This is a genomic window from Kribbella sp. NPDC050124 (assembly GCF_044460355.1).
GTDB lineage: Bacteria > Actinomycetota > Actinomycetes > Propionibacteriales > Kribbellaceae > Kribbella.
In genome coordinates, this window is sequence record NZ_JBITJU010000003.1 from 57,672 (window position 1) to 173,014 (window position 115,343).

Consider the following 115,343-nt stretch of genomic DNA (forward strand, 5'->3'; position numbering starts at 1 on the left):
CCCGCGTCTAGGCTCGACGGCAACGGCGACGTCCGAAGGAGACAATCCGAGGTGAGCGCGCATCCAGTGCCCGGATGGCTGCGTTCGATGCGACCGGCGCGCCGTGACCTGCGCGCCGACGTGGTCGCCGGTCTGCCGGGCGCGATCAGCGGTGTGCCGGACGGGATGGCCGCCGCCGTACTCGTCGGCGTGAACCCGATCCACGGCCTGTACGCGAGTTTCGCCGGTCCGATCGGCGGCGGGCTGACGTCGAGCACCCGGCTGATGGTGATCACCGCGACCACGGCGGCTGCCCTGGCAGCCGGGTCGGCGCTGGAAGACGTGGATCCGGCGGACAAGCCGGACGCCCTGTTCCTGCTGACGATCCTGACCGGTGTGGTGATGATCCTGGCGGGAATCGCCAAGCTGGGGCGGTACACGCGGTTCGTCTCGCACTCGGTCATGATCGGCTTCCTCACCGGGATCTCGGTCAACATCTTCTGCGGCCAGATCCCGGACCTCACCGGCGCGGAGGCCACCGGCGACTTCGCGCTGGCGAAGGCGGCGGACGTCGTGTTCCATCCGTCCCGGATCGACCTTGCCTCGCTGCTGGCCGGTCTCGCGGCGCTCGGCATCCTCGTCGGCCTGTCCCGGACCCGGCTGGCCGCGGTGGGCGCCCTGATCGCACTCGTGGTCCCGACCGCGGTGGTGATCCTCGCCGGCGCCGACTCGGTGGCGCAGGTCGACGACCTCGGGGCGATTCCGAGCGGGATCCCGGCGCCGCAACTGCCGGACCTCGGCATGCTGTCGTTGCCGCTGGTGACCGGGGCGCTGTCCGTCGCGGCCATCGTCCTGGTGCAGGGCAGTGGCGTCGCCGAGGCCACACCCAACCGCGACGGAACCGTCTCGAACCCCGACCGGGACTTCATCGCCCAAGGGATCGGCAACCTCGCGGCCGGCTTCTTCCGCGGCCAGCCGGTGGGCGGTTCGGTCGGCCGGACGGCTCTGAACCAGGCAGTCGGCGCCCGCAGCCGGTGGGCGGCAATCTGTGCGGGACTGTGGATGCTGGTGATCCTGGCGGCGTTCTCCGACGTGATCGGAGCCGTCGCCATGCCGACTCTGGCGGCCGTCCTCATCTTCGCGGCCGCCGGTTCGCTGCGGCCGGCCGAGCTGAGGACGATCCTGCGCACCGGACCGACGTCGCAGATCGCGATCGTCTCGACCTTCCTCGCGACCCTGTTCCTTCCGGTCTCCGCGGCCGTCGGGCTGGGCGTGACGCTGTCGCTGTTGCTGCAACTCAATCAGGGCGCGATGGACCTCAAGGTCGTCGAACTCAAGCCCGCCGAGGGCGGCCGGTGGACCGAGCACCCCGCCCCGGAGCGACTGCCGAGCCATCAGACGACGGTGCTCGACGTGTACGGCAGCCTGCTCTACGCGGGCTCGCGGACCTTGGCCACCCGATTGCCCGATCCGGCCGGCGCGGAGGCGCCCGCCGTCGTCCTCCGGCTGCGCGGCCGGACCTCAGTCGGCGCGACATTCGTCAAGGTCGTGGCCGACTACGCCGGCGCCTTGCAATCGGTGGGCGGCCGGCTGTACCTGAGCGGCGTGGACCACGCCCTGTCCGAGCTCCTACGCCGTACCCACCGAGTGGACAAGTCCGGACCGGTCAGCGTCTTCGAGGCCACCGAACTGGTCGGGGAATCGACCGGGCGGGCGCTGCACGAAGCGAGGACCTGGGTGGTCAGGCATCGCGGCGACGTCGCGGACGGCGGACAGCGTCAGGAACCGGCCGACCCGGAGGCCTGAGCCCGACTCATCTGTTCAGCAGCCCGAGTGCACGAGCCCGGTGCACGGCGTCCCGCCGGCTGGTCACGCCCAGCTTCTGGAAGATCCGCTTGAGGTGCACCTTCACGGTGTTCACCGACACGAAGAGCTCCGCCGCGATCTCCGCGTTGGTCATCATCGTCGGCAGGTACCGCAGGACGGTCAGCTCCCGATCCGTCAGCGGTTCGGCCGGCGCGTCGGCCAGTGCGCTGTTCGACCTGACCATGCCAAGGTCCGCGAGCAGTTCGTCCACGAAGCCGGAGGTATCGGGGTCCAGCTGCTCGACCTGAGTCAGCAGGCGCGGCATCCGCTCGGGGTCCATGACGAGGAACGGCCGTCGGACGCCCTCCCGCCGGGCGATCTCCACCGCGCGCCCGAGCGCTTCGACGGCGCGGTTGTTCGCGCGCAGGCTGTCGGCCGCCAGCGTCGTCAGCAGCCAGATCTCCACCGCGGCGGTGCGGTCGGTCGTCCGGTCACGTAGCGGGGCGAGGATCTCCTCGGCCCGTTGTGGTTCACCGCAGGCGAGGAACGCCTCGGCCAGGCAGGCCTGCTCTCGGGCGAAGGGCGGCTGCCGGTCTGCCGGCGTACCGAACTTGGCGATCGCCGCATCCGGCTCGTCGGCGGCGAGCGCGATCTCCGCCTCGGTGATCGTCTGCCACCGTTCGAGGAAGGTCGGGGGCTGCCAGGGCCCGATTTCGTTGCGGACCCGAGCCAGCTGCTCACGCGCAGCTTCCACCCGGCCGAGCGACGCGTGCAGGCGCGCCTGGGTCAGGCCGACCGCGTACCCGGCCGCGAGGTCGAGACTCGCAGCCTCCTTGGCCCGGAAGAGCTGGCTCTGGGCCTCGTCGACGTTGTTCCACTGCAGGTGGATCATCGACAGCGCCAGGTATCCGGTGGCCGCCTGTGCAAGCGGTTCCCAGCCCCGGGCATCGACGAGCTCGACCGCCTTGGCGGCGTACCCGAAGCCCTGCCGAAGCCGGCCCGAGACCGCGGCGGCGAATCCCAGATGCGCCAGGATGTTGATGCGGGACGCTTCCAGCCTGGTCGCCGTCGCGAGCTCGAGTCCCTCTCGCAGCCGCGCCTCGGCCCCGTCGAAGTTGCCCGACCACAACAGGCCGGTCCCCAGGTTGCTCAGGGCGACGGCGCGGTACTGGTCGGCCGCCGGCAGTGAGGCACCCGGCCCGGACGCCTCGTCGAGCGCCGCCGCCGAGGCCGCCAGCAGGGCGTCGATGTCTCCGCGGGAGCGCGTGACCGCCGCCGAGAACAGGCGGATCGCGATGGAGGTGCCGACCCTGGACTCCGGGCTCGTCCGGTCCAGCTGCGCCTGCGCCCGGTCGAGATGCGGTTGCATGTCCTGGAAACGGCCGGCGTGCATCCGCAGCGCCGCGGCGCACACGGCCAGCTCCGGTCCTTCCGCCAGCCGGCCGACCGGGATGCGAGCCAGTTGGGCGGCGACCACCGAGCGTTCGGCCGACACCATCAGCGGTGCGGCCTGCGTGACGAACAGCCGGCCGAGCAACGACCAGTCGGCCGCATCCGCAGTGTGCCGCAAGGCCTCGATCGGCTGGTTGTTCGTCGCGAACCAGAGCGCGGCCCGCCGCTGCAGGTCGGGCAGGATCTCCGGCTCGTCGATCGTCAACTGGTGCCGCAGCATCTCCCGGAGCAGCGGGTGGTACCGGTACCACTGCCGGTCCGAGCCGAGACCGACCACGAACGCGTTCGACCTCTCGAGCGTCTCCAGGAAGCGCTGGCCGCGGGGATCGTCGGTCAGCACCTGGGCGAGTCCGCCGCTCAGCCGGTCGGCGACCGAGGTCCGGAGCAGGAACCGCCGGAGCTCGGGCGGCTGGCTCGCGAACACCTCCTCGAGGAGGTAGTCGGTCACCGCCTGGTCGTCGCCGGCGAAGTCCGCCGGCGTCCGGCCCGGCTCTCCACCCTGCAGGAAGTAGGCGGCCAGCCGCAGCCCGACCGGCCATCCCTCGGTGCGATCCACGAGCAGCCGTGCCCCGTGCTGATCGACCACGACACCAGCCGCTTCGAGCAGTTCCAGCGCCTCCGGCACGTCGAAAGCGAGGTCGGTGGACCGGATCTCGGCCAGCTCGTCCTTGAGCTCGAGGCGGCGCAGCGGAAGCGCGGGATCCGCCCTGGTCAGCAGCACCAGCCCCAACTGCGCGGGCGGATGCCGCAGCAACTCGGCGACGGCGCCGAGCACCGCCGGCTCGTGCACGAGCTGGAAATCGTCGAGTACGACGACGACCCGCTCCGGCAACTGCGTCAACCCGGCGACCAGCCGGCGGAGATTCTCGTCCCCGCCGCCGAGTCCCGGGGCGAGACCGGCCAGCGGGTTGCCGCGCGGGATCTCGGCGGCGCTGCGGATCGCGGCCACGAAGTAGGACCAGAACGAGCGCGGATTGTTGTCGCTCTCGTCAAGGGACAGCCAGGCCACCGGCCCGGCAGCAGCCGCGGACGCCGCCCAGGAAGCCGTCGCCAGGGTCTTGCCCCAGCCGGCGCCGGCGCTCACCACCGTCAACGGGCGCCGCGTACCCTCGTCCAGCATCGCGACGATCCGCGGGCGCTCGACGTACGTCGACGGGACGCGTGGCCGCGCCAGCTTCGTGATCAGCAGATGGACGTCCGATGCCTCCTCCGAGGCACCGAAACGCGACGGCTCAGATTCAGCAGGTGACATCTCCCCGACCCTGTCGACCGCCCGCTCCCCGGGTGCCGAAAGTCCCCAGCCCCTGTGCACGCCGGATGGCGGATGCTGCCGATCGCCGGTCCTGAGTCCCCGGATTACACCGCCCCCGCGACGAGGTACTCAGCCTGTGTCGTTGCCCCCACGACCAGCCTCTCCAGGCTTCATGATACGCGAATTCGCACCGCTATCACCCACTTCGGGTGATGCCATAGGCCCCCGGCCGGGTCACGGTATGGCTCATGGGGGGCATGAACGCAACGGAGCAGTCCGCGGCGACCTACAGTGACGGGTCGATCGACCCCATCCTTGCGGTCAGGTTCGCGATCCCGAGGCCTCCGCGGCGGTACGTCGAGCGCCCCCGCCTCAGCAAACGTTTGGACCAGGGCGCCGAGCTGCCGTTGACCCTGGTCAGCGCTCCGGCGGGCAGCGGGAAGACCGCGCTGGTCGCCGCCTGGGCGGCGCAGCGCGCAGTGGCCGGGCACAGCACGGCCTGGCTGACGTTCGAGGAACAGGACGTCCCGGCCGCGAGGTTCTGGCCGCAGGTCCTCGAGATCCTCCGCCGACAGGGCGTGGTGCTGCCGGGAACGCGGGACGACACCGCCGGCGCGCACGCCCAGATGCTCACCGAACTGGCCACCGCGCTGTCCCGACGGACGCATCCGGTGACCCTCGTCCTGGACGGCTACGAGATCGCCACCGCCGCGGATTCGAGCGACCTCGACTTCCTGTTGCGGCACAGCGACCAGCGCCTGCACGTCGTGATCCTGACCCGGGTCGATCCCGTGCTGCCGCTGCACCGCTACCGCCTGAACGGGACCATCACCGAGGTGCGGATGGCGGATCTCGCCTTCACCGAGGACGAGACGGCACGGCTGGTGCAGCTGTCGGGCATCAGCATGAGCAGCGACTCGATCGCCGCGCTGACCCGCCGTACCAGGGGTTGGGTGGTCGGCCTGCGCTTCGCGGGGATGTGCCTGGAAGGCAGCGACGATCCGGATGCGGCCGTGGCCGAGCTTGCCGGGGACAACGGCAACATCGCCGAGTACCTGACGGCCGAGGTGCTCCGGACGCAGTCCCCCGAGGTGCGGTCGCTGCTGCTGCACACCAGTGTCGTGGACGTGCTCCAGCCCGGACTGATCGAGGAGCTCGGCGGCCCTACGGCGGGGCGCACTCTCGCGTCGCTCGCGGCCGGCAACGTGCTCGTCGAACCGCTGCCCGATCTTCCCGGCTGGTATCGCTATCACCCGTTCCTGCGTGACCTGCTGCGCGCCGAGCTCGCGCATGAGTCACCGCGGCTCCGGCGGCAGCTGCACAAGAAGGCGGCCGACTGGTTCGCGCGGCAGGGATTCCTCGAGTCCGCCGTCGGCGTCGCCTCCGAGGCGGAGGCGTGGCGCGATGCCTCGGCGTACGTCGTCAACGGTCTGGCGATCGGCGAGATCCTGCTGGGCAAGGACAGCGGCGGACTCGACCGTGACCTCAGGAAGATGCCGCCCGACCTCGAGGATCCGGCCGCGGGCGTGGTCCGGGCCGCGCTGGCGCTGGCCGACCACGACACGGCCCGCTGCGCCAACGAGCTGGAGCGCGTCGGTGCGTCGCTGATCCCGGAGTCGGACCGCGACCACACGGTCGAACTGGCGGCCGGCATCGTCCAGACCGTGGCCTCGTGCCTGGTCGACGATCCGCGGACCGGGATGCTCGCCGACCGGGCCGAGCAGGAGCTGGTCCGGCAGGACCGGGAGAAGGTCGCGGCCCACCCCGAGCTCACCTTGCTGGTCCAGGCCATCAAGACCAGATGCCTCTTGTACGACGGTGAGATCGCCCAAGCACGCGCCGCCCTGATGACGGCCGTGCGCGCGGAAGTGCCGGGCTACGAGAGCCTGACCGCTACGTGCCTCGGCTACCTCGCCCTCATCGACGCCTGCCAGGGCGCTCTTCGCGACGCTGACGAATGGGCCGTACGGTCGCTGGCCCTCGCGGAAAGGGCACGCCTGCCGGCCGACGGTCCCCCACCGGCGGCCGAGATCGCCCTAGCCAGGGTGAGTATCGAACGCGACGACCTGCGGGCCGGCCAGGAGCACGTCAGAGTGGCGATGCGTTCGTACGACGCGTGCGACGAGCCTGTGCTGCAGGCACAGACCGCCATCGTGCAGGCTCGCCTCCTGCAAGCCCGCGGTGGAGTCGACGAGGCGACCGCCGTCGTCGCGGCAGCTGCTGACCAACCGGGCGCCGGCGCCGGCTGGCCCGCGCGCCCACTGCAGACCGAAGCGGCGATGCTGAAGATCGTCCAGGGTGAACCCGACGAGGCGCGGCGGTTGATCGAGCAGCTCGTCGGCTCGGACGACCCCGTCGGCGCACTCGTGCTCGGTCACGCGCATCTGCAGCGGCGGAACTGGGCCGGCGTCGCGGCGTCGGTGTCGACAATTCTTGCTCAAGGCAACGCAGCGCCGTTGCAGGCCACGGTGGGCGCTCGACTGCTGGAGGCCGCGCACGAGTTGCACCGCGGCCAGCCTGGACGGGCGAGGACCGCGCTCACCCATGCGCTCCGCCTGGCCGAGCCGGAGGAACTGCGCCGGCCGTTCCTCGATGCGCCTGCCTCCGTGCGGCAACTGCTGGCAACCGGCACCGAACTGGGAGACCAGAACGCCTGGCTCGGGTCAGTCATCGAGGACCGGCACCGGGCGACCGCCGTACGGAACAGTCCGGCGCTCGACCTGCCGCACCTGGAGCCGTACATCGAACCGCTCACGGCGAAGGAGACCGAGGTGCTCGGTCACCTGTCCGAACTGCTGACCACCGAGGAGATCGCGCTGGAGATGTTCGTGTCGGTCAACACCGTCCGGACGCACATCCGCAACATCCTGCGCAAACTCGCGGTGTCGCGGCGCAACGAAGCGGTACGACGGGCCCGTGCGCTGAGCCTGATCCCGGCCTGATCCCACCCTGATCCCGGCAGATCGTCCGGAGGGGGTGATGCCTGCCGATCCGGCACGGCGCATCGTCCGAGTATCGAACCTGCAGCTTGAACACGACACCAGGGAGTGAACGACAGTGACCCAAGGCGCAGCAGCATCGCACTACGAAGCCGCCGGCGAGGAACACGAGGCCAGCGGCTGGGCGATCGGGTTCATCCTGTTCGCCGGCGTCATGATGATCATGTCCGGGGGCTTCCAGCTCTTCTCCGGTCTGGTGGCGCTCTTCGAGGACGAGTTCTACGTCTCCACCCGCAACTACCTGTTCCAGTTCGACGCGACCACGTGGGGCTGGATCCACCTGATCGGCGGTCTGCTGGTGATGATCGCCGGCTTCGCGGTGATGGCCGGGCAGACCTGGGCCCGGGTGGTCGGCATCATCTTGGCGGTACTGAGCGCGCTGGCCAACTTCACCTTCATCCCGTACTACCCGTTCTGGGCGCTGATCATCATCGCCGTCGACGTCTTCGTGATCTGGGCGCTGGCCGTGCACGGTCGCGACGTCAAGGCGATGTGACCGGCGGCGCCTGCGTGACAGCGGGTACGACGTTGCCCCGGGCAACGTGACCATGGTCGGGAGAACCGCTTCCGGGTGGCTGACGATCGCACTGATCGCAGCCACCCTCGCCTGCGGCTGCGACACGTCCGGCGACTCGGCGACCACGACCTCCCCGGGTGCGCAGCCGACGCCGGGCAGCGGCACCGTCGAGGCGGTGGATCGCGAGACGATGAAGGTCGACGAGGAGCGGGCAGTCCGAGCTGTCGACACGTATTGGCGCCGCCAGTTCACCGAGCGGTTCGGCCAGCCGTACCAGAGTCCCCGGGTCGTCGGCTCGTACGTCGGCAACAACGGACCACCCTGCGGTGGCGAGCCGGCGGTGCCGTTCAACGCCGTCTACTGCCACCCCGGCGACTACGTGGCCTGGGACGACGAGTTGATGAACGCCGGCTACAGCCAGATCGGGGATGCGTGGATCTATCTGATCATCGCGCACGAGTGGGGCCATGCGATCCAGGCACGACTGGGCAGCGACCAGGTTGCGGTCGACGCCGAGCTCCAGGCGGACTGCCTGGCCGGCGCCGCGCTGCAAGGGGCGGCTGAGGACGGCCTGATCGGGATCGAGCCCGGCGACACCGAGGAGATCGCCAGGACGCTGGCCGCGGTCGCGGACGACTATCCCTGGACCGACGTGGGCGACCACGGCAACGCCGAGCAGCGGACCGAAGCGTTCAACACCGGCGTCTCGGGAGGCGTCGACGCCTGCATCAGCTGAGTTCGGTCTGCTCAGTCGATCCGGCGCCGGTCCTCGTCGACGTACGGGAGTGGGTTGCCGGACGCGCGCGCACCCGAGGCGAACCAGGCCGCGAGTCCGCCAGGCGATCGCCGGTGCAACTCGTCGAGGTACTGCTGCCGCTGTTCGACGACAGCCAGACGTTCGGTTGCCGTCCGGGCCGACTGGAGCCGGACGAAGCTCCGCCGCCAGGCCAGGCAGAGGGCCGCGTCGTCCATGACAGCGAGCGGCGGCGGCTCGACCGTGGGCTCGTGCGTGGCGGGCCGGGACGGAGGTGCAGGGACCGGCTGGTCCTGCTGTGCTGGACGATCCTTCGCCGGGAACCATCGTTCCCGTACCAGCGAGACGACGCCCGGCGCGGTGCAGACCAGGAACAGCACGATCAAGACGCCGGCGAACCCGAAGGCCGCCATCAGGCCGATCGCTCCCGGCACGAGCATCCCGGCCGCGAGCCCGCAGCGACCGATCCCCCGCACCGCGTGCCACCCTTCGTCTTCCTCCGGCCAGACTGCCGAGGCGACCGCGGCCCCCGTCACCGCGCCGAGAAGCGCGCAGACGATCGTGCCCGGCACGCCCCACTGGTAGATCAGGCAGAGGATCCCGGTCACGGTGGCCAGCCAGACACAGCCCGACCGGGCCGCCCGGGCGTTGCCCCGGGGGCCACTGGAGTTCGGCCGCAGTATCTCGCTCACGTCCAGGAACCTGTCAGCTCTCGTCGTCCATCAGGCACCTCTCCCGTAGGCGGCAGCGGGACACTCGCGCTGCACTCCAGATGGTCGTCCCGTCAGCAGGCCTGCTGCCTCATCCTCTCCGGATGAGGCAGCCAGGTGGCCGTCAGGCGGACGTGGCCAGCGCGGCGGGCAGTTGGCGACGCGAGCTGATGTCGAGCTTGCTGTAGACCTTGCGCAGGTGCCATTCGACGGTGTGGGGGCTGAGGAACAGCTCGGCGCCGATCTTCGGGTTGGTCATGCCGCTGGCGGCAAGGGCAGCGATCTGGGCCTCTTGCGGGGTGAGGCTGCCGGCCGGCTCGGTCGTCCGGGTGCGGACGTGGACTCCGGCGGCCAGGAGCTCGCGGCGGGCCCGTTCGGCGAAGGCGGTGGCTCGCATGCCGTCGAACATCTCGTGGGCGATCCGGAGCTGGTCGCGGGCTTCGGTACGGCGGCGGGTCCGGCGAAGCCATTCGCCGTACAGCAGATGCGTACGCGCGACCTCGACGATCACGCGATCGCGGCCCAGCTCCTGCACGGCGGTCTGGTAGAGGCGGTCGGCCTCCTTGCCGTCGGTCAGGAGCGCCTGGCTGCGGGCACTGATGCCACGGGCCCAGCCGCTGTCCGCAGATCGGGTGAGCTCGACCAAACGGGCGAGGGACTCCGCAGCCTGGGTGGGCTCGTCGCACTGGACGGCGGCCTCGATGTGCTCCACCAACGAGAGGCCGGTGAAGTTGAAGCCGTCGTGGTCGATCCCCGCCCGGGCCGCGACGAGGGCCTGGTCGTAGCGGGTCAGGCCGTTGTTGATGACGCCCTGGACGTAGCCGGTGACCCCGAGCAGGGAGACCTCGCCATGCTGCGTCGCGGCAACCCGGGCCTGCTCGATGATGCCGGCGGCAGCGTCCTCCTCACCACGCCACGCGGCCAGTACGAGCGCCGCGTACGTGTGCGGGGCCTGACCGGTCGCGGCGGCGATTGTGTCGGCTTCCTCGATCATCCTGGTGGCGGCCGCGAAGTCGCCGTGGTGGATGTGGACGCCGCCCGCGTAGATGAGCGCCGGTGGCAACACCCCGAGTGCGCCGATGTCGCGAGCCAGCCGCACCGCTCGAGTGGCCAGCGTGTTCCACGCCGGCAGGTCCCAGCCGTAGTGGATGAAGGACTCGAGGGCGACCGGGACCAGGAGGAGCCAGCGCATCGTCGCCTCCCGGCCGGAGAGCTCCTCGTGCGCGAACGGCTCGAAGGCTCTGCGCAGCGCCGGGACGCCGCGCTCCAGGTCGTCCGCGAGCAGCGATGCGACCCCGTCCAGCAGCAGATCGGACGGCTCCGAGCTCGACGCCGGTCCGGATGCGCGGGCGGCGATTGCGGCGGCGCGGGCGCCCGCCGGCCCGTGGACGCGCCCCGCGAAGACCGTGGCGCTGATCGCCTCGAGGTACGTCTCCCGCTCCAGCGGCGAGCCCTCCGCAGCGAACCGCGCAGCGGCATCCAGCAGCAACGGCGCTGCCTCGTCGCTCCGGCTGCGGGCGAACAGCATGCGGGCCCGCAAGCGAATCAGGCGGGCTCGGTCCAGCGGACTGAGCGGACAAGAGTCGGCAAGGAAGGCCAGCTCGGTGGCGCGGTCCGGTGCGGCCGCCGAGAAGTGCGCCTCGGCCGCCGCCAACGCCCGGCGTCCGCGCTGCCACGGGTCCGGCGTTAGCGCGGCAGACCGCTCCAGCAGGACGGACTCAGCGGCCACTCCGCCGCGCTGGCGCGCCCGGTCGGCAGCCTGCTCCAGCAAGCCGGCCACCTCTTCGTCAGGCCCGTCGGACGCCTGCGCGGAGTGCCAGGCCCGGCGGTCCGGCTCCAGCACCGGGTCCGTGGCCGCCGCCAGCGCCCGGTGGACCGTACGGCGTTCCTCGGGGTCTGCCCCGTGATACACCGCAGAACGCGCCAGCGGGTGCCGAAATCGCACGGACTCGCCGAACTCGATCAGGCCGGCCTCTTTGGCCGGTGTGACATCGGCCGAGATGCCCAGCAGGTCGGCCGCCCGGAGAAGCAGCCGAGCATCGCCCACCGGCTCCGCGGCGGCGATCAGCAGCAGCCTCCGGGTCTGGTCAGGAAGCGAGGTCAGGCGGCGGGCGAAGTCCTGCTCGACCCGGCTCGACACCGACACCGGGTCGACCGACTCCAAGCCGTACGCCAGCTGAGCCGCCGTACGACCCCGAGAGAGCTCCAGCAAAGCCAGCGGGTTACCGCGCGTCTCGGCTACCACCCGATCCCGGAGCCTCCCCTCCAGACGGCCGCCGACTGCCGACTCCAGCAGCTCACCGGCTGCGACCCTGTCCAGACCGCCGACCACCATCTCCGGAAGCCCGAGCAGCGCGGACTCTCCCTCGGGGTCGCGTACGGCGAACACCATGGCGACTGCCTCGGCCAGCAGCCGCCGAGCCACGAACTCGAGGGTCTGGAGCGAGACCTGGTCCAGCCACTGGGCGTCGTCGACGACGACCAGCACCGGTCCGGACTCGGAGACGCGGGTGAGCAGGGTCAGCACGGCCAGCCCGACCATGAAGCGGTCCGGCGGATCGCCCGCGGCCTCCCCGAAGGCGACCTTCAGCGCGTCACGCTGCGGGCCCGGCAGCCCGTCGACCACGGCGAGGAACGGCGCGCACAGCTGGTGCAGGCTCGCGTACGCCAGCTCCATGTCGGCCTCGATGCCCTGCGACCGCGTCACCGTGATGCCCGAGGCCTTCGCGGCGACGTAGTCCAGCAGCACCGACTTGCCGATCCCGGCGTCGCCCCGGATCGCACAGACAGCGGATTCGCCGGCGCGCAGACCCGCCACCAGGTCGTCCAGCACCGCACACTCGCGGCGCCGTCCGACCAGGTTCGCGGATGCGCTCATCGGACTCCTCGTGCGGCTCAGCAGCAGGCATGCCTGACAGAACGGTATGCGCTCTGCTCAGAGATGGCGACGTACGTCTCACGCGGCACGGAGCAGGAAGTTCGTGGTGCTGTGGGTGGCCAGCCCGCCGAGCGCCGACAACGCCCGGCAGGTCAGGGTCACGTCGACCACGCTGGGTGTGTCGACACGGACTCGCAGCGATGCGTCCTGGCGGCGTTCCCCGGTCAGTTCGTGGACGAGCAGGTCCCAGACGACGCCGTCCACCGGTTCGGGTTCGATGCTCAGCGGACCGGTCACGAACCCCTCGTTGACGACGGCAACGGGAATCGTGTGCCACTCGCCGGGCGTCGGCTCCCCCAGCGGTACGCCGGTCCGCGCGACGGTCACCCGGGCCTCGGGATTGATGGTGATCGCGAGCGGCGCGTCGGTCTCGACCGGCCCGCAGCAACCGACGTGAATCATCAGTCGACCTCGCATTCGTCGCGCCGGACCCGGTAGATCTCCTGGGCGGCGTCGTACGCCTCCCGCGCCGCTCCCCGTTCGCTGTCCCGGATGAACCCCGCCTTCGCCTTCCACAGCGCGTCGACGGAGTCGTGCAGCCATTGCGCGCTCCGCCGTGAGGCGCGGATCGGCCGGCCGGCGATCTCGACGAACACCGGCTGGGTGTGCACGCTGCGCAGGATCCGCATCGCCACCCAGGACGAACGCTCCAGCGGTACGTCGAACGACACCGCCTGCTCGCTGCCGTCCGCAACCACCTCCTGCGTCGCCACCGGCACACCGTTCACGAGCACCTCGACGAGCACGTTGCGGGACGAGCCGATCCGCGCCCGCTCCAGGTGCCAGCCCACCGGCGCGCTGTAGACCAGATGCCCGGGCGCCGGCGGAGGCGGCTGCTCAGGCAGCCACGCGGCGACCGTCGCGCTCACCTGCACCGGTCCCGGCGCAGCCACACTGTGCTCCCGCGTCACGTGACCGTCGACAGCCAGGTCGAAGAGGTGACTCCTGCCGTCACCGAAGTACGACGTACCTTCCTGCAGACCCTGGATCCAGGACTCCAGCGCCTGTGGCCCCTGCGGCGGCTCGTCCAGCCGCACGTACGTACGCCCGACTCCCGGACCGTCGTCGTAGATGCACGGGTAGTCGGTCTCGCCCAGCATCAGCGTGCGGTAGCCGGTGTTGAGCAGGTGGTACCAGATGTTCAACTCGACCACCGGACTGAACTGCGCACCGCACTGGAAGTCCGCGGCCCCCAGCGGTACGTCGACCACGATCTCGTTGGACCCGATGCCGTGGAAGCCGGGGACGATGTAGTTCGGCAGCTCGTCCGTGCCGACCGCCAGCCCGACACCGCAGTGTGCGTACCCGGTCAGCGCGTTCTGGGCGTGTCCCCACTGCAGCACCGGCAGGTTCCACGACGGCCAGTCCTCGATCACCTTGGTCCCGGGATAGTCCTGGTCGGTGAGCCCGAGCAGGATCACGTGACCGGAGTGGCTGGACGGGAAGCCGGACACCTCGACGTCGTACCGCAGGATGCTCTCGGCGTCCCGGTCGGTCGGCCGCGGGCTCCAGGTCATGCCCTGCGCCTCTTGCATCGCCGGGTCCTCCAGCTCCGCCGGCGGGCTGATCGACTCACCGCTGAAGAACTGCTTCTGGTGGTAGTAGCAGGGCGCCCACGTGAGCACGCTGCCGAGCCACAGCCCCTCGCCACGGACGTGCCTGATCATCGTCTCCGGCGTCACACCCTCACTCGGCACGTTGTAGTGCGAGCACCCGCCGGCATGGATGTGCGGGTCACCCGAGTAGTAGCCACGCGCCGCCGGGTCGACCCAGCGGTCCAGTGGAACAGCCAGTACGTCGGTCGTCGCATCGACGTCGGCCTCGATCCGCACCGGGCGGTACTCCGGACCGCGCAGCGCAGTGATCTCGTACCGCCCCTCCGGCAGCCGGATCACCTCGCCGGTCGCCCGGTACACGTGCTCGTGGAAGAACATGTCCGGCGCCAGCCGCATCGCCTTGGACGGGTACGAGCGCCTTTGCGCGTCGCGGACCGTGATCGACGCCATGCAACTGCGGCCGTCCGGCTCGCGTACGTCGAGCTGGATGTCCCTGGCCGTCGCACAGTCGAAGTCGAACGAAGCGCCGTACTCCCGGTCCTCGAGGTTCGTCCGGAACCACGCGGTCCGCGCCGGCGACCGGCTCAGGCTGTGGTGGTTGAGCTCGTCCGCGATGACCACGCCCAGACCACCCGGCCGGACACCGACCTCGCGGCTGTACAGGCTGATCACCTGGTACTCGACCTCGAGCCCGGACAACGCGCTGGGCTCGGCGACCTTCGCATCCAGCCAGGCATTCTTGATCCGCGGTACGACGGTCAGCGTGTCGGGCATCGCGATCCGCGCCGAGTGACTGGCGTGGTCGATCAGGCCGTACACGCCGCTGGCGGTCGACACCAGCTTGGCCTCGAACCGATGCGGGTTCTCCACCCGCACCAGGAAGCTGCGCCAACCGTGCTGCACCAACCGCGGCGGCGCGGCGCCCGGCGTACACAGGGCGTTCCCGAACTCGTCGATCCGCACGTCCAACAGCACAAACGGCCGCAGCAGGCCCTCGGGGTCGGCATCCGGCTTGGCCAGCCGCGCGGTCACGTCGACCGGCAGCGGATCACCAAGGTCTTCCAGTTTCCGTACGGCGCGGGACGCCGACGCGAGCAACGGCTGAGCAGCGGCCTCGAGCACGGGCACCTCCTGGAGGTCCGGGAGCACCCGACAGTACCCCCGCACCCAGGACAGATCACCTGGTTTACCTGGCAGCCTGAGGCTTCGCGGCCGGGGGTGACGTTGCCTGGGGCAAGCGGTGGGGGTGATCGCCCGCAGTGACGGGTTTCGTCGTGCGGCAGCGGTTAGGATGCGTAGCGACCAGTGCGGGGCGCCGTGACGACGAGAGGTTCCAGAGCCGGACTCTTGGGGCGGCGAGATGAGCGCCATGCTTGCTGGTCATCGGCTTCGGGTCGGAGGGCTTCGCGGAACGCGCGCGTCGCGAACTGTGCAACCCGCCAGCAGTCAAACAACCGGCCACCAGTGCAGGTGTCCGAGGCTGAAGAGGGTGGTGGCTCTTGGGCATGACGGCTTCTTGTCCGATGGGCGGTCAAATCGGTCCGCAAGCTGGTCAACTCGAGGTGTGAACCGGGACCTTGAACACCCTCCCGGAACCTTGAACACCAAATAGCCTGTCCCAGGTCCCCAGTTCCTGCACGAGCTTCCGACTGATTCCACCCACGTTCCGAGATACGGACGAAACCGGCCACATACCGGGCAGACCCGGCGGGGCAAGTCGCTGGCGGGATCTGTCACCGCTGACGCGCTGTGCAGGCCACGGGTGCGTCGGTCCGCAGCCGGGCGGTCGCGACGGTGGAGGCGTTGACCTCACACGAGGCGCAGATCGCCCGGCTCGCCGCCGACGGGCTGACGAACCCCGAGATCGGCGCCCGGTTGTTCATCAGCCCGCACACGGTGCTAGCTGCGGGCGGCTTGCTCGATGACCCTGGTGACGGTCCTGGGGTCGGTCATCAGGCCGAGGTGCCCGGCGTCGTACTCGGTGATCTTGGCACCGGCCCGCTGGGACATCATCCGCTGGGCGCTGGCCGGGATGATCTGGTCCTTGACGCCGATCGCGCTCCAGGACGGGATCGTCTTCCAGGCCGGGGTTGCGGAAGGCTCGTTGAGCGCTCCCAGTGCGCCCGGTCGCTGGGTCGCGTAGACGAGGTCCTTGTCGTCGGAGCTCAGCCCGGTCGCGAACGAGGCGAACACGGTCGAGCGCTTGAGGTACACGTCGGTGGTCGCCGTCGGCGGCAGGGTCGGCGGGACGAGGTCGAACACGGTCGCCGGGTCGACCGCGAGCGCCGAGTCCGGTCCGACGAGCTGGAAGGGGGTCTCACCGGTGTCCGGCGCGAAGGCGTTGACGTAGACGAGCGCCTTGACGTTCGACAGCCCGGTGGCCGCGTTGGTGATCACGAAACCGCCGTACGAGTGACCGACCAGCACGACTGGGCCTGGCAGTGTCTGCAGGAAAGTGCGCACCGCCTCCGCGTCACCCGCTACCGAGCGCAGGTAGTTGGGAATCGCGCGGACCGTGTAGCCGTCGTCCTGCAGCCGCTCGGTGACGCGGTTCCAGCTCGAGGCGTCCGCCCAGGATCCGTGCACCAGCACGATGGTCGGCTTCGCTCCGCGCTGTTCGCCGGCCACGCTCTGCACCGGGTTGATCGCCGCCACGGCGATCGCGGCGGCGGCCAGCAGGAACGCCAGCGTGCGCCGGCGTCTTCCGGGGCGGCGAGTCAGGGGATTCCTCATGGATCTGTCCTCTTCCGTGCGATGGACAGCCGGCCGCGTGCCGGTCGGCTCATCAAGTAAGTCCGAGTACCGGCCCGGGATGTGACAGCCCGGGCCCATGTCACACCGCGGCCCCCTGGCCTGTCCTTGTGGATGACGCCTGCCCGCGACCGGCGTACGTCGTTGCACACAGCAACGAGCCGTCCACGAAGGAGAACAGGTATGACCCACGTGCAGGTCCGGGACGGCCGTGGCGCCGTGCCCCGGCGGGCATCTCGGGACGGTCTGCGGCGGTTTGTCGAGACGTTCGCGGCGGAGCATCCGCCCTTGTCGCTCGCCGCCGCCGATCTGACCATCAAAGACCCGGAGCAGGTGCGCCAGCGGTACGGCGGGGTGTTCAACTACCTGACCCGGGTCGAGCTCGAGGTCGAGCGGAACGTGCTCGAGCTGCGCGCGCTGATGCCCGATGCGACCGATATCGACCGGCTGTTCTACCAGGACGTCTGGTCACCGCAGGAGCTCCAGCACGGCATCCTGCTCGACGCGGTGCAGCAGCGCTTCGGGATGACGCCTGCCGAGATCGACGTGACGGTCAGCGGTGGGATGAAGCTGGTCGGCGTACTCTCGCACCTGCCCGGCATGGTCGGCGTGATCCGGCTGCTGTACTACCTGACCGGCGCGGCTACCGAGCGGTCGGCGGTGATCGCGTATTCGCGGCTCGTCGACGGACTTCGCGGCATGGGCGAGGACGCGATCGCGGAGACCGTCATCGCACCGATCAGGCGGCAGGAACCGGGGCACTTCGCGTTCTACCGGATGTCGGCCGAGGTGCTGGTCGGCGAGGAGGGCATGAGCGATTGGCAGCTTCAGCTCGCGCGGATCCTGCGCCGCCGGTCGTTCGACCTCGTCGGCGTGAACAACCGCCGGCAACGTGCGGACTTCGGCGACGTCGCCCGGGCTCTCGACTTCGACCGCGACCTGCTCGAGGTCGCGCGGCAGGTGAGTCGGGTGGAACGCGATCTGCTGTGGGCCGAGCGTCAAGGACTCAAGGTCCCCCGGTACATCCTGGCGGCCCTGCAGGAAGCGATCGCACTCAGCGAGGCCCGCAGTGCCGGCCTCACGATCTGACCGTCGTGGGCGCTGCAACCGTCGTGTCGTCGGCTCGGTAGAGACCTGGCCCGGTGATCTGCAACTGGTCCAGGAAGCTCGCTGCGGTGACGGACGCGGTGCCGATCAGTCGCTGCGAATGGCTGAAATCCCAAGGCGCCGGCCAGGTGTCGATCCCGGTCGGCAGTACGACGGTCGGGATCCGTCGCGCGACGTCGTGCAGGTCGAGCTCGATCTGGTGATGCACCTGCAGGTTGGCCGCCCGCGACGCGATCGCGCCGGGGCGTCGACGCGGGAGAGTCGGCGTCACCGGCCAGCTCGCCGGACCGGTCGACAACACCACCACGCTGGCTGCTCCGGCGGCCTCGGCTGCACGCACCGGGACATACGCGATCACCCCGCCGTCGACGAGCGTCCGGCCCGCACGGATGACCGGCGGCAAGGCACCGGGAATCGCGGCACTGGCGAGCAGCGCCGACTCGAGGTCGCCGTGGTCGAGCCGGATCTCAGCGCCGGTGACCAGGTCCATGGCCACCGCGGTGAACGGGATCGGCAGCTCCTCGATCCGGGCCGGCAACTCGGCCTGCGCGATCAGCCGGCGCAGGCCACGGTCATTGAAGATGGCGGACCGCTGGGAGGACAGATAGCCGAACGGGAACACGTCCCGGCGACGCAGGTTGGTCCACACCTCGTTCAGCCAAGGCGCGGCCCGGTCCGGATGGGCTGCCGCGATCGCGCCGGTGAGGGCGCCCACCGACGTACCGACGATGAGGTCGGGGACGAATCCGCGCTGCTCGAGCGCATAGCCGACGCCTACGTGCGCGGCGCCGAGCACTCCCCCGCCGCCAAGTGCCACCGCCACCGGCCGCGGCAGTGCAGCCAACCCGTGTGCACGTCTCATGACTCGCCTCCCCTGCCAAGGCCCAGATCGGTTGCTCACAAGTGAGGACCACGCAGCCCCCCGATCTGTGACGCCACTCGTCAGAGCTCGTCGGGCTGCAGAGCGTCCAGGATCAGCGAGAGGCCGAAGTCGAACTCGGCGGTGTAGTCGTAGTCCGGGGCGAGCGCGTGCTGGGTGATGACCTCAGTGAGGTGTGGGTAAGTGTCGGCCGGCAGGTCGCGGAGGATGTCGCCGGCGACCTCGCCCACGTCGGCTGGGCCCGTCAGAGGCAGGCTCAACTCTTGGAGGACGTAGCCGTACAGGTAGCTGTCGATCACCGAGAAGGCGTGGGCTGCCATCGCGACGGAGAAGCCGCCGCCGCGCAGGGCGCCGAGGACAGCATCGTGGTGGCGCAAGGTCGCCGGGCCGGGATGACTGCGCGAGTCCATCAGGCCGACGGCCCACGGATGGCGCCGAAGCACCGCACGCGACGAGGCGGCCCGGTCCCGCATCGCCGCCTTCCAGTCCGGTGTCTTCGAGCCCGGCAGATCGATCTCGCCGAACACCGCGTCGACCATGCCGTCCAGGATGTCCTCACGTCCGGCGACGTGGTTGTAGAGCGACATCGCCTCGACACCCAGCCGCGCGGCGATCGCCCGCATGCTGACCCCGGCCGCGCCCTTGTCGTCGGCCAGCGCCACCGCGACCGCGACCACCCGCTCCCGGCTGAGCGGCTCCCGCTTCGCTGTCGTGCGGCGCATCTGTCTCCTCCTTGACCGACTTACGGTGTAAGTCTACGCTGACTTACACCGTAAGTCTGATCAGGGGGAAGGTGGGGACATGACGCGGAAGATCTGCATCGTCGGCGCCTCGGGGAAGCTCGGGCGGTACATGGTTCGGCATGCGCTGGATCGCGGTTACGAGGTCGTCGGGGTCTGCCGGGAGCGCAGCGTCCCGAAGCTGGCCGAGTTCGCGGACCGGATCACGATCGTGCCGGGGGCGACGAACGACCGGGAGGTGATCCGCACGGCGGTCGACGGCTGCGACGGCGTACTGACTGTGCTCGTCCCGTGGGGCGTGCAGCAGTACTCGTCGGGTACGGCGCAGGCGGTTCTCGACTACGCCGGCCCGGATGCGCGGCTGATCTTCTCGTGCGGTTGGCACATCAGCCGGGACGGCAAGGACCTTTATTCGCGGCGTTTTCGGCTCATGGTCCGGGTCGCCACCTGGCTGGCGCGGCTGGTCCGCGCGATCGAGATCGACGACCAGGTGGAGGCGTGCCGGCGGATCTTCGCCAGCGACCGGCGGTGGACCGTCGTCCGCGGGAGCGACCTGGAGGAAGGCGAGAGCCAGGGTCTACCGGTGTGGAGCCGCCACGTCGGCGACCCGGTCCTCGCGAGCAACCTGACCCGGCGGGTCGACTACGCCCTCTTCATGGTCGAGGCCCTCACCGACGACAGCCTGATCCAGGAGGCGCCGGCCATCGTCGGGCGGCTGTCCCCGAGCGCCTTGGCCCACGCCGGCGCTCAGGGCGTGTAGCTGTGTACGACGGCGCCGTTCGGCAGCTGGGTACGTTCGCACAGCTAGCGGCCGAGCAGCCGCGTCCAGAGGCTGTCCGGGACGAGCTTCCCCAGCCTGGCCAGCCACGCCATCTGCCACGGGAAGGTGATGCGGGTACGGCGGCGTTCGATACCGTCGGCGATCTCCTGCGCGGCTCGCTGCGGGGACACGATGAACGGCATCGGGAACCTGTTCGACCGGGTCATCTCGGTGTCCACGAACCCGGGACAGACCGTGGCGACGTGGATCCCGTCCCGCCGCAGGCTCACCCGGAGCGCTTCGAGCAGGTTGATCTGAGCGGCTTTGGTCGCGCCGTACGCCTCCGCACCGGGCAGTCCGCGGTAGCCGGCCACCGACGCGATCCCGACGATCAGACCCGCCCGCGCCGTACGCAGCAGCGGGATCACCACGTCGAGGCAGTGCGCCAGACCGGAGAGGTTGACGTCGAGATGCCGCTGGAACGACTCGGCGTCGAACTCGCCCATCTGCTTCCAGTAGCCGGCGCTCAGTACGACGATGTCCAGCCCGCCGAGTTCCTCCACGACCCGGTCGGCCGCCAGCCGCACCGCCTCGGCATCGGTGACGTCGACGGGAACCACCGCCATCCGCCCGCCCGCGACCTTCTCCAGCGCCTCGGTACGGCGAGCCGACACCGCCACCCGGGCGCCGCGGTCGGCGAGCTCACCCGCCAGCGCGGCGCCGATCCCCGACGACGCGCCGACGATCCAGGTACGGCGACCAGTCAGCTCCACGAACCTCTCCCTACCCTCGCCGAGACCGTCGCTCGAACTGTCGCTGGAGTCATGGCGAACTGCGACACCCCCAGGTACCCGGACCGGAAACCGGCTTCGGAATACGCCAGGTAGAACTCCCACATCCGCCGGAACACCGCGTCGAACCCGAGCCCGGCGACCAGGTCCGCGTGCGCCGTGAACCGCTCCCGCCACAGCCGGAGCGTGCGCGCGTAGTCGGGCCCGAAGTCCCGCCGCTCGACGATCTGCAGACCGCGCGCCGACGACGTGATCGCCTCGATCGACGGGATCAGCCCGCCGGGAAAGATGTACTGCTGGATCCACCCCTGCGTGTGCCGGGTGGCGAGCATCCGGTCGTGCGGCATCGTGATCGACTGCAGGCCGAACCGCCCGCCGGGCGCGAGCAGCCGGTCCACGGTCGCGAAGTACGTCGGCCAGTACCGGGCACCGACCGCCTCGATCATCTCGACGCTGACGATCGCGTCGTACCGTCCCCGGACGTCGCGGTAGTCGCACAGCTCGACCTCGGCGTGGACGCCGGCTGCCGCGATCCGCCGGCGGGCGAGATCGCGCTGCTCGGCCGACAAGGTGATCGTCCGTACGTCGGCCCCGCGAGCGGCAGCCTGGATGGCTAGTTGCCCCCAGCCGGTGCCGATCTCCAGGACCTTCGCCCCGGCGCGGACGCCCGCCAGGTCGAGGATGCTGTCGATCTTGCGCCGCTGCGCCTGCTCCAGCGTGTTACCGGCGACGAACATCGCCGACGAGTAGCTCATGGTCGGGTCGAGGAACAGCGCGAACAGCTCGTTCGACAGGTCGTAGTGGTGCGCGACGTTCGCCCGCGCCCCGGCCCGATCGTTGCTGTTGGCAATCGGTGGCTCGACCAGCCGGCGGAAGCGCTGCAGCACCGGTGGGACCAGCCCGGTGAGCTGGCGGGCGAACACCGTCAGCACATCGGCCAGGTCGCAACCCGGCGCGGCCCGCCAATCCCCCGCCATGTAGGCCTCGCCGAAGCCGATGCGCAGATCGTGTCCGATGCGGTGGAAGAACGTGTCGGACACGATGTCCAACTCTGGTCCGGCATTGCCGAGCCGAGTACCGTCCGGCAGCCGAACCGTCACCGGCAGGTCGCGGACGGCCCGTCGCAGGAACTGCCGGGCGATCGCGGCACGGGTCGGGCTGTGTGGTGGCGTGATCATCGGACTCCTTCCGCGGAGGGACGACGGACGACCGGCAAGCGGCGCAACCAGAGCCAGATCCCGTGTGCCCGGATCAGGGTCGCGACCTGGTACGGCACGAGTGCGGCAGCCAGGATCGTCCTGCGGCGAACGGGCGAAGGCCGACCGGTGAAGGAGGCGCTGAACACGCGCACTCCGTTCTGACACAGGTCGATCGCGACGCTGATCCGGTCACGGTCGAGGCGAAGCGTCACGTCGTACTCGCCGTCGACGGTGAAGAAGGGCGAGACGTAGAACTCCTTGCGCAACGACGAGCGATCCGGCCGCGCAAGGTAGGCGTGACGCCCGCCGTACGTGTTGTGGACCTCGAGGACGGCCCACCGGAGTTCACCCGCTGGGGTGAGGCACCAGAACACACTGAGCGGGTTGAAGACGTACCCGAGACTGCGCGCGTTCGCCAGCATCAGCAAGCGGTCCTCCGACTCGAGCCGTGCGCCGTGGGTGGCGGCCAGCCGCGTGACGTTCGCTCGCAACGATCTGGCTGGGTCGCCCAGGTGGTCGCGGGCTTGGAAGGAGGCGAACAAGCGGTGTGGAGGCAGGTCGTCGAGATCGACCAGCCATTGGTACGTCGGGTAGCGAAAGCGGTGCCGCTTCGGCACTCGCCGGGTGTGGCTCACGTGTCCCGCAACGATCGCGGGAGTCTGGGGAACGCTCACCAGCGGACACCGAACCGGGCCGCGGCCTCGACGCCGGAGCGGCAGCCGTCCTCATGAAATCCCCAGCCGAGGTGTGCTCCTGCGAACGCGAGCCGTGGCCCGCCGACATCCCGCAGGACGCGGCCCGCCGCTACCGACTCCGGGGTGAAGACCGGGTGCGCGTACGTCATCCGGCTCACCGTCGTCGCAGGATCGACCCAGCCCTCGGGATTCAGCGTGACCAGATACTGGTCGTCGGTGTCGAGCCCTTGCAGCCGGTTCATCCAGTAGCTCACCAGCACCTGCGGCTCGTCGGCGCGGCAGTCCTGCATCCGGTAGTTCCACGACGCCCGCGCGCGCGGCCGCGACGGCAGCACGGACGCATCGGTGTGCAGCCAGGCCGGGTTCACCGAGTAGCCGAAGGCACCGAGCAGCGTCTTCTCCGAGGCCGTCGCATCGGAGAGCAAGTCGTGTGCGGTGTCCGCGTGAGTGGCCAGCACGACCCGGTCGAACTCGAGACAGCGGCTCGCGGTGAACACCGAGACGCCATCGTCGTGCCGCAGGACCGCGCGTACGGACGTCGACGTCCGGACGTCACCGATCCGTGCGACGATCTCGTCGACGTACGTCCGGGACCCGCCCTCGACCGTGCGCCAGGTCGGCGATCCACCGACGCTCAGCATCCCGTGGTGGTCCAGGAACCGGAACAGGTACCGCGCCGGATACTGTCCGGCCGGTTCCGAACCGCACGACCACACGCAGGACACCAACGGGATCGCGAAGTGCCGCACGAAGTACGACGAGAACCGGTGCGACTCGAGGAACGCCGCCCAGGTCGGGTCCTCGTCAGGTGTCTGCAAGAGGCGGCGGGCTTCGCGGTGGAAGCGCCGTACCTCGGTCAGCATGCGCAGGAACCGGACGTCGGCGAGTTGCCGACCGGCGATCGACGCGGCGCCCCGGCCACCGGCGTACTCCAGACCGCAGCCGTCGCAGTGCACGCTCATCGACATCTCGGTCGGCCGGGTCGCGATCCCGAGCTCACCGAGCAGCCGGATCAGGTTGGGGTACGTGCGCTCGTTGTGGACGATGAATCCGGAGTCGATCCGGTGGCTCCGGCCGGCCTCGTCCTCGATGTCGTGCGTGTGGGCGTGACCGCCGGGACGGTCGTCGGTCTCGAAGACCGTGACCTGGTGGGTGTGCCGGAGCAGGTACGCCGCCGTCAGCCCGGCCACGCCTGAGCCGACGACGGCAACGGACGGGCGGTATCCGGTCACGACGGGCCTCCTGACGACGGCGTCTTGTCCGTACTTCGGAGCCGACCCCCGTCGCGGATGCACTTCGGCCGGATTTTTCTCGATCGCATCCGCCACCGGGGTCGGGACGGAAGGAACAGACACACCGACACCCAAGGAGGGTTTGATGTCTGTCCGCGAGATCGCCGCACTGATCAGCGCAGGCCTGTTGCTCGCCGGTGCCCCGCTGGCGAGCGCCCAGGCGAGTCCGGCCGAGAACGCCACCGTCTCGGTGCTGCACGGGGTGCCCGGGGCAACCGTCGACGTCTACGCCAACGGGTCGAAGCTGTTGTCCGGCTTCAAGCCCGGCTCGCTCACCGACCCGCTCCAGCTTCCGGCCGGCGACTACGACCTCAAGGTCACCGCTGCCGGCAAGTCCGCCGCACTCATCCAGGCCAACGACGTCGCCGTACCCGGCGGAGCCAATGTCACGGTCGTCGCGCATCTTGACGCGGCCGGGAAGCCGGTGCTGACGCCGTACGTCAACGACACCTCGAAGCTCGCCGCCGGACAGGCGCGGCTGACGGTCCGGCACACCGCCGCCGCGCCGGCCGTCGATGTGCGAGCGGGCGGCAAGCCGGTCTTCACCGACCTCACGAATCCCAAGGAGGCGAAGGCCGACCTGCCGGCCGGGACGGTCGAGGCCGACGTGGTTCTGGCCGGCACGTCGACCGTTGCCCTCGGCCCCGCGGAGCTGAACCTGAAGGAGGGCACGAACACGATCGTCTACGCGTGGGGCAGCGCGTCGGCCAAGAACCTGAAGCTTGCCGTCCAGACCATCTCCGGTCTGCACGGCAATCCGTCCGGCGTACCGGGTGGCACTGGCGGTCAGGCCGCGTCGCAATCCGACTGGCCGGTGGTTGCGGCCGCCGTACTCGCCCTGGTGCTGGTTGCCGGGGGCACGGCTGCGGTCCGGGTGCGTGCCCGCTCGTGAGCTCTGCACGGTGTGTGGCCGTCCTCGTGGCGGCCACACTCCTCTCGCCGCCGGGCTGCAAGTACGTGCCCGCTGTGCGCACGCACGACGCCGCCGTGCCGGTGACCGTCGCGGCGCCGGCGCCGACGCGACTGGTGGTGCCGGCTGCCGGGATCGACGTGCCGGTGCGGGCTGTGGGCGTGGCCGCCGACGGTCAGATGGAGTTGCCACCGGACCCGGCGACGATTGGCTGGTACCGGTTCGGCCCGGGCCCGACCGACGATCGCGGCTCGGTGGTGCTGGGCGGTCATCTCGACAGCAAGGAGTACGGCGTCGGGCCGTTGGTGCGGCTGCGGAAGGTCCGAGCCGGCCAGCTGATCCGGATCGCGTCGTACGGCGGACGCACCACGACGTACCGCGTCGAGTCCGTCCGCGAGGTCACCAAGCAGCGGCTGCCGCTCGCCGACCTCTTCGACCGGAGCGCACCGCACCGGCTCCGGATCGTCACCTGTGGTGGGGATTATGACCGGGACAACGGTGGATACCAGCAGAATCTGGTGGTCAGTGCCACCAGGATCTGACACCACGGCTAGAGTCCCAGCCGTGACCAGCCTCGCCGGTGACCCGTCGCCGGCCGATATCGCCAAGGGATTCGCCCAGGGGCGCGAGGAGAGCCTCGCCGCCGCCTACCGGCGCTGGTCACGCCTGGTCTTCACGCTGGCGATCCGCGCCCTGGGCAACTCCGACGACGCCGAGGACGTCACCCAGCAGGTGTTCGTTTCCGCGTGGCGCGGCCGGCAGACGTTCGACCCCGCCGCGGGACCGCTCGGCTCCTGGCTGACCGGCATCGCCAGGCACCGGATCGCGGACCGGCTCGAGGCCCGCAGCCGGGACCGGCGGAACGCGGCCGCGGTCGGTGAGAACATGGCTGCGCAGCCGGTGGCGGCCGTCGACGACCAGCTGGTCGACCGGGTGCTGCTCGCCGACGAGCTGGACCGGATCGACGAGCCGCGCCGGACCATTCTGCGGATGGCCTTCTACGAAGACCAGTCGTACCCGCAGATCGCGGATCGCCTGGACCTGCCACTCGGCACGGTGAAGAGTCATGCGCGACGAGGATTGCTGCAGCTGCGGGACCGGTTGAAGGAGGTGGACGATGACGCATCTTGACGAGGAGCTCCTGGCCCAGTGGGCCCTGGAAGGCATTGCCCCCGACCCCGACGCGGCCGACCACCTGGCCGGCTGCCCCGACTGCCAGTCAACCCTCGAAAACCTCCGCGAACTGGCCACCGACGCCGCCGGCGCCCCGCACCTCGCCACCCCACCCCCCGCCCTCTGGGACCGCATAGCCACCGAACTAAACCTGACCACCACCCCATCGGGTGAACCCGCCGCGCCCACCCCGCCGGCGGCCCGACCCACCACGCCGCTTTCCCCGACGCCGGAGCCCACCACCCCATCAGCCGGCCCCACCGTGCCACCGGCCGAGCCGACCGCCCCGTCGGCCGCGGCCGACGCGCCGGGTGTGCCCGCCAAGCGGGCGTATGGGCGGGGCACGTTGGCGTTGGCGGCAAGTGTGGCTGCGGTTGTCGGGGTTGGGATTGGGTTGGGGGTTGGCGCGGTGGTTGGGGATGACGAGGAGCGGACGCCGCCGCCTGTTGCGGTGGTGCAACTGGAGCCGTTGCCCGGGAAGACCGGCGGCGGCACCGCGGACCTGATCCAGTCGGGCAACGAGCTCAAGGTCTCGGTCACCGGCCTCGACGCCGGCACCGGGTACTACGAGCTGTGGCTGATCAACGAAGACGGCCAGCGCATGGTCTCGCTCGGCGTCCTCGACCCCGGCCAGGGTGGCACCTTCCGCATCCCGGACAACCTGACCACCGAGGGCTACCGGATTGTCGACGTCTCCCTGGAGCCGAACGACGGCAACCCGGCGCACTCCCGCGACAGCATCGTCCGCGGCACCCTGCCCGCTTGATACGCCGCATGCATGAAGTCTGCCGATAATCGGCATTGGACGAATGAACAACGCCGTACCTAGCCTCGTAATCACAGACATTTCCACGAGGAGGACCAGGTATGCGTAGTGTCCCGTTGGGCCGGACCGGAGAGCACGTCAGCCAGCTGGCGCTGGGAGCGATGCTGATGGGTACGTCGACCGACGAGCCCACGTCGGTGGGCATGCTCGAGCGGTACCTCGAGACCGGCGGCACCTTCATCGACACCGCCGACTGCTACGCGTGGTGGCCCAGTCCGGACAACACCGGCGGTGAGAGCGAGGCACTCCTGGGCCGCTGGCTCGCCAAGACCGGCAAGCGCGACGACATCTTCCTGGCGACCAAGGGCAGCGCGTGGGTGCGCGACCCGGAGCCGATCCGCACCGGCGACGGCAGCTGGGAAACGATGGCCGCCCAATTTGCCGGCGCCGGCGGCGACACCCTGCGGCACGCGATCGACGACAGCCTGCGCCGCCTGGGCACCGACCACGTCGACCTGTACTACGTCCACGTCGACGACCGCTCCACGCCGCTCGAGGAAACCCTCGAAGCACTCGCCGAGATCGTTGCCGCAGGCAAGGCTCGGTACATCGGCTGGTCGAACGTCCGCAGCTGGCGCCTGGAGCGCATCCGCGCGCTCGCCGAGAAGAACGGCTGGCCGGTGCCGGTCGCCGTACAGCAGGAGCACTCGTACCTGCGCCCGAAGGCCGGCGCCGACACCCTGTCGATTGTCGACGACGAGCAAGCCGACTACCTGCGGGCCAACAAGGACCTGACCCTGGTGGCCTTCTCGCCGATCCTCAAGGGCATCTACGACGACCCGGCGAAGCGCGACGGCCACCAGATCATGAGGTTGTACGCCGGCCCGGACGCCGACGCCCGCCTCGCCGTCCTCACCGAGATCGCCGCCGAACTGGACGTCACCCCGAACCAGCTCGTGATCAGCTGGCTGCTCCACCAGACCGACCCCGAACTGGTCACCCTGATCGGCCCCCGCACCCCCGAGCAGCTCGAGGTCGCCCTGGCCGCCGCCGACATCAAGCTCACCGAGGACCAGCTCAACCGCCTGGACAACGCCGGAGCATAAGGTCCGATTCGTTCAAGACGGCCCCGGCGGTGGCTCGCTACCGTCGAGGTCATGAGCACTTCACGACACCTCAGCGCACACATCGACCGCCCGGTCCGGGAGGTCTACGAGTACGCCGCCGATCCGCTCAACACACCCAAGTGGGCGGCCGGGCTGGCCGGCTCGATCGAGCAGGTCGACGGCCAGTGGGTCGCCGACTCCCCGATGGGCCGGATCACCATCACGTTTGCCGAGCGCAACCAGTACGGCGTACTGGACCACGACGTCACGCTGCCGTCGGGCGAGACCGTGCACAACCCGATGCGCGTGCTCCCCGACGGCGACGGCGCCGAGATCGTCTTCACCGTCCGGCAGCGGGCCGGAATGACCGACGACGACTTCGCCCGCGACGCGGACGCCGTACAGGCCGACCTGCACACCCTGAAGCAGTTGCTCGAAAGGTAGTAATATGCAGGCCGCCTAGCAATACCGGCCAGCACAGGGGCAAGTCATCGGATGAGTCAGGACAGAGCCGCCGGCGGGCGGATGGGCGATTCGTCGCTCTTGCGCAGGCTCAACCACGCTGCCGCCCTGTCCGCCTTCCTCGAGGCCGACTCACTGACCCTCCGCGAACTCCGGGCCGTCGTCGGCGTCTCCCGCCCGACCGCTGAGGACCTGCTCAGCGAACTGCTCGCCGAAGGCCGCGTCGAGGAGACGGCACCTCCGCGCCAACCATCCGAAGCCCGGAGCGCGGGCCGACCGGCTCGCTATTTCCGGTTCCGCGCCGAGTCCGGTTACGTGAGCGGCCTGGACATCGGAGCCCACAAGGCGATGGCGGTCGTGACCGACCTGCGCGGCCGGACGCTGGCGACACATCGCGTCGAGCTCGATCCAGACCTCCCCGCGCCCGAGCGCCTCCAAGCGGCGGTGAGCGCCGCCCGCAGCACTTGGACGCAGGCGCACCTCCGAGCAGCGGACATTACCGGCATCGCCTGCGGAGTCACCGGCGCACTGCGCGCCGCCGAGGGCGTCCACGACGTCCGCGAAGGACCGTTCGGCTCGAGCCTGGCGCCGTACTCGCTGCCTGGATTCACCGAGATCGACGTGGCCGCCGAGCTCTCGACCAGGCTGGGACAGCCGGTCGCCGTGGCGAACGACGTGAAGCTCGCCGCGCTGGCCGAGCACTGGAAGGGCGCGGCGCAGGACCACCGGGACATCGTCTACATGTTCGCCGGGCATCGCGCCGGCGCCGGCGTCCTGATCGACGGACAGGTGCACCAGGGTCGGCACGGCGCCGCCGGTGAGATCGGCGTCTTCCCGATGCTGGGCTGGGAAACAGCCGTCGCCCGGCTGCACGCGCGTGGCGCCGTACTCGCCGCCGAACAGGGCATCGAGCCCGGTCGCGAGGGTGAGCTGGTGATCACGTCCGCGGCCCGGCAGGACCCGGAGAGCCTTGCAGCGCTGATCGCGTTCACCGAGGCGCTCGCCCGCGGCGCGGCCGTGCTGGCGCTGGCCGTCGACCCCGAGGTGATCGTGCTCGGCGGCGGCATGTCCCGCGGCGGCGCGATCATCGCCGAGCCGTTCCGGCGCGAGCTGGCCAAGCTGACGTTGGTCCCGCTGGAGGTGATCACGTCGGCGATGGGCGCGGACTCGGTCGCGCTCGGCGCCGCCCGGATGGCGCTCGACACGGTGATCACCGACCTGCTGACCGTTCCCGGCAGCTGAGCGCCGAGGTCTTGACCCCGGGCCGGGCGGGTTGCAAAGATCGGATCTCTCAATAGGCAATCTTGTTGTCATTATTCCGCCGCCCACCGGAAGTGAGACATCCCGATGCCCCATCGCCCAGCTCGGAGGTTCAGTGCTGTCCTCGCCGTCCTGGCCCTGCTTGCAACCATGCTCGGCGTGACGCCCGCCAACGCGGAAGTGGAGCACCCGCGCCAGCAATGGCTGCGCGACTCCACCGCCGGCCTGTTCCTGCACTGGGGCATGTTCACCGCGCCCCGCCACACCGACTGCGCGTCCTGGGAGCGCGACGTCACCGGTGGCGGCTGGAGCGCCGACTACTGGGTCGACGAGGCGCGCAAGCTGGACGCGTCGTACATCGTGCTGGCCACCTTCCACAGCCGGCTCGGCTACGCCAGGCCGTGGCCGAGCGCGATCCCGGGTAGTTGCTCCACGCAACGAGACTTCCTCGGCGAGCTGGTCGCCGCCGGGAAGGTGAAGGGCGTGCACATCCTGCTCTACATGACCGACGACCCGCAGTGGCACAACGAGGTGCCGGGCGTGCAGACGCTCGACTCGGCGGCGTACTCGGCGTACAAGGGTCAGCAGGTGGACCTGACCACGCGAGACGGGTTCGGCATGTACAGCTACGACCTGTTCCACGAGGTGATGGACGACTACCCCGACCTGTCCGGCTTCTGGATCGACAACGACAACGCCTACTGGGAACGCAACGGCCTCTACGAGCAGATCCGGGAGAAGCGCCCGACCTGGCTGCTCAGCAACAACAACGAAGACACGCCGATCATGGACACCGTCAGCAACGAGCAGAAGACGGGCATCACCCCGGCGTACGACTACCCGCAGGCCACCTTCACGCCGATGCCACGGTTGGTCGAGGCCGACTACAAACTCCCGACAGTCGGCCAGTGGTGGTACGACGGCAACGACAGCGCGGTCGACTACCACCTGAGCGTCGGCCGGTCCGTCGCCAACGCCGGCTCGTCGATCAAGTCCCTGATGGCCGAGACCGCGATGGTGAACGGCAAGTTCCCGCCGCAGCAGGAGGCGTTCAACAACTTCATGGCCGAGTGGCTGCCGCCGATCCGGTCCTCTCTGGAGGAGACCACCGGCGGCGGCTACCTGTACGGCGGCATGCAGCCAGGGTTCTGGAACGACGGTGCGCACGGCGTGATCACCCTGGCCGACAACGCGCGCACGCAGTACGTGCACGTGCTGACCAAGCCGAAGTCGCAGGACCTGGTGAGGCTGCGAGACAACGGCTACCGCGTCACAGCAGTCACCGATGTCCGGACCGGCAAGCAGTTCCGCTTCAACCAGTCCGGCGGGTATCTCACCGTCCTCGGCGTCACCGACTGGGACACGTACGACACCGTCTTCAAGGTGACCACGACCGGACAGGAAGGCCTCTATCCGCAGTCGATCCTGAAGGCGACGGCGTCCGCCGGCAGCCCCGCGTCCACGCTGGTCGACGGCAGCTACCCGAGCTACTGGGATGCGAAGGGCCAACTCCCGGTGTCGTTGACGCTCGATCTCGGCCGGGCGCGCAAGGCGACGTACCTGGCGGTGAACCAGACCGAATGGTCGCCGACCCACGCCCGCGAGTCCTTCGGCCGGCCGGAGGACTCTGCGCGGATCAAGGACTACCGAGTGTCGGTGAGCCTCGACGGCACGCAGTGGAAGTCAGTCCGGACCGCCGCGATGCCGAGCCGGCGCGGCGTGCAGTTCGTTGACATCGGCAACCAGGTTGCCCGGTACGTCAAGCTGGAGGTGCTGAACACCTGGTCCGGCCCGCAAGCCCCGCCCTTCTACAAGCAACTGCGGATCGACGAAATCAAGGTCGGCTACGCCTACCCGACCAAGCTGTCGGACCCGCTGCCGCTCGAGGCGGAGCACAGCACCCTGACCGGCTCAGCCCGCGTCGATCCATGCGCAGCCTGCTCCGGCGCCGCCCGGGTGACCGGCCTCGACCGCGGCAGCGCCACCTATCGAGGCGTCCAAGCCCCCGAGGACGGCACCTATCGCCTCGGGCTCGACGGTACGACGTCGGCCGCCGGATCCTTCGCCGTCCGGGTCAACGGCGGTCAACCGATCAAGGCCCAACTCGACGCCGGCAACCCGGACGTCCCCGGCAGTACGGCGATCGCCGTACCACTGAAGGCTGGAGCGAACACGATCCAGGTCAGCGGATCGCCACGGCTGGACCGGATCGCGGTCGGGCCGATGCCGCCCGCGTCGTACGTCCCGAAGACGACGATGACCGTGAAGCCGTCGGGCGTGGTCTGGGTCGGACCGGGCCGACAGTCGGTGGAGATCTCGGCCGAGCTGCGGCTGGACGAGGACTCGGTGGACAACGTCCGGATGGCCCCGGTCGCACCACCGGGCTGGACACTGACAGGCAGTCCGGTCACCACGGACGGCCTACGCCTTGGGCAGACAATCAGCGGATCCTGGACGCTCACTGGAGAGGCATCGGCCGCACAGGTCCCGGTCGAAGTGACGTTCGAGACCGTCGGGATGCCGAAGAAGGTGTCGAAGGTGGTACCGATCCAGGTGCGCCCGGCGGACCGGGTGTTCATGCGCGAGGCCGAGAGCTCGCTCAACCGGATCGGCAGCGCCGGCATCACGAACTGCTCGGCCTGCTCGGGCAGCCAGAAGGTCCGCAACCTCGGCGGCTCGGACGACGCGCACGTGGTCATCCCCGACCTCACCGTGGACCGCGCCGGTCAGTACACGCTCTATCTCGACTACACCGTCAACGGGACCAAGTCGTACTTCGTCTCCGTCAACGATGGCGCACCAGTCGAGGCGTCGGTGACCGGAATCGGCAACTCCACCGTCCAGACCGTCACAGTGCCGATCACACTGACAGCCGGCGCGAACACGATCAGGATCTTCAACCCCGACGACTCCGCTCCAGACCTGGATCGGATCTCTATCGGCTGACAGGTCCCGTGGTCGAGCGGAGGATCAGCTCGGGCTCGAGGACCAGTTCACGATCGGGTACGGCGTCACCAGCCGTGCGGGCGATGACGCGGTCGACGGCCAGCCGCGCCATCTCCCGCGGCAGCTGCTGCACGCTGGTCAGGTCGATCCCCGGGCCGTGGGCCAGCACGCTGTCGTCGAAACCGATGATTGAGACGTCCCCGGGTACGTCGATGCCCTGCTGGCCGAGCACGCTCATCGCAGCCGCGGCGATGTCGTCGTTGAAGGCGACGATCGCCGTCGGCAGCTCGGCCTTGTCGTCGAGCATCGCCCGCGCCGCACGCTGCCCGTCGAGCTGGTCCTCACCATCACAACGGACGATCCGGACCTGCTTGCCAAGCCGATGAGCCCGCATGGCCTTCACGTACGCATCGCGCCGGGCGATCGCGACCAGCCCGTCGCCACCTTGCAGATGGGCGATCCGGCGATGGCCGAGCTCGACCAGGTGCTGCACGGCCAACGCCATGCCGTGCTCGTCCGACGTACGCACGATGTCGACGTCCTCGTGGTCGACGTGCCACCCCATCACCACCAGCGGAACGTCGCCCGCGAGCAGCGGCGCGGCCACCGGCGGGCCCAGCATGATCAGCGCGTCGAACCGGAAGTCGTGCAGTGAGGCGAGCGCCTGCTTCTCGTCGCGGCTGGTGGTGAGCGCGCTGAGGACGAGATCCCAGCCGCGCTTCTCGGCGGCGGAGTACAGCCCGTCGATGAGCTCCATGTGGAACCGCCCGGCCCGCCCGAACAGGACCCCGATGGTGTGCGCCTTGAGACTGGCCAGCGAACGCGCCCGCACGTCCGGGCGGTAACCCAACTGCTCGGCGACCGCCAGGATCAGCTGCCGGCTCTGCTGGCTCGCGCCCGGCGCGTCCCGCATCACGATCGAGACCAGCGCCGGCGAGACCCCGGCCCGGCGGGCGACGTCGGCGAGCGTGACCCGCCGTCCCGTCCGCCCCAGCTCTGCCGTCACGTGCCCACCCTCCCGGTTGCGTCCGGCCAACCGTAACGCATGATCTCGCCTATAGCGCTCTAGCGCAATACTCCTAGAGCGCTATATACGATTACAACGAAGGAAGATCTAGAGCGCTCTAAAATGTCGTTACAAAGTATTGACACAGCCGAAATGTGCCGCTTCCCTGGTGACTGGCGCCACACCCCAAGCACTCCAGAAAGGGATCGACTCGTGTCACTCCTGCGGATCGGCGCGGTCGCGGTGGCGGCCCTGCTCCTCACCAGCGGCTGCAACAGCGGCAAACCCTCCGGCGCCGCCTCGAACGCGGCCGCCGAGGCCGGCACCACGGCCAACGCGGCCGCCGACACCGGCGGCAAGACCGCGATCTTCGTGATCGGCGGCAAGTCCGACGACCCGTTCTGGTCGAAGGTGAAGCGCGGCGTCGACGACGCGGCGAAGGTGGTCCAGGCCCAGGGCGGGTCGGTCACCTTCCTCGGCCCGCAGAACTACGACAACCTCGGCCCGGACGCGGCCAAGCTGATCGACTCCGCGCTCAGCCAGGGCGCGACAGCGGTGATCGGCCCCGACTGGGTGCCGGAGGCCGAGGACGCCGCCTTCCAGCGGGTGGTCGCCAAGGGCGTCCCGCTGATCGTCTACAACGCGGGCGGGATGGAGGCCGCCGAGCGGCTCGGCGCGCTGAACTACATCGGCAGCGACGAGTACGCGGCCGGCAAGGCGGGCGGTGAGTTCCTCGGCAAGCAGGGCGCCAAGAACGTGCTGTGCGTCAACACCGTGCCCGGCGCGGCGAACACCGAGTCGCGCTGCAAGGGCGTCGCGGACGGTGTCAAGGCGAGCGGCGGCAACTCCAAGCAACTGCCGATGCCCTCGTCCAACTTCGGCAACCCGACCGCGGTCGCCCAGGGCGTGAAGGCGGCGCTGCTCAAGGACGACACCATCGACGGCGTCGTCACGATCAGCACCCAGGACGCCGACAGCGCGGCCAGCGGGATCGACCAGGCCGGCCTCGGCCAGCGGGTCAAGCTCGGCACGTTCGACATGGACGAGTCGCAGCTGAACCGGATCAAGGCCGGCAAGCAGCTGTTCTCGATCGACCAGCAGCCGTACCTGCAGGGCTACCTGGCGGTCTCGATGGCCAACGGCTACCTCAAGTACGGCCTCGAGCTGCCGCAGCGCCCGCTGCTCACCGGCCCGGCCATCATCAGCGCGGACAACGTCGACTCGGCCATCGCCGGCGCCAAGGCCGGCGTCCGCTGACTCCCCGATCACAACCACAAGGTGGTGTCCCCATGACAGTCCAATTGGCCGAACCGACGCCTGCGAAATCACCGGCCGGGTACGGCGCCCGGTCGGGAGCGTCGGCCGGCGACCTGGCCCGCCGCCCGGAAACCGGCGCCCTGATCGGCACGATCAGCGTCTTCGTGTTCTTCGCGATCTTCGGCGGCGGGCAGTTCCTGTCCGCCGGCGGCGCCGCGAGCTGGCTCAACGTCGCCGCCGAGCTCGGCATCATCGCCATCCCGGTCGGTCTGCTGATGGTCGCCGGCGAGCTGGACCTGTCGGTCGGCTCGGTGCTGGCGTCGAGCTCGATGACGGTGGCGATCGTCTCCGGCTACTGGGGCGCCCCGGTGATCGTCGGCATCGTGGCCGCGCTCGCCCTCGGCCTGGCCGTCGGTTTCCTGAACGGCCTGCTGGTGACCCGGACCAACGTTCCGTCCTTTATCGTCACGCTCGCGACGCTGTCCGGGCTCTCCGGCCTGACGCTGGGCCTGTCCCGGGTCGTCACCGGTACGACGAGTGTCGCCATCGACCCCGGTCCGCAGGCCAAGGCCTTGCTGGGCACCCTGGTCGGCGGCAAGTTCGAGGTCGCGATCTTCTGGTGGATCGCCGCAATCCTCGTGGTCGGCTGGCTGCTGCACGTCAGCCCCTACGGCAACTGGGTGTTCGCGGTGGGCGGCGACAAGGAGAGCGCCCGCGCCACCGGGATCCCGGTCCAGGGCGTGAAGATCACGCTGTTCATGGCGTCGGCGTTCGGCGCCGCGGTGGTCGGCGTCATCCAGACCATGCTCTACAACAGCGCGCAGGTCGCGAACGGGCAGTCGTTCGTCTTCAACTCGATCATCGCGGTCGTGATCGGCGGCGTCCTGCTGACCGGCGGCTACGGCTCGGTCGTCGGGATCGTGCTCGGCACGCTGACATTCGCGATCGTCAGCCAGGGCATCTACTACACCGGCTGGAACTCCGACTGGGCCGCCCTGATCCTCGGCGTGCTGATCCTCGCCGCCGTCCTGATGAACAACACGTTCCGGCGCATGGCTCTGTCGTATGCGCCCCGCACCAAGAAGAAGGCGTGACCATGACGGAACCGCTGCTCGAGCTGAGCGACGTCTGCAAGTCGTTCGGCGCGACCGACGTACTGACCGACATCTCGCTGCGCGTGCACCCTGGTGAAGTGCTCTGCCTGCTGGGTGACAACGGCGCGGGCAAGTCGACGCTGATCAAGATCCTGTCCGGGGTGCACCAGCCGACCTCGGGCCAGATCTGGGCCAACGGCGAGACCGCCGTGTTCCGCAGTCCGCGGGACGCGAGCGCGCACGGCGTCGCCACCGTGCACCAGTTCGGCGGCACGTTCCCGCTGATGTCGATCGGCCGGTCGTTCTTCGTCGGAGCCGAGCCGACCAAGTGGCGCGGGCCGTTCCGCCGGTTCGACCGCAGGTTCGCCGGCGGGATCGCCGTACGGGAGATGCAGGGTCTGGGCATCACGCGGGTGACCGACGGGGACCGGCTGGTCGGCGGGCTGTCCGGTGGCGAGCGGCAGGCGCTGGCGATCGCGCGGGCGGTGTACTTCGGCGCCAAGCTGCTGATCCTCGACGAGCCGACCGCGGCGCTCGGAGTCAAGGAGGCCGCGCACGTGCTCCGGATCATCATGCAGGCCCGGCAGAAGGGCATCGCGGTCGTGCTGGTCACCCACCACGTGACGCACGCGATGACGGTCGGCGACCACTTCGCCGTACTGATCCGGGGTGCGCTGGCCGCGGACTTCCGCAAGGGCGAGCGGTCCCGTGAGGAGATCACCGACCTGATGGCCGGCGGCGAGGCGATGGCCGAACTGGAGGCCGAGATCGAAGCATTCACCACTACCGAAGCGAAGGCAGGACAGCTGTGAACTCTCTTGGCGTCGCCGTGATCGGCGCGGGCATGGTCGGCCGGGCACACGCCGCCGGCTACCGGGCCGCGTCCCAGCTCTACGACCTGGACCTACCGGAGATCCGGCTGGTCGCGATCGCCGACGCGCACGAGCCGTTCGCGGTCGACGGCGCCCAGCGGTTCGGGTACGAGCGCGCGGAGACGTCCTGGCAGGCGATCGTGGAGGCGCCGGACATCGACGTGGTGTCGGTTGCCATCGCCAACGAGCTGCACCGGCCGGTCGTCGAGGCATTGCTTGCCGCTGGCAAACATGTGCTGTGCGAGAAGCCGCTCGCGCCCTCGGTCGAGGACGCCAAGGCGATGGTCGCCGCGGCCGAGGCGGCCGACACGCAATCCGGGGCCGGCTTCTCGTTCCGTCGTACGCCGGGAATCAACGCCATCCGTGAAGAGCTCGCGGCGATCGGGCCGGTGCGGCACTTCAACGGCCACTACTGGTGCGACTATGCGCAGAACCCGGGCAACCCGATGAGCTGGCGCTACAAGGGCGGGCCGGGCAGCGGTGCGCTCGCGGACATCGGCAGTCACCTGGTCGATCTCGGTGAGTACCTGTGCGGGCCGATCGCGTCGGTCAGCGGTGCGGTGTTCCAGACGTTCACCACCTCGCGTCCGGTGCCGCTCGGCGCGACCGTCGGGCATGCGGCCGGCGCCGTCGGCAAGGAGCTGGAGCCGGTCGAGAACGAGGACATCGCGACCTTCACGGCCACCTTCGCCAATGGCGCGGTCGGCACGTTCTCGATCAGCCGGATCTCGCACGGCCTGCCGAACGGGCTCGGGTTCGAGATCTTCACCGCCGACGGCGCCGCGGCCTTCGACCTGAACCGGCCCGGCGAGTTCACGTTCGCCGACCATGGTTCGGACGCCACGACCAACGGGTTCCGCACCGTCCTGATCGGTCCGCAGCACCCGGGCATCGACAAGGGCATCCCGATGGACTTCCCGTCGGTCGGCCACGGCCAGAACGACCTGTTCACCTGGCAGGCCAGGGCCTTCCTGGACCAGGTGGCCGGCCTCGGCAAGCTCGCGCCGGTGCCGTCGCTGGCTCACGGTCTGCACAACCTCGAGATTCTCGCCGCGGTCACCCAGTCCGCGCTCAACAACGGCCAGGCCGTCTCCCTCAGCTGAAAGGAACCACCGTCTATGAAGCTCGGCGCCTACACCGCCTGCCTGCACGACAAGACCCTCGACGAAGCGCTCGCGATCCTGCGCGATCTCGGCCTGACCAGTGTCGAGGTGAATGCCGGCGGATTCATCGGCACACCGCATCTCCCGGTCGACGAGCTCCTCGAGAGCGCGGACGCCCGCAAGGAGTATCTGGCGACCTTCGACAAGTACGGGATCGAACTGACCGCCCTGAACTGCAACGGCAACCCGCTGCACCCCGACCCCGAGATCACTCACGGCGCCGACCTCACGCGCAGCATCAAGCTGGCCGGCTTGCTCGGGATCAAGACCGTCATCACCATGTCCGGTCTGCCCGCCGCCGAGGGCGGCGGCACCCGGCCGTCGTGGACGGTCATCCCCTGGGACAGCGTCTACAAGGAGACGCTCGACTACCAGTGGGACGAGGTCGCCGTACCGTTCTGGACCGAGATCGAGGCCTTGGCAGCGCAGTACGACGTACGCGTGGCGATCGAGATGCACCCTCACAACCTGGTCTTCAACCCAGCCACGCTGAAACGGCTCGTGGAGCGGACCAACGCCACCCACATCGGCGCGGAGCTGGACCCGAGCCACCTGTTCTGGCAGCACATCGACCCTGTCCGGGCGATCGAGGACCTGGGCGACCTGGTGTTCTTCGCTGCCGCCAAGGACACGCTCATCCACGAGACGGCTGCGGTCAACGGCGTACTGGACGACCGGTTCGAGTGGATCCCTGCCGACGAACAGCCGCTGGGGCTCGGCGGGCGCTACACCGTGACCCGATGGCCGGCCGTTCCCGGCTGGTCGTTCGTGGCCGTTGGGCGCGGGCACGACGTGGACTTCTGGGCGCGCTTCCTGACCGCGCTGCACAGGGTGAACCCGGAGCTGCCGGTGAACATCGAGCACGAGGACGCGTCGTTCGGCCAGATCGAGGGGTTGAGGTTCGCCGCCGACAACCTGATCGCGGCTGCCGAGAAGGCCGGGGTGCTCGAATGAAAGTTGCCCTCGACCCGTACATGTTCCGTACGACGCCGCTGCTCGAGCTACCCGGTCTGGTCGCGGACCTGGGCTACGAATACATCGAACTGTCCCCGCGCGACGACTTCACCCCGTTCTTCCTGCACCCACGCGCCAACGACTCCACGGTGACCGGGTTCAAGAAGGCGCTGGACGCGGCGGGCGTGCAAATCGCCTGCCACCTGCCGCTGTACCGGTGGTCCGGCCCCGACGAGGACGAACGCCAGGCGGCCGTCCGCTACTGGAAGCGCGCGATCCAGCTGACCGTCGATCTGGACTGCCGGGTGATGAACTCCGAGTTCAACGGCCGGCCCGAACAGGCCTCCCGCAGCGAGGGCATGTTCTGGAAGTCCCTCGAAGAGTTGCTGCCCGTGTTCGAGCGGGAGGGGGTCGAGCTGCGGCTGGAGCCGCACCCGGACGACTTCGTCGAGGACGGCCTCGTGGCGATCGACATGATCCGCGGCATCAACTCACCGCTGGTCAGCTTCCTGTACTGCGCCCCGCACACCTTCCACATGGGCGGCAACATGGTCGAGATCATGCGCCACGCCGGCCCGCTCCTCACGCATCTGCACCTGGCCGACTCCTTCGACCACACCGCGTCGTCCGGGCTGCGCTACATCGTCAACCCGCCCGGCTCAACCGCCCGCGTCCACCAGCACCTCGACATCGGCCAGGGCGAAGTCGACTGGGACACCTTCTTCACCACACTGGGCGAGCTCGGCTTCGGCGATCGCGAGGACACGATCATGACCTCGTGCGTGTTCGCCTGGGAGGACCGGGCCCGCGACTCGTCGACGTACATGCGCGAGACCATCGACAAGTACGTGAGCTCGTGGTGAGTACAGTCCCGTGACATGGAGATGGAGGCGCGGGTCAGGGACAGTTTCGAGCGTCAGGGGCTGATGCACCATCTCGGCGCCCAGCTCACGGAGATCGCCCCCGGCCGGGTGCACATCATTCTCCCCAGCCGCCCCGAGGTGACCCAGCAACACGGCTACTTCCACGCCGGAGCCACCAGCGCCATCGCCGACAGCGCCGGTGGCTACGCCGCCTACACCCTCTTCCCCGAGGACAGCTCGGTCCTCACCGTCGAATACAAGATCAACCTCCTGGCCCCAGCCGAAGGCACTCACCTCGAAGCCATAGGCACCGTCCTGAAAGCCGGCCGCACCCTGACCATCTGCCGCCTGGAGGTCTACGCCATCCAACCCACCAACCGCACCCTCACAGCCACCGGCCAGCAAACCCTCATCCGCATCGACAAACGCCCGGAACGCTAGTCCGGCCAGCCTGTGCAGGACTCGGCTAGTCGACGACTGTGGTCAGTTCGGCTTGTTGGCGGCGTACGTCGAAGTCGGAGGCGTCGGGGACGGCGTGCGGCCGTGCTTCATGCGCCCTCCTTCAGTACGGCGTTCGCCGCCGCGAAGGCGTGATTGGCCGCGGGCACCCCGCAGTACACCGCGGTCTGCAGGATGACCTCGGCGATCCCGTCCCGGGTCAGGCCGTTGCGGAGTGCGGCGCGCAGGTGGAGCTCGAGTTCGGACCAGTGGCCGTGGGCAATCAATGCGGTGAGCGTGACGATGCTGCGATCGCGGCGCGCCAACCCCGGCCGGGTCCAGATCTCGCCCCAGGCGTAGCGGGTGATGAAGTCCTGGAAGTCCGCGGACAACTCGGTCTTGGCCGCGTCGGCCTGGTCGACATGCGCGTCGCCGAGGACCTCCCGCCGTACCTTCATGCCGTCATCCACGAGACGTCCAACGGGCCAAGGCTGCATCGATCAGAGCATCCGAAGCACCCAGGTACGACGCCGGATCGCCGGAGCCACCGCGTTCGCTCAACAACTGATCGGCAGCCGACTCGGCTCGCCGGCGCATCGCGTCGACGTCCACCTCGAGCCCGGCCACCAACTCGGCCGCCTGACTGGCCGCCGTCACCATGAGTTCGAGCAACCGCCGGAACGCGGGCCACTCGGCATGCCACGCCCCAGGCGACCGCTCGTCCTGACTCTGACCGGCACAGACATGCAACTGCGCACCCAACTGCGGTGCCTGCAACGCCGCACTGCGGATCAGCACGCTCAACACCGGGTTCTGCTTGTGCGGCATCGTCGACGACCCACCCCGGCCGGCAGCCTCCCGCACCTCGGCAACCTCAGACCGTCCCAGCGTCAACACATCACCCGCGATGTGCCCGAGCGCATCGCAGGTCTCCACCAACGCATCCCCCACCCGCGTCACCGGCGTACGCCGCGTATGCCAACTGAGCACCGGCACTACCAGCCCCAACTCGGAGGCAAACGCCTCAACCGGAGCATCAGGCGCCAACGCCAACGTCCCAGCCGCACCACCACACTGCACCGGCAGTACGACGCCCTCCAACGCCTCACGTGCATCCACCACACCTACCAGCCACTGTGCAGCCTTCAGCCCGAACGTCACCGGTACGGCGTACTGCGTCAACGTCCGTCCGGCCATCACGGACCGTCGATGCACTGAAGCCAATCCAGCCAGTGAGTCCGCCAGCGACTCGAGATCCGCCGAAACCCGAGTCAGCGCATCACGAGCCAGCAGCATGAGGGCCGTGTCGAGCACGTCCTGACTGGTCAACCCGCGATGGACCTCGCCCCCCAAGTCCGCTCGCAGCGCCCGTACCAACGGCAGCACCGGATTCCCGCCCGCCTCCACCTCAGCATCATCCAGCTGAACCGGTTTCTCGACGGACCCCGACCCACCACGAGCCCGCAGCCAGGCCTCCTCGACCCGAACCATCGCCGCGACCAACGCATCGTCGTCCACCACACCGGCGGCCCGGTGCGATCCAGGTTCGAGCAGCGAGCCCATCAGGAATGCCCCGGATACGTCAGGAAGACCGTCTCGCGAGGTCCCTGCAGGTGGACGTCAAAGCGCAGACTCCCATCGTTCTCGCGTACTGCGACCAGCGTCGAGCGATCCGCCTCGTCCAGCCCCGCAAGCAACGGATCACCATCCAGCTCCCCCGGCAGATAGATCCGCGTGAACAACCTGTTCAGGAGTCCACGGGCGAAGACCGTCACCGCGAAGAAGGCCGGCGCACTCGGACGGGTCGGACCGGGCTCCACGGTGCTGAACCAGTAATGGCCGTTGGGGTCCGTGTTGCTGCGCCCCCACCCGGTGAAGCCCGCGCCGTCCCTCCGCAGCGAACCCTCGATCTCCGGAACCACGCCCGACGCATCAGCCTGCCGGATCTCCAGCAATGCATCCGGCATGCCGACCCCGGCACCGTCGTACACGTGCCCGTGCAACCACACCGAGCCTGGGCTCCCCCGCCGTACCAGCTCCCGATCTCCCGGGAAGGGCAAGGCGTAGTGGAAGAACGGGCCGACGGTCTGCCCGGGCGTCGCGACGAGGTCAGCCATTCTCGTTCTCCATCGGCGTCGTGTGGTTGCCGGTGAGCACGATGTCCCAGCGGTAACCCATCAGCCACTCGTGCTGCGAGAGGTCGTGGTCGTACGTCGCCACGAGCCGGTCGCGGGCAGTCCGGTCCGGGATCGACTGCAGGATCGGGTCCAGCGCGAACAGCGGATCGCCGGCGAAATACATCTGCGTGACCATCCGCTGGGTGAAGTCGGTGCCGAACAGCGAGAAGTGGATGTGCGCCGGCCGCCAGGCGTTGTTGTGGTTGCGCCACGGGTAAGGACCCGGCTTGATCGTGGTGAACGAGTACCAGCCGTCGTCGTCGGTCAGGCACCGCCCGACCCCGGTGAAGTGCGGATCGACCGGCGCCGGGTGCTGATCGCCTTTGTGGATGTAGCGGCCGGCCGCGTTCGCCTGCCAGATCTCGACCAGTTGCCGCCGGACCGGGCGACCGTCGCCGTCGACGATCCGCCCGCGCACCTGGATCCGCTCCCCGATCGGCTCGCCACCACGCTGGACGGTCAGGTCGGACTCCAGACGGCCGACGTCGGAGTGACCGAACACCGGCGCAACCAACTCCGCCCCCTCGGGATCCGCGTGCCGCAACTCCTTGGTCGGGTGCCGCAGCAAAGTGCTCCGGTACGGCGGGAATTCCAGCCGGGGCTGGTCGTCGCCGGACCGAGTGTCGGCCTGGATCTTCTCGATCTCCTCACTGATCACCCGCTGACTGATCAACTCATCGGCTGTCACCCGCTCAGGCTAAGAGCCGGACCGCGCTCCGGAGACCGCCTTCTTCCGCTGGCCGGAAGGGTCAGGGTTCGATCAACCCTGCCCGGATCGCGTAGCGAGTCAGCTCGGTGCGGTCGCGCATACCTGAATGGGGTCCACCACCCATCTGTTCGCCCGCCGGCTCCGAAGAACTGCCATGCGCAACAGCTGGAGTCAGCACGCAGCGTCGGCCGCCGGCGGCGTCATCGCAGCCGGTACAGCGCTGGCCGTCGGCTACCTCGTGGCGGCAATCACCGGCGGCCCCTGGCCGGTCGACGCCGTCGGAGTCCAGGTCATCGACTGGGCCCCAGGCCCGGTCAAGGACTTCGCCGTCCGAGAACTGGGCACAGCCGACCGCCCGCTACTCCGGGTCGGCATCTGCGCGGTCCTCGCGGCCGCGGCCGCCCTCGCCGGCGCAATCGGCCGCAGCCAGCCCCCGGCTGCGGCCACCGGCGAGACCAGCGGTCGCCGGCCACCAGCCGGAGGGATCGGCGGGCGGTGGCAGCTGGTTGCGGTTGGGGTGGCGGCGGGGCTTGGGCTGGTTGGGGTGGGGTTTGCCGGGGGTAGCCGTTCGGCGGCTACGGGGGTCGCCGAAAGGTTGCTCCCGGCAATCGCCACGCTGGTCGTCGCGGTGGTCGCGATGGCTCTCGTCGTCCGCAGGCCGCGAGGCAGGGCAGAGCAGCCGGACGGGTTCGACCGGCGGCAGTTCCTGCTGACCGTGTCCGCCCTGGCCGTGGTCGGCGCCGCCTCCGTCGCCACCACCCGAGTCGTGTCCTTCGGAACCGGTGAAAGCGCACGCGCCAAGGTGCGCATCCCCCGACCAGCGGATCCCGCGCGAGCACTCCCAGCCGGCGTGCAGGCCGACGTACCAGGGGTCAGCAGCTTCGTCACGCCCAACAGCAAGTTCTACCGCGTCGACACCCTCCTGCAGGTGCCCCGGATCGACCCCGACCGGTGGGAGCTCCGCGTCCACGGCATGGTCGACCGAGAGCTACGTCTGTCCTTCCGGGACCTGCTGGACCGGCGACTGATCGAGCGCGACGTCACCCTGACCTGCGTCTCGAACGAGGTCGGCGGACCGTACGTCGGCAACGCCCGCTGGATCGGCGTACCAATCGCCGACATCCTCGCCGAGGCCGGTGTACGCAAAGGTGCCGACGCGGTGAAGTCCACGAGCATCGACGGACTCACGATCGGCACCCCGCTCGCGGCCCTCACCGACGGGCGCGACGCACTTTTCGCGGTTGCGATGAACGGCGAACCGCTGCCGTTCGAGCACGGTTTCCCGGTGCGGATGGTGGTGCCGGGTCTGTACGGCTACGTCTCGGCGACCAAGTGGATCGTCGACTTCGAGGTGACCCGGTTCCAGGACTTCAGCGCATACTGGACCGATCGCGGGTGGTCGGCCGAGGCGCCGATCAAGACGGCGGCGCGGATCGACGTACCGAAAGGCTTCGCGACCATCGACGCCGGACCCGCGGTCGCCGCGGGCGTCGCCTGGGCACAGCACCGCGGCATCCGGAAGGTCGAGGTGCAGGTCGACGACGGCCCCTGGCAGGAGGCGGACCTCGCCGCCGAGGACACCATCGACACCTGGCGGCAGTGGACCTTCCGCTGGACCGCGACCCCCGGCAACCACAAGCTCACCGTCCGCGCGACCGACGCCGACGGAAAAACCCAGACCGATCAGCGCACTCCGCCGCGCCCGAACGGCTCGTCCGGCCTGCACAACACGGTCGTGATGGTCCGGTGACCCATCCGCCGGGCCGCCCGCTCCGAAGTACTCCCATCGGCAACCCCTTCGAGAGAGAGAAACCTCATGCGTAAGCACATCGGTATCGCCCTGTCCGCCCTGGCCCTCGCGTTCGCGACGACCGCCTGCGGCAGCGGCGACGACTCCGGAGCCGGGAGCGCGCCGGCCCAGACGCCCGCGCAGACGCCGAGCTCGACGCCGTCGATGGACAGCGCGGCGGGCCTGGTCGGTCCTGGATGCGCCGACTACGCGAAGGCCAATCCGAGCGGCGCCGGCTCGATCGACGGTATGGCAGCCGCGCCGGTGGCCACCGCCGCGTCCGGCAACCCGCTGCTGACCACGCTGGTCTCGGCAGTGTCCGGCAAGCTGAACCCGAAGGTCGACCTGGTCTCCACCCTGAACGGCGGCGAGTTCACCGTCTTCGCGCCGGTCGACACGGCCTTCGCGAAGATCCCGGCGGCCACCGTGAACACGCTCAAGACCAACGACGCCCTGCTGACCAAGATCCTGACCTACCACGTAGTGCCCGGACAGCTCGACCCGGCGGCCGTCGTGGGTAAGCATGTGACTGTGGAAAAGCAGGAGGTCACAGTCAGCGGCTCGGGCGACAGCCTCAAGGTGAACGGCGCCAACGTCATCTGTGGCGGCGTGAAGACCGCGAACGCCACCGTCTACCTGATCGACTCGGTCCTGATGCCGCCGGCTGCCTGATCATGCCCGAACCCATCCCACTGCCCTGGCCGGGCGGGTCCAGCGCCCGCCCCGGCGAGGTCAGTGACGGCGAGCTCCTGGTCCTGACCGGCCGGGGCGACAAGACGGCGTTCAGCACGCTGTACGACCGGGTCACGCCGTCGGTCTTCGGCCTGGTACGGCGGATCCTGCGCAACCCGGCGCAGTCGGAGGAGGTGACCCAGGAGGTGATGCTCGACGTCTGGCGGACCGCGACCCGGTACGACGCCAGCCGCGGCTCGGCGCGCTCCTGGATCCTCACCATCGCGCACCGCCGGGCCGTCGACCGGGTCCGCTCCGAGCAGGCTGCCGCCGACCGGACCGAGCTCGCCGGCGTCCGGTCGGTGGAGGTCGACTTCGACCAGGTCGCGGACACCGTCACCACCCGGCTAGAGGTCGAGCAGGTACGGCGTTGCCTCGACACCCTGACCGAGTTGCAACGCGAGTCGATCGCCCTGGCCTACTACGAGGGCTACACCTATCCCGAGGTCGCCCAGCGACTCGACGCGAAGCTGCCTACCATCAAGGCGAGAATGCGGGACGGCCTGATCCGGCTGCGCGACTGCCTCGGAACCACGAAGGGGGTCACGCCATGAGCGAACCCGACGTGCACACCCTCACCGGCCCCTACGTCCTCGACGCCCTGCCCGACGACGAGCGCACCCGCTTCGAGGAACACCTCGCCGAGTGCCCCTTTTGCACCACAGAGGTCGCCGAGCTCCGCGAAGCCGGCATCAAACTCGCCACCCAGGTCGCGACCCCACCACCGCCCGCGCTCAAGGCCGAGGTGATGTCGGCGATCGAGCAGATCCGCCAGCTGCCACCACTCGTTCCCGGTGCGACCGACGAGCTCGCCCGCCGCCGGTTCAGCCGTCGATCGGTTCTGGCTCTCGCAGCCGCCGCGCTGGCCGTCGCGGCGACCGGGGGGATCGCGATCGACCAGTACCGCGACAAGGAAGCAGTCATCCAAGCCAATGACCGAGTGGCCTCCGTGCTAGCGGAGCCGGATGCCCGCACGCTGCACAGCCCGGTCAACGGCGGTGGTCAGGCGACCATCGTCACCTCCGACCGTGCCGATGCCGCGGTCGTCGTACTGCGAGACCTGCCGCAGCTCGACGCCGATCAGACCTATCAGCTCTGGCTGATCGACCCGAACCGGACCGCGCACTCCGTCGGCCTCGCATCGGGCGACCTCACCACGGTCGTCGACGGCGCCACCGGCAAGGCCGCCTTCGGCCTCACCGTCGAGCCCGACGGCGGCTCCCCCACCCCCACCCTCCCCGCCGCCGCCCTGATCCCGATGGCCTAATTGACGCTGGTGTTGACTTTTCGTCGGATCCGTCGAATCCTGGACAGGAGACGAGAGGATCCCAATGACTCAGGTGCGGGTCGGGCTGGTTGTGCCCAGTTCGAATGTCACGGTCGAGACCGAAATGCCGGCGCTGCTGGGCCGGCATCCGGCGGCGACGTTCTCCTTCCACAGCAGCCGGATGCGGATGGCCAAGGTGTCACCCGCGCAGCTCGCCGCGATGAACGCGCAGCGGGAGCGGTGTGTGCTGGAGCTCGGCGACGCCGATCCGGACGTGCTGCTCTACGCGTGCCTGGTCGCGCTGATGTCCGCCGGTCCCGGTGAGCATCAGCGCGTCGAGGGACTGATCGCGGAGCAGCTTGCCACCGGTGGATCCGCGACCAAAGTCAGGTCGAGTGCCGGGGCGCTGGTCGAGGCGCTGCGGGCTGTTCCGGCGCGGCGGATCGCACTGGTGACGCCGTACCTGAAGCCGCTCGCCGAGCAGGTTGTCGGCTACCTCGAGGCGGAGGGTTTCGAGGTGGTGGACTGGCGGGCGCTGGAGGTCGAGGACAACCGTGCGGTCGGCTGCATCCCCGGTGACCAAGTGATGGCCGCCGCCCGCTCGCTGGAGCTGAGCCGCGCGGATGCGTTGGTCCTTTCGGCCTGTGTGCAGATGCCGTCGCTGCCGCTGATCGACGCGGCCGAGCAGGAGTTCGGGCTTCCCGTGCTCTCAGCCGCGACCGCCGGCGCCTACAGCATCCTCAAGGCCGCCGCGCTGCCACTCGGCATTCCCGGAGCAGGCGCCCTGCTTAGTCGCGAAGGAGGACTTTCCCGATGAACGAGCTTGCCGGACAGCACCTCGCCCGCGGCGTCGACCACGCCGCCTTCCCCACCTTCGATCCGGTCGGGACGGTCCGCTTCTACCGCGACGTTCTCGGCTTCCCGGTCGTGCACTCGATCTGCGCGGCCGGCTGGGGACCGGACGACCACCCGGACTTCATTCACTTCTTCTTCGACCTCGGCAACGCCGACCGGATCGCGTTCTTCTACTACTTCGGGCTGCCACGGCCGTCGGCGGACGGAAAAGGTGATGTCTACGCGCGGTTCGGCGACAGTACGCCGGACTGGTTCGTCCGGTCGCGGCACCTGGCGATCCACGTCGACTCCGACGACGCCCTCATGGAGTACCGTCGCCGGCTCGACCAGAGCGAGTGGCCGGTCGAGATGCAGATCCAGCACGAGACCATCGAGTCGATCTACACCCACGACCCGAACGGCTACATGGTCGAGGTCACCCGCGCGCTGCGACCGGTGACGCCCCAGGAGGACCTGGACGCGAACCTGACCATCGACGCGCTCGTCGACATCGCGCAGCGCGAGGGCCACACGATGGACGACCTGCTGACCCGTAAGGCCGAGCTGATCGTGGAACGCGCCCCGTCGTGGGAGGTGCCGGTATGAGCCGGCTGTTCGTCCTCGACGTCCCGGAGAACACCTCCGTCGCCAAGGTCGCGGCCCAGTCCGCCGGGGTCCACGTGGACAAGCTCGGCCCGTATTTCGTCATCGAGAACGACGGCCCGATCGTCATCGACCGCCGGGCCACCGGCTGCCGGCACGCCGTCTGGTACAGCTGCGTAGCCGGGCTGGCCGGCGGCCGAATCGTCCAATGGGACAAGGACGCGCTGCGAGTCGATCCGCGATGACCGCGACGCGACTCGGCGCCGACCGCTACTCCACCACCATCGACGCGCCCGCGGGTGTAGCGACGAGCGTGCACGAACTCCAAACCAGCGACGGCGCCAAGGTGACCGGCGTCCTGCGGGTCCCGCGCGGCGCAACCACGGTCGTCACGATCATGCACCCGCGCCAGGAGGTCACCCACCATCCGCTCGTCCCCTACCTGCTGACGATGGGGTACGGCGTCTGGACCCAAGGCACCCGCTCCCCGAACAACGACCTCAACCTGCTGCACGAACAAGCGATCATCGACTTCGCCGCCGGTCTGGTCTTCCTGCGTGACCAAGGCTTCGACGTCTACTCACTCGGTCACTCCGGCGGCGGCACCCTGGCCGCCTTCTACTGCCAACAGGCATCCATGCCTCCTCATTCACGCCTGACCACAACGCCCGCCGGCCGACCGGTCGTCTTGGCCGACACCGCGATGCCGCTGCCGGACGGCTGCATCTTCCTGGCCCCGCATCCCGGCCAGGGCGCCCTCCTGCAACGACTCATCGATCCGTCCGTGACCGACGAATCCGATCCGCTCTCGGTGGACCCTGATCTCGACCCGTTCAACCCCGCCAACGGGTTCCGCCCGGCGCCAGAGTCGAGCAGCTACGACGACGAGTTCATCACCCGCTACCGCGCAGCCCAGGAGGAACGAGTACGACGACTCGACGCCACAGCCCGCGCCTACGTGTCGGACGCCCAGCAGGCCAACCGCGCCTTCAAGTCCGGCGGCGACGCGACCGACCGCCGACGCGCACTCGCACCCCGCGTGCTGACCGTCTTCCGCACCGATGCCGACCTGCGCAACGTCGACCTCTCGCTGGATCCGAACAATCGTCCGTACGGCTCGCTGTTCGGCCGCCGACCCGACCTGACCAACTACGGTCTCGTCGGTTTCGCTCGCCTGTCGACCGCCGAAGCTTGGCTGTCCACGTGGTCTGCGCTGTCCACCAACGCCACGTTCCTCGACTGCGCGCCGGGCGTCACCGTGCCGACGCTGCTCCTGGAGTTCACCGGCGACCAGGCGTCGTACCCGATCGACATCGCGGCGATGCGCGCTGCCCTGGGTGCCTCGGACCTAAGCGTGCGCTCCGTCCCCGGCACCCACTTCGGTGGTCCGATCACGAAGGGCGCGCCTACCGGCACTTCCCTGGCAGCAGCCACCATCGAGAGTTGGCTACGGGATCACTGCTGATCGGTGCTCAGGATCTTCTCGAGGTGCTGGACGTCCTGCTTGAGGCGTTCGATCGCCCGGGTCCGGGGGTCCACTCCGGGGTCGGCGTCGTCGGAGGAGAGCACCGACGCGACCGCGAGGTCGGCGATGGTGGTAGCGACCCGGGTGTTCTCCTCCGGTGTGCCCGGGTGGTGCCACCAGGCGACCCAGTTGCACTGGCCGATGACGGCCAGGGCGGCGATCCGGGGATCGACCGGCCGGAACTCCCCGGTTGCGACGCCGGCCTCGATCACGGCGACGATCTCGTTCAGGACGTCGCGGCGGCTCTTGTCGTACGGCCCGACGAGCTCCTCGGGCAGGTCCGCCTCGGAGCGGATCAGCAGCTGGAACTTGGCCGGCTCAGTGGCCTGCTGCAACGCGATGGCGTGGGCGATCTCGCGCAGCTTCTGAGCCGCACCGAGCCCGCTCTGCCGGCGGATGGCACGCAGCGCGCGGGCCGGTCCCTCGGCGAGCTCGCTGACCAGCTTGGCCAGGATCTCGTCCTTGTTCTTGACGTAGTGGTAGAGCGCCGGGCGGGTCAGCCCGGTCGCGTCCGCGATGTCCTTCAGGCTCGTCCCGGAGAACCCGCGCTCGGCGAACAGCCGGGTCGCCTCGGCGATGATCTGACTCTCGACGAGATCGCGACGCGTGCTGCTCCGGCCACGTTCTTCGGCGTTGCCTGACGTCATGGGCAGACTCTAACCGGACGCACCGGCTCGCACGGCCGCGGCGACGCGGGTGCGGAGCGCTGCCTTGTCGATCTTGCCGACGTTCGTCCGCGGCAGGTCGTCCAGCTGCTCGACCCGTTCGGGCCACTTGAACTTCGCGACCCCGAGCGCGGCCAGGTGCCGCTGGACCGCAGGAAGGTCGACGTCAGGACCGGCCACGACGTACGCGCACGACCGCTCTCCGAGCCGGTCATCAGGCATCGCCACCACAGCCGCCTGGCTGATCCCGGCGTGCCTGAGCAGCAGGAGCTCGACCTCCTCGGCGTTGATCTTCTCGCCGCCGCGGTTGATCACGTCCTTGATCCGGCCCTCGATCAGCAACTGCGGGACGCCGTCGTACGTCTCCCACCGGGCCAGGTCACCGGTGCGGTAGAACCCGTCCGAGGTGAACGCGATGGCGTTGCGCTCAGCGGCTGCGTAGTACCCCGGGATCGTGTACGGACCGCGGCAGCACAGCTCGCCGATCTCGCCGTACGGCGCCTCGGTCTCGGTGCCCGGGATCAGGATCCGGACCTCGTCGTACTCGCTCAGCGCGGTGCCGACCGTCCGGAGTCGCGCCTCCCGCGGATCGTCGAGCCGGCTCATCACGAACAGGCCCTCGCCCATGCCGAACAGCTGTCCGGACCAGATCCCGCGACGCTCGAGCTCGTCGAACAAGGCTTCGGGGACCTTCGTCCCGGACAGCACAACCTGGCGCAGGGCCGGCAATCCATCGAGGAAGCCGGGCTGGCGGAGTGCGCCGAAGTGGCCGTGACCGATCAGCGCGGCATCGACGCCGGCTCGGGACAGCAAGGCCGCCGACGCGGCGGCGTCCGGGGTGCCGAGGACGAGGGTGGCTCCGCAGCTGTGCGCCGCATGGACGGCACAGGTGATGCCGGCGTTGTGGATGATCGGGATCAGATGGCCGACGTTCGTGTCCGTGGTCCAGCCCAGACGACGGGCGTACATCGCCGCGTTGTACCAGTATTCCGCGTGCCGACGAGGGATCAGCTTGGGCACTCCCGTCGTACCGCCGGACAGTTGCAGGGCTGCCAGGTCGTCCGGCCCGACGCTGCGTTGCGCCTCGTCGATGCGGGCGCGGATCGTCTCCGCACTCAGCTCGGCGCCGGGTAGGGGCTCGTCCGCGCCGATCGTGATCAGGTGGCGCAGCGTCGGATGGCCGGCGGCGATCTCGCGAGCGAAGGCGACCAGATCGAACGGCAGACCGGCCTCGACCAGGTGAGCCGCGGCCGAACACTGCTGGCTGATCTCACCGATCTCGTGGGCCCGATGGGCGGTGAGCGCTGCCACCGGCACCAAAGCCGCTTTGAAGCACGCGTACCAGGCGACGACAGTCTCCAGCCGGTTGGTGACCTGGAAGATCACCCGGTCCCCTGGCCGCAGACCGAGTTCGAGCAGGCCCGCGCCGATCCGATCGGTGCGCTGGTCCAGCTCGGCGTACGTCAGGCTCCCCTGCTCGGCGACGACAGCGACCGCATCCGGGAAGCGCTGCGCAACTGCCGTGAACTCGCGGGCGATCGAGCGCGAACCCCACAACCCGGCCGCCCGGTAGCGCTCAGCCAACTCGGTCCGGAACGGCGGCACCAGCTCGTCGGTGATCATGCGGCGCCACCCAGGTCGACGAGGTCCACGCGCTCGGTGACGAGGGCGCCGACCGCGAGCTCGGTCGCCTCCGGGTCGAGCCGCGCCACCACCAGCGTGCCCACCTCACGCCGGATCCGTTCCGCCACGTCGAACATCGTCAGCACCGAACCAGTGTCGTCAGCAGCACTCAGCAGCACGCCGGACATCGCCTCGTCGGCTCCGAGCTCCTTCACGAGCGTATCCGCTCCCGATCCCCACGGATCGCTCACGGACACATGCACCGGTCGCAGCCCGGGGACCTCAGACGCCCGCACCCGACGCGATCCGAAGGCCGTGCCGAGCGGTTGCCGCAGCACCCACTCCGTGAGGTTGCCGTCATCGACGTGCGAGACCTCGCACCGCGCGTACTGCGCCAGCGCCGTGCGTACGACGTCCCCCGCCGAGCCGGCGAACCGGTCGACGGACACCTTGCCGGCGCGGGTCATGTACGAGACGAGCAACTGCTCCACGGGCAGATCGAGCCGGGTCGGGAACGAGTCCCACCAGCTCATACTGCGAGTCGCCGTCTCCTGGAGATGCTCGACGGCCGGCCGCCGTACCTGCTCGTACTGGACCAGCGCGGCCTCGAGATCGTCCGCGTCGGCGATGGCCGCGGCGAGCGCGATGCCGCCCTCCATCGCGAGCTTCGTGCCCGACCCGATCGAGTAGTGCGCGGTGTGTGCCGCGTCGCCGAGCAGTACGACGTTGCCGTCGTGCCAGCGCTCGCAGCTGACCGTACGGAACCGGAGCCAACGCGTGCGGTTGCCGATCAGCCGATGCCCGTGCAGGTGCTCGGCGAAGGCTTCGCCAAGGTACTCGAGCGAGTCCGTGTCACTCGCGTCGAGCGGCAGCCGCTCACTGGCCACATCGAAGCCGGCCCGGCGCCAGGTCTCCTCGTCGGTCTCGATCAGGAACGTGCTCCGGTCGCTCGCATAGGGGTAGGCATGCGCGACGAAGGTCCCGTACTCGGTCCGCATCGGCGCGAACACCGCCCTGGGCAGTGCCACGTCCGTCCCTGCCCACAGATACAGACCCTTGTGTACGTCGACCCGCGCGCCGAACACCTCAGCCCGCGACTCCCGAGTCCCACTGCTGACACCGTCGGCCGCGATAACGAGGTCGGCGTCGAGCTCGTCTGCGGTGACGCGCGCGTTGTAGCGGAACTCGACCCCTGCCTCGGCAGCGTGTGCCCGCAGTATGTCCAGCAACATCGACCGGCCGATCGCGATCAGGTTGTCGAGGGCCAGACTCACCTGGCGCCCGCCGACCGCCATCGACATCTCGTGCGACCACGAGTTGGCGACGATCGCCGCGAACGTCTCCGGGTCCGCCGCGTCCAGGTTCCGCTGCGTGCGCGTGGCCAGACCGACACCGAAACCGAAGGTGCTCGCGGGCTCCGACTGCTCGAAGACGCGGACCCGGGTGTGCGGATGGCGGAGCTTGAGGAGCCGGGCGACGTACAGTCCGCCCGGTCCCCCACCCAGTACGTCCACGGACCGAAGCTTCACTGCGGCCCGCCCGCGAGCGCGAACCGGCCGACGTCCGCGACGTGGTCCGCGTGGTCCTTCGGCACGACCGCCGAGTAGACCGCCGTCCAGCACCCCGGGCAGCAGAGCTGCCGGAACACGACCTCGTCGTCCACGTAGGTCGCCGGTTCGGAGGTGATCTGCGGCCCTGCCTCGGTCGACGGCCCCTCGAAGACCGCGAGCTGGAGCTGCGTACCGGACGACAGGTCCGCCAGCTGATGGCCACAGTGCGCACAGCCCACTTGGTTGCCCGCGACAACTAGGTTGTCGTCCAACCGCCGCGCGTTCGCCACGTCGACACGCTGTGTTTCACCTGATTGCGGCGAACCTGAGCGCTGCCGCCGCTGATCCCGCCGACGCTCACGCAGTACGGCGGTCTCTCCGTCGTCGACCACACCGTCGTGCAGGACTACGCCGTACACCTCGAGAGCCGCCTCAGGTGACACCTTCTGCTCCCGCACATCGTCCGCCACGGCAGCCGGATCGCGATGCAGCGGATCGCCGTACCCGCCGCCGCCTTGCCAGCTCAGGTACAGCACCTCACCGGGCGCCAAGTACGACTGCGCGTAGCAGTCGCCCAACTCGACACCGTCGCCCAACTCGTCCAGCGACTGTGGCACCTTGCCTTGCTCGAGAAGCGCGTGTACGTCGATGCCGCGGGCAACCGCATCGAGTCCGGTGTTGCCGGGATAGCCACCGGCGAGCCCGTTGTTCTGCGAGACCGCCTTGCCGGCCGAGGCCAGGACGAGGCCGGCCGGGTTGTTCGAGCCGTACAGCGTCACCGCGACCGATGCGCTCACCCCACCGCGCTGCCGCCCCGGGCCGCCCGAGTCGGGCTCCTCACGCCGCCACAGCGTGAGCAGCGGGTAGAGGAACTCCGTCATCTCGACGTCGGGGATGCGACCCATCGGGATGCAGAACAGCCCGCCGGTGTCCATGCCATCCGTCTGTGGCCGGGCGCCGAAGCCACCGGCCATCGGCTCCATCATCACGTTGAGGAAAGGCATCGGGACCTCGCCCCGTTCGTCGAGACCGGCCACGACCGCGGTGTCCCAGGTACCACAGCATGCGGCCTGGACGCTCTTGCCCAGGTCCACCGACTGATCGAGCAGTTGCGACAGACACTCTGCAACCAAAGTGCCGGTGAGCCAGGCAGGGCCGATCGGACCGCGGCTGACGGCCGCGGGATAGGTCGCGTTGTTGATGGTGCCCTCCTCCGCCACCAGGTCGAAGCAGCGCATCAGCCCACCCGCCGACCAGGGAATGTCGTGCGCCAGGATCGGCAGCAGCGCGAGCATCACACCACCTCGCATCCCGGCAAAGGTGCAGTTGATGACTCCGCTCTGCGGATCGGTGCCGTGGAAGTCGAAGGTCAGGTGGTCGCCGGACTTCGTCATCGCGACGGTGATCTTGTGCACGCCCCGGTCACCCTCGTGCGACTGGTCCTGGTAGCCGGTCGCCCGCCAGGTGCCGTCCGGCAAGGCGGTCAGCTTGCGCCGCAGCCGGCTCTCGGCGTCGGACATCATCCGCTTCATCACCGCTTTGACCGTGTCGGCGCCGTACTGGTCGATGACCTCGGCGAGGCGCTTGCGGCCGACGGAGTTCGAGCCGATCTTGGCGCGCAGGTCCAGGTTGACCAGCATCGGCACGCGCGACCGCCGTACCCACGCGTCGGCGACGTCGTCCTGGAGCTCGAAGTCGCGCACGACCTTGATCGGCGGGGTGGGCAGCGCCTCGGCGAACACGTCCTGCGCCGCCGGGGAGAACGACCCCAACCCGACACCGCCGAGGTCCGGCTCGTGGCAGATCGCGCTGGTCCAGGCGAACAGGTTGCCCTCGTGGAAGATCGGCTGGAAGACGATCACGTCGCTCTGGTGCAGACCGCCGCCGACCCACGGGTCGTTGCAGAGGAACATGTCGCCTTCGCGGATGCCCGGGTTGCCGGCCCGGTGCTGCAGGGTCCAGTAGATCGCCAGGTCGACCGCGCCGACCAGCATCGTGTTGTAGAGACCGACCTGCACCTCCTGGCCGACCTCGTCGCAGATCGCGAAGTCGAAGTCGTTCGCGTCGGTGACGATCGGGGAGCCGGACATCCGCTTCAGCGCCTCGCCCATCTCCTCGGTCACCGACCACAGCCGGTGCCGGATCACCTCGTAGGTCAGCGGATCCAGGCTGTCGATCTGCTCCTGCGTGACGGTGTGCACCGGGAGCGACGCCGGCAGCCCGGCGGCGAGCACGGCGGGGTCGACGGGACGGCTGGAGAAATGCTCCGAGCCGGGGATCTGCATCGCCATGGTCAGGACCTCCGCTGGGTGTCGATCGTCAGGTTGCCGAGGTTGTCGACCACTCCGGTCATCTCCGGCGGTACGACGACGGTCGTGGTGGGCACTTCGATCACGGCGGGTCCGGTGATGACGTGGCCGGCCTGCAGCGCGCGATAGTCGTAGATCGGCGTCTCGACGTACCCGACCCGGGCGTCCAGACAGACCTTCCTGGTGGCGAGCAGGGCGGCGGACGGGTCCGGCCCGGCGGCGTCGGCGAGTTTCGGCAACGTGGGCGAGAACGGCAGTACGCCGGTCCCGCGGACTCGGAAGGTGATCGCCTGGATCCCGGCCGCGCTGAAGCCGGTGCCCTCGCCGTACAACTCGGCGTACCGCTTCTCGAAAGCCGCGACGGTATCGGCCACCATGGTCGCGTCGAGCACGCCGTTCGGGACCTCGACCGAGACCTCGGCCAGTTGCGCGGTGTAACGCAGATCCAGCGACCGCACGCACTCGATCCGCTCGAAGCTCAGGCCCTGCCGATCGAGCGCGGACCGGACCTGCTCCTCGAGGACGGCGAAGTTCTCCTGCGCCCGAACCGGATCGAACGGCATCGGCCCGGGGTCGGACAGCTCCGCGGCCAGTACGACGTCGGACGAGGCCAGACCGTAGGCAGAGAACGCGGACGCGACCGGACCGAGCGGTACGACGACCTCGCGCACACCGACCTCGGCCGCGTACGACGCGCAGTACGCGGGACCCGCACCACCGAACGCGTAGAGCACGAACGACCGCGGATCGTGGCCGGCCTCGACCACCGTCTTGCGCAACAGGTCACCGGTCTGCGCGTTCTGGATCGCGTAGATCGCGGCCGCGGCGTCCTCGACGCTGAGGCCGAGCGGTTGGGCGATCCGGTCCCGGATCGCGCGCCGCGCCGCCTCGACGTTGAGCGCCTTGCGGCCACCGAGCAGCCCGGACTCCGGGAGGATGCCGAGCACCAGGTTGGCGTCGGTGTTGGTGGGCTCGGTGCCGCCGGCGTCGTAGCAGGCCGGGCCGGGCACCGACTGCGCGCTGCGTGGACCGACCTGGAGGTTGCCGCCGGCATCGATCCACGCGATCGCGCCGCCTCCGGAGCCGATCGCGTGCACCTCGAGCGTCGGCACGTTCACCGGGTGGTGGTTGATGATCGTGGTGCTGGCCCGGACCGGTTCGCCGTCCACGATCAGGCCCACGAGGAACGTCGTACCGCCGACATCCGTGGTGATGACGTTGCGGTGGGCAAGCTGCCGGCCGAGCGAGACGGCACCGACAACGCCACCGGTCAGCACCGAGCCGACCGTGCTGATCGCCGCGGACGGCGCCGCACTCGCGGCGATCGCACCACCGTTGCTCTGCATCACCAGCAGCGGGCCGGCCAGTCCCTGCTCGCGGAGGCGGCCTTCGAGCGCTCCCAGGTAGTCGCGCAGGCCAGGCCCGATCTGCGAGCTCATGATCGTCGTCGCGTTCCGGGCGAACTCACGGATGCGTGGGCTGACCTCCGACGACAACGCGACGAACACGTCCGGATCGGCCTCGTGGATCAGCTCCCGGATCCGCCGCTCGTGCACGGGGTTCTTGAACGACCACAGCAGCGACACCGCGATCGAGCGGATCCCCTCGGCGAGCAGACCGGCCACCGCGGTCCGCACCGAGTCCTCGTCGAGCGGCACGACGACCTGTCCGTCGCGGTCGATCCGCTCGACCACCTCCAGCGCGTGCCGTTTGGGGATCAGGCCGTGGTTCTTCCCTTGGCCGAGCACGTTCTGCAGCTCGTCCGGCGACGAACCGAGGTACCGCCCCTCGACGTTCATGATGAAGATCGAGTCGCGGTGCCCGACCGTGGTCAGGAAGCCGACCGGCGGCACGTTGCCCGTCACCAGCGCGTTCAGTGACGACGTGGTGCCGTGCGCGATGTGGTGCGTTCCGGCGAGCATCCGCTCGACCGGCTCGCCGAGCTGCTCGGCCAGACCGGCGAGCGCGTCCATCACGCCCTGGGAGTAGTCCGCGGGCGTCGACGGCGCCTTCGCCGCGACGATGGTGCCCGCATCGTCGTCCAGCACCGCGTCCGTGAACGTTCCGCCGACGTCCACTCCGATGACATAAGCCATGGCGTCCTCGCTTCCTGTGAGGACACCAAGCTAGACACCTGCTTACGCTGGCGTCAATACTTCGACACTCTTGTCAGCAGCGCCGGAATCCGAGGCGGTGGAGAGCGTCGCGGAGGTGGAGCCGAGCGGCCAAGACGGGCGGAGCCAAGGTCTTGACATGTTTGCGCAACTTGCCGCAAAGTTGCCGAAACCTTGGAAACCACCCGGGAGCCGATCCGTGAACCCAACCCTGACCGACGTCGCGCAGCGTGCCGGCGTCTCGTTGTCGACCGCGTCCCGGGCGTTCAGCGACCCGGACCGGATCGGCCGGGACACCCTGCGCCGGATCATCACCGCCGCGGAGGAGATCGGGTACGTCGCCTCGGCCGGCCGCCGGTCGCGGAACGCGAGCCTGCCGACCCGCTCGGCCACGGTGGCGATGATCGTGCCGGACATCGGCAACCCGGTGTTCGCCGGCTTCGTCAAGGCGGCTCAGGCGCACGGGTGGAACCGGCGGCAGACCATCGTGCTGACCGACACGGACGGCAGCCCGGACCGCGAGCGGGAGATCCTCGGCGAGCTGCACGAGCGGGTCGACGGGTTCATCGTCTGCTCGCCCCGGCTGCCAGCCCACGACATCGCCGAGCTGTGTGGTGACAGTCCGCTCGTCCTGGTCAACCGGACCTCCGACGAGACCAACAGCGTGGTTCCCGACGCGGCAGACGGCCTGCGGCAGGCGCTCGAGTACCTGCGCGTGCTCGGCCACGACCACGTCGCCTACGCACAAGGCTCACCGCTGTCCTGGTCGAACCAGAACCGGGTCGGCGCGCTGCAGCACCTCGCGGACGAAGCAGACATCGAGCTCGAGCTGATCGGCTGGCAGGCGGAGACCGTGGCCGGCGGCCAAGCCGCGGCGGCGAGCGTCGTCGCCTCCGGCGCCACTGCGGTGATCGCGCACAACGACCTGATGGCGCTCGGCATCATCACCGGCGCGACGAACCTCGGTGTCGAGGTGCCCAGCGACCTCAGCGTGATCGGCATCGACGACACCCCGCTCGCGGAGGTCGGCCGGCCGACACTGACGAGCATCCAGGTCCCGATGTCCCGCGCCGGCGTGATGAGCGTCGACATGCTCCACCAGCAGCTCACCGCGGACCCCACCCAACCGCCGATGGCTCCGCGAACGGTCACGCTGCCCACGCAACTCGTCGTACGGCAGAGCACCGGCCCAGTCTCGGGCTGGACGCCGGCCCGCGGACGGAGCGACGCATGAAAATCGTCGTCACCGACCCCAACCTGCTACCGCTGCGCGCCGAGCTCGAGGCCCTGCTGCCGCCAGGCACCGAAACGATCTGGGCAACCCCGGACACCGTCCTCGATGCCCTCCCCAACGCCGACGTCCTGGTCGGACCGGCGTTCACCAAGGAGATGGCGGACGCGGCGCCCGGCCTCCGGCTCGTACAGGTCGCCGGCGCCGGCACCGACCGCGTCGACCGGCAAGCACTCGACGGCAGGACCCTCGCGAACACCTACCACCACGAGGACGCGATCGCCGAGTACATCGTCTGGGCCACGATCGCGCTCCGCCGCGGGTTCCCCCAAGCCGACGCGGCGCTTCGCCAAGGACACTGGCTCTCCCCGGTGTACGACGCCACCCTGCCGCAACCGCACACCCTGGCCAGCGCGTCGGTCGGCTTCGTCGGTCTCGGCCACATCGGCCGCGCCACCTGGCGGGTGCTGCAAGCGTTCGGCGCCCAAGGCCAAGCGGTCACCGGCTCCGGTCGAGCCGACGCCGAAGGACTCAACTGGGCCGGCGACACCGCACAACTCCCGCGGCTGCTGGACGAATCCGACGTACTGGTCGTCTCCGCCCCGTTGACCGACGCCACCCGTGGCCTCGTCGGCGCCGCAGAACTCGGCCGGCTCGGGCCGGACGGCGTACTCGTCAACGTGGCCCGCGGACCGCTTGTCCAGCAGCAGGCTCTGTACGACGCCCTCCGCGACCGGACCATCCGCGGCGCCGCCCTGGACGTCTGGTACTCGTACCCCGGCCCGGACGGCCGCGGGCAGCCGGCCAACGCCCCCTTCGGCGAGCTCGGCAACGTCCTGCTGACTCCGCACATCTCCGGGATCACCCGGCAGACCTTCCTCGGCCGCGTCCAGGACATCGCGGCCAACATCACGGCTCTTGCCGAGGGCAACGAGCTGCGCACTGTCGTCCAACCCTGAAAGCACTCCTATGACCGATCGCATCGTCGCCGCCGAGGTCATCGTCACCAGCCCCGGCCGCAACTACGTCACGCTCAAGCTCCGGACCGCCGACGGCCTCGTCGGGTACGGCGACGCCACCGTCAACGGCCGTGAGCTCGCCGTCGCGTCGTCCCTACGCGACCACGTCAACCCGCTGCTCGTCGGCATCGACCCCGCGCGGATCGAGGACACCTGGCAGTTCCTGTACCGCGGGGCGTACTGGCGCCGCGGGCCGATCACGATGGCCGCCATCAGCGCCGTCGACCTCGCCCTGTGGGACATCAAGGGCAAGACCGCCGGCCTGCCGGTGTACCAACTGCTCGGCGGCGCTGTCCGCGACCGCGTGCTCGCCTACACCCACGCCTCGGCCTGGGAACTCCCGGCCTTGCTCGACGCCGTCGACGCCCGCCGCGAGGAAGGATTCCGAGCCGTCCGCGCGCAGTCCGGCGTACCAGGTCTGGAGACCGTGTACGGCGTCCACCGTGACGCGCACGGTTACGAGCCCGCCACCCGCGGTGCCGCGCCGGTGGTCGAGTCGTGGAATACCGACGCCTACCTGCGCCACGCGCCGTCCGTGCTGACCGCAGTGCGTGAACATGTCGGTCCGGACCTCGCGTTGCTGCACGACGCGCATCACCGGCTCACACCGCAGCAGGCGGCACGACTCGGGAAGGATCTCGAGCCCGCGGACCTGTTCTGGCTCGAGGACGTCACCCCGGCGGAGAACCAGGAAGCCCTGCGGCTCGTGCGCCAGCACACGACGACACCGCTGGCGATCGGTGAAGTCTTCAACACCATCTACGACTGCAAGGATCTGATCACCGAGCAGCTGATCGACTTCATCCGCGTCGCGGTCGCCCACGCGGGCGGCATCAGCCACCTGCGCAAGATCTTCGCGCTGGCCGACGTCTACCAGGTCCGGGCCGCTCCACACGGACCTTCGGATGTCTCGCCGGTGTCCTTCGGGGCCAGCGTCCACCTCGGGTTGTCGACGCACAACTTCGGCATCCAGGAGTACATGGGCTACGACCCGCTGGCGCACGAGGTCTTCCCGCACTCGTGGTCCTTCGCCGACGGCCAGCTGCACCCGGGCGAGGCTCCGGGGCTCGGCGTCGAGGTCGACGAGGAACTGGCCGCGAAGTTCCCGTACGAGCCCGCCTACCTGCCCGTCGCGCGGACGCTCGACGGCGCGATGACCGACTGGTGATCGTCTTGTCTCCAGCGCTGAGCCGCGGATCCGTTCCCCGGCACTTGCTCACCCTCGACCACAAGCCGTCCGCCGCAGGCATCGTCCACCTCGGCCTCGGCAACTTCCACCGCGCCCACCAAGCGGTCTACACGGCACAGGCCGGTGGCTGGGGCATCCTCGGCGTGGCCAGCCGATCGGCCACCGTGGCCGACACTCTCAACGCCCAGGACGGCCTCTACTCCGTGCTGGAATTGTCGCCCGCGGGTTCGTCGATCAGCGTGCCCGGCGTTCACACCGGCGCGATCGTCGCCGCCCACGACCCTGCTGCCGTGGTCGCCGCGATCGCAGCCGAGGACACCCGGATCGTGTCGATGACCGTGACCGAACACGGCTACTGCATGGACCCGAGCACCCATCGACTCGCCCTCGACCACCCCGGCATCGTTGCCGATCTCAACAACCTCGCACCCGTGACTGTGATCGGTCAGCTCGCCCGTGCGCTCGAGGTGCGCGCTGCCACCCACGGCCGCCCGATCACCGTCCTCAACTGCGACAACATGCAGTCGAACGGCGCCCAGACCCGCAGCCTGATCCTCGAGTTCCTCCAGGCAGCGAACAGCAAGGCCGAGGACTGGATCGCCGCCAACGTGAGCTTTCCGAACTCGATGGTCGACCGGATCGTGCCCGCGACCACGGACGCCTACCGCGCGTCGGCGTACGAGCTGCTCGGTGTGCAGGACAGCATCACGGCCCCGGCGGAGCCGTTCACGATGTGGGTGATGGAGGATCGCTTCGCCGCCGGACGGCCGGCCTGGGAGCGAGCCGGCGCGGTGTTCTCCGACGACGTCGAGGCCTACGAGCTGATCAAACTGCGGCTGCTCAACGGCACCCACTCGCTGATCGCGTACCTCGGCGCGCTGGACGGCCGCGCGACCATCCCGGAGGCACGCGCCCAGGACTTCATCGAGGCCGCGGCTCGCGCCGTCCTCGAAGACGAGTACCTGCCGAGCATCAGCCTGCCGGACGGCTTCGACGTCGAGGCGTACGTCGATTCGCTCTTCCAGAGGTGGTCGAACGACGCACTCGGCCACCGCACGCAACAGGTCGGCACCGACGGGTCCGTCAAACTCCCGCAGCGGGTCCCCGAGCCGGCGGTGCGACTCCTTGCCAAGGGCATCATGCCCGAACATCTGGCGCTGACGGTCGCCGCCTGGCTGTGCTGCGTCGTACCACCGAACGGCTTCGACCCCGGACCGCATGCGCGGGCCATGGTCGACCCCGCCCGCGACCGCCTCGTCGCCGGCAGTCCAGTGCCCCTCGCCCAGGAAGCCCTCACCCGCTTCTTCCCCGCTGAGCTTGCTCAGAGCAACGAGTTCGTCCAGCGCGTCGCCGAGTACGTCGCCGTCATCCGCACCGACGGCGTCCGAGCCGCTGCCCGCGAGGCCGCACGCTCCCGCACCCCGCACCAGCCGCAGGCATCGCCCGCGGCCTGACGTCCCCAGAGGATCCGCCATGGCACCCACCGCGACCACCACGGTCAGCACCGAACCACCCCGGCAGGAAGTTCGCCGGGCCGCGCTCGCCGGCCTGATCGGCACCGCCCTCGAACAGTACGACTTCGTCATCTACGGCACCGCCTCGGCGCTGGTCTTCAGCAGCCTGTTCTTCCCCAACGTCTCCGCGACCGCCGGTCTGCTGGCCAGCTTCAGCGCCTACGCGGTGGGCTTCTGCGCCCGCCCGCTCGGCGGCTTCTTCTTCTCGCGGTACGGCGATCGCCTCGGGCGCAAGTGGATCCTGGTGGCCACCTTGACCCTGATGGGCGTGTCGACGATGGCGATCGGCGTGCTTCCGACGTACGAGAGCGTCGGCGTCTGGGCGCCGATCCTGCTCGTGCTCAGCCGGTTCCTGCAGGGCTTCGGCGCGGGCGCCGAGCAGTCCGGGGGCGCGACCCTGCTGACCGAGACGGCGGCCGTCGGTCGTCGTGGCCGGCTGGCCGCCCTGATCATGACCGGCGCAGCCGCGGGTACGGCGCTCGGCGCGGGAGCATGGGCGCTCGTCCAACTACTGCCGGAAGAGCAGCTGATGTCGTGGGGCTGGCGGCTGGTCTTCCTGAGCAGCGCGTTCGTCACGGTGGCGGCGTACATCCTGCGGCGAAAGCTGAAGGAGACGCCGGTGTTCACCGAGATCAAGGCCGAGCGTGCGGCCGCCGCGGCGCCGGTGCGCGAGGTGTTCCGCAACGGCAAGAAGGCGGTCGCGCTGGTCACGCTGATGACGGTCGGGCTGAGCGTGCAGTCGTACACCTACCAGGTCTTCATGGCCTCCTACCTCAAGGGCGAGGTGAAGATCGACGCGCAGACCGTGCCGGAGATCCTGCTGGTCGGCGCGATCTTCGGCGGCCTCGGCGCGATCGTGCTCGGGTACCTGTCCGACCTGTTCGGCCGCCGGACCGTGTTCCTCGGGATCGCCGGGCTGCTGCTGGTGCTGCCGTTCCCGACGTTCCTTGCCCTGAGCACCGGAAACCTGACACTGATCTACGGCGCCATGATCGTCGGCTTCGTCTTCGCCTGCCAGGGCGGCGTCGCGGTCACGATGAGCTACTTCCCGGAGATGTTCGGCAGCCGGTACCGGTACGCCGGGGTCACCCTGGGCCGCGAGTTCGCCGCCGTTCTCGGCGGTGGGTTCGCGCCGCTGATCGCGGTCGCGCTGCTCGGCGCCTTCGACTCGTGGGTGCCGGTCGCGATCTACATGACGGTGGCGATGGCGGTCACGTTCGCCGCCGCCCTGTTCGCGCCGGAGACCCGGGACCGGGACCTGCTCGCGCCCGAGAACGCCACCGACCGCACACTGGCACCAACCGCCGCCTGAGCGAACCGAAGTCAGAGGAGAGCCATGAAGGCCATCGTCATCCAGGGCAAGCTCGAGCTCGTCGAGACCGAACTGCCCACCCCGGTCCCGCAACCCGGGCAGGTGCGTCTCCGGATGGCGTACGGCGGGATCTGCGGCTCCGACCTGCACTACTACAACGAGGGCGCGAACGGCGAGTTCGTCGTCCGCGAACCCCTCGTCCCCGGGCACGAGCTCTCCGGCACGGTCGACCTCGACCCGTCGGGCGAGCTCGCACCCGGGACACCGGTGACCATCCACCCCGCCACCTTCGGCACCTCCGAGCCAGGGATCGAGGACCGCCCGCACCTCTGGCCGAACGGCGCCTACCTCGGCAGTGCGTCCACCTGGCCGCACACGCAGGGCGGGATGAGCGAGTTCCTGGTGGTCGGCAAGGGCATGCTCCGGGTCTTGCCGACCACCCTGCCGCTGCGCCGCGCGGCCCTTGCCGAGCCGCTCGCCGTGGGGTTGCACGGCATCGCCATCGCCGGAGGCGTCAAGGACAAGCGTGTGCTGGTCTCCGGATCCGGCGCGATCGGCCTGCTGACTGCTGCGGGCGCACTGGCCCTCGGCGCCGCCGAAGTGGTGACGACCGACGTCCTCGCCGGTCCGCTGCGGCGGGCGCGTGATCTCGGCGTCCACGACACGATCCAGATCGGCACGAAGGACGTGCCGTCCGGACACTTCGACGTCGTACTGGAGTGCACGGGCATCCCGGTCGCCATCACGGGCGCTCTCGACGCGGCCACGCGCGCCGGCATCGTCGTACTCGTGGGAATTCCGCTCAACGAGGCACGTCCGGTGAACCTGTCACCCCTGGTCTCCCGGGAGCTCCAACTGCGCGGCACCATGCGCTTCAACGACGAGATCGGCCGAGCCGTCGACCTCCTCGACGCCAACCCCCACCTCGAACAGGTCGTCACCCACGAGTTCCCCGCCACCCAGGCCATCGAAGCCTTCGCCGTGGCCAAAGACTCCGACGCCTCGGGCAAGGTCCTCGTCTCGCTCTGGTAAGTCGTCCTCATCGCACCGATGAGTTTCGGCCCTCCTCGCGGTCTGCACAGATGACAGCGAAATCTGGAGGGTCTGTGCGGACGACGAGTGAGCAACGGTGGGTGTTGGGGCTGGCCTCGGTGGGGTCGGTCATGGTGGCGCTGGACGTGCTGGTGGTGGCGGCTGCGTTGACCACGCTACGGGCGGACCTGGGGGCTTCGGCCGAGCAGCTCGAGTGGACGGTGAACGCGTACGGCCTCAGCTTCGCGATGTTGCTGATGACGGCGGCCGCGATCGGGGACCGGTGGGGCCGGCGGCGGACGTACGTCGCCGGGCTGGCGTTGTTCTCGGTCGCCTCGGTGGCGTGCGCGCTGGCCACCTCGTTGCCATGGCTGATCGCGGCGCGGACCGCTCAGGGCGTCGGCGCGGCGGTGGTGATGCCGTTGTCGATGGGCCTGCTGGGTGCGGCCTTTCCGCCCGAGCGGCGCGGCTGGGCCATCGGCGTCTTCAGCGGCGTCACGGGGCTGGCCGTGCTGGGTGGTCCGATGATCGGCGGCGCGGTGACCGAGGGCCTGGCCTGGCAGTGGATCTTCTGGATCAACATTCCGGTGGGCGCCCTCGCGATTCCGTTGGCCCTGCGGAAGATCCCCGAGAGCACCGGGCCGACCCGGCGCCTCGACCTGATCGGCGCCGGCCTGATCACCTTCGCGGTCCTGGGCCTGGTCTGGGGCGTGGTTCAGGGCGCGAGTGCCGGGTGGTCGAGTGCGGAGGTCCTCGGCTCGTTCGCGATCGGCGTCAGCTTCCTCGCGGCCTTCGGAGTCTGGGAGGGACGGACAGCCCATCCGATGGTGCCGCTGGCCTTCTTCCGCAACCGGACCTTCACCGCGGCGAACACGGCCGGATTCTTCCTCAGCGCGGCGCTCTTCGCCTCCGTGTTCTTCCTGGCCCAGTACATGCAGGCGGTGCTCGGCTCGGCTCCGTTCAAGGCCGGTCTGCAACTGCTGCCCTGGACCGCCACACTCTTCATCGTCGGTCCGATCGCGGGTCGTCTGGTCGATCGGGTGGGTGAGCGGCCGTTGGTCGTGATCGGGATGGCGCTGCAGACCCTCGGCATGTTCTGGATCAGCGAGATCAGCAGCGGCTCGGTCCAGTACGTCGAACTCGTCGCACCGCTCGTGATCACCGGCTGCGGGATCTCGCTGGCGCTGCCGGCCACGCAGAGCGCCGGCGTCGGCGCCCTGCCGCGCGAGGCGGTGGGGATCGCATCCGGCATCTACAGCATGACCCGCCAGGTCGGTGGAGCCGCGGGCGTCGCCGTACTCGGATCCGTCTTCGCATCCGCCGGCGGATACCTCGGCAACGGTTTCACCCGGGCGCTTGCGGGTTGCGGCGTACTGTCGTTGCTCGGAGCGCTGGCCGGCCTGGGCATCACCGCACGGCGCAGTACCGGCGGCCAGGTCGTCCCCGAGGCGATGGAGGAGGTCGGATGAACCTGGAGGAGGAGTTCGCGCAGCATCGGGGTGGGTTGGTCGCGCACTGTTACCGGATGCTGGGGTCGTTGCACGATGCCGAGGACGCGGTGCAGGAGACGTACCTACGCGCCTGGCGCGGGCACGCCGACTTCGAGCAGCGCTCCTCGGTCAAGACCTGGCTCTACCGGATCGCGACCAACGTTTGCCTGAACTCTCTGCAGCACAGCAGCCGGCGCGTCGTTCCGTCCGCTCTCGGCGCTCCCGGTCACGACCCGGGCGAGCTCCAACCGCAATCGCCCGAGTTGACCTGGCTGGAGCCATTCCCTGATCCGATGCTCGGCGCCGACCCGGCTGCCGTCGTCGGGGACCGGCAAAGCCTCCGGCTGGCGATGGTCGCCGCACTGCAACACCTGCCGCCGCGTCAGCGCGCCGTCCTCATCCTTCGTGAGGTGCTGACCTGGCCGGCGGTGGAGGTGGCGGCGCTGCTCGACACCACGACAGCAGCGGTCAACAGCTCACTGCAGCGAGCCCGGGCCGAGCTGGCAAGGCTCAAGCCGGCCGAGGAGGACCTGAGCGAGCCGGACGAGCCCGTACGGCGTGCTCTGCTCGATCGGTTCGCGGCCGCGTTCGAGAACAAGGACCTGGTGGCGCTGGAAGGGCTGCTGACCGCGGACACCCGGTGGGAGATGCCGCCCATCCCGACCTGGTTCAGCGGGCGTGCCGACGTACTTCGGCTACTGGACGCGAAGCTCTCGCCTGGACCGAACCAGCGGATCGTGGTCGAGGTCTCCGCGAACGGACAGCCCGCGTTCGCGCTCTATGTCCGCGGCCGCGACGGATTGTTCCACGCGCACTCGATCAAGGTCCTCACACTCACCAAGGCCGGAATCTCCGCGGTGCTGGCCTTCCACAACCCCGCACTCTTCCCGGCCTTCGGACTACCGATCAGCCGGTCCAAGGAGAAGTCATGACCCTGGCAACCACCCTTCGAGCCCTGCACGTACCCGGCACACCTGTGGTGCTTCCCAACGCCTGGGACGCGGCCTCGGCCCGGATGGTCGAAGCGGCAGGCTTCCCCGCCGTCGCGACCAGCAGCTTCGCGACCGCCACGATCCTCGGGTACGACGACGGCGAAGCGGCACCCATCGACGACGTACTGGCCGCGGCCGCCCGGATCGCCCGAGCCGTCTCCGTGCCCGTCACGATCGACTTCGAGCGTGGCTACCGGCTCGCACCGGCCGAGCTCGTCGAGCGCTTCGCCGCCACCGGCGCCGCCGGGCTCAACCTGGAGGACTCCGAGCCGTCGACCGGCGAACTGATCGACGCCGGTCGGCAGGCGGACTTCTTGGCGGCGATCCGGGCAGCGGCCGGAACCGACTTGGTGATCAACGCCCGGGTCGACACCTTCCTGCGCCAAGCTGGTCCGCCCGCCGAGCAACTCCAGACCGCGATCGACCGCGGCACTCGCTACCTCGCGGCCGGCGCCGACTGCGTCTACCCCATCGCCGCCGCCGACCCCGAGGCGATCCGCAGGCTGACCAAGGAGCTTCCCGGCCCGGTGAACATCAGCTACGGCCAGGGAACCAACTCCCTCGCCGACCTCGCCACGCTGGGCGCAGCTCGCATCACCTTCGGCCCGATGCTCCAACGTCACCTCTACAGCAAGCTCGCCACCGACGTCCTCCCCGCTCTCGCCTCCGGCCAGAACCCATTCACTGCATGAGGTCAGGGACCTCGTGGGCGAGGATGCGGCCGCGGTCCGGCACGGTGGTGGTGCGGGCCGCGGCTGCGGGGGCGACGGGGTCCGCGGGGCGGCGGTGATGCCAGTCGGTCTCAGCTTGGTACGCCGCCGCGACCGCGAGCAGGCGGTCTTCGCCGAACGGTTTGCCACCCAGGATCGTGCCGATGGGAACACCGGCAGAGCTGAACCCGATCGGCAAGGCGAGCTCCGGCAACCCCAGCGCGTCGAAGGGTGTCGGAGATGTCTGTACGACGACATCGCACTGCTCGAACAGGTCGTCGAGGACTCGCTGGAGCAGCAACAGCTTCGCCCGCTGCCCGATCAGGTACTCGTTGGCCCCGAGCAACGCGCCCTGCAGCCAGCCGGTCACCGACACCCCGAACCCGCGCAGGTCCGACCGCAGCATCGGCAGGAACGGCTCACTCCGCTCCGGCAACCGGACGTTGTTGAAGGCAGCGTTGGTGAGCAGGTCCCACTCCTCGGGCATCGTCACGTCGACGACCGACAAGCCCTCGATGCCGGCGAGTACGTCGAGCGCCGCCTTGCGGGCCACGGCCGTCTCCGAGGTACCGCTGGTGAATCCGGGGATGACACCGATCCGCGTCCGCCAGCGCGCCCGGGTCCGACCGCTCCGGACCACCGGAGTCGCCGCGCTGACCAGATCCGGAACCGGCGGCAGCCCTTGCGTCCGAGGGTCTGCCGGGTCCTCGCCGGCCATCGAGCTCAGCATGATCGCAGCGTCCATCGCGTCGCGCGCCAACGGTCCCGGGTGATCACGGGTGTAGCTCAGCGGCACGATCCCGGACAGCGAGACCCGGCCCATCGTCGGTTTCAGGCCGGTCAGGTTCTGCGCGTTCGACGGCGCGGTGATCGAACCACCCGTCTGGGTCCCCACGCTCGAGGCTGCCATCCGCGCCGCCACCGCAGTAGCTGACCCGGACGACGAACCACCCGGATCCGTGCTGGGATTCCCGGGCGTCCACGCGTTCACCGTGGTGATCCGCCCGTCCGGCGTGGTCGCGCGAGTGGTTGCCAGCGGCCCCATTTGCGTCTTGCCCACCACGATGCCACCAGCCGCGGTGAGTCGTCGTACGGCGGTCGCGTCGTACGGGGGCACGAAGTCCGCGAACAGGTACGAGTTCGCGGTCGTGGTCACACCCTTGGTGTAGTAGTTGTCCTTGATCGCCAGCGGGATCCCGTGCAACGCGCCACCACGGCTGCGGCCCAGCGCCCGTGCCCGGGCCAGTGCCTCGTCCGCGAGCACCAGGTTGAACGCCTGGTACGTCGCGTCGTACGCAGTGATCCGATCCAGATAGGCCTCCAGCAACTGCTCCGGCGTCAACCGGCCCTTCCGGATCAGCGTCGCGGCCTCGGCGATCGTCAACTCACTGACATCGACGGATCTCGCCGGCACGTCGACCAGCGGCGCCTTGGTCGGCACTGGCGCCGCGTGCGCGATCGACGGCAACGCGACCGAACCAACGGTCGTGGCGGCGGCCAGGGCGCTCGCGCGGTACAGGAACGACCGCCGATCCACCTGCCCGTCCAACGGCGCACTCATCGCGCCTCCCGGACGACGTCGATCGAGGGGTACAGCTGCGGCGGCGCGACCTGCTGAGCGAGCGCGGAGTCCGCCCCGAACGAGTAGGCACTGAGCGGCAGCACCGTGGTCCGCATGAATCCGCGCAGGCTCGCGAGGACCGAGTCGCGACCCGGGCTCCCCGTGGCCGGATCAGGGGTACTCCCCGCGGGCAGTTGATCGAGATCGATGCCGATCGAGGCCAGACGCGCCCGGATCATCACATCCAGCTCCGCGCCCGTCGGTTGACTGAGACTCACAAGACCCTCCCGGTCGTGGCGGCAACCTTGTCAGGACCTTTATGTCAGCTTCGTTGACGCGGCAGATTTCACCGAGGTCACCACCACGTTGCGGCGCTGTGAGTGAACCGCCGGACAACAGACGCGCGGGGTCCTTGTGTGGGATCGGCGGGATCGGGTAGTAACGGATAGGTAGTCCAAGCAACCATCGAATGAACGGGGAAAGACGATGGGTATGTTCGACGACATGAAGGACAAGGCCGGCGGCCTGGTCGACGAGCACGGCGACAAGGTGAGCGAGGGCCTGGACAAGGCCGGTGAGTTCGCCGACGAGAAGACCGGTGGCGAGCACGGCGACAAGATCGACCAGGGCACCGACTTCGCCAAGGACCAGCTGGACAACCTCGACGGTCAGGACGACGACATCCAGTAGCCGGCGCTGAGCTGAGACGCGGAGCGGCCGCGGGCTCACCCGCGGCCGCTCGCCGTTCTACACGGGCACCTTCCAGCTCTGCGGATCCAGACCGTTGCAGTCGTAGATCTGCAGGTCGGTGCCGTCTGCAGTGGCGCCGCTCGGGCTGTCCAGGCATCTGCCGGACTGCGGATTCAGCAGCGAGCCGTTCGGCTGCGGCTGCCAGATCTGCCCGCCGGCCGTGCCGCAGTCCCACAGCTGGACCTTGGTGAAGTTCGCCGTACCGTTGCCGACGATGTCGAGACACTTGCCGAAGGCACGGATCCTGCCGTCGGTCGACATCGTCCACTGCTGTCCGGGTACGCCGTTGCACGTCCACAACTGCACGGCGTTGCCGCTCGTCGGGGTGTTGGTGTCGACGTCGACACATTTGCCGGCGGTGGCCGGGCCGGTGATCGGGCCGGTCGGATAGCCAGGCAGGTTCCACTTCTGCGGGTCGAGGCCGTTGCAGTCGTAGATCTGCAGGTCAGTGCCGTCAGCCGTGGCGCCGCTCGGACTGTCCAAGCATCTGCCTGACTGCGGGTTCAGCAACGAGCCGTTGGCTTGTGGGCGCCATTGCTGTCCGCCCGCCGGACCGCAGTCCCACAGCTGGACCTTGGTCAGGTTCGCCGTACCGTTGCCCACGATGTCCAGGCACTTGCCGAAGGCGCGAATGGTGCCGTCGGCCATCATCGTCCACTGCTGACCTGGCACGCCGCCACACGTCCACAGCTGCACGGCTCGCCCGCTGACCGCGGTGTTGGTGTCGACGTCCAGACACTTCCCCGCCGCAGCCGGGCCGGTGACCGCTCCGGTCGGTCCACCGACGACACCGGTGCCGAAGCGCACCTCGCATTGGTTGCCGGTGCCCAACCACGTCGCCGCGAGGTAGAGGAACGACGTGCCGTTCGCCGACGGGACGATCGGCGAGCTGTACCCCGGGCAGGACGGGACGCCGGCCGCGTAGCCGCCGGTCGGGTTGACGTTCACCGGTGCTTCGAGCTCGGTCCAGTTGCCGGTGCCGAGCGAGGTGTTCGCGAAGACGACCGAGCCCGACTCGGCCATCACCGCCTTGTTGCCGGTCGGCCCGGTGACCACGCGTTGCCCGGACAGCAGCAGCGTGCCGTTCGGTCCGCCGCCCGGCACCCAGGCGATGTACGGCGTGTGCAGCAACTGGCGACCGTCACTCGTCTGGACCAGCGTGCCGGGGTTGTTCGTCGGCGCCCAGTTGAGGCCGTCGGAGCTGGTCTTGATGTAGACCTCACACGCGTGGTCCGCGTTCGTCGCGTCCCGGCACAGCTCGTACGTCATCATGAACTGCCCGCTCGGCAGTGCGGTGATGATCGACATCCCGGGTCGGGCGAGGTTGTCGGCCGGGAACGCGATGTCGGTGGTGATGCTGCCGCTCCAGCTCGCGCCGCCGTTGGCCGAGGTGTAGTGGCCGATGATCTGGTTGTTGGTCGGCGAGCCGGCCGGGCGCTCGTCGGAGATGAAGCACGCGAGGGTGTTGTTCGGCGCGAGCAGGAACCACGGCTCCCAGATGCCGTGTCCGATGGTGTTCGGCTGGCCGCTGGTCTGGGTGCAGTTCGACAGGTACTGCCAGCTCGCGCCGTGGTCGGTGCTCTTGAACACCTCTACCTTCTGCGCGGTGAAGTTGCCCTCGTCCCACGCCGTACCGGCGGCGAGCAGGTCACCCTGGTTGAGGCCGTTGGCGGTTCGTGGCACCTCGTAGATCACCGGGGCGCCGAGGTCCCAGCCGGCTGTGTTGGAGGTGATCGTGCTGATCGGGTTGGCGCCGAAGGTGGCGCCGCCGTCGGTGCTGCGGAAGACCGGGAAGGCGCTCGGGCCGGATTCGTTGCGGCGGGCAAACGTTGCCAGCACGGTCCGGCCCGCGCTCCCGTCGTGGTCGAGCCGGATCGCCCGTGGGTAGCTGGCGTCGGCGTTCGGATAGGTGGAGAGGTTGGGGCTGTAGAGCACGTTCCCCGGCGGCGCGGCAGCCGCCGGGGTAGTCACCAGGGCGGCGGCGACCACAGCCAGGGCGACCAGCAACCTGCGAACGGACATGAAACCTCCTCGGATAGGGCGGATCCCCGAGATCAGTGCATGGTGATGTCTACGAACGTGCGCGCAACGACCCCTCCGGACGCATCGGTAACCCACAACTCGAGCCGACCCGGCGTCGCCACCACATCGACCGGATCCGTAACGACAAACGGCTTCGCCTCAACCGGCGCGTCCCCGGTTGCCCAATGCAACGTCCCCACCAACGGCTCCCGCCCACAATGCGAAACCCGAACCGGCACCGTCGCCCGCCCCGCCAGCTCACGCCCGGGCGCCTCCCCCGCCACCACGCCGGCACCGTCGGACTCCTCCCCCACCACACCGCCACCGTCGCGCGGGTTCCCCGCCACCACCGCGTCGGTTTCGGGCGTCTCCTCCCCCACGACCACATCTCTGCCGGGTGCTTGCGGGGTCACGTCGATGATGAGGGTGGTTTCGGCGTGCACGTCGGACGGGACGGTGCCACCTAGGTCCTTGGGGCGGCGGTCGTAGGTGTAGATGCCTACGGTTTCGTGTTCGATGTCGTAGAGCTCGGTGAAGATGTAGCCGGCGTTGCGCGGGTGCCTGCGGAGCTCCTGCGTCTGCCAGCGCAGGTGCCAGCCACGCTCCACACTGGTCGACCCGCCGCCGTACTCGCCGTTGAGCTGGATCCGGTCCGCCGGATCGAAGCCGGGCGCCGCGATCGTCTTGGTGGCCACGAAGTCCGGGCCGAGCCGGACCGGGAAGCTCCCGTCCGCGGTGTTGACCAGCCGGTCCACGACCGACGCCCAGGACCCGACGTTCTCGTCGTAGTAGTGCCAGTCCACGAGATCGGTCTCGACATGCGCCCACCCGGAGTTGTCGACAATCGGACGACTCGGGTCCGCATCCCGGATGATCCGGTAGGCCCGCCGTACGGCGTCCTGTTTCGCCGGATCACCGGGGACGTCCCAGTCGAGTCCCCACTCCTCGTTGTACGCACCCCAGATCACGATGCTCGGGTGGTTGCCGTCCCGCTCGACCATCCCGGCGGTGACCGCTTCGAAAGCTGCAACGGCTGCCGGCGTGAAGCGACCGGTCGACGGCGGCTCGGCCCAGACCAGCATGCCGAGCTTGTCCGCCCAGTACAGCCAGCGCGGGTCCTCGAGCTTGAGATGCTTCCGGACCAGGTTGAACCCGGCCTCCCGCGCCAGTTCGAGATCGCGCCGCAGCGCGTCATCGGTCGGCGCGGTGTGACCGCCGGTCGGCCAGAAACCCTGGTCCAGCGCACCCCGGACGTACGTCGGTACGCCGTTCAGCAGCAGGTTGTTGCCTTGCCACTCGATCCGCCGCAACCCGGTGTACCCGCGGACCGTGTCCTCGCCGGCGGTGACGACGACGTCGTACAGATGTGGATCCTCCGGGCTCCACAGCCGCGGTTCGGGGATCGGCAGGGTGACGGGTCCGGTCACGTCTTCGAACTCGTGGACAGCGACGCCGGGGATCTCGATCCGGACCGGGGACGGGCCGACCACGCTGACCTCGATGCCGTCGAGCTCAGGGGTCGGGCGGAGGGTGAGCTCGGAGATGTACTCCGCCGGTCGCGGCTCGAGCCACACGGTCTGCCAGATCCCGCTGGACGGGGAGAACGCACAGCCGTCGTAGTCGTCGGCCGGCATGCTCCGCTGCTTCCCGTGCGGGATGAACCTCTTGTCCGTCGGCGCCTCCACCCGGACGACCAACGTCCCGGCGCCGTCGTCCAACTGGTCGGTGATGTCGGCCTCGAACGGCAGATACCCACCCTCGTGCTCGACCGCCGGCTGACCGTTGACCCACACGGTCGCGTGATGATGCACCGCACCGAAGTGCAGAATCGTCCGCTGGTCCGCCCACTCCGCGGGCCGATCGATCCGCCGCCGATACCAAGCGACCGGCAGCCAATGCGCAACAACACCCGAGTCGGGGTGCTCCCAGGGAAACGGCACGACAATGGTCGCCGACTCGGCGCCGGCCGGCCAGGCGGAGTGCCAGGCGGCCGGCAGGCCGTCGTCGGACGGGTCGGGGGCGAAGTCCCAGTCGCCGTTGAGGTTGAGCCAGCGGGACGACCGGTCGAAGTGTGGGCGGGGGTAGTCGGGGCGTGGTGTGTTCACAGGTTCTCCAGTCAGCCTTTGAGGCTTCCGGCCATGACGCCTTTGATGAGGTGGCGTTGCAGGGCGATGAAGACGATCAGGACGGGAATCGCGGCGATCGTGCTGGCGGCCAGCAACTGGCCCCAGACGCTGGTCCAGTCGGCGCCGAGTTGGCCGGACCGGATGTTCTGCGCCAGCGCGGACAGCATCACCTGCAGGGTCTGGTGCTGCTCGTCGTTCACCGCCACGACCGGCCAGACGAAGTCGTTGTAGATGTTGATGAAGGTCAGGACGCCGAGTGCCGCCAGCCCCGGGCGGATCACCGGGACCACGATGCTCGCGAAGATCCGCAGCTCGCCGGCGCCGTCGACCCGGGCGGCGTCGAGCAGCTCGTCCGGGATCGACAGGATCACCTGCCGCATCCAGAACACCCCGAACGCGTCGATCGCACCGGGCAGGATCAGCGCCTGGAACGTACTCACCCAGCCGAGCTGACTCATCTCCAGCAGCAGCGGGATGAGCAGCACCAGCGTCGGCAGCATCAGCGTGGTCAGCACCGTGCCGAACAGCAGCCGCTTGCCGGGGAAGTCGTACTTCGCAAAGGCGAACCCGGCCATTGGGCAGAACACCATCGTCAACGCGCCTTTGACCAGTACGACGATCGCCGTGTTCCGGAAGCCGGTCTCGATCGGGATCGTGTCCAGCATCGCCCGGAAGTTGTCCAGCGTGAGCTGTCCCAGGTCGAAGCCGAACGGCCGCGCGATGATGTCGCCGCCTGGCTTCAACGACGAGACCATCATCCACAGCAGTGGCGCCAGGCTGATGACGGCGGCGACGGTGAGCAGCCCGTAGCGGCCGACAGCGGAGAGCTTCATCCGTCCTCCCGGGAACGCAGCAGCCGGATGGAGGCGAGCGACAACGCGAGCACCATCACCACGAGCAGCATCGAGTTGGCGGCGCCGAGGCCGAGGTCGGAGTTGGTGATGTGCTTGTACAGGTAGAGCCCGGCGGTCCGGGTCCCGTTGAACGGTCCGCCGCCGGTCACGACGTACGGCTCGGCGAACAGCTGGAACACGGTCAGCGTCCCGATCACCACGACGAAGCTCAGCGTCCGGGTGACGAGCGGAACCGTGATCGACCAGAACTGGTGCCACGCGTTCGCCCCGTCGATCCGGGCCGCCTCGTAGACGTCCGAGGGGATCGTCGACAATCCGGCCATCAACAATATGACGGCGTAGCCGGTGGTCCGCCACAGCACCAGCAGCGCGACGGTCACCTTGGCCCAGATCGAAGTGGTCAGCCAGCCGACTGCTGGCAGACCGAGCGACGTCAGGCCGTGGTTGATCGCACCGAAGTCCTTGTCGAACAAGATGATCCAGACCTGCGCCATCGCCACCAGCGGCGTGACGAACGGCGCGATCAGCGCGGCGCTGAACAGTCCACGAAACGTTGCCTTGCGCAACGCGACCGCGATCGTCAGCGCGATCAGCACCTGCGCCGGTACGACGAGCAGCCAGAGCCCACCGGACACCGCCATCGACTGCCAGAAGTCCGGACTGGCCAGCAGGAACCGGTAATTCGCCAGCCCGATGAACTCCAGCACCCCGGCGCCGTGCCAGTTGGTGAAGCTCAACTGCAGCGCGAAGAAGATCGGATAGGCGCTGAACGCCGCGAACACCAGCACGAACGGCGCGACGAACAGGTACGGCGCGGCCTTGACCCGGCGGCGGCGTCGTATCGGACGCGTTTCCCGCCGAGTCCGGGCCGCCTCGGTGACGGTCACCATCAACTGGGCCCCATCAGGTTCTTCTGGATCTGGGTCGCCGATGTCTTCAGCACCTCGTCCGGGCTCATCTTCCCGGCCAGCAGCTTCTGCACGTTGACCCCGAAGTAGTCGACCGCCTTGCCCCACCAGGTCGGGATCGAGTACCCGCCCGGGACCTGCTTGCCCGCCTCGACCGCGACCTTCCACAGGTCCTGGCCGCCGAGCGCGTCGATCGGCTTGAACAGCGGCGTGTTCGGGTCGAGTGCCGGCAGGTACGACGGGATCGACGTGTTCAGGCCACCCGGGTACACGTCGTTCGGCCCGTAGACCGCGGTGTAACCCTCCTTGCTGAACACCAGGTGCTCGTAGAGCCGCCAGGCCAGCTCCGGGTTCTTCGACTTGGCCGGGATCACGAACGACGAACCGCCCATCACACCGGACCGCGCGCCTCCGTCCTGCCAGGCCGGCAACGCGGTCGCCCGCCACTTGCCCTTGCTTGCCTTCAGCAACTGCTGCGGCGCGAACACGAACCACTGCGCCCACGGTACGAACACCTGCGTCCCGTTGTCCTGGGTCTGCAGGTCGGTCGGCTGGGTGTACTTCGCCAGCGTCCCGAGCCCCTCACCCCGCACCTGGTCGAGCCAGGTCAACGCGTTCCGGTACGGATCGGACTCGATCGTCAGCTTGCCCGAGGCGTCGACCATCGCGCCGCCCTGCTGGTTGGCGAACATGTCGATCCACAACTGGGCCAGGAACTGGTCGTTCTCCAGATGGATCGGCTTCGCCTTCGGGAACTTCTCCCGGACCGTCTTGGCCGCCCCGAGCAAGGCGTCGTACGTCGTCAGGCTCGCCGGGTCGACGCCTGCCTGAGTGACGATGTCCTCGCGGTAGAACAGCAGACCGGGGTCGAGGTCCCACGGCACCGCGACGACCTTGCCGTCGACGGTCACCACCCCCAGCTTGTACGGCGCGATGTCCGGCTTGTACTGCTCGATCAGCTGACTGAGGTCGTGCAGGTGCGGCGCGACCCCGGTCAGCAGCGCGTCGTCGTAGAACGCGCCGTCCGGGACGCCGGCGCCGCTGATCAGCGTGGCCGGGAGCTTGGCGTTGATGTCGACGGCGACGTGGTTGACCTTCACCTGCGGGTACTTCGCGGTGAAGCTCGCGATCGCCTTGTCGAAGACCTTGAACAGGTCGCCGGTGCGGTCCCAGATGGTCAGCTCGCCGGACGGCGGCGTGGTCGCACTGGTCGCCGGCAGCGGACTGCTGCCGGTGGTGTTCCCCGGCGCGCAGGCGCCGAGGCCGCCGGCGACCAGGGCGGCACCAGCGCTCCGGAGCACGGTACGGCGGGAGATGCGGGACGAGAACGAATCGGTCATGGCCCTTCCTTATGACTTTGTGCAGAGCCGCATGACTTTCGCGGGGCTTGCAACGTTGCAAGGACTGTCCGGAACGCTATGCTTGCAACGTTGCAAGTGTCAAGAGCTCGCCGACCGGGAAGAGGTACCCAGTGCCCGCCACACTGCGTGAAGTCGCCGAACGTGCCGGCGTCTCGGTCCGGACCGTGTCGAATGTGGTGAACGACTTCCCGCAGGTCGCGCCGGAGACCCGGGCCAGGGTGCAGCGCGCGCTCGACGAGCTCGGGTACCAACCCAACGCCGTTGCCCGCACACTGCGGCGCGGACGGTCCGGCCTGATCGCGTTGGTGCTGCCGGAGCTCGACGTACCGTACTTCGCCGAGCTGACCCGGGCCGTGATCGAGCAGGCCGCCTCCGCCGGCTACACGGTCGTGGTCGACCAGACCGACGGCGACCCGGTGCGCGAGCGGGAGCTGGTGATGCGCGGCAACCGGGCGGCGATGTTCGACGGACTCATCTTCAACCCGCTCGCCCTGGGCGACGCCGACCTCCGCGACCGCCCGTCCTCCACGCCGGTGGTGCTACTCGGTGAACGCGTGGTGCAGGGCGGCCTCGATCACATCATGATCGACAACGTCGGCGCTGCGGAGCTTGCCACCCGGCACCTGATCGACCTCGGCCGGCAACGGATCGCCGCCATCGGTGACCAGTCCGACGAGAGCCGCAAGACCGGCCAACTGCGGACCCGGGGATACCGAAGCGCTCTGCACGCGGCCGGACTGGACGTCGTACCCGAGCTGATCCGTCCGACCGAGTTCTTCCACCGATCCGATGGCGCGGCCGCGATGGCCGAGCTGCTGGCGTTGCCCGATCCCCCGGACGCCGTCTTCTGCTACAACGACCTTCTGGCGCTGGGCGCACTGCGCACGATCCTCAGCCGCGGGCTCCGCGTTCCCGAGGACATCGCCCTGGTCGGCTTCGACGACATCGAGGACGGCCGCTACAGCACACCGAGCCTGACCACAATCCGGCCCGACAAGACGCAGATCGCGAAGCACGCCGTCCAACTGCTGCTGAGTCGCCTCGACGGTGACCAGTCGCCGCCGGCCGAGCTCGCGGCCGACTACGACCTCGCCGTCCGGGAGAGCACGGGCGAAACCACGGCGCACTGAGCGCCGAATGCGGGGGTGGGGGTGACCGGCGGTCCGGTAGCGTCCGGGGCATGGATCTTGGGTTGTTGCGGCGGGCGGTCGAGTTGGCGCGGGTGAACGGGGCCGAGGGGCAGTTGCCGTTCGGCGCGGTGATCGCGAATGGCGACGAGGTGGTGGCGACCGGGGTGAACACCGCGCTCCGGGACAACGACCCGACCGCGCACGGTGAGGTCGTCGCAGTGCGGGCTGCCTGCCGTGAGCTCGGTACGATCAGCCTGGCCGGTACGACGCTCTACTCGAGCTGCGAGCCCTGCCCGATCTGCCACACGACAGCGATCGCGGCCGAGGTCGATCGCGTCGTGTACGCAGCCCCCAAGGAGTGGGTCCCCGATCTGGGTACGCCGTTCGCGCCCGTGCTGATCGACATCCAGGCGGCCGCCCGGCGGCTCGACCCGGATCGCATCGTCCAGATCGAGCTCGTCGAGGCCCGCGAGCCGTTCGCCGTCTTCCTGGAGACGCGCCGGTGAAGCTCGGGCTGAACCTGCTCAACTACGGCCCGGGCACACCCCGGAGTCGTTGCTGCGCTGGACCCGGTTCGCCGAGGACTCCGGGTTCTCGATCGCGATGATCTCCGACCACATCGCCCTCACCCCCGAGGTGCAGGCGCTGTACCCGGTCCCGTTCTACGACCCGTTCACCACGATCACCTGGCTCGCTGCGCACACCTCCCGGCTCGAGTTCGGCACCTCGGTCGCGGTCCTCCCCTACCGCCATCCGTTGCAGACCGCGCGGGTCGGCGCGAACCTCGCCCACTTCAGCGACGGCCGGTTCGTCCTCGGCGTCGGGTCCGGCTGGTCCGAGGAGGAGTACGCTGCGCTCGGCGTACCGTTCGACCGTCGGGGCGCGGTCACCGACGAGTACCTGGCCGCGATCGTGGATGCCTGGAGCAACGACACCACCACATCGCCCGGGCCGCATGCGCCGTACGGCGAGATCCACACCGGACCGCGGCCGGCTCCGCGCCCGCCGGTGTGGGTCGGCGGGGCGGGCCGGGCGGCGGTCCGGCGGGCGGTTCAGTACGGCGATGCCTGGCACCCGATCAACCCGCATCCGCTGTGGCTGCGCGACAAGGGGATGCCGATGCTGCGCCGCGCCGCAGCGGAGGCGGGCGCGGCCGTTCCAGCACTCTGCCCGCGAATCCGTGCCCACCCGACAACCGAGCTCGCCGACGACGACCGCGTGCTCGGCGAGGGCTCACTCGACCAGATCAAGGCCGACTTGGCCGGTCTCGCCGAGCTCGGCGCGCAGTACGTCGTACTCGACACCTACATCAGCCCCGATCTACGCCGTACCGCGGAAGCCGACTGGCGAATCCTCGAAACAGTCGCAGCCCTCACCCCCTAGCCGTTGCTGGTGCAGCCCGCCGAGCGCACAATCGGAGGTGGGGGACGGAGGTTTGGGTCATGTGGCAGCCGGATGGGTGGGATGTACGGGTGCGGCTCGGGGTGGTGACGCCGCATGGGGATGTAGGGCCGGAGTCGGAGTTGCAGGCGATGGCGCCGGAGGGGGTGCGGGTGCATGCGGCGCGTGTGCCGTTCGGGGCGATGACGACCGGCGGGTTGATGGATCCGACGATCGCGCTGGCGCCGGTGCAGATGTTCGTCCAGCCGCCGTACATCGACGATGCGGTCGCGTTGCTGGCCTCGGCCCCGTTAGGTGCCATCGGCATCGGTTTCACGAGTTCGTCGTACCTGAACGGCGCCGATGGTGAGCACAAGGTCGTCGAGCGGCTGGAAGGGCACAGCGCCGGCATCCCAGTGGTCGCGACCTGTGCGTCGGCGGTGGCCGGGCTGCGCCGGCTGAGCGCGCGGACGCTCGCGATCTTCGATCCGCCCTGGTTCGACGCCGAGCTCAACCGGCTGGGCGGTGAGTACTTCGCGTCGCAGGAGTTCGACGTCGTACTGCGCAAACCCTGTGGACTGCCGAGCAACCAACGCAGCGTCAACCCGTCCGAGCTGTACGCGTGGATCCGCAAGTACACGCCCGACGAGGCCGAGGCCGTGTTCATCGGCGGCAACGGATTCCGTGCCGTCGGCATCATCTCGGCGCTCGAGCAGGACCTCGGCCGTCCGGTGCTGACCGCCAACTCGGCGCTGCTGTGGGGCCTCCTGCACGCGGCGGGCTGCGCCGCGCGACCGACTGGTTACGGAAAACTCTTCACCACCTGACCGCACCTCTGACAGACTGACGGCTCCGCGTCGAGGCCGGAGGTGCTGGGGTGGTTGCGGATCTGCCGGGACAGCTTGCCCGGACCAAGCGATTCCGGGCGGGTGCGCCGGGCAACCACGCGATCGCCGGCGGCGGACGGTTCGTGCTCTACCTGCGCGACGACGCGCTCTGGTCGTACGACGTGACCGAGCAGCGCGAGAGACGCGTCGGCCCGGCCTCGTCGTACGACGGTCGCGGCACCACAGTGCTCGTGGTCCGCGAGCACGATCTGTTCCTGGCCGACCTGATCGCCGGGACCTTCGACCAACTGCCGGTCGGCAACGTCGACGTGGCGCGACTCGACCCGAGCGAGAAGGCGATCGCCTTCGGCCGCGAGCGCGCGCTGCACCTCATCGACGTCGACGGCCGCAACGAACGCCTGCTCGCCGAGGCCGACGGCGAGAACGTCTTCTGGGGAAGGCCGGAGTTCACGGCGTGGATGTCGATGGGACGCGGCGACGGGTTGTGGTGGTCGCCCGACGGTCAGCGCCTGCTCGCGACCCGGGTCGACGAGAGCCGGGTCCAGGTTCGGTACGTCTCGGATCCAACCGACCCGGGTGCGGAGCCGAAGCCGTTCCGCTATCCGGCGGCGGGGACGGCGAACGCGGAGGTCCGGCTGTTCGTGTTCGACCTCAACGGCGAACGGCGCGAGGTGCAGTGGGACCGGGAGCGGTTCGAGTACGTCGTCCGTGGCCTGCGGTCGGTCGAGCGGCCGGTGATCGCCGTACAGACAAGGGATCAGCGGTGTCTGCAGGTCCTCGAGATCGACCCCGGATCGGGTGCGACCACGCTGGTTCGTGAGGTGACGGATCCGCAGTTCGTCGCCGTACCCGAGACCGTGCCGCAGCAGACCGCGTCCGGCCGGCTGGTGTGGATCGAGCGGGACGAGACGATCGACACCTATCGGTTGATGATCGACGACGAGGCCGTGACGCCGCCGGGGTTGCAGGTCGCCGACGTCAGTTGTGTGAGCGGTGAGACCGTGACCTTCACGGCGCAGTCGGACCCGACCGAGGTCCACATGTACGTCTGGGACGGCGACGTACGGCGGCTGACCGACGAGCCCGGCGTCCACAACGGATTGGTTGCCGACGGCACCATAGTGCTCGACTCGCGCACGCCGGCCGGACGGCGGATCACCGTCGACGGCGACGAGTTGGCGTCCGTCGAGGAGGCGCCGGTGCTCGACCTGCGCGTCGAGTTCGTCAGCTCCGGGGACCGCGAGCTGCGGACCGCCGTGTTCCGCCCGTCCTGGCACGAGCCAGGGTCGTCGAAGCTTCCGGTGCTGCTCACGCCGTACGCGGGTCCCGGGCAGCAACTCGTGCAGCGGTACCGGTCGCCGTTCTTCCTGACCTCGCAGTGGTTCGCCGAGCACGGGTTCATCGTGCTCACCACGGACGGCCGCGGTACGCCGGGACGCGGGCCGGCGTTCGACCGCGCGACGGTCGGCGACATCCTCGAGCCGGTGCTCGACGACCAGATCGACGCCCTGCTAGCGATCGCCGAGCGGTACGGCGACCTCGACCTCGACCGGGTCGCGATCCGCGGCTGGAGCTACGGCGGCTATCTCGCCATCGCCGCACTGCTGCACCGCCCGGACGTGTTCCACGCGGCGATCAGCGGAGCCGCGGTCACCGATCAACGCTGGTACGACTCGTACTGGAAGGAACGCTTCCTCGGTCAGCCGGACGAGCAGGCCGAGGCCTATCGCCGTACCTCACTGCTGCCGTACGCCGCCAACCTCAGCCGACCGCTGTTGCTGATCCAGGGCTTGGCCGACACGAACGTCTGGCCGGGCAACGCCTTCCGTTTCACCGGCGCACTCAATGCGCTCGGCAGACCGCACGAGTTCATCACGCTCCCGGGCGAAGGTCATGCGGTGAAGGACCCGCGGACGGTCGAGAATCTGCTGCACCGGCAGCTCAACTTCCTGCGTCAGAGCCTTCCTGCCTAGGCAGCGTGGCCATCAACTCGGCGACCTCCTGGTCCGGGTTGGTCATCCACCACGGCATCGGCCACCGGCCGAGCGAGACCTGCACGGTATCGAAGAGGGTGTGCAGGTTCTTGCGGGCGACGCTGAGGAACAGGTTCGGACCGGCCCAGTCGATGTCACCGCCCGCCTCGGCGTAGGCGGCCAGGACGCGATCGATGCCTTCGGCCGAACCGGCGGCGAAGATGTGCGCGACCCGACCGGCTTCGAGGGCTGCGCTGTCGACGCGCACGCTGTCCCAGTCGACCAGCACCGGACCGTCCGGTGTCATCACCAGGTTGTGCGTCTTGAAGTCGCCGTGCGTCATCACGCAGTCGGGAGCGTCGTCGCAAGCAGCCGCGATGCGGTCGGTCACCGCGGTGATGTCCGGCAGCCGTTCCCACGCGAATGGCGCCCACGTCTTGCCGAGCCGGTCGGCTTCGGTGAACCACTCCTCCCAGTCGGCTTGCGGTTTGAGCGCCGTACGCCACCAGAAAGGTAGACCGGCGCGACCGAGCGGCTGCAACTGGTGGACCTGCGCCATGGTCCGGCCGAGCCACTCGGAGATGTCGTCGTCGGCGTCCAGCGGGCGGCTGTCGATCCAGTCATAGACCCGGAACAGCCGGTCCTCGATCCGCGTCGCCCAACCGGCCACCGGCTCGACCGGAGCCACCGGTTCGGGAAGGTCGACCCCCGCGACTCGTGCGCGCTGCTCGAACTCCATCGCGACCGCGAGCTGATCGAGCAGCCCACCCGGGGTGAACTGGCCGGCGCTGCCGGGCAGGTAGCCCTTCACGAAGAACCGGCCCGCGTCGGTCTCCAACCGCCAGGTGTCGCAGCTCCCGCGCCGGACCAGCTCCAGCACCCCTACCGGCTCCCCGAGGTCGAAGGCGGCTGCGATGACTGAGGCGGTCGGCACGTACACGAACGGTCTCCTCCACGACGGCAACGACGGGAACGACGACGTGAGCTACAACGCGCCGCGCACCGCAGCGGTTCCGGAGGCCGTAAGCTGCAGGCGGGGTATTGCACATCGCAGGGGGGAACTGCGCATGAGTGAGTTTGCCGTGCCATGGGATAACCGGTCTGCACCGGAGAACCGCCGATGAAGGCGCTCCGCCGGATGCTGGTCTGGATCTCGGGAGCGTCGGCGGGGATCGGTGCTGCGCTCGTGGCCACGCTGGCCGGTGACGCGGAGATCGTCGACCTGTCCCGCCGCGGCGGTACGCCGGGGACACAGCACGTCGCCGTCGATCTCGCCGATCCCGCCTCGTGGCCGGTCGTCGAGGCGGACTTCCGCCGCCGGCTGGCCGGGTTCGACGGCGACACGGTGGTCTTCATCCACAACGCCGCCACGCTGAGCCCGCTGGGACCGGCCGGCAGCACCGACTCCGCTTCCTACACCCGGAACGTGCTGCTCAACTCGGCCGCGGCGCAGGTGCTCGGTGACGCCTTCCTGCGCGCGGTCGCCGGCACTGACCACGACCAGCACCTGATCATGCTGTCGTCGGGGGCCGCCCACAAACCGCACGAAGGCGAGTCGAGCTACGGCGCCGGCAAAGCCGCGATCGACCAGTGGGTCCGGGCGGTCGGCCTTGAACAGCAACGCCGACATCCGGGCTGCCGGGTGCTCTCGATCGCCCCGGGTTCGGTCGACACCGCGATGCAGGCCGAGCTCCGCGCAGCCGCCGACGAGGCGTTCCCGGAAGCGAGCAGGTTCCGCGACCTGGAGGCCCGCGGTGGGCTGGCGAAACCCGAGGACGTCGCCCGGACGATCTGGTCGCTGCTCGACCGCGACCTCCCGAACGGCTCCGTCCTGCACGTCAAAGACCTCAGCTGACCGCAAAGTCGGTCAAGTGGGGGTTCGGCTGGGTGGAGGACGATGGGGTGATGGGGACCGACGCGTTCGACGAGTTTCTCGGGGTGCTGGCCGGGGTGCTGGAGGACGCGGTCGTGGACGGCGAGGAAGTGGCGCGGCGGGTGGGGTTGTCGCGGTTCCACCTGGATCGGGTGGTGGCAGCTGCAGCGGGTGAGCCGCCGGCCCGGATGCGACGCCGGGTGCTGCTGGAGCGGGCGGCGTACCGGCTGCTCACGACGACCTGGTCGATCCTCGACGTCGCGGTCGAAGCCGGATACGGCACGCATGAGTCGTTCACCCGGGCCTTCAGCCGGGCGTATGGGGTCGCGCCCGCGATGTGGCGACGACAGCCGACGCGGCTGCAGGTCGGGTCGCCGGGCGGTGTGCACTTCCATCCACCGGCGGGGATCCGGGTGCCGGCCAGGGAGAAGGTGAGTTCGATGGATGTCCTGACGCGGATGGTCGAGCACCACGTGTGGCTCGCCGGCGAGCTGATGACCCGGGCGGCCACCCTGCCGGACGACCGCCTCGACGCCCCGATCGAGCTGTCCGTCGAAGGCGTCGACGACGATCCGACGGTACGGCGACTGCTCGCGCGACTCGTGATCCAACTGGAGATGTGGACCGCGGCGATCGCCGGCCGACCCTACGAGTTCCCCTCCGCCGACCAGCCGTCCATCTCCGAGCTGACCAACCGGCTGGCCGTCGCCGGCCCGGAGTTCCTCGACCAGGTACGCACGGTCTGCGCCGAGGGCCGCCTCGACGAACTCATCGTCTGTCCGGGCGAACCAGTCGAGATCTACACCTTCGGCGCAGTCATCGCCCACGTCCTCACCTTCGCCGCCCACCGCCGCACCCTCCTCACCGGCGCCCTGACCGACGGGGGCTTCACCGACCTCGACTCCGGCGACCCCATCCGCTGGCTGAGCGCCCGCTAGTCGTCGTCGGACAGGCGGGTCAGGAGGGTGAGGAGGTCGGCCTGTTCGGTGGGGGTCAGGCGTTCGATGAGGGAGACCATGGCGTCGCGGCGTTGGCGGCGGATGGTGGTGAGGACTTTGGTGCCGGCGGGGGTGAGGGCTACCAGGGTGGCGCGGCGGTCGGCGGGGTCGGGGCGGCGGGTCACCAGGCCGGCGGCTTCCAGGTCGTCGACGACCGTGGTGGCCGAGCGCGGGACGATGCCGAGCTGATTGGCCAGCTCGCTGGGCCGCAGGTCCCGGTCGGCCTGATCCAGCGTGCGGAGCAGGCGAAACTGGCCGTGGGTGACCTCGAGGTCCTGTTTCAGCGCACGCCGCTGCCGGCGGACGATGCCGTCGAGCAGCGCCGCGATCTGTTCAGCGGTGTCATCCGGTCCGGGCACGAGCAAAGCCTAAGGGTTGACGACTGTTGTGAGTCTAGCTCATAGTGAGTTAAGCTCAGTATATTGGGTCCCCGACCGAAAGGCGTCCATGTCGCAGATTTCTGGAATGCCGGGCTCAGGAGGTGGCGGCGGTCGCGCGATGCGGTCGCTGCTCAAGGACTCCTCGGTCCGCAACCACAAGCTTTCCGCCGGCACGCTCCGGCGGATCCTCAAGTTCGCCGTCCCCTACCGCGGCCAGTTGGCCGTCTTCCTGGTCCTGGTCGCGATCGACGCGGCCACGGGTGCCGCCACCCCGTTGCTGTTCCGCGAGATCATCGACCGCGGCATCGTGCCCGGCAACACGCAGCTGGTCGTCTGGCTCTCGCTGGCCGTCGGCGCCTTGGCCGTCTTCGCCGGCACGCTCACGCTGGCCGAGCGCTGGTTCTCCTCCCGGATCGGTGAGGGGCTCGTGTACGACCTGCGCACCGCGGTGTTCGACCACGTCCAGCAGCTGCCCGTCGCCTTCTTCAGCAGGACCCAGACCGGCGCGCTGATCCAGCGCCTCAACGGTGACGTCCTCGGCGCCCAGCAGGCCTTCACGTCGACCTTGTCGAACGTGGTCAGCAACGTGCTCAGCGTCGCCCTCGTGCTCGGCGCCATGTTCGTGATGTCGTGGCAGATCACGCTGCTCGCGCTGGTCCTGCTGCCGCTGTTCATCCTGCCCGCCCGGCTGATCGCCGGCCGGTTGCGGGAGGCAACCGCCGAGACCTACCGGCTGAACGCCACGATGGCCCAGACGATGACCGAGCGGTTCAACGTCGCGGGCGCCGTACTCGCCAAGGTCTTCGGCCGGACGCAGGACTCGTCGCAGGACTTCGCCGGCAAGGCCGCACGGGTGCGCGACATCGGCGTCACCACCGCGATGTACGCCGGCATCTTCCGCGTCTCGCTCACCCTGGTCGCCGCGCTCGCGGTCGCTCTCGTGTACGGCGTGGGCGGCGTGTTCGCGGTCCAGGGAGCCCTCGGGATCGGGACGGTCGTCGCGCTGACGGCGTACCTGAACCGGCTGTACGGCCCGCTCACCGCGCTGTCGAACATCCAGGTCGACATCATGACCACGCTGGTCAGTTTCGAGCGCGTCCTCGAGGTGCTCGACCTCCCGCCGATGGTTGCCGACAGCAAGGATGCGAAGGTGCTCCCGGCCACGGTCGAGCCGTCGGTCGAGTTCGAGCACGTGTCCTTCCACTACCCGTCCGCCGAGGAGGTCTCGCTGGCCTCGCTCGAGTCCGTCGCGACGCTGTCCGCCGAAACCGGCGGCGAAGTTCTCAAGGACGTCAGCTTCACCGTCGAGCCCGGTCAGCTGGTCGCGGTCGTCGGCCCGTCCGGCGCCGGCAAGACGACCCTCGCGTCCCTGGTCTCCCGGATGTACGACGTGACCGGAGGCGCGATCGTGGTCGGTGGCCGGGACGTCCGCGAGGTCACCCAGGACTCGCTGCGATCGGTGATCGGCGTGGTGACGCAGGACTCGCACATGTACCACGACACGATTCGGTCGAACCTGCTCTTCGCCTGTCCGGAGGCGACCGAGGACGACCTGCAGAAGGCGCTCGAGGCCGCGCAGATTGCGACGCTGGTGAACAGCCTGCCCGACGGACTCGACACCGTGGTCGGCGACCGCGGTTACCGGCTGTCCGGTGGCGAGCGGCAGCGGCTGGCGATCGCCCGCCTGCTCCTCAAGGCGCCGTCGATCGTGATCCTCGACGAGGCCACCGCGCATCTGGACTCCGAGTCCGAGGCCGCCGTCCAAGCCGCGCTCGCGAACGCCCTGGCCGGACGCACGTCGCTGGTGATCGCGCACCGATTGTCGACAATCCGCAACGCGGACCTGATCCTCGTCCTCGACGACGGCCGGATCCGGGAACGCGGCACGCACGACGAGCTACTCGCTGCCGGCGGCCTGTACTCCGAGCTCTACACCACCCAGTTCGAGAAGGCGGCCTAAGACTTGACGGCCTTGGCCGCTGCCGGTGTGCGCAGCCGGCGGCGCGTGCCCGGCGCGCTGGCCGAGCTGGCCAGCCCCAACGCACCCAGGAACTGCTCCAGCGTGAACGCCGCCATCCCGAGCGCCACCGGATTGCCCGGCACCCGCGAAGCCCCGACCGTCAGCCCCGGCCGCGAGCCCGGCAGCACGTGCTCAGGCAGCTCCTCCCGTACTGCGGGCAGCAGCCACTCGGCCAGCGCCTTGGTAGTCCACCCAGTGAGCGTGACGTGCGGGACGTTGAGCAGGTTGACCAAGTCACCGAGCGAGGCAGCCAGGTAGTGCGACGTACGGCGAGCAAGCTCGAGCAGCGCCGGGTCGTCGGCGGCAAGCCCCTCGGCGACCGCGTCGACGAACCCGCGCTGCAGCGGCTGCCGAAGCGCAGGGTGCTCCGGGTCGATCTCGGCCAGCGACATCTCGAGACCATGAACCCCGAGATAGGCCTCGACACAGCCACGCCGCCCGCACCGGCAGGGCCGGCCGTCCAACTGCAGCAGCGTGTGGCCCCACTCGCCCGCGTTGTTGGCCGCGCCGCGCAGCAGTGAGCCGTCGATCGCGATCCCCGCGCCCACGCCGGTCCCGAGGTTGACCACGGCCATCGTCTTGGTCTCCCGGCCGACGCCGAACCACATCTCCGACAGCGCGACCGCCTTCAGCGGGTTGTCCACGTACACGGGCATGCCGAGGCGTTCCTCGAGCAGCGCCTCGATCTTCACCTCGTGCCAGTCCCAGTTCGGCGCGAAGACCGAGACGCCGGCGTCCGGGCGGACCTGGCCGGGCATGCTCACCCCGGCGCCGATGATGGCGTCACGCTTGGCGCCGCTGGCCGCGACCGCCGCCTTGATCGCGCGGACGATGCCGTCGACGACGTACGCCGGGTCGTTCTCGTGCTCGTCGAGGGCGACCTCGCTCTGCCCGAGCGGCCCGAGCGTCACGTCGTACACGGTCGCGTCGACGTAGGTCTCGGCGACGTCGATGCCGAGGATCCGGCCGCGGTCCGGGTCGATGCTGAGCCGCTCGTACGGACGGCCGACCGTGTTCTGCTCGACCGTCGCGATCCGCAGCACCCCCTCGGCCAGGAACTGCGTCACCAGCGTGGCGACGGTCGCCGTACTCAGACCCGTGTGCTTGGCGATCTCCTGCCGGGTCGAGGGACCGAGCGAGAACAGCGCGTGCAGAACCTCGAACCGGCTCTCGTTGCGCAGATCGCGAGACGTCTGCCTCGGCAACCTTCCCCTCCATCACTCGATCTTCAGTGTTCGCAGCTCCGGCGTCCCCGGACCGCTGACGCCCCGGACCAGCAGCGTCAGCCCGGACCAGCCCGGCGGAATCCACAGTACGTCGGGATCGCCGCCGGAGAAGGCCGGACGCTCGCCGGTCCAGACCCGTCCGAGGCACTCGCCGGATGCCCAGCCGGTGACCCGCACCTGCGTGCCCTCGGGCCGGACAACCGATCCATTCTGCAACGATGGAAGCCGTACGTCGAGCCAGGCCTCCTCCCCGGGCTCCAGCGTCAGCGGCAGCTCGACCTCGGTCGCCGGGCCGTCCTGCAGCGCGAACGCGGTCAGCAGCTCGTCGTCCTGTACGGCGCACGTCCAGTCGGTCACCGGCTGCAAACTCAGCAACTCGACGCCCCGTCCGCCGCCACTCGGGTTGTGCGGCAGGGTCACCGCAATCTGCTTGGTCCCAGCCGGGATGAGCACCCACGGATTCTCGGCGTGGACCGTAACCGGCACACTGTCCCCGACCGTTACCTGCACCGGCTCGCGTAGGCCGTCCAGGTGCAAGGCAGTCGTCGTCGTGGTGTCGATTCGTCGGGTATAGGTGACCGGCGTACCGACACGCGTGCTGCTCCACCCAGTGAGGCTGCGCAGCGGAGCCGGGTCGCCTGCCCAGTGGCCGTCGACCATCCACAACGCCGACAGATCCTGTACGTCGACAACCGTCCACATCGTGCCCAGTCCGCGCAACGCACCGAGCTGGAGCGCCGGCAACCGCGCGTCATCGAAGTTGGCGTGCCCCCAGATCTCGACCGTGGCCTCGATCTCGCCGGTGAGCCCCCGTACGTCGATCCGCTCGGTGGCACCGAAACCGGCCAGCGTTCGAACCCGCCCGCCGACCGAGAGATCGACGATGTCCGCCGCACCGACCAGCAACAGCTCGTCGACGCCGGTCAGGTCAGCGGTCGCGCGGTACGTCCCGCGTCCGCGGTAGGCACCGAGCGACTCCAGCGTCGGCGGCAGCTCGTGAGTACCAGCCGGCTTGTCCGGAGCCCCAGTCTCCCGCCGCCGCACCGCAGTCACGTCCTGCGCCGCCGCCTGCTCAGGCTCCACAACTTCCGCAGGTGCCTCCACACGCACTGGCACACCGTCCACGACCAGGCCCGCCCCGACCGCGACCTCCACCGCAGTGGTGCCGATGACCACAGTCACCGGCACCTTGGACGAGAACACCAGCCCGTCGTCCGACAGCTCGACCAGGTCAGCGGACGCCAGCGTCAACGTCCGGTCACCCAGCGGCATATCGATGAGCATCAGCGGGCACGAGTCCGCTGCGACCGCGACCGACGTCCCGTTGACGACCGCCCGGCCGTCCGCCGTACCCAGGTTCGGTACGGCGACCAGCCGCCCGCCGCCGTCGAGGTCGAGCACCGACGGAGACGAGCTGGTCGGGAAGTCCGCGACCACCTCGACGGGCGCCCCCGATGTGGCCAGTGCCAACCGGGAGCCCAGTGCCTCGAGGACGCGGGCGAGCACCTGTGCCTCGGCGTACTCCGGCCGCTCGACGCCCGTCGACGAAACGTAACCGCCGAAGTCGTACCCGTGGCTCATGAAGTTGCCCGGCGCACCCCAGTTGCCACTCGACGGGGTGTACCCGAAGTTCCACCCCGACGCCTGCAGGTACGGCGCGATCAGCGACGCGCCGCTGGCCAGCAACCGCCGCAGGGTCCGGTGCCGCCGGTTGGTCTCGGTGATCAGCAACGGCAGCCCGCGATCCGCGAGCAGCTGCGTGTAACGCCGTACCTCTTCCTCGATGTACGGCGAGTCGTCGTTCGGGTAGAAGTTGCACGCCGGTACGACGTCCGGGACGTTGCCCGTGGCACCGAACAGATCGCCTTGCCCGGCGCAGGCCACCAGCGGCACCGTGATGCCGTGGGCAACAGCCTGGTCGCGCAGGGCGGTCAGGTAGCCGGTGCGGTCCTCGCAGTCGAAGAAGTCCAGCTCGTTCTCCAGCTGGACCATGATGACCGAGCCGCCCGCTCCGAGTTGCCGGGCGGCGAGCATCGGCAGCACTTCGTCGTACCAGGCACTCACCCAGGCGAGGAAGTGCGGCTCGTTCTGCCGGACGCGCAGGTCCGGGTCGAGGCCGAGCCACGCCGGCAGGGCGCCACCGTCCCACTCCGAGCAGATGTACGGACCCGGCCGGGCGATGACGTGCAGCCCGGTCTCGTGGGCGAGGTCGAGGAACGCGGCCACGTCCCGCCTGCCCTCGAACGACCAGCGGCCCGGCGCGAGCTCGTGGAAGTTCCACGGCAGGTACACGTCGACACACGTGTAGCCCGACGCGCGGACCTGCTCGAGCCGGTCCCGCCACTGCTCCCGGGGCAACCGGAAGTAGAACAGTGAGGCGCACAGGACGACCTGTGGCCTGCCGTCGATGACGATGCCCTGGGCATCCATGGAAACCGAAGTCACTTGACCCCCGCACTGCCGCCGCTGATGTCCATCTCGTACAGGTACCGCTGACCCAGGTAGTACACCAGGATCATCGGCAGGGTGAGCAGGATCGACCCGACCATCACCAGGTTCCACGGTGGCGCCTGGAGTGCGGCCGACGTACTGGTGATGTACTGCACGCCGAGGGCGAGCGGCATCTTGGTCTCGTCGTTCAGGTAGATCAACGGGCCCATGAAGTCGCCCCAGGTCGCGGTCAGGGTGAAGATCCCGATCGCGATCAGCACCGGGCTGAGCATCGGCAGCATGATCCGGCGGTAGATGCCGAAGAACCCGAGCCCGTCCACCATCGCCGCCTCGTCGATCTCGCTGGGCAGCCGGGACACGAACTGCCGGACCAGGAAGACGTTGAACGCGTTGGAGAAGAAGTTCGGCACGATCAGCGGCAGGTAGGTGTTCACCCAGCCGAGCTCCTTGAACAGGATGAACTGCGGGATCATCGTGATCTGCGCCGGGATCATCATCGTGGCCAGCACGATGATGAACAGTGCGTTCTTGCCCGGCGCCCGCAGCCGCGCGAACGCGTAGCCGACCAGACCGCTGGACAGCACCTGCCCGATCACCGCGCCGGTCGAGATGATCACCGAGTTCAACAGGAACCGCTGCATCGGCAGGTCGGTGCTGAAGACCCGGGTGAAGTTGTCCCAGTGGAACTCGCGCGGCAGGATCGTGAAGGTGTTCGCGTTCACGGTCTGGTCGCTGGCCAGCGCGATCGACACCACGAACACCAGCGGCACACACAGCACCGCAGACACCACGATCAGCGTCGCATAGGTAAACGGCGACGCCCTGAACACGCCGAGCACCCGGTCCCGACCCGGCCGGCGGCCCGGTCCGGGAGGCGCCTCCTGCTGCGGAGGGGCCGCAGTGGAGAGGAGGGTTGCCATTACTTCACCTCGGTCTCGTAGAAAACCCAGCGACGGGCGGTGCGGAAGGCGAGCAGCGTGAACACCAGGATGACCGCGAACAGCAGCCAGGACAGCGCCGACGCGTAACCCATGTGGTAGAAGGAGAACGCCTCGTCGAACAGCATCGGCACCATCATCTGGCTGGCGTTGTTCGGCCCGCCCTTGGTCAGGATGTAGACCTGGGAGAACACCTGGAAGGCGCCGATCAGCCCCATGATCAGGTTGAAGAAGATGATCGGGGTCAGCTGCGGGACGGTGATGCTCCAGAACTGCCGGATCGGCCCGGCGCCGTCCACCTCGGCGGCCTCGTAGAGCTCGCGCGGAATGCCTTTCATTGCCGCGAGCAACAGTACGGTCGCGCCGCCGGCGCCCCAGACCGACAGCAGCACCAGCGCCGGCTTCACCCAGATCGCTTCCAGCAGCCACGACGGGCCCGGGATGCCGAACACCCCGAGCACGTCGTTCAGCGGGCCGGACGGGGCCAGCACCATCTTGAAGATCATCGCCGTCGCGACCAGCGGCACCAGGGTCGGCAGGTAGATCAGCGTGCGGAACACCTTGCGGAGGCGAACCTGCTTGTTCAGCAGATTCGCCAGCCACAGCCCGATCCCGAGCCCGAGCGGCACCGAGATCGCGGCGTAGTAGAACGTGTTCCACAACGCCTTCCAGAACACCGGGTCCTCGGTCAGCAGCCGGGTGTAGTTCTCCAGCCCGACCCACTTCGGCGGGGTGAACGAGTCCCAGTCGGTCAGCGAGATGTAGACCGAGGCGATCATCGGGCCGAGCAGGAACACCACGAACCCGATGATCCACGGCGAGGCGAACAGGTAGAACCACAGCGCCTCGCGGCGGCGCAACCTGGACATCAGCTCGGCTTGACGATGGTCTCGAGCCGCTTCTGGATCGCCGTGAGCGCCGTCCGGGCGTCCTGCTTGCCCAGCCAGAAGTCGGCCAGCCCGTCGTCGAACGCCTTCTGCATCTCGTTCCACGCCGGGATGAAAGGCGCCCGGTAGACGAAGCCGCTGGACTCGCCGAACACGTTCATGTTCACCGGCTTGGTCATCCAGACCGGCTTCAGGAACGCCTCGCTCTTCTGCACCTCGATGTTGGCCGGCACGTCCTGGCCGGTGGCGATGATCTGCTGCTGCGCCTCGGGTGAGGTGAGGAAGTCGATCGCCTTCAGCGCCGCCTCCGGGTTCTTCGCGGTCCGGGAGATGGCCAGGCCGCTGCCGAACGCGGTCACCGCCTGCTCCTTGCCCTTCCACAGCGGGGCGATGTCCCACTCGATCTTGGACTTGGTCAGGCCGCTGATACCCCAGAACCCGGTGGTGTTGACCGCCACCTTGCCGTTGGCGAACGCCTGGTCCCCGCCGACGTCGGCGCCCATGTCGGCGTACTGTTTCTGGGTCGGTACGACGCCGTGCTTGAAGATCAGGTCACCGGCCCACTGCAGCGCCTCGATCACCTCGTCGCTGGCGACAGTGGGCTTGCCGCTGTCGTCGATGATCTTGCCGCCGTTCTGGTAGACGAAGCTCCACCACTGCGCCCACCAGCCGGAGCCGGCGTAGCCCCACTGCTTGCCCGGGACGGTCAACTCCTTGAACGCGCCGAGCGCGTCGTCCCAGGTCCAGTCCGCGGTCGGCGCCTTGATGCCCTTGGCCTCGAACAGCGCCTTGTTGTAGAAGACGATCATCGCGCCGGAGCGGTCCGGGATCGCGTAGACCTTGTCCTGGTACGAGTACAGCTTGCCGATCGAGCCGAACCGCTTCTCCAGGTCCAGCCCGGCCTTCGCGGCCAGCTCGTCCAGCGGCTGGATCTGGTTCTTGGATGAGTAGACGTTGACACTCTCGGCCACCTGCATGATGTCCGGGCCCTTGCCGCCGGCAATCATCGTCTGCACCTTCTGCGCGTACCCGTCGTTCGGGATCAGCTGCAGCGTCACCTTCAGCTCGGGGAACTTCTTGACCAGCAGGTCGATCCGCTTCTGGTACGTCGTCTTGTCGTTCTCCCCGCCCCACACCGTCATCACCAGGTTGGCGGCGGTGGCGTTGCCCGACGACGAACCCTGGTCGTCACTGTCGGCCCCGCAGGCGGTGAGCGTGATGACGCCCGCGGCCAGACCCATCCCGAGAAAACCCCGACGCGAAAGCTGCGTCCCGTCCATGGCCATCGCTGGCCCTCCTTGCCTGTTGAACCCTGAGGGTTTCTGTTGAACCCTGAGCGTTTGAGTGCCGGTTAAACTAACCATTGGAATAACCCCTGACAAGACCTCGCTGAGCAGAATCCCAAACCGTGACCTGCCGCGGCGTCAGTTCACGCCGTGAAAAAACCCGCCTGCCCTCGGCGGGCAGGCGGGCGGCCGCGGCGGCGGTTCGCGGAGGTGGTCCGACCACTCACGTCCAGGCAGCACTCAGTCGCTCGTACTCCTCAGCCGTCACCGGCAGGACCACGCCGTGGCAGGGATCTTCCGGCAGCCGGTGGTCTGTGCAGGGCACCCACTCGCCGCCGGCGAGGTCGGACGTTGCGAAGGGGACGTAACGGCGTTCGCGCGTGAACTCGTCGATCCAGAGGTACCACTTCTGCTCGGTGTTCGACTTGTACACCAAGGGGCCCTCGCCCTGGGTGATCGCTCCCAGGCCGATGCCTTCGGCCAGCGGTTTCCATGCGCCGGCCGTCAGCGAGGTCGAGGTTTCGCAGAACACCGACTTGCCGTACGGCGCATCGCCGCTGCGGCTGCGTTCGTCCTTCAGGAACCGGTAGTAGACGCCGTCGTGCTCGATCACGGTCGTGTCGATCGTCTGCCAGCCGCGGTCGATCCACACGCGCGGCTCGGAGAACTCGCGGAAGTCGCGGGTCGTCGCGTACATGATCCGGTTGTAGCTCTTGCCGTCGTGCTCGGCGTTGTCGTACAGCGTCGAGGACCAGTGGACGAGGAAGGCTTCCTGCTCTGGGTCCCAGACCGCCTCCGGCGCCCAGGCGTTGCCGGCCTCGGCTGGCGCGACCTGGACGAGTCGGCCCTCGCCCCAGTTCACGAGGTCCGCCGATTCCCAAGCCCACGTACTCAGGCCCGGCCATCAGCCGGCCCGGAGCTCTACGGCGAGGCAGTTCGCGACGTCGACCGGGCGGGACTCGGACAGCCGGACCACCAGGACGCCGTACGCCTGCTCGAAGGGAACGGGGCCGTGGCCGAGCAGCCGGACGCCGCCCACCACCTCGTGGTCCGCGAGGCTGCGAATCACGGCGCGACCGTCGTCAGGCCAGGCCAACTGGAACGCGTACACCGTGTCGTCCCGGCGGGTGAACCGGAAGTCGGAACTCGTCCACCGGACACGGTCCTCGGTGAACCCCTTGATGGTCACGCTCGACGGTCCCTCGCCGAACACCCGAAACGGCCTCGTGCCGTAGATGCCTTCGCCGCAGACGCGCATCCAGGCACCGAGATCGCCGAGCAACTGCGAGCATTCGAGATCGAGGGTGCCGTCCGGCAGTTGCGGCACGTTGAGCAACAGATTGCCGTTCTTCGACACGATGTCGACCAGCATCTCGATGACGTGCTCCGCGGTCTTGTAGACGTCGCGGACGTTGTAGAACCAGTCGCCGACGGAGGTGTCGGTCTGCCACGGCGCCGGATGGATGCCGGGAGTCTGACTCCGCTCGATGTCCAGCACGCCGACCGCGCTCACCTCGGGCCGGCGGTCCTTCTGCTGATAGACGGCCCGGTTCGCCCCGTGAATCCGCGCGCTGGTGTTGTAGAGGCGGGCAACGGCACTGAGCCCTGGCGCATATCCGACGTCGCCGAACGGCAGCGGCCCGTCGGAGTACAGCAGGTCGGGCTCGTACCGGTCGATCATCTCGGTGACCGCCTCGAGCCAGTAGCGGTGCCACTCGGCGTCGTCGCAGTACCACGGGTCCGGCACGACGACGTCCCGCGCAGGCAGGTAGCGGCTGTTGTCGAGGTACAGGTCCAGGGTGGCCGGATCGGCGCCGTCGTACGGCACTCCGGCGAACGGTCCGCGCTGGTCGCTGCCCTTGTTGACCGCCATCCAGCCCAACGCGGCGCCGAGGTGCTCGGTGATCCCGAACGGCAGTCCGCGCTGGTCCGCGGCGGCCTTCCACAGGGCCAGGATGTCCTTCCCCGGCCCGATCTTCGCTGAGTTCCAGCGATTCACCGATGACTCGTAGTTGAAGAAGTTGTCGTGGTGCACGGCCTGCGCCACGAAGTACCGGGCGCCCGCGGCCACGAACTGGTCCATCAAGGCGCCCGGATCGAACCGCTCGGCCTTCCACAGCCGTACGACGTCCTTGTAGCCGAACTGCGACGGGTGTCCGTACGTCCGCAGGTGGTACCGGTACTGGTCGGACCTTTCCCGGTACATGTGGCGCGCGTACCAGTCGCCGTACCGCGGCACCGACTGCGGCCCCCAGTGCGACCAGATGCCGAGTTTCGCGTCCCGGAACCAGTCCGGGCATTCGAACGTGGACAGGGACTCGAAGGTTGCATCGAACGGCACAGGTCGCTCCTGGTCGGTGGCAGGGGTGTGGGCCGGCCGGTGCGTGCCGGCCGGCCCACGGTTGAGCTACTTGTTGGGCATCTTGTCGTAGGCGGTTTGCTGGATTTCGAGGTAGCGCTTCAGGCCGAGGCCGTCCAGGCCCTTCACGTAGGCGTCCCACTCGCTGTCGAGGTTCTTCGACCCGGTGATGAACTGCAGGGCGTTCTGCTGGACGTAGTTCTCGAGGTTCGTCTGCAAGGTGGCGACCTCGCTGCCCAGCGCCGGGTCGATCCACACCTTCCAGTAGGGGTAGATCAGCGCCTTGTCCTCCTTGCCCTCGTAGAGCTTGGTGGCCTCGAACAACCGCCGCTCGTACCCGGCCGGGCTGTAGATGTCGGTCGCGATCGCCTCGGAGTTCCGGAACTTCTCGGTGTTGTTGTACTGCGCCATCGCTCCCCACCCGGAGTTCGGCGGCGTCGCGCCGGACGGCTGCGGGATCTGCTTGAACACCGGCTTCAGCGACTTGTCGAGCGCGACGTCCGCGGGCTGCGGCTTCGTCCAGGTCTTGCCCTCGCTGCCGAACTGCCCGTTGATCTGCCCCTCGTCGGTGAAGATGTAGTCGAGCAGCTTGATCGCCTGGATCTGCTCCTCCGGCGTCGCCTTGTTCGTCAGGACGAACGTCGCACCCGGCGCACTCGGGAAGTTGTACCCGGTGAAGTTCGCACCGCCCGGTCCGGTCAGCGGCGGCACGGCGTCGTACTGCTTCTGGCGACCGTCGGGCAGGTTGCTGACCGCGATGCCCAGGTGCAGCACGGCGGCCGAGCCGAGGAGCGGCGCCTTGCCACCGTCACCCTGCTGCTGCAGCGCGTCCGGGTTCTGGGTGAAGGCGCCCTTGTCGATCAGGCCCTCCTTGTAGAGCGAGTTCAGGTACTTGAGTCCCTCCCGCCAGCCGTCCTTGTTGGCCTGCAGGTCGACCTTGCCGTCCTTCAGCACCAGGGTGGAGTTGTTATTGCCGCTGGTGCCCTGCGGGTCGTAGATGAAGGCGTTCATGAAGTACGGGATCAGCGCGTCGCGCACACTGGCGCTGAGCGGGATCTCGTCGGCCTTCCCATTGCCGTTCGGGTCCTGGGTCTTGAACGCGCGCAGCACCTTGACCATGTCCTCGGTGGTCTTCGGCTGCTCGAGCCCGAGCTTCTTCAGCCAGGTGGTGTTCATCCACAGCTTGCCCTGGTACGAGCAGTGGTAGCAGTCCACCCACTGCGGCATGCCGTAGATCTTCCCGTCCGGCGCGGTCGCCATCGCCTTCCACTCCGGCTCCGCGTCGAGGGCCTTCTTGATATTCGGCGCGTACTGGTCGATCAGCTGGTTCAGCGGGACGAGCACGCCTTGGCTGCCCAGCTTGAGCAGCTCGGCCGGGGTGAACTGGTCGACCCACGGGATCAGCATGTACAGGTCCGGGTAGTCGCCGCTGGCCAGCGAGATCTGCCGCTTCTCCTTGGCCGGCCCGCCGTCGAACGTGGTGGTCTGCCACTTGAAGGTGAGGTTGAACTTCTCGTTCATCTTCTTGGTGAACTCGTTCGTGGCCAGGTTGCTCTCGGCGCTCTGCGGCGCGAACACGTCGAGCGTCACGGCCGGATTGCCCGTCACCGTGGGCAGCGGCTTGCTCTCGTCCGCGGTCGACCCGGATCCGCTGCAGGCGGCCAGGGCGAGCGCCAGCACGCTGAGCCCGGCGACCGCCGCGGTCTTGGTTCTCCTGAGCTGAGTTGTCATTGTTGTCCCTCACAGGGGTAGAGATGGTGCGAAGGATCAGCCCTTGACGGCGCCGATCATGATTCCCTTGGTGAAGTAGCGCGCGACGAACGGGTAGATGAGCAGGACCGGCACGCTCGCGACCACGATCAGCGAGTACTTGAGCAGATCGGCCAGTTGCTGCCGCTGCAGGACGACGGAGGCATCGATTGCGCCGCCGCTGTAGGTGTTGAGGATCAGGATGTTGCGCAGCACGAGCTGCAGCGGGAACAGGTCCGGATTCTTGAGGTAGATCAGCGCGTCGAAGTACGAGTTCCACTGCATGATCGCGTACATCAGCGCGACGACGGCGATCATCGGCTTGGCCAGCGGAATCACCACCGACCAGAGGAACCGCAGGTCGCCGCAACCGTCGAGCTGCGCGGCCTCGGCCAGTTCGTCCGGGATCACGGTGCGGAAGTAGGTCCGCGCGATGATCACCTGCCAGACCCCGATGGCCTGCGGGACGATCAGTGCCCACCGGGTGTCCAGCAACCCGACCTGCTGGACCACCAGGTACGTCGGGATCAGCCCCCCGGTGAACAGCATGGTGAACAGGATCAGGCTCATCACGACGTTCCGGCCGACCAGGGTACGGCGCGACATCGGATAGGCGATCGCGATCGTCATCACGACGCTGACGACCGTGCCGACCACGGTGTAGAACAACGAGTTCAGGTAGCCCTGGACGACCTGCGGGTTCTCGAACACCGCGCGGTACCCGCGCAGTGAGAACTCCACCGGCCAGAACAGCACCCGGCCCGACGACACCGCTTCGGGGCTGCTGAACGAGCTCGCCACGATGTACAGCAGCGGCAGCACCACGACGGCGAAGAACACCGTCAGCAGCAGGTAGACGCAGAACATGAACATCCGGTCGGTGCGCGACTCGCGGATCTGGCGTTCGCGCGCCGCCCGGCGCTCGGTCCGCTTGCTCGCCACCGTCGTCGTTCCCGCGCTCATGACCACAGTCCGTTTCCGGTGATGCGCTTGGCAGCCATGTTGACCCCCAGCAGCAGCACCAGGTTGATGACGGAGTTGAACAGACCGACGGCGGTCGCCAGGCTGAAGTCGGCGTTCAGCAGACCGGTCTTGTACACGTAGGTGGCGATGATCTCGGACTCGCTGAGGTTCAGCGGGTTCTGCAGCAGGAACGCCTTCTCGAAGCCGATCGCCATGATGTTGCCGACAGCAAGTACCAGGATGATCACCGCGGTCGGCATGATGCCGGGCAGGTCCACGTGCCGGATTCGCTGCAGCCGGGTGGCCCCGTCGATCTTCGCCGACTCGTGCAGCGCCGGGTCGACCCCGGCCAGCGCCGCGAGATAGATCACGGCCGAGTACCCGGTGGTCTGCCAGACGTCGGACCAGACGTAGATGTGCCGGAAGTAGTCGGGGTTGCCGAGGAAGTCCACCGCCGGCACACCGAAGAACCCGAGTCCCTCGTTGACGATGCCCAGCCGCGGTGACAGCACCAGGATCGTCATCGAGACGACCACCACGGTGGAGATGAAGTACGGCGCGTACGTCACCAGCTGGACCGTCTTCTTGAACAACCCCATGCGGATCTCGTTCAGCGCCAGCGCGAGGACGATCGCGAGCGGGAAGCTGGCGGCCACCGTGTAGACGGACAGCAGGAAGGTGTTCTTGAGCAGCGTCCAGAACACCGGGTTGGCGAAGAACATCTCGAAGTTGCGCCAGCCGATCCACTGGCTGCCCCAGATGCCGGCCACCACGTTGTAGTTCTTGAACGCCAGCACGGCGTTGGACATCGGGATGTACTTGAACACCACGAACCAGATCAGCGGCACGACCATCAACAGGTACAGCGTCCAGTGCCGTCGAAGGCTGCGGCGCAGGCCCTTGAACCCCGGGCGCTCCCGGCGCCGTCGCCGGGGCCGGGGTGGTGTCTCACCGGCCGGTGGCCGGACGGTTGTCAGCGTTGCCATGTCATCTCCTCGTCCGGGCCGGCGATCACGTCGAACTCACGCGCTGAGCGATTCCGGCGCGCAGACTGACCGGTGTCCGGCTGTCGCCGTGACGGACGACCCGCGCCTGGTCGCGATCGGCGGTCAGGACCGCTTCGACGCCTTGCGGCGTCCACGCGATGTCGACCGTGACCCCGCCACGCGTTCTGAGGCCCGTGACCCGTCCGGCCGGCCACTCCGCGGGCAGGGCGGGAAGTAGCTCGATGTCGCCGGTGTGGCTTTGCAGGAGCATCTCCGCGATTCCCGCCGTGACACCGAAGTTGCCGTCGATCTGGAACGGCGGGTGGGCGCAGAACAGGTTCGGGTACACGCCGGCGCCGCTGCCGACGTGTCCCGTGGCCTGGTCGTTCGCCGGCCGGAGGAAGGCCCGGACCAGGCGATGCGCCGCCGCCTCGTCCCGAAGCCGGGCCCGGAGGCAGACCTTCCACGCCAGTGACCACCCCGTTGCCTCGTCACCCCGAAGATCGAGCGAACGTGCCGCTGCCGCGGCGAGGTCAGGCGTGCTGTCCGGCGTGATCGCGTCCGCAGGATGCAGGCCGGTCAGGTGCGACATGTGGCGGTGGTGGGGATCTTCCTCCCGGAGGTCCGCGGCCCACTCCTGCAACTGGCCGCGGGCGCCGATCCGTGGATCGGGGATTCGCTTGCGGGCGGTCGAAAGGTCGGCGACGAGCGGGTCCACGACGTCGAGCAGTTCGGCCGCCTGCTCGACGCGCAGGAACAGATCCGAGATGAGCGCGAGGTCCATGGTCGACGACTCGGTGACCGAGGCGGGGCGCCCGTCGTCCGCGATGTAGTCGTTCTCCGGCGACGTCGACGGCGCAGTACCGAGACTGCCGTCCGGCAGCTCGACCAGCCAGTCGAGGCAGAACACCGCCGCGCTCCGGAGCACCGGCCAGGACTCACCGAGGAACGACAGGTCCTCGGTGAACTCGTAGTGGTCCCACAGATGACGGGCGAGCCACGCACCGGCGAGCGGCCAGTTCGACCACCGCGGGTCGCCTTCGACGGGCAGGGTCCAGCACCACGCGTCGGCGTTGTGGTGCGCGGTCCACCCACCGCAGCCGTACCGTTCACGGGCAGTGCTCTGTCCGGCCTGGGCGAGCTGATCGATAAACCTGAGCAGGGGTTCGTGGCACTCGGAGAGGTTGGTGGTCTCGGCCGGCCAATAGTTCATCTCGGTGTTGATGTTGACCGTGAAGTTCGAGCTCCACGGCGGCCGCAGGATGTCGTTCCAGATCCCCTGCAGATTGGTCGGCAGTCCACCCGGCCGCGAGCTCGCGACCATCAGGTAGCGGCCGTAGTTGAAGATCAGCGCGGACAGGGCCGGGTCCTCGACGTCGACCGCCCGCGCGACCCGGACATCAGTCGGCAGCTCGGACTGCTCCGCCGGCCCGGCCAGCTCCAGCGACGCCCGCCGGTACAGTCGCCGGTGGTCTTGCTTGTGGTCGGCCAGCAGTTGTCCGTACTCGCGATCGAGGGCCGCGCGCACGATCTCGTCCGCGGCGGACCAGCACTCCTCCGCGGTCCGGGTGGGTACGGCGAACGGACCGTCGTACCCCGTCGCGGACGACAGGATCAGCGTGATCTCAGTTGCGTTGTCGACGGTCAGCTCGGAGTCGGTGGACCTGATGTCGCCATCGCTCGTGGCACGTAGCGCGACAGCGGCTGCCATGCCCCGATCCGCCCCGTCGGAGTATCGGACCGGCTGCGGCACGTCGCGATGTGGTGGGGCCACGTCGGCCGGAGCCTGCAGCAACAGTCCGAGTCCGTTCTCGACCGCGCGGGGGCTCGACCGCAGCTGAGACGTCAGCCTGCACTCGAGCCGCAGTACCGGCTCGGAGGCAGTCATTCGCTGAACCAGTACGCCGTCCGGCGCGCTGACGAAGGTCTGCTGACGAACAGCCACTCCCCCGATCTCGTACTCCGACGTGGCGATCGCCGCGTCGAGATCGAGCTCCCGCCGGTACCGGGTCACGCCGCCGGCGGCCGGCGTGACCCCATCGATGCGCGACTCGAGCACGAGGTCGCCCAGCGGCAGGTACGCCTGCGAGTAGCCGGAGTGAAAACCGCCGGCCAACTCATGCGCCCTGCGGATGTCCCCCGCCTCGAGCGCCGCACGCAGAGCCTGCACAGCCTCGGCACCGGTAGCGCCGAGCGGGGTGGACAGCGCGCGAGCGGTCTCCGGACCGCCTGACCACAACGTCTCGTCGTTGAGGCCGATCCGATCGCTGCCGACACCACCGAAGCACATCGCCCCGAGCCGGCCGTTGCCGAGCGGCAGCGCCTCCAGCCAGGTTTCCGCGGGCCGGTCGTAGTACAGCCGCTGCGGACCGGAGCTCACCAGGTTGCCAATCACCACAGTCCTCCGTCGAACTGACGAGTACGTATTAGTCCCATGATTTTTCGGGATCGTAGCGTCGGATCCGCGTGTGGTCCATACTGAACAGCATCAAAGCCGGAGAAAGATCCCATCTATTGCTGAACGTGAGGGCCCGCCATGCCACGCATCACCTCGGTGGAGGTCATCGACGTCCGCTTCCCGACCTCGCTGACCCAGGACGGGTCCGACGCGATGAACCAGGACGGCGACTACTCGGCGGCGTACGTCGTCCTGCACACGGACGAACCGGATCTCGCCGGGTACGGCTTCACCTTCACGATCGGGCGCGGCAACGACCTGTGCGCGGCCGCCGCGGCCCAGCGTGGCGAACCGCTGGTCGGCCGCGATGTCGACGTCCTCTGCGGTGACCTCGGCGCGATCTACCGGGAGCTGCAGTCCGACAGCCAACTGCGCTGGCTCGGCCCGGACAAGGGGGTCATCCATCTGGCGCTGGCCGCGGTGATGAACGCACTGTGGGACCTGGCCGCCCGACGGGCCGGCGTACCGCTGTGGCGGCTGCTCTCCGACATGTCACCCGAGCAACTCGTCGCGGCCGCCGACCTGCGGTACCTGACCGACGCGCTGACCCCGGAGCAGGCCGTCACCCTGCTGACCCGGCAAGAAGCGGGCCGCAAGCAGCGAATCGCGGAGCTCGAGGTGTCCGGCTACCCGTGCTACACCACCTCCGCCGGATGGCTCGGGTACTCCGACGCCAAGCTGCGCAGGCTCTGCGAGGAAGCCGTTGCCTCAGGCTACAAACACGTCAAGCTCAAGGTCGGCGCCGACCTGGCCGACGACGTCCGGCGCTGCGGCATCGCTCGCGAGGTGCTCGGGCCGGACGGTCACCTGATGATCGACGCGAACCAGGTCTGGGACGTCCCCGAGGCCATCGAATGGGTGAAGGCGCTGGCCGAGTTCGACCCGCTGTGGATCGAGGAGCCGACCAGCCCCGACGACATCCTCGGTCACGCCGCGATCCGCAAGGCGGTGGCGCCCATCGGCGTCGCCACCGGCGAGCACGGGATGAACCGGGTGCTGTTCAAGCAGATGTTCCAGGCCGGCGCCATCGACTACTGCCAGCTCGACGCGGCCCGGCTCGGCAGCGTCAACGAAGTACTCGCGGTCTACCTGCTCGCCGCCTGGTTCGACGTGCCGGTCTGTCCGCACGCCGGTGGAGTCGGACTGTGCGAGCTCGTCCAGCACCTCGCGATCTTCGACTACGTGGCCGTCTCGGGCAGTCTCGACGGCCGGGTGACGGAGTACGTCGACCATCTGCACGAGCACTTCGTCGACCCCTGCGTGATCCGCGACGGGGCGTACGTCCTGCCGAGCGCACCCGGTTACAGTGCCGAGATGCACAGGGAGTCTTTCCAGACCTACCGGTTCCCGGACGGCGCCTACTGGGCCTCCCGCGCGGAAGCGGATCCACTGCCATGACCCCCGCGAAGACGGCCGCGCAGTCTCGCACTCCCGGCGTGTCGCAGACCGACGTCGTGGTGCAGACCATCCGGCAGATGATCATCGAGGGCCGGCTTCGGCCGGGTGACCGGCTGCCGATCGAGAAAGACCTCGCGGCCGCGTTCGGCGTCTCGAGGAACCCGCTGCGCGAGGGCGTCCGGGCGCTGTCGATGATGGGCGTCCTGGAGACGCGGCAAGGTGACGGCACCTACGTCACCAACCTGGATCCGTCGATGCTGCTGGTTCCGATGGGGTTCGTCGTCGACCTGCACGACGGCAGCGGAACACCGCACCTGCACGCGGTACGCCGGATCCTCGAGACCGAGGCCGCCGCCGTGGCAGCGCAACAGATCGACTCGGCGGCCCTGGACGCCGCGGCCGAGTTGCTGCGCCACAACGAGGCCGAGCTGGCCCACGCGGAACCCAACCACGAGAGCGTCATCGAGAACGACATCGCGTTCCATCGCATCATCGCGCAGGCCTCCGGCAACCCCGTCCTGGCCGCGCTGATCGATGCGCTGGGTGGACGAACGATGCGTGACCGGCTGCGCCGCTCCATCACCCAGCCCGGCGCCGACGAGACCGCCCATCGGGAGCATCTCGCCATCCTCGCCGCGCTCACCGCCCACCAGCCGGACCGGGCCCGGATTCAGATGGCCGCACACCTGTTCACCGTCGAGGACTACCTCCTCGAACGGAGCACGGCGAACCCGACCGAGAACGAGTCTCCCGAATGAATCGGCTGCACTGGAGCACCCCTGAGCTGACCCTCAGCTTCGCTCTCGACGGCGGTCCCGTCCGGCTGGTCGACGTACGGAGCACCTCGCAACCGGCCGGCGGGCGACCGGAACCCAGCCAGCCGTTGGTCGAGATCGCCGCCGTCGGGTACGGACCTTCACCCAGCAGCAGCCGGCAGGTCGACACCATTCTCGGGCAGCAGTTGCGCTACGTCCGGCACGAGGAGACGCCGACGACGCTGCGCATCGTCCAAGAGGAGCCCACGACCGGGCTGCGCGTCACCAGTGTCTTCGCGGCCCTGGCCGGCGTCCGCGCCTGGTCCGAAGTCTCGATGAACGGCCCGGGGGCCCTCGACATCACCTTTGTGTCGTCCCTGGTCGTCGGCCTCGCGTCGATCGACGCCGATCTGTACTCGGCCGCCAGCAGTTGGATGGCGGAGAACCGGTGGTCGTCCCGGTCGCTGCGCGCCGAAGCACTCGCGCAGATCGTCCGCGATCCGCATCACCACGTCGCCAGGAGCCGGTACGCCGTGACCAGCACCGACTCCTGGTCCAGCGGGGAGCGGCTGCCTGTCGGCGTCCTCCTCGATCGAAGTACGCCGTACGCCGTCGGGTGGCAGATCGAGCACAACGGACCATGGCACTACGAGATCGGCGAGACCCGGTGCGGCGGCTACCTGCTCCTGAGCGGACCCACCGACCAGCATCACCAATGGAGCGTGGAAGTCACCGCTGACAAGCCGTTCACGACGGTGCCGGTGTCGCTCGTCGCCGGAACCGACCTGGACGGCGCGTTCGCCGCACTCACCCGGCAACGCCGTGCGATCCGGAACCGGCGCCCGATCGACGACCGGCTGCCAGTGGTCTACAACGACTTCATGAACACCCTGGTCGGCGATCCGACGACCGCGAAGCTGCTCCCACTGATCGATGCGGCCGCGGAGGTCGGCGCCGACTACTTCTGCATCGACGCCGGCTGGTACGGCGACCGCGACTGGTGGACCACCGTCGGGGCCTGGCAGCCGTCGACGACCCGCTTCCCGAACGGGCTCGCCGAGGTGATCGACCGGATCCGCTCGCACGGCATGGTTCCCGGCCTCTGGCTCGAACCCGAGGTGATCGGCGTCAATTCGCCGGTCGCACGGGAACTCCCCGACGACGCCTTCCTCACGCGCCGCGGCCACCGGGTCGCCGCGTCCGGGCGCTACCTGCTCGACCTGCGCAGCCCGGCCGCCCGCAAGCACCTCGACGACACCGTCGACCGGCTGGTCGGCGAGTTCGGCGTCGGCTTCTTCAAGTTCGACAACAACACCATGACGGGTCCCGGCAGCGATGCCGGGGGTACGTCGGTAGGACACGGACTGCTCGAGCACAACCGGGCGCTGCTCAGCTGGCTGGACGCGGTACAGGAACGGCATCCTTCGCTACTGATCGAGAACTGCGCCTCCGGTGCGATGCGGATGGACTACGCCCTGCTGTCCCGCCTCCACCTGCAGTCGACCTCGGACCAGGAACATCCGTTGCTCTACGCATCGATCACCGCGGCGGCCCCGGCCGCCGTACTCCCGGAGCAGGCCGGCCACTGGGCCTACCCGATCAGTGGCAGCACCCACGAGGAGTTCGTCTTCGCCCTGGTGAACGGCATCCCCGGTCGCCTCTACCTGTCCGGCCACCTCAACCGCATGTCGCCCGCCGAGCTCGACCTCGTCCGGTCCGCGCTCGCCGCTCACCGCGTCCTGCTCGACGATCTCGACACACTCGTCCCAGCCTGGCCGCTCGGCCTCCCGGCCTGGACCGACGAGTGGCTGGCCTTGTCCCTGAACGGACCCGACGTCTCCTACCTGGCGCTCTGGCACCGCGCGCCCGGCCCCGCCACCATTACGCTCCCCATCCCCAGATCCACCATCACCCCGCACTTCCCGACCGGCGCCACCGGCTGGACCTACAGCTGGACCGACGACAACTCGCTCACCATCACGACCGACCTCCCGGAGCCCTCCGCCCGCATCCTGTGCCTGACCGCGACGCCGAACCACTAACCTTCGCGCATGCGGAGATTGACGTGGGTTGGTGTCGGGTGCTTGGTGCTGGCGTTCGTGGTCAGCGGGTTCTTCGGTGTGCAGCTGATGCGCAACATCCCGGGCGCGCCGTCGCCGATCGGTGACGGTCCGGTCCGGCTCGACGGTGACGGGCTGACGATCTTCGCGGCGGAGCGCGGCGCCGGCCAGACCTGTACGGCGACCGACGGGAGCGGTACGGCGATCCCGCTGAAGGAGCCGTCCCGCTCGGAGCAGTTCGACGACGCGAGTGGCGTGTACTACGTGGTCGCGCACTCGGTGGACACGGTCCCGGCGCAGACCGTCGCGGTCGTGTGCACCAACGAGAGCGCCACCTACTTCGTGGGCCGCCGGCATACCGCCGAGGTCTTCCTCGGACCGGCGCTGGCCGCCCTGGGGTCGTTCGTCCTGTTCGGTGCCCTCGGCACCGTCCTGATCGTGGTCGGACAGCGGAAGCGGGTTGTGTGACGGCTGGCGTGCTCTAACCCGCCAGCCGGCACAAAACCCGCTGCAGCGGTGCTGGTCAGCCCGCCTGGCGGAGGTGGGCGACGCCGGTCACGGAGATCCTGACAGACCTCGGTCTGGAGTCGCCGCGCTGAGATGAGCCAGTACGGCGAGGACGCGGCGATGACCGTCCTCGGACTCGGGCAACGTGAGCTTGGTGAACACGTGCCGGACATGCGCTTCGACCGTACGTTCGCTGAGGAACAGCCGGCGCGCGATCGCGCTGTTCGTGAGACCTTCGGCCATCAGCTCGAGCACCTCCCGTTCGCGATCGGTCAACGCGGCCAGCGGATCGCTGTCCCCACGCTGCGCCAGCAGACCGGCGACGACCTGCGGATCCAGCGCCGACCCACCCCGCGCGACCCGCTCGGCCGCGGCCAGGAACTCCCCCACATCGAGCACGCGATCCTTCAGCAGGTAACCGAATCCGCCCAACGACACGAGCCCCACGACATGCGTCGTCTCGATGTGCTGTGACAGCAGCAGCACACCCACCTCGGGGTGCGCCCGCTTCACCGCCTCGGCCGCCCGCGCTCCCTCGTCGCTGAACGTCGGCGGCATTCGGATGTCCGCGACCACGAGATCGGGCTGGTACGACGCCACCACCGCAAGCAGCCCGTCCGCGTCGCCCAGCGTCGCCACCACCTCGTGACCGCCGTCCACGAAGAGCATCTTGAGCCCTTCGCGCAACAGCACCTGGTCCTCCGCGATCACGATCCGCATGGCAGCTCCGCGATGAGCGTGGTACCGCGGCCCGGTTCGCTGTCGATGCGGAAGATCCCGCCGAGGGCCGCGACCCGATCGGCGAGACCGGTGAGACCCGTGCTGTTGCCGGCGAACGCACCGCCGACGCCGTCGTCGGTTACCGTCACGAGCAGGCTGTGGTCCGCACGCCGCGCGGCGAGACCGACCTGCGTGGCGTTCGCATGCTTGACCGCGTTGGTGAGGCCCTCGCAACAGATGAAGTACGCCGCTGCCTCGACGCCCGACTCGAACCGCTCGTCCGGTACATCGACCGACACCGGCAACGGAGCCCTTCGCGCGAGGTCGTGGAACGCGGGAGCCAGACCTGCATCGAGCTGGGTCGGCGGGAGACCACGGGCGAGTTCGCGAAGCTCCCCGATCGCGACGGTCACCTCAGCGACCGCGCGATCGAGGGTTTCACCGGCGGCCGTCGGCGCCGAGCCCAGTTGGTGCTGGGCGTGCCGGAGCGCGAGCCCGATCGACACCAGCCGCTGCTGGGCTCCGTCGTGCAGATCGCGTTCGATCCGGCGGCGCTCGGCGTGGCCGGCGGCAACGATCCGGGCCCGGGACGCCTTGACCTCGTTCAGCTGCAGCCGCAGTTCCGCGCGCAGCCGGGCGATCTCGACCGCGAGACCGCCGTCCTCGACGACCCGCCGAAGCAGCTCCGGGCTGAGCTCGGCCGTGCTGTTGTGCAGGACGACCCCGATCGGCTGGTCACCGCGTTCGATCGCAATCCGGTGCCGGTCGTCGGCCGTCCGGGTGGTCCCCGCGAGGTCGACGTACCGCTGGCTCTCGGGCAGGAAGACGAGCAGCTCGAGGCCGGGGTCGGCGAGGATCTCGCGGAGGACGGTCTGCACCTCCTCGGGCGTACGGCGGCCGGACCGGACGTCGTCGAGGAAGCGGGCCATCCGGTGCAGGGCGTCGTACCGGGACCGGTTGAAGCGGCGGTCGACGGCGTCCTGGACGCGGCTGCGGAGGGGGCGGAACAGCATCGCGCACACCACGGTCGCCGCGGCGGTGGCCCACGCCGAGCCGCGGCCGAACAAGGTGCCGAGGGCAATGATCAGGACGAGGTAGGCCGCGCCGAGCAGCACCGTCAGCGCGGCGTACGCGACCGTGCGGCTGATGAACAGGTCGATGTCGTAGAGCCGGTAGCGCAGGATCGCGGCACAGGCCGCGAGCGGCAGACCGACCAGCACGACGGCGGCGATCAGCTCGGCGTACGGCGTGACGTACCAGAGCGCGAAGCTCAGCGGGAGCCCCACTCCGGCGATCGATGCGGCGAGCGCGAACCACTTCAGCTGCTGGCGTTCCAGGCCGCCGGCACGACGGAACCGGACGATCAAGGAGACCGCACTGGCGACCAGCGCGAGGAGGAACAACGGCATCCCGACGGCGAACAGCACCTCGGTCGGCAGCCACTCGACCACCCACGGGTTGTGTCCGCCGAGGTAGTCGCGGTCGCGATCCCGGCTCAGCCCCCAACCGGCCATCGCGAGCAGCATGCCGGCCGCACCGATCCACGGCACCGCTCGCCAGCGCGGGCTCGGCAGCCGTCCGGTCGGGAAGAGCAGGAAGGTCAGGATCCAGCCGAAGCCGTTCACCAGCCAGCTCACCCAGCCGATCCACTCGGCGATCGGGCCGCCGGGCCAGCCCTCGGCGGCCGCCCTGAGGCCGTAGCCTTCGGCCAGGTCTCCGGACACGGCGTTGAGCAGGCCGAAACCGCAGAACAGCCAGCCGATCGGGTTCTCCGGACGGCGGTGCGCGATCAGGGCGCCGGCCCCGACGGTGGCCAGGGTGAAGGCGGCGTACACGAGGGTGTCGTAGGCCGGTTCGAGACGCCACGAGAGCACGACTGCCGCGATCTCCGCGATCACCGTCGCTCCGAACAGCACCGCCGGGACCGGCCACCGGCGCCTCCCACCCACGCCACCATCGTGGCAGCGCCAGGCGGTGCCGCCAACAGTGCTGACACTTACGTGATCGTCGTACTGGTGCCGATGCGGGGCGTGCCCGGCGATTCCTACCGTCGAAGAAACCTTCGAGAGGGGTGGGGAAATGAACGACATTCGCAAGCTCGCCGCCGTCGGAATGATCGGTGCGGCGGTGACAGCCGTGTCCGGTGCCTTCGTCGCGGCAGTGGTCCAGCCGGCATCCGACGTCTCCGACCAGATGTGGAGCTATCCGTGGAGCAGCGACCTGCTGGTCCCGATCTCCAGCGTGTACGCCGTCGTCCATCTGCTGGTCTTCGTCGGCATGCTCGGCTTCGCCCGGTCGGTCCGCGGCCGCGCGGCTCGGGTCGGCAGCCTCCTGGCCCTGGTGGGCACGTTCGTCTTCTTCGTCGCCGAGCTCGCGACGATCCCGTTCGCCGACCAGCGGATGGACGACACCGGCCCGAAGATCGTCGGCACCGCCTTCGGCCTCGGTATCGCTCTCACCGCCGCCGGGCTGATCACCGCCGGGATCTCAGTACTGCGTTCCAGCGACTGGCAAGGGTGGCGCCGCTACACCCCGCTCGGCGCCGGCCTCTGGTCCTTGGTGATGATCGGCATCAGCGCGACCGGCGCACTGGCCGCAGGCGTGGCCGTCTACGGCGCCAGCCTCTTCCTCCTCTACCTGGCCGCCTACACCCAGCCGACCGGTCCGTCCGTCGAGAGCCCCGCCCGGCTCCGGGCGAGGATCGATCACTGATCGGCGCGGGCGGCGGCGATCTCGTAGAGGAAGCTGTTGACGGGGGTGGGGACACCGGCGCGGTCGCCCAGGCGGACGACCGCGCCGGTCCATGCCTCGAGCTCGTTCGGACGGCCCGCGAGGATGTCGCGCTGGAGGGAGGTGGTCCCGCCCGCGGGCAGGTTGTCGATCCACGCCAGGGTGTTCGGTACGACGTCCGCCGGCAACTTGATCCCGAGCGCCAACGCGACATCGCGGATCTCGGTGGTCGCCTCGGTCAGCAGTCGCCGGGTCCCGGGGCGGGAGCGGAGTACGCCGTACCCGGCGCCGGTCGCCGTACCCAGGCCGCCGCCGGGGACGACGGACAGGAACTTGGTCCACAGGGCGGCCCAGATGTCGTCCGGGATCCGCGCGAGCAGCCCTGCATCCGTGAAGGCGGTCTCCAGCCACTCTGTCCGCGGCGTGCGCTGGTTGTCCCACTCGGCGAAAGTCAGGCGGCCGGGCCCACCGAGATGCCGGATGATCCCGGGGCTCTCGACGTACGCGATCACTTCCGCGGCTCCGGGCAGCACCCGCTCCTGCCCGTACACCGCCGCTACCTGATCCGGCGCCTCGACGCCGTTCTGCACGGTCACGGCGGCCGTCTCAGGACCGACCAGCGGCTCGATCGCGACGATCGCATCAGCCAGCTGCCACGTCTTCACGCACACCAGCACGTAGTCGACCACGCCGATCTCGCCGGCCTCCGCAGTGACCTGCACCGGCGCGAGATCGAAGTCGCCGGCCACACACCGCACCGCCAGCCCGTCAGCCCGCAGCGCGTCGAGGTGCTTGCCCCGCGCAACAAACTTCACGTCGTACCCGGCCTGCGCCAGGCGGCCCCCGAAGTACCCGCCGACCCCACCCGCACCCACCACCGCGACCGTCGTCATGACCCCACTCCCGTTACCGGCTCAGCTGGTAACAGCGATGGTAAACGCCTGCAACAGCCCTTCGAGCGGATCTACCGCGATGGATTGAAGACTTCCGTCAATTCAGGGCGTGCAGAGCACGTGAGCTGATTGGCTCGGGTCATGCGTAAAGCGACTACTACTCCGGCCGAGGCGGCCCGGTTGGTACTGGATGATCACTGGTTGTTGGCGGAGCGGATCGACGGACTGAGTGAGGCTGAGCTGCGGGCGCCGTACCGGGTGGTATCGGGGCCGCTCGGGCACTTCTGCGACTCGTTGCACGATCTGACGGCGCACATCCTGATGTGGGACGAGATCACACTCGCGGTCCTGCGGGACGCCGCCGCCGGGCGGTTGCACTGGAGCCTGGATCCGCGCTGGGAGACGGCGGACGCGGGCAGTGCGCTGAACGTCGGCGGCGTCGAGGCGGGTCGGCACATCCCGTCGGGCCTCCTGCTGCACCGGTTCCACAGCGTTGCCGACGCCCTCGTCGCGGAGATCGAGCAGTACGACGAGACCGCGTGGAACGACCCGGCTACCGGCGGTGGGTACGACGGCGGGATCGGAGCACTGGCCGAGTACGCCGCCACCCCACCGGACGGCGTCCTCTTCGGCCACGCGGCCCGTCACCTGAAGCCCGCGCAGGTCCCGGCATGACCGTCGTCGACCTGCCCACCTTCGCGCCGGAAACCGACGCCCTGCTGGCCCGGTTCGCAGCCGAGCCCGAAGGTCCGGAACTCGATCCCTACCAAGCCCTGCTGCTCGACCGCGAGGAGCTTCCCGACCCCGAGTTGGCCGGGCCAATCGCCCCGGCCGTCGAGGTCAAGGACCTGACCATCGGCACCCTCGAGGCCCGGCTGTACCGGCCCCCGACCGGGAAGCCGAGGCCGCTGGTGCTGTGGTTGCACGGAGGTGGGTTCATCGGCGGACACCTGCGTGACATCGAGTGCGCGACGTCCGGGATCGCGGCCGCCGGCGACGTCACCGTTGTCTCGCTCAACTACCGGCTGGCGCCCGAAAACCCCTATCCGGCAGGGCTTCACGACGTTCGCGACGCGCTCGACTGGCTGCGTGAGCATGCTGCCGAGCTCAACGGAGACGGCCGGATCGGGGTCGGCGGTCAGAGTGCGGGCGCCGCCCTCGCGGCCGGTGCTTGCCTGCTCGACCGCGATGAGGGCCGGCCACTCCCCGATCGCCAGATCCTCTGCTATCCCAGTCTCGACGTCGACCAGGACACCGAGTCGTATCGCCTGTTCGACGGGACGTTCCTCAGCATCGCCCCAGGACGCTGGTCGTCGGCGCAGTACTTCCCGGCCGGGCAGTTGCCGTCGACCGCCGTACCACAGCGGGCCGAGTCCTTGAAGGGCCTGCCGCCGGCGTTGATCCTCGCCGCCGGACGCGATCCGCTCCGCGACGATGCGCGGGGTTATGCGGGTCGGCTCGCGGAGGACGACGTACCGGCGCGGCTCGTCGAGTACGCCGGCACGATGCACGCGTTCCTCAACTTCCCGGGCGTGCTGTCGGCCGCGCGGCACGCGATCGACCTCATCGGGGCTGACCTCCGTGGTGCCTTTCCAGCGCTTCGATGAACGCAGCGGTTGCGGGTGGGTCGGGCGGTTCGCCGTACGTCGCGAGGTAGATGCGGCGTACGGCGCTCACCTTGGTCGCCTTCACCCCGTCGGCCAGGTGTGAGCGCAGCGCGAGGCCCGGCATGGTGGTGACGCCGAGGCCGTGCGCGACGAAGGCCTGCTTCACCATGAGGTCGTCGCTCGTGTACGCGATCCGCGGCGTGAACCCGGCCTCCGCACAGAGGTCGACGAACTCCTGCCGACAGTGCACGCACCCCGCGATCCAGGCCGAGTCGCGGTGGTCGGTGAGCTTGTCCCCGGCACGGCGACTCAGCAGGTAGACCGGGTCGTCGAGCAGGTAGGTGTACCGGAG

Annotated in this window: 100 protein-coding genes and 1 pseudogene (1 of these 101 only partly in view); 55 read left to right on the top strand and 46 right to left on the bottom strand. The window is 69.2% G+C overall.

What is annotated here, in order from left to right:
• Positions 1-51 precede the first annotated feature (51 nt).
• The gene (locus ACIBL3_RS10010; protein WP_396352919.1) at positions 52-1,785 is read left to right on the top strand and encodes a SulP family inorganic anion transporter; all 1,734 of its coding nucleotides are present in this window, start codon (positions 52-54) and stop codon (positions 1,783-1,785) included.
• A 7-nt stretch (positions 1,786-1,792) separates the two neighbouring features.
• On the opposite strand, the gene ACIBL3_RS10015 is transcribed toward ACIBL3_RS10010, so the two are convergent.
• A complete protein-coding gene (locus ACIBL3_RS10015) occupies positions 1,793-4,489 on the bottom strand; it encodes a LuxR C-terminal-related transcriptional regulator (protein WP_396352920.1) in 2,697 nt (898 codons plus the stop codon).
• Between the two features lie 257 nt (positions 4,490-4,746).
• Here ACIBL3_RS10015 and ACIBL3_RS10020 point away from each other — a divergent pair, with 257 nt between their 5' ends.
• From ACIBL3_RS10020 to ACIBL3_RS10030, 3 genes are all read left to right on the top strand, one after another.
• Positions 4,747-7,431, top strand: coding sequence for a LuxR C-terminal-related transcriptional regulator (locus ACIBL3_RS10020; protein WP_396352921.1), 2,685 nt, complete (start codon positions 4,747-4,749; stop codon positions 7,429-7,431).
• Between the two features lie 115 nt (positions 7,432-7,546).
• Positions 7,547-7,984, top strand: a complete 438-nt coding sequence (locus ACIBL3_RS10025; protein WP_396352922.1) for a hypothetical protein — start codon at positions 7,547-7,549, stop codon at positions 7,982-7,984.
• Positions 7,985-7,994: 10 nt separating this feature from the next.
• Complete coding sequence (locus ACIBL3_RS10030; protein ID WP_396353355.1) at positions 7,995-8,741, top strand: neutral zinc metallopeptidase; 747 nt, start codon at positions 7,995-7,997, stop codon at positions 8,739-8,741.
• Between the two features lie 11 nt (positions 8,742-8,752).
• On the opposite strand, the gene ACIBL3_RS10035 is transcribed toward ACIBL3_RS10030, so the two are convergent.
• From ACIBL3_RS10035 to ACIBL3_RS10050, 4 genes are all read right to left on the bottom strand, one after another.
• Positions 8,753-9,451, bottom strand: a complete 699-nt coding sequence (locus tag ACIBL3_RS10035) for a hypothetical protein (protein ID WP_396352923.1) — start codon at positions 9,449-9,451, stop codon at positions 8,753-8,755.
• A gap of 142 nt (positions 9,452-9,593) precedes the next feature.
• On the bottom strand, positions 9,594-12,347 hold the full coding sequence (locus ACIBL3_RS10040; protein ID WP_396352924.1) for an AAA family ATPase: 2,754 nt from the start codon (positions 12,345-12,347) through the stop codon (positions 9,594-9,596).
• A gap of 78 nt (positions 12,348-12,425) precedes the next feature.
• Positions 12,426-12,809 (bottom strand): hypothetical protein, encoded by a 384-nt coding sequence (locus ACIBL3_RS10045; protein WP_396352925.1) that lies wholly within the window; start codon positions 12,807-12,809, stop codon positions 12,426-12,428.
• Complete coding sequence (locus tag ACIBL3_RS10050) at positions 12,809-15,130, bottom strand: CehA/McbA family metallohydrolase (RefSeq protein ID WP_396352926.1); 2,322 nt, start codon at positions 15,128-15,130, stop codon at positions 12,809-12,811. The genes ACIBL3_RS10045 and ACIBL3_RS10050 overlap by 1 nt, the downstream gene beginning before the upstream one ends.
• A gap of 627 nt (positions 15,131-15,757) precedes the next feature.
• Here ACIBL3_RS10050 and ACIBL3_RS10055 point away from each other — a divergent pair.
• A pseudogene (locus ACIBL3_RS10055) lies at positions 15,758-15,817 on the top strand (hypothetical protein); the annotation flags it as partial.
• A 45-nt stretch (positions 15,818-15,862) separates the two neighbouring features.
• On the opposite strand, the gene ACIBL3_RS10060 reads toward ACIBL3_RS10055, so the two are convergent.
• Positions 15,863-16,696, bottom strand: a complete 834-nt coding sequence (locus ACIBL3_RS10060) for an alpha/beta fold hydrolase (RefSeq protein WP_396352927.1) — start codon at positions 16,694-16,696, stop codon at positions 15,863-15,865.
• A 201-nt stretch (positions 16,697-16,897) separates the two neighbouring features.
• On the opposite strand from ACIBL3_RS10060, the gene ACIBL3_RS10065 reads away from it, so the two are divergent.
• Complete coding sequence (locus tag ACIBL3_RS10065; protein ID WP_396352928.1) at positions 16,898-17,803, top strand: GTP-binding protein LepA; 906 nt, start codon at positions 16,898-16,900, stop codon at positions 17,801-17,803.
• Here ACIBL3_RS10065 and ACIBL3_RS10070 read toward each other — a convergent pair.
• Positions 17,793-18,683, bottom strand: coding sequence for a patatin-like phospholipase family protein (locus ACIBL3_RS10070; RefSeq protein ID WP_396352929.1), 891 nt, complete (start codon positions 18,681-18,683; stop codon positions 17,793-17,795). The two genes, ACIBL3_RS10065 and ACIBL3_RS10070, sit on opposite strands and share 11 nt — an antisense overlap.
• Positions 18,684-18,763: 80 nt before the next feature.
• Entirely contained in the window at positions 18,764-19,423 is a 660-nt protein-coding gene (locus ACIBL3_RS10075; protein WP_396352930.1) for a TetR/AcrR family transcriptional regulator C-terminal domain-containing protein, read from the bottom strand.
• A gap of 79 nt (positions 19,424-19,502) precedes the next feature.
• Between ACIBL3_RS10075 and ACIBL3_RS10080 the strand changes: the two genes are divergently transcribed.
• On the top strand, positions 19,503-20,201 hold the full coding sequence (locus tag ACIBL3_RS10080; RefSeq protein WP_396352931.1) for an NAD(P)-dependent oxidoreductase: 699 nt from the start codon (positions 19,503-19,505) through the stop codon (positions 20,199-20,201).
• Positions 20,202-20,245: 44 nt separating this feature from the next.
• Here the strand turns inward: ACIBL3_RS10080 and ACIBL3_RS10085 are convergent, their stop codons facing one another.
• The 4 genes from ACIBL3_RS10085 to ACIBL3_RS10100 are packed head-to-tail and all read right to left on the bottom strand — an operon-like array spanning position 20,246 to position 24,118.
• A complete protein-coding gene (locus ACIBL3_RS10085) occupies positions 20,246-20,974 on the bottom strand; it encodes an SDR family NAD(P)-dependent oxidoreductase (RefSeq protein ID WP_396352932.1) in 729 nt (242 codons plus the stop codon).
• Positions 20,965-22,170 carry a class I SAM-dependent methyltransferase gene (locus ACIBL3_RS10090; RefSeq protein WP_396352933.1) on the bottom strand — a complete coding sequence of 402 codons (1,206 nt, stop codon included), beginning with the start codon at positions 22,168-22,170 and terminating at the stop codon, positions 20,965-20,967. The genes ACIBL3_RS10085 and ACIBL3_RS10090 overlap by 10 nt, the downstream gene beginning before the upstream one ends.
• Complete coding sequence (locus ACIBL3_RS10095) at positions 22,167-22,865, bottom strand: DUF1365 domain-containing protein (RefSeq protein WP_396352934.1); 699 nt, start codon at positions 22,863-22,865, stop codon at positions 22,167-22,169. The genes ACIBL3_RS10090 and ACIBL3_RS10095 overlap by 4 nt, the downstream gene beginning before the upstream one ends.
• Complete coding sequence (locus tag ACIBL3_RS10100) at positions 22,862-24,118, bottom strand: NAD(P)/FAD-dependent oxidoreductase (RefSeq protein WP_396352935.1); 1,257 nt, start codon at positions 24,116-24,118, stop codon at positions 22,862-22,864. Before ACIBL3_RS10100 ends, ACIBL3_RS10095 begins: the two co-directional genes overlap by 4 nt.
• Before the next feature lie 145 nt (positions 24,119-24,263).
• Between ACIBL3_RS10100 and ACIBL3_RS10105 the strand changes: the two genes are divergently transcribed.
• The 8 genes from ACIBL3_RS10105 (at position 24,264) to ACIBL3_RS10140 (ending at position 32,801) form a co-directional block, all read left to right on the top strand.
• Positions 24,264-25,070, top strand: coding sequence for a DUF4397 domain-containing protein (locus ACIBL3_RS10105; RefSeq protein ID WP_396352936.1), 807 nt, complete (start codon positions 24,264-24,266; stop codon positions 25,068-25,070).
• Positions 25,067-25,630 carry a class F sortase gene (locus ACIBL3_RS10110; protein ID WP_396352937.1) on the top strand — a complete coding sequence of 188 codons (564 nt, stop codon included), beginning with the start codon at positions 25,067-25,069 and terminating at the stop codon, positions 25,628-25,630. The genes ACIBL3_RS10105 and ACIBL3_RS10110 overlap by 4 nt, the downstream gene beginning before the upstream one ends.
• Before the next feature lie 22 nt (positions 25,631-25,652).
• Complete coding sequence (locus ACIBL3_RS10115; protein ID WP_396352938.1) at positions 25,653-26,219, top strand: sigma-70 family RNA polymerase sigma factor; 567 nt, start codon at positions 25,653-25,655, stop codon at positions 26,217-26,219.
• Positions 26,206-27,027 (top strand): anti-sigma factor domain-containing protein, encoded by an 822-nt coding sequence (locus ACIBL3_RS10120; RefSeq protein ID WP_396352939.1) that lies wholly within the window; start codon positions 26,206-26,208, stop codon positions 27,025-27,027. The genes ACIBL3_RS10115 and ACIBL3_RS10120 overlap by 14 nt, the downstream gene beginning before the upstream one ends.
• Before the next feature lie 101 nt (positions 27,028-27,128).
• Positions 27,129-28,133: an aldo/keto reductase gene (locus ACIBL3_RS10125; protein ID WP_396352940.1), complete on the top strand. Its 1,005-nt coding sequence runs from the start codon at positions 27,129-27,131 to the stop codon at positions 28,131-28,133.
• A 51-nt stretch (positions 28,134-28,184) separates the two neighbouring features.
• Complete coding sequence (locus tag ACIBL3_RS10130; protein WP_396352941.1) at positions 28,185-28,577, top strand: SRPBCC family protein; 393 nt, start codon at positions 28,185-28,187, stop codon at positions 28,575-28,577.
• Positions 28,578-28,628: 51 nt separating this feature from the next.
• Positions 28,629-29,837 (top strand): ROK family protein, encoded by a 1,209-nt coding sequence (locus ACIBL3_RS10135; protein WP_396352942.1) that lies wholly within the window; start codon positions 28,629-28,631, stop codon positions 29,835-29,837.
• Positions 29,838-29,942: 105 nt separating this feature from the next.
• Complete coding sequence (locus tag ACIBL3_RS10140; RefSeq protein WP_396352943.1) at positions 29,943-32,801, top strand: CBM35 domain-containing protein; 2,859 nt, start codon at positions 29,943-29,945, stop codon at positions 32,799-32,801.
• On the opposite strand, the gene ACIBL3_RS10145 is transcribed toward ACIBL3_RS10140, so the two are convergent.
• Positions 32,791-33,807: a LacI family DNA-binding transcriptional regulator gene (locus ACIBL3_RS10145; protein WP_396352944.1), complete on the bottom strand. Its 1,017-nt coding sequence runs from the start codon at positions 33,805-33,807 to the stop codon at positions 32,791-32,793. The two genes, ACIBL3_RS10140 and ACIBL3_RS10145, sit on opposite strands and share 11 nt — an antisense overlap.
• A 213-nt stretch (positions 33,808-34,020) precedes the next feature.
• Here ACIBL3_RS10145 and ACIBL3_RS10150 point away from each other — a divergent pair, with 213 nt between their 5' ends.
• Genes ACIBL3_RS10150 through ACIBL3_RS10180 form a run of 7 tightly spaced genes read left to right on the top strand, consistent with a single transcriptional unit; the run spans position 34,021 to position 40,451 of the window.
• A complete protein-coding gene (locus tag ACIBL3_RS10150; RefSeq protein WP_396352945.1) occupies positions 34,021-35,064 on the top strand; it encodes a sugar ABC transporter substrate-binding protein in 1,044 nt (347 codons plus the stop codon).
• 32 nt (positions 35,065-35,096) lie between these two features.
• A complete protein-coding gene (locus tag ACIBL3_RS10155) occupies positions 35,097-36,158 on the top strand; it encodes an ABC transporter permease (protein WP_396352946.1) in 1,062 nt (353 codons plus the stop codon).
• Between the two features lie 2 nt (positions 36,159-36,160).
• Positions 36,161-36,970 (top strand): ATP-binding cassette domain-containing protein, encoded by an 810-nt coding sequence (locus ACIBL3_RS10160; protein WP_396353356.1) that lies wholly within the window; start codon positions 36,161-36,163, stop codon positions 36,968-36,970.
• Entirely contained in the window at positions 36,967-38,133 is a 1,167-nt protein-coding gene (locus tag ACIBL3_RS10165) for a Gfo/Idh/MocA family protein (RefSeq protein ID WP_396352947.1), read from the top strand. Before ACIBL3_RS10160 ends, ACIBL3_RS10165 begins: the two co-directional genes overlap by 4 nt.
• A gap of 15 nt (positions 38,134-38,148) precedes the next feature.
• A complete protein-coding gene (locus ACIBL3_RS10170) occupies positions 38,149-39,147 on the top strand; it encodes a sugar phosphate isomerase/epimerase family protein (RefSeq protein ID WP_396352948.1) in 999 nt (332 codons plus the stop codon).
• Positions 39,144-40,010, top strand: a complete 867-nt coding sequence (locus tag ACIBL3_RS10175; RefSeq protein ID WP_396352949.1) for a sugar phosphate isomerase/epimerase family protein — start codon at positions 39,144-39,146, stop codon at positions 40,008-40,010. Before ACIBL3_RS10170 ends, ACIBL3_RS10175 begins: the two co-directional genes overlap by 4 nt.
• Before the next feature lie 15 nt (positions 40,011-40,025).
• Positions 40,026-40,451, top strand: a complete 426-nt coding sequence (locus ACIBL3_RS10180; RefSeq protein WP_396352950.1) for a PaaI family thioesterase — start codon at positions 40,026-40,028, stop codon at positions 40,449-40,451.
• Between the two features lie 107 nt (positions 40,452-40,558).
• Here the strand turns inward: ACIBL3_RS10180 and pcaC are convergent, their stop codons facing one another.
• From pcaC to pcaH, 4 genes are read right to left on the bottom strand one after another with little or no spacing between them, the layout of a single operon-like run.
• A complete protein-coding gene (gene pcaC / locus ACIBL3_RS10185) occupies positions 40,559-40,906 on the bottom strand; it encodes a 4-carboxymuconolactone decarboxylase (protein ID WP_396352951.1) in 348 nt (115 codons plus the stop codon).
• A 4-nt stretch (positions 40,907-40,910) separates the two neighbouring features.
• A complete protein-coding gene (locus ACIBL3_RS10190; RefSeq protein WP_396352952.1) occupies positions 40,911-42,011 on the bottom strand; it encodes a lyase family protein in 1,101 nt (366 codons plus the stop codon).
• Entirely contained in the window at positions 42,011-42,565 is a 555-nt protein-coding gene (gene pcaG / locus ACIBL3_RS10195; protein ID WP_396352953.1) for a protocatechuate 3,4-dioxygenase subunit alpha, read from the bottom strand. The genes ACIBL3_RS10190 and pcaG overlap by 1 nt, the downstream gene beginning before the upstream one ends.
• The gene (pcaH, locus tag ACIBL3_RS10200; protein WP_396352954.1) at positions 42,558-43,313 is read right to left on the bottom strand and encodes a protocatechuate 3,4-dioxygenase subunit beta; all 756 of its coding nucleotides are present in this window, start codon (positions 43,311-43,313) and stop codon (positions 42,558-42,560) included. The genes pcaG and pcaH overlap by 8 nt, the downstream gene beginning before the upstream one ends.
• Positions 43,314-43,488: 175 nt before the next feature.
• Between pcaH and ACIBL3_RS10205 the strand changes: the two genes are divergently transcribed.
• The 8 genes from ACIBL3_RS10205 to ACIBL3_RS10240 all read left to right on the top strand — a co-directional run bounded on the left by ACIBL3_RS10205 (position 43,489) and on the right by ACIBL3_RS10240 (position 50,024).
• Positions 43,489-45,084 carry a molybdopterin-dependent oxidoreductase gene (locus ACIBL3_RS10205; protein ID WP_396352955.1) on the top strand — a complete coding sequence of 532 codons (1,596 nt, stop codon included), beginning with the start codon at positions 43,489-43,491 and terminating at the stop codon, positions 45,082-45,084.
• A gap of 66 nt (positions 45,085-45,150) precedes the next feature.
• A complete protein-coding gene (locus ACIBL3_RS10210) occupies positions 45,151-45,795 on the top strand; it encodes a fasciclin domain-containing protein (protein WP_396352956.1) in 645 nt (214 codons plus the stop codon).
• 2 nt (positions 45,796-45,797) lie between these two features.
• Entirely contained in the window at positions 45,798-46,409 is a 612-nt protein-coding gene (gene sigK, locus ACIBL3_RS10215; protein WP_396352957.1) for an ECF RNA polymerase sigma factor SigK, read from the top strand.
• Complete coding sequence (locus tag ACIBL3_RS10220; protein WP_396352958.1) at positions 46,406-47,122, top strand: anti-sigma factor domain-containing protein; 717 nt, start codon at positions 46,406-46,408, stop codon at positions 47,120-47,122. Before sigK ends, ACIBL3_RS10220 begins: the two co-directional genes overlap by 4 nt.
• A 64-nt stretch (positions 47,123-47,186) precedes the next feature.
• Complete coding sequence (locus ACIBL3_RS10225) at positions 47,187-47,939, top strand: maleate cis-trans isomerase (protein WP_396352959.1); 753 nt, start codon at positions 47,187-47,189, stop codon at positions 47,937-47,939.
• Positions 47,936-48,562 (top strand): VOC family protein, encoded by a 627-nt coding sequence (locus ACIBL3_RS10230; protein ID WP_396352960.1) that lies wholly within the window; start codon positions 47,936-47,938, stop codon positions 48,560-48,562. The genes ACIBL3_RS10225 and ACIBL3_RS10230 overlap by 4 nt, the downstream gene beginning before the upstream one ends.
• The gene (locus ACIBL3_RS10235; RefSeq protein ID WP_396352961.1) at positions 48,559-48,804 is read left to right on the top strand and encodes a hypothetical protein; all 246 of its coding nucleotides are present in this window, start codon (positions 48,559-48,561) and stop codon (positions 48,802-48,804) included. Before ACIBL3_RS10230 ends, ACIBL3_RS10235 begins: the two co-directional genes overlap by 4 nt.
• Complete coding sequence (locus ACIBL3_RS10240; protein WP_396352962.1) at positions 48,801-50,024, top strand: alpha/beta hydrolase; 1,224 nt, start codon at positions 48,801-48,803, stop codon at positions 50,022-50,024. The genes ACIBL3_RS10235 and ACIBL3_RS10240 overlap by 4 nt, the downstream gene beginning before the upstream one ends.
• Here ACIBL3_RS10240 and ACIBL3_RS10245 read toward each other — a convergent pair.
• Genes ACIBL3_RS10245 through ACIBL3_RS10265 form a run of 5 tightly spaced genes read right to left on the bottom strand, consistent with a single transcriptional unit; the run spans position 50,015 to position 58,327 of the window.
• On the bottom strand, positions 50,015-50,731 hold the full coding sequence (locus ACIBL3_RS10245) for a TetR/AcrR family transcriptional regulator (protein WP_396352963.1): 717 nt from the start codon (positions 50,729-50,731) through the stop codon (positions 50,015-50,017). The genes ACIBL3_RS10240 and ACIBL3_RS10245 overlap by 10 nt on opposite strands.
• Positions 50,732-50,740: 9 nt before the next feature.
• Complete coding sequence (locus ACIBL3_RS10250) at positions 50,741-52,372, bottom strand: (2,3-dihydroxybenzoyl)adenylate synthase (protein WP_396352964.1); 1,632 nt, start codon at positions 52,370-52,372, stop codon at positions 50,741-50,743.
• Positions 52,369-53,901 (bottom strand): FAD-dependent monooxygenase, encoded by a 1,533-nt coding sequence (locus tag ACIBL3_RS10255; RefSeq protein ID WP_396352965.1) that lies wholly within the window; start codon positions 53,899-53,901, stop codon positions 52,369-52,371. The genes ACIBL3_RS10250 and ACIBL3_RS10255 overlap by 4 nt, the downstream gene beginning before the upstream one ends.
• Positions 53,898-56,213, bottom strand: a complete 2,316-nt coding sequence (locus ACIBL3_RS10260) for a hydantoinase B/oxoprolinase family protein (RefSeq protein ID WP_396352966.1) — start codon at positions 56,211-56,213, stop codon at positions 53,898-53,900. The genes ACIBL3_RS10255 and ACIBL3_RS10260 overlap by 4 nt, the downstream gene beginning before the upstream one ends.
• A 2-nt stretch (positions 56,214-56,215) precedes the next feature.
• The gene (locus ACIBL3_RS10265) at positions 56,216-58,327 is read right to left on the bottom strand and encodes a hydantoinase/oxoprolinase family protein (protein WP_396352967.1); all 2,112 of its coding nucleotides are present in this window, start codon (positions 58,325-58,327) and stop codon (positions 56,216-56,218) included.
• Between the two features lie 217 nt (positions 58,328-58,544).
• Between ACIBL3_RS10265 and ACIBL3_RS10270 the strand changes: the two genes are divergently transcribed.
• The 9 genes from ACIBL3_RS10270 to ACIBL3_RS10310 all read left to right on the top strand — a co-directional run bounded on the left by ACIBL3_RS10270 (position 58,545) and on the right by ACIBL3_RS10310 (position 68,816).
• Positions 58,545-59,579, top strand: a complete 1,035-nt coding sequence (locus tag ACIBL3_RS10270) for a LacI family DNA-binding transcriptional regulator (RefSeq protein WP_396352968.1) — start codon at positions 58,545-58,547, stop codon at positions 59,577-59,579.
• Positions 59,576-60,535, top strand: coding sequence for a 2-hydroxyacid dehydrogenase (locus tag ACIBL3_RS10275; protein ID WP_396352969.1), 960 nt, complete (start codon positions 59,576-59,578; stop codon positions 60,533-60,535). The genes ACIBL3_RS10270 and ACIBL3_RS10275 overlap by 4 nt, the downstream gene beginning before the upstream one ends.
• A gap of 10 nt (positions 60,536-60,545) precedes the next feature.
• Positions 60,546-61,763 (top strand): D-mannonate dehydratase ManD, encoded by a 1,218-nt coding sequence (gene manD, locus ACIBL3_RS10280; protein ID WP_396352970.1) that lies wholly within the window; start codon positions 60,546-60,548, stop codon positions 61,761-61,763.
• Complete coding sequence (locus ACIBL3_RS10285; protein ID WP_396352971.1) at positions 61,760-63,238, top strand: mannitol dehydrogenase family protein; 1,479 nt, start codon at positions 61,760-61,762, stop codon at positions 63,236-63,238. The genes manD and ACIBL3_RS10285 overlap by 4 nt, the downstream gene beginning before the upstream one ends.
• Positions 63,239-63,257: 19 nt before the next feature.
• A complete protein-coding gene (locus ACIBL3_RS10290) occupies positions 63,258-64,610 on the top strand; it encodes an MFS transporter (protein ID WP_396352972.1) in 1,353 nt (450 codons plus the stop codon).
• Between the two features lie 24 nt (positions 64,611-64,634).
• Positions 64,635-65,642: a zinc-binding dehydrogenase gene (locus ACIBL3_RS10295; RefSeq protein ID WP_396352973.1), complete on the top strand. Its 1,008-nt coding sequence runs from the start codon at positions 64,635-64,637 to the stop codon at positions 65,640-65,642.
• Positions 65,643-65,716: 74 nt separating this feature from the next.
• Complete coding sequence (locus tag ACIBL3_RS10300) at positions 65,717-67,111, top strand: DHA2 family efflux MFS transporter permease subunit (protein ID WP_396352974.1); 1,395 nt, start codon at positions 65,717-65,719, stop codon at positions 67,109-67,111.
• Complete coding sequence (locus ACIBL3_RS10305; protein WP_396352975.1) at positions 67,108-68,064, top strand: sigma-70 family RNA polymerase sigma factor; 957 nt, start codon at positions 67,108-67,110, stop codon at positions 68,062-68,064. The genes ACIBL3_RS10300 and ACIBL3_RS10305 overlap by 4 nt, the downstream gene beginning before the upstream one ends.
• Positions 68,061-68,816, top strand: coding sequence for an isocitrate lyase/phosphoenolpyruvate mutase family protein (locus ACIBL3_RS10310; protein WP_396352976.1), 756 nt, complete (start codon positions 68,061-68,063; stop codon positions 68,814-68,816). Before ACIBL3_RS10305 ends, ACIBL3_RS10310 begins: the two co-directional genes overlap by 4 nt.
• Here the strand turns inward: ACIBL3_RS10310 and ACIBL3_RS10315 are convergent.
• Both ACIBL3_RS10315 and ACIBL3_RS10320 read right to left on the bottom strand, forming a co-directional pair.
• The gene (locus ACIBL3_RS10315) at positions 68,806-70,395 is read right to left on the bottom strand and encodes an amidase family protein (RefSeq protein ID WP_396352977.1); all 1,590 of its coding nucleotides are present in this window, start codon (positions 70,393-70,395) and stop codon (positions 68,806-68,808) included. The two genes, ACIBL3_RS10310 and ACIBL3_RS10315, sit on opposite strands and share 11 nt — an antisense overlap.
• Positions 70,392-70,673: a hypothetical protein gene (locus ACIBL3_RS10320; RefSeq protein ID WP_396352978.1), complete on the bottom strand. Its 282-nt coding sequence runs from the start codon at positions 70,671-70,673 to the stop codon at positions 70,392-70,394. Before ACIBL3_RS10320 ends, ACIBL3_RS10315 begins: the two co-directional genes overlap by 4 nt.
• 208 nt (positions 70,674-70,881) lie before the next feature.
• Between ACIBL3_RS10320 and ACIBL3_RS10325 the strand changes: the two genes are divergently transcribed.
• Complete coding sequence (locus ACIBL3_RS10325; protein ID WP_396352979.1) at positions 70,882-71,085, top strand: antitoxin; 204 nt, start codon at positions 70,882-70,884, stop codon at positions 71,083-71,085.
• A 57-nt stretch (positions 71,086-71,142) separates the two neighbouring features.
• Here ACIBL3_RS10325 and ACIBL3_RS10330 read toward each other — a convergent pair whose 3' ends face one another.
• Genes ACIBL3_RS10330 through ACIBL3_RS10350 form a run of 5 tightly spaced genes read right to left on the bottom strand, consistent with a single transcriptional unit; the run spans position 71,143 to position 78,395 of the window.
• Complete coding sequence (locus ACIBL3_RS10330) at positions 71,143-73,167, bottom strand: ricin-type beta-trefoil lectin domain protein (RefSeq protein WP_396352980.1); 2,025 nt, start codon at positions 73,165-73,167, stop codon at positions 71,143-71,145.
• Between the two features lie 32 nt (positions 73,168-73,199).
• Entirely contained in the window at positions 73,200-75,272 is a 2,073-nt protein-coding gene (locus ACIBL3_RS10335; protein WP_396352981.1) for a glycoside hydrolase family 2 protein, read from the bottom strand.
• An 11-nt stretch (positions 75,273-75,283) separates the two neighbouring features.
• Positions 75,284-76,126 (bottom strand): carbohydrate ABC transporter permease, encoded by an 843-nt coding sequence (locus ACIBL3_RS10340; RefSeq protein ID WP_396352982.1) that lies wholly within the window; start codon positions 76,124-76,126, stop codon positions 75,284-75,286.
• The gene (locus ACIBL3_RS10345; RefSeq protein WP_396352983.1) at positions 76,123-77,037 is read right to left on the bottom strand and encodes a carbohydrate ABC transporter permease; all 915 of its coding nucleotides are present in this window, start codon (positions 77,035-77,037) and stop codon (positions 76,123-76,125) included. Before ACIBL3_RS10345 ends, ACIBL3_RS10340 begins: the two co-directional genes overlap by 4 nt.
• Positions 77,037-78,395 (bottom strand): ABC transporter substrate-binding protein, encoded by a 1,359-nt coding sequence (locus ACIBL3_RS10350; RefSeq protein WP_396352984.1) that lies wholly within the window; start codon positions 78,393-78,395, stop codon positions 77,037-77,039. Before ACIBL3_RS10350 ends, ACIBL3_RS10345 begins: the two co-directional genes overlap by 1 nt.
• Before the next feature lie 131 nt (positions 78,396-78,526).
• Between ACIBL3_RS10350 and ACIBL3_RS10355 the strand changes: the two genes are divergently transcribed.
• Genes ACIBL3_RS10355 through ACIBL3_RS10375 form a run of 5 tightly spaced genes read left to right on the top strand, consistent with a single transcriptional unit; the run spans position 78,527 to position 83,747 of the window.
• Entirely contained in the window at positions 78,527-79,546 is a 1,020-nt protein-coding gene (locus tag ACIBL3_RS10355; RefSeq protein ID WP_396352985.1) for a LacI family DNA-binding transcriptional regulator, read from the top strand.
• A 50-nt stretch (positions 79,547-79,596) separates the two neighbouring features.
• Positions 79,597-80,052: a nucleoside deaminase gene (locus ACIBL3_RS10360; protein ID WP_396352986.1), complete on the top strand. Its 456-nt coding sequence runs from the start codon at positions 79,597-79,599 to the stop codon at positions 80,050-80,052.
• Between the two features lie 49 nt (positions 80,053-80,101).
• On the top strand, positions 80,102-80,929 hold the full coding sequence (locus ACIBL3_RS10365) for a TIGR03619 family F420-dependent LLM class oxidoreductase (RefSeq protein ID WP_396352987.1): 828 nt from the start codon (positions 80,102-80,104) through the stop codon (positions 80,927-80,929).
• A 59-nt stretch (positions 80,930-80,988) separates the two neighbouring features.
• Entirely contained in the window at positions 80,989-81,753 is a 765-nt protein-coding gene (locus ACIBL3_RS10370) for a maleate cis-trans isomerase (RefSeq protein WP_396352988.1), read from the top strand.
• A 50-nt stretch (positions 81,754-81,803) separates the two neighbouring features.
• Positions 81,804-83,747 (top strand): prolyl oligopeptidase family serine peptidase, encoded by a 1,944-nt coding sequence (locus tag ACIBL3_RS10375; RefSeq protein WP_396352989.1) that lies wholly within the window; start codon positions 81,804-81,806, stop codon positions 83,745-83,747.
• Here the strand turns inward: ACIBL3_RS10375 and ACIBL3_RS10380 are convergent.
• Positions 83,716-84,687 (bottom strand): phosphotransferase enzyme family protein, encoded by a 972-nt coding sequence (locus ACIBL3_RS10380; RefSeq protein WP_396352990.1) that lies wholly within the window; start codon positions 84,685-84,687, stop codon positions 83,716-83,718. The two genes, ACIBL3_RS10375 and ACIBL3_RS10380, sit on opposite strands and share 32 nt — an antisense overlap.
• Positions 84,688-84,867: 180 nt before the next feature.
• On the opposite strand from ACIBL3_RS10380, the gene ACIBL3_RS10385 reads away from it, so the two are divergent.
• Positions 84,868-85,602: an SDR family NAD(P)-dependent oxidoreductase gene (locus tag ACIBL3_RS10385; RefSeq protein ID WP_396352991.1), complete on the top strand. Its 735-nt coding sequence runs from the start codon at positions 84,868-84,870 to the stop codon at positions 85,600-85,602.
• A 32-nt stretch (positions 85,603-85,634) separates the two neighbouring features.
• Positions 85,635-86,558, top strand: a complete 924-nt coding sequence (locus ACIBL3_RS10390) for a helix-turn-helix domain-containing protein (RefSeq protein ID WP_396352992.1) — start codon at positions 85,635-85,637, stop codon at positions 86,556-86,558.
• Here ACIBL3_RS10390 and ACIBL3_RS10395 read toward each other — a convergent pair.
• Positions 86,555-86,977 (bottom strand): MarR family winged helix-turn-helix transcriptional regulator, encoded by a 423-nt coding sequence (locus tag ACIBL3_RS10395; RefSeq protein WP_396352993.1) that lies wholly within the window; start codon positions 86,975-86,977, stop codon positions 86,555-86,557. The genes ACIBL3_RS10390 and ACIBL3_RS10395 overlap by 4 nt on opposite strands.
• A 106-nt stretch (positions 86,978-87,083) precedes the next feature.
• On the opposite strand from ACIBL3_RS10395, the gene ACIBL3_RS10400 reads away from it, so the two are divergent.
• Positions 87,084-88,958: an ABC transporter ATP-binding protein gene (locus ACIBL3_RS10400; protein ID WP_396352994.1), complete on the top strand. Its 1,875-nt coding sequence runs from the start codon at positions 87,084-87,086 to the stop codon at positions 88,956-88,958.
• Here the strand turns inward: ACIBL3_RS10400 and ACIBL3_RS10405 are convergent.
• From ACIBL3_RS10405 to ACIBL3_RS10455, 11 genes are all read right to left on the bottom strand, one after another.
• The gene (locus tag ACIBL3_RS10405) at positions 88,955-90,223 is read right to left on the bottom strand and encodes an ROK family protein (RefSeq protein ID WP_396352995.1); all 1,269 of its coding nucleotides are present in this window, start codon (positions 90,221-90,223) and stop codon (positions 88,955-88,957) included. The genes ACIBL3_RS10400 and ACIBL3_RS10405 overlap by 4 nt on opposite strands.
• 12 nt (positions 90,224-90,235) lie before the next feature.
• Positions 90,236-92,689: a beta-galactosidase gene (locus ACIBL3_RS10410; protein WP_396352996.1), complete on the bottom strand. Its 2,454-nt coding sequence runs from the start codon at positions 92,687-92,689 to the stop codon at positions 90,236-90,238.
• The gene (locus tag ACIBL3_RS10415; protein ID WP_396352997.1) at positions 92,686-93,615 is read right to left on the bottom strand and encodes a carbohydrate ABC transporter permease; all 930 of its coding nucleotides are present in this window, start codon (positions 93,613-93,615) and stop codon (positions 92,686-92,688) included. The genes ACIBL3_RS10410 and ACIBL3_RS10415 overlap by 4 nt, the downstream gene beginning before the upstream one ends.
• Positions 93,615-94,502, bottom strand: coding sequence for a carbohydrate ABC transporter permease (locus tag ACIBL3_RS10420; protein ID WP_396352998.1), 888 nt, complete (start codon positions 94,500-94,502; stop codon positions 93,615-93,617). The genes ACIBL3_RS10415 and ACIBL3_RS10420 overlap by 1 nt, the downstream gene beginning before the upstream one ends.
• On the bottom strand, positions 94,502-95,806 hold the full coding sequence (locus tag ACIBL3_RS10425; RefSeq protein ID WP_396352999.1) for an ABC transporter substrate-binding protein: 1,305 nt from the start codon (positions 95,804-95,806) through the stop codon (positions 94,502-94,504). The genes ACIBL3_RS10420 and ACIBL3_RS10425 overlap by 1 nt, the downstream gene beginning before the upstream one ends.
• A 223-nt stretch (positions 95,807-96,029) precedes the next feature.
• A complete protein-coding gene (locus ACIBL3_RS10430; RefSeq protein WP_396353000.1) occupies positions 96,030-96,668 on the bottom strand; it encodes a glycoside hydrolase family 43 protein in 639 nt (212 codons plus the stop codon).
• Between the two features lie 42 nt (positions 96,669-96,710).
• Positions 96,711-98,147: an alpha-L-fucosidase gene (locus tag ACIBL3_RS10435; protein ID WP_396353001.1), complete on the bottom strand. Its 1,437-nt coding sequence runs from the start codon at positions 98,145-98,147 to the stop codon at positions 96,711-96,713.
• Positions 98,148-98,213: 66 nt separating this feature from the next.
• Entirely contained in the window at positions 98,214-99,896 is a 1,683-nt protein-coding gene (locus ACIBL3_RS10440) for an ABC transporter substrate-binding protein (protein WP_396353002.1), read from the bottom strand.
• A gap of 36 nt (positions 99,897-99,932) precedes the next feature.
• Positions 99,933-100,877, bottom strand: coding sequence for a carbohydrate ABC transporter permease (locus ACIBL3_RS10445; RefSeq protein ID WP_396353003.1), 945 nt, complete (start codon positions 100,875-100,877; stop codon positions 99,933-99,935).
• Positions 100,874-101,863 (bottom strand): ABC transporter permease, encoded by a 990-nt coding sequence (locus tag ACIBL3_RS10450; protein WP_396353004.1) that lies wholly within the window; start codon positions 101,861-101,863, stop codon positions 100,874-100,876. The genes ACIBL3_RS10445 and ACIBL3_RS10450 overlap by 4 nt, the downstream gene beginning before the upstream one ends.
• 25 nt (positions 101,864-101,888) lie before the next feature.
• Positions 101,889-104,258: a glycosyl hydrolase family 95 catalytic domain-containing protein gene (locus ACIBL3_RS10455; RefSeq protein ID WP_396353005.1), complete on the bottom strand. Its 2,370-nt coding sequence runs from the start codon at positions 104,256-104,258 to the stop codon at positions 101,889-101,891.
• A gap of 141 nt (positions 104,259-104,399) precedes the next feature.
• Here ACIBL3_RS10455 and ACIBL3_RS10460 point away from each other — a divergent pair, with 141 nt between their 5' ends.
• From ACIBL3_RS10460 to ACIBL3_RS10475, 4 genes are read left to right on the top strand one after another with little or no spacing between them, the layout of a single operon-like run.
• Complete coding sequence (locus ACIBL3_RS10460) at positions 104,400-105,719, top strand: L-fuconate dehydratase (protein ID WP_396353006.1); 1,320 nt, start codon at positions 104,400-104,402, stop codon at positions 105,717-105,719.
• Positions 105,716-106,477 (top strand): FadR/GntR family transcriptional regulator, encoded by a 762-nt coding sequence (locus tag ACIBL3_RS10465; RefSeq protein WP_396353007.1) that lies wholly within the window; start codon positions 105,716-105,718, stop codon positions 106,475-106,477. Before ACIBL3_RS10460 ends, ACIBL3_RS10465 begins: the two co-directional genes overlap by 4 nt.
• Positions 106,474-108,516, top strand: a complete 2,043-nt coding sequence (locus tag ACIBL3_RS10470; RefSeq protein ID WP_396353008.1) for a glycoside hydrolase family 36 protein — start codon at positions 106,474-106,476, stop codon at positions 108,514-108,516. Before ACIBL3_RS10465 ends, ACIBL3_RS10470 begins: the two co-directional genes overlap by 4 nt.
• A gap of 9 nt (positions 108,517-108,525) precedes the next feature.
• The gene (locus tag ACIBL3_RS10475) at positions 108,526-109,002 is read left to right on the top strand and encodes a hypothetical protein (protein ID WP_396353009.1); all 477 of its coding nucleotides are present in this window, start codon (positions 108,526-108,528) and stop codon (positions 109,000-109,002) included.
• 87 nt (positions 109,003-109,089) lie between these two features.
• Here the strand turns inward: ACIBL3_RS10475 and ACIBL3_RS10480 are convergent, their stop codons facing one another.
• Positions 109,090-109,761 carry a LuxR C-terminal-related transcriptional regulator gene (locus ACIBL3_RS10480; protein ID WP_396353010.1) on the bottom strand — a complete coding sequence of 224 codons (672 nt, stop codon included), beginning with the start codon at positions 109,759-109,761 and terminating at the stop codon, positions 109,090-109,092.
• The gene (locus tag ACIBL3_RS10485; RefSeq protein WP_396353011.1) at positions 109,749-111,710 is read right to left on the bottom strand and encodes a histidine kinase; all 1,962 of its coding nucleotides are present in this window, start codon (positions 111,708-111,710) and stop codon (positions 109,749-109,751) included. Before ACIBL3_RS10485 ends, ACIBL3_RS10480 begins: the two co-directional genes overlap by 13 nt.
• 130 nt (positions 111,711-111,840) lie before the next feature.
• Here ACIBL3_RS10485 and ACIBL3_RS10490 point away from each other — a divergent pair, with 130 nt between their 5' ends.
• On the top strand, positions 111,841-112,473 hold the full coding sequence (locus ACIBL3_RS10490) for a hypothetical protein (protein WP_396353012.1): 633 nt from the start codon (positions 111,841-111,843) through the stop codon (positions 112,471-112,473).
• On the opposite strand, the gene ACIBL3_RS10495 is transcribed toward ACIBL3_RS10490, so the two are convergent.
• Positions 112,467-113,384, bottom strand: a complete 918-nt coding sequence (locus ACIBL3_RS10495; RefSeq protein WP_396353013.1) for a 2-dehydropantoate 2-reductase — start codon at positions 113,382-113,384, stop codon at positions 112,467-112,469. The genes ACIBL3_RS10490 and ACIBL3_RS10495 overlap by 7 nt on opposite strands.
• A 141-nt stretch (positions 113,385-113,525) precedes the next feature.
• On the opposite strand from ACIBL3_RS10495, the gene ACIBL3_RS10500 reads away from it, so the two are divergent.
• Positions 113,526-114,059 (top strand): hypothetical protein, encoded by a 534-nt coding sequence (locus ACIBL3_RS10500; protein WP_396353014.1) that lies wholly within the window; start codon positions 113,526-113,528, stop codon positions 114,057-114,059.
• Positions 114,056-114,991 carry an alpha/beta hydrolase gene (locus ACIBL3_RS10505; RefSeq protein ID WP_396353015.1) on the top strand — a complete coding sequence of 312 codons (936 nt, stop codon included), beginning with the start codon at positions 114,056-114,058 and terminating at the stop codon, positions 114,989-114,991. Before ACIBL3_RS10500 ends, ACIBL3_RS10505 begins: the two co-directional genes overlap by 4 nt.
• On the opposite strand, the gene ACIBL3_RS10510 is transcribed toward ACIBL3_RS10505, so the two are convergent.
• A protein-coding gene (locus ACIBL3_RS10510) for a LysR family transcriptional regulator (protein ID WP_396353016.1) crosses the window boundary here: on the bottom strand, positions 114,948-115,343 show its end. The gene runs 474 nt beyond the window's last position; the window shows 396 of its 870 coding nt (coding positions 475-870); its start codon lies off the right edge, out of view; the stop codon is at positions 114,948-114,950. The two genes, ACIBL3_RS10505 and ACIBL3_RS10510, sit on opposite strands and share 44 nt — an antisense overlap.

Excerpts from the sequence above, each read along its gene's own strand:
- ACIBL3_RS10015 (WP_396352920.1), bottom strand. The coding sequence starts at position 4,489 with ATGTCACCTGCTGAATCTGAGCCGTCGCGTTTCGGTGCCTCGGAGGAG.
- ACIBL3_RS10020 (WP_396352921.1), top strand. The coding sequence starts at position 4,747 with ATGAACGCAACGGAGCAGTCCGCGGCGACCTACAGTGACGGGTCGATC.
- ACIBL3_RS10040 (WP_396352924.1), bottom strand. The coding sequence starts at position 12,347 with ATGAGCGCATCCGCGAACCTGGTCGGACGGCGCCGCGAGTGTGCGGTG.
- ACIBL3_RS10045 (WP_396352925.1), bottom strand. The coding sequence starts at position 12,809 with ATGATTCACGTCGGTTGCTGCGGGCCGGTCGAGACCGACGCGCCGCTC.
- ACIBL3_RS10060 (WP_396352927.1), bottom strand. The coding sequence starts at position 16,696 with ATGAGGAATCCCCTGACTCGCCGCCCCGGAAGACGCCGGCGCACGCTG.
- ACIBL3_RS10065 (WP_396352928.1), top strand. The coding sequence starts at position 16,898 with ATGACCCACGTGCAGGTCCGGGACGGCCGTGGCGCCGTGCCCCGGCGG.
- ACIBL3_RS10070 (WP_396352929.1), bottom strand. The coding sequence starts at position 18,683 with ATGAGACGTGCACACGGGTTGGCTGCACTGCCGCGGCCGGTGGCGGTG.
- ACIBL3_RS10075 (WP_396352930.1), bottom strand. The coding sequence starts at position 19,423 with ATGCGCCGCACGACAGCGAAGCGGGAGCCGCTCAGCCGGGAGCGGGTG.
- ACIBL3_RS10080 (WP_396352931.1), top strand. The coding sequence starts at position 19,503 with ATGACGCGGAAGATCTGCATCGTCGGCGCCTCGGGGAAGCTCGGGCGG.
- ACIBL3_RS10090 (WP_396352933.1), bottom strand. The coding sequence starts at position 22,170 with ATGATCACGCCACCACACAGCCCGACCCGTGCCGCGATCGCCCGGCAG.
- ACIBL3_RS10105 (WP_396352936.1), top strand. The coding sequence starts at position 24,264 with ATGTCTGTCCGCGAGATCGCCGCACTGATCAGCGCAGGCCTGTTGCTC.
- ACIBL3_RS10120 (WP_396352939.1), top strand. The coding sequence starts at position 26,206 with ATGACGCATCTTGACGAGGAGCTCCTGGCCCAGTGGGCCCTGGAAGGC.
- ACIBL3_RS10125 (WP_396352940.1), top strand. The coding sequence starts at position 27,129 with ATGCGTAGTGTCCCGTTGGGCCGGACCGGAGAGCACGTCAGCCAGCTG.
- ACIBL3_RS10130 (WP_396352941.1), top strand. The coding sequence starts at position 28,185 with ATGAGCACTTCACGACACCTCAGCGCACACATCGACCGCCCGGTCCGG.
- ACIBL3_RS10135 (WP_396352942.1), top strand. The coding sequence starts at position 28,629 with ATGAGTCAGGACAGAGCCGCCGGCGGGCGGATGGGCGATTCGTCGCTC.
- ACIBL3_RS10140 (WP_396352943.1), top strand. The coding sequence starts at position 29,943 with ATGCCCCATCGCCCAGCTCGGAGGTTCAGTGCTGTCCTCGCCGTCCTG.
- ACIBL3_RS10155 (WP_396352946.1), top strand. The coding sequence starts at position 35,097 with ATGACAGTCCAATTGGCCGAACCGACGCCTGCGAAATCACCGGCCGGG.
- ACIBL3_RS10160 (WP_396353356.1), top strand. The coding sequence starts at position 36,161 with ATGACGGAACCGCTGCTCGAGCTGAGCGACGTCTGCAAGTCGTTCGGC.
- ACIBL3_RS10170 (WP_396352948.1), top strand. The coding sequence starts at position 38,149 with ATGAAGCTCGGCGCCTACACCGCCTGCCTGCACGACAAGACCCTCGAC.
- ACIBL3_RS10175 (WP_396352949.1), top strand. The coding sequence starts at position 39,144 with ATGAAAGTTGCCCTCGACCCGTACATGTTCCGTACGACGCCGCTGCTC.
- ACIBL3_RS10180 (WP_396352950.1), top strand. The coding sequence starts at position 40,026 with ATGGAGATGGAGGCGCGGGTCAGGGACAGTTTCGAGCGTCAGGGGCTG.
- pcaC (WP_396352951.1), bottom strand. The coding sequence starts at position 40,906 with ATGAAGGTACGGCGGGAGGTCCTCGGCGACGCGCATGTCGACCAGGCC.
- ACIBL3_RS10190 (WP_396352952.1), bottom strand. The coding sequence starts at position 42,011 with ATGGGCTCGCTGCTCGAACCTGGATCGCACCGGGCCGCCGGTGTGGTG.
- pcaG (WP_396352953.1), bottom strand. The coding sequence starts at position 42,565 with ATGGCTGACCTCGTCGCGACGCCCGGGCAGACCGTCGGCCCGTTCTTC.
- ACIBL3_RS10205 (WP_396352955.1), top strand. The coding sequence starts at position 43,489 with ATGCGCAACAGCTGGAGTCAGCACGCAGCGTCGGCCGCCGGCGGCGTC.
- ACIBL3_RS10210 (WP_396352956.1), top strand. The coding sequence starts at position 45,151 with ATGCGTAAGCACATCGGTATCGCCCTGTCCGCCCTGGCCCTCGCGTTC.
- sigK (WP_396352957.1), top strand. The coding sequence starts at position 45,798 with ATGCCCGAACCCATCCCACTGCCCTGGCCGGGCGGGTCCAGCGCCCGC.
- ACIBL3_RS10220 (WP_396352958.1), top strand. The coding sequence starts at position 46,406 with ATGAGCGAACCCGACGTGCACACCCTCACCGGCCCCTACGTCCTCGAC.
- ACIBL3_RS10225 (WP_396352959.1), top strand. The coding sequence starts at position 47,187 with ATGACTCAGGTGCGGGTCGGGCTGGTTGTGCCCAGTTCGAATGTCACG.
- ACIBL3_RS10230 (WP_396352960.1), top strand. The coding sequence starts at position 47,936 with ATGAACGAGCTTGCCGGACAGCACCTCGCCCGCGGCGTCGACCACGCC.
- ACIBL3_RS10235 (WP_396352961.1), top strand. The coding sequence starts at position 48,559 with ATGAGCCGGCTGTTCGTCCTCGACGTCCCGGAGAACACCTCCGTCGCC.
- ACIBL3_RS10240 (WP_396352962.1), top strand. The coding sequence starts at position 48,801 with ATGACCGCGACGCGACTCGGCGCCGACCGCTACTCCACCACCATCGAC.
- ACIBL3_RS10245 (WP_396352963.1), bottom strand. The coding sequence starts at position 50,731 with ATGACGTCAGGCAACGCCGAAGAACGTGGCCGGAGCAGCACGCGTCGC.
- ACIBL3_RS10250 (WP_396352964.1), bottom strand. The coding sequence starts at position 52,372 with ATGATCACCGACGAGCTGGTGCCGCCGTTCCGGACCGAGTTGGCTGAG.
- ACIBL3_RS10260 (WP_396352966.1), bottom strand. The coding sequence starts at position 56,213 with ATGGCGATGCAGATCCCCGGCTCGGAGCATTTCTCCAGCCGTCCCGTC.
- ACIBL3_RS10265 (WP_396352967.1), bottom strand. The coding sequence starts at position 58,327 with ATGGCTTATGTCATCGGAGTGGACGTCGGCGGAACGTTCACGGACGCG.
- ACIBL3_RS10275 (WP_396352969.1), top strand. The coding sequence starts at position 59,576 with ATGAAAATCGTCGTCACCGACCCCAACCTGCTACCGCTGCGCGCCGAG.
- manD (WP_396352970.1), top strand. The coding sequence starts at position 60,546 with ATGACCGATCGCATCGTCGCCGCCGAGGTCATCGTCACCAGCCCCGGC.
- ACIBL3_RS10290 (WP_396352972.1), top strand. The coding sequence starts at position 63,258 with ATGGCACCCACCGCGACCACCACGGTCAGCACCGAACCACCCCGGCAG.
- ACIBL3_RS10295 (WP_396352973.1), top strand. The coding sequence starts at position 64,635 with ATGAAGGCCATCGTCATCCAGGGCAAGCTCGAGCTCGTCGAGACCGAA.
- ACIBL3_RS10305 (WP_396352975.1), top strand. The coding sequence starts at position 67,108 with ATGAACCTGGAGGAGGAGTTCGCGCAGCATCGGGGTGGGTTGGTCGCG.
- ACIBL3_RS10310 (WP_396352976.1), top strand. The coding sequence starts at position 68,061 with ATGACCCTGGCAACCACCCTTCGAGCCCTGCACGTACCCGGCACACCT.
- ACIBL3_RS10315 (WP_396352977.1), bottom strand. The coding sequence starts at position 70,395 with ATGAGTGCGCCGTTGGACGGGCAGGTGGATCGGCGGTCGTTCCTGTAC.
- ACIBL3_RS10325 (WP_396352979.1), top strand. The coding sequence starts at position 70,882 with ATGGGTATGTTCGACGACATGAAGGACAAGGCCGGCGGCCTGGTCGAC.
- ACIBL3_RS10330 (WP_396352980.1), bottom strand. The coding sequence starts at position 73,167 with ATGTCCGTTCGCAGGTTGCTGGTCGCCCTGGCTGTGGTCGCCGCCGCC.
- ACIBL3_RS10340 (WP_396352982.1), bottom strand. The coding sequence starts at position 76,126 with ATGAAGCTCTCCGCTGTCGGCCGCTACGGGCTGCTCACCGTCGCCGCC.
- ACIBL3_RS10345 (WP_396352983.1), bottom strand. The coding sequence starts at position 77,037 with ATGGTGACCGTCACCGAGGCGGCCCGGACTCGGCGGGAAACGCGTCCG.
- ACIBL3_RS10350 (WP_396352984.1), bottom strand. The coding sequence starts at position 78,395 with ATGACCGATTCGTTCTCGTCCCGCATCTCCCGCCGTACCGTGCTCCGG.
- ACIBL3_RS10360 (WP_396352986.1), top strand. The coding sequence starts at position 79,597 with ATGGATCTTGGGTTGTTGCGGCGGGCGGTCGAGTTGGCGCGGGTGAAC.
- ACIBL3_RS10370 (WP_396352988.1), top strand. The coding sequence starts at position 80,989 with ATGTGGCAGCCGGATGGGTGGGATGTACGGGTGCGGCTCGGGGTGGTG.
- ACIBL3_RS10385 (WP_396352991.1), top strand. The coding sequence starts at position 84,868 with ATGAAGGCGCTCCGCCGGATGCTGGTCTGGATCTCGGGAGCGTCGGCG.
- ACIBL3_RS10400 (WP_396352994.1), top strand. The coding sequence starts at position 87,084 with ATGCCGGGCTCAGGAGGTGGCGGCGGTCGCGCGATGCGGTCGCTGCTC.
- ACIBL3_RS10415 (WP_396352997.1), bottom strand. The coding sequence starts at position 93,615 with ATGGCAACCCTCCTCTCCACTGCGGCCCCTCCGCAGCAGGAGGCGCCT.
- ACIBL3_RS10420 (WP_396352998.1), bottom strand. The coding sequence starts at position 94,502 with ATGTCCAGGTTGCGCCGCCGCGAGGCGCTGTGGTTCTACCTGTTCGCC.
- ACIBL3_RS10425 (WP_396352999.1), bottom strand. The coding sequence starts at position 95,806 with ATGGCCATGGACGGGACGCAGCTTTCGCGTCGGGGTTTTCTCGGGATG.
- ACIBL3_RS10440 (WP_396353002.1), bottom strand. The coding sequence starts at position 99,896 with ATGACAACTCAGCTCAGGAGAACCAAGACCGCGGCGGTCGCCGGGCTC.
- ACIBL3_RS10445 (WP_396353003.1), bottom strand. The coding sequence starts at position 100,877 with ATGAGCGCGGGAACGACGACGGTGGCGAGCAAGCGGACCGAGCGCCGG.
- ACIBL3_RS10450 (WP_396353004.1), bottom strand. The coding sequence starts at position 101,863 with ATGGCAACGCTGACAACCGTCCGGCCACCGGCCGGTGAGACACCACCC.
- ACIBL3_RS10460 (WP_396353006.1), top strand. The coding sequence starts at position 104,400 with ATGCCACGCATCACCTCGGTGGAGGTCATCGACGTCCGCTTCCCGACC.
- ACIBL3_RS10465 (WP_396353007.1), top strand. The coding sequence starts at position 105,716 with ATGACCCCCGCGAAGACGGCCGCGCAGTCTCGCACTCCCGGCGTGTCG.
- ACIBL3_RS10470 (WP_396353008.1), top strand. The coding sequence starts at position 106,474 with ATGAATCGGCTGCACTGGAGCACCCCTGAGCTGACCCTCAGCTTCGCT.
- ACIBL3_RS10475 (WP_396353009.1), top strand. The coding sequence starts at position 108,526 with ATGCGGAGATTGACGTGGGTTGGTGTCGGGTGCTTGGTGCTGGCGTTC.
- ACIBL3_RS10480 (WP_396353010.1), bottom strand. The coding sequence starts at position 109,761 with ATGCGGATCGTGATCGCGGAGGACCAGGTGCTGTTGCGCGAAGGGCTC.
- ACIBL3_RS10490 (WP_396353012.1), top strand. The coding sequence starts at position 111,841 with ATGAACGACATTCGCAAGCTCGCCGCCGTCGGAATGATCGGTGCGGCG.
- ACIBL3_RS10495 (WP_396353013.1), bottom strand. The coding sequence starts at position 113,384 with ATGACGACGGTCGCGGTGGTGGGTGCGGGTGGGGTCGGCGGGTACTTC.
- ACIBL3_RS10500 (WP_396353014.1), top strand. The coding sequence starts at position 113,526 with ATGCGTAAAGCGACTACTACTCCGGCCGAGGCGGCCCGGTTGGTACTG.
- ACIBL3_RS10505 (WP_396353015.1), top strand. The coding sequence starts at position 114,056 with ATGACCGTCGTCGACCTGCCCACCTTCGCGCCGGAAACCGACGCCCTG.